General features: G+C 48.1%; 91 protein-coding genes, 2 tRNA genes, 3 pseudogenes and 1 riboswitch. Of the genes and pseudogenes, 51 read left to right on the forward strand and 45 right to left on the reverse strand.

The genetic code is table 11. The annotated features are described in order from the left end of the window. Positions 1-2: 2 nt before the first annotated feature. A tRNA-Thr gene (locus ACV7NC_RS01000) sits at positions 3-78 on the reverse strand. A 224-nt stretch (positions 79-302) separates the two neighbouring features. Between ACV7NC_RS01000 and aroQ the strand changes: the two genes are divergently transcribed. The 5 genes from aroQ (at position 303) to ACV7NC_RS01025 (ending at position 4,576) form a co-directional block, all read left to right on the forward strand. After that, positions 303-758, forward strand: a complete 456-nt coding sequence (gene aroQ / locus ACV7NC_RS01005) for a type II 3-dehydroquinate dehydratase (RefSeq protein WP_458153563.1) — start codon at positions 303-305, stop codon at positions 756-758. 112 nt (positions 759-870) lie between these two features. Beyond that, positions 871-1,353, forward strand: coding sequence for an acetyl-CoA carboxylase biotin carboxyl carrier protein (gene accB / locus ACV7NC_RS01010; RefSeq protein ID WP_458153564.1), 483 nt, complete (start codon positions 871-873; stop codon positions 1,351-1,353). Positions 1,354-1,377: 24 nt separating this feature from the next. Continuing rightward, on the forward strand, positions 1,378-2,733 hold the full coding sequence (gene accC / locus ACV7NC_RS01015) for an acetyl-CoA carboxylase biotin carboxylase subunit (protein ID WP_458153565.1): 1,356 nt from the start codon (positions 1,378-1,380) through the stop codon (positions 2,731-2,733). A gap of 33 nt (positions 2,734-2,766) precedes the next feature. Then, positions 2,767-3,684: a 50S ribosomal protein L11 methyltransferase gene (gene prmA, locus ACV7NC_RS01020; protein ID WP_458153566.1), complete on the forward strand. Its 918-nt coding sequence runs from the start codon at positions 2,767-2,769 to the stop codon at positions 3,682-3,684. Between the two features lie 85 nt (positions 3,685-3,769). Next, on the forward strand, positions 3,770-4,576 hold the full coding sequence (locus ACV7NC_RS01025; RefSeq protein ID WP_458153567.1) for a zinc-ribbon and DUF3426 domain-containing protein: 807 nt from the start codon (positions 3,770-3,772) through the stop codon (positions 4,574-4,576). A 49-nt stretch (positions 4,577-4,625) separates the two neighbouring features. Here ACV7NC_RS01025 and ACV7NC_RS01030 read toward each other — a convergent pair whose 3' ends face one another. Together ACV7NC_RS01030 and ACV7NC_RS01035 are read right to left on the reverse strand one after the other, a co-directional pair. Beyond that, on the reverse strand, positions 4,626-5,810 hold the full coding sequence (locus ACV7NC_RS01030) for an iron-containing alcohol dehydrogenase (RefSeq protein WP_458153568.1): 1,185 nt from the start codon (positions 5,808-5,810) through the stop codon (positions 4,626-4,628). Continuing rightward, positions 5,810-6,112: an antibiotic biosynthesis monooxygenase gene (locus ACV7NC_RS01035; RefSeq protein ID WP_458153569.1), complete on the reverse strand. Its 303-nt coding sequence runs from the start codon at positions 6,110-6,112 to the stop codon at positions 5,810-5,812. The genes ACV7NC_RS01030 and ACV7NC_RS01035 overlap by 1 nt, the downstream gene beginning before the upstream one ends. 201 nt (positions 6,113-6,313) lie before the next feature. On the opposite strand from ACV7NC_RS01035, the gene ACV7NC_RS01040 reads away from it, so the two are divergent. Next, positions 6,314-7,396, forward strand: coding sequence for a GGDEF domain-containing protein (locus ACV7NC_RS01040; protein WP_458153571.1), 1,083 nt, complete (start codon positions 6,314-6,316; stop codon positions 7,394-7,396). A gap of 27 nt (positions 7,397-7,423) precedes the next feature. Here the strand turns inward: ACV7NC_RS01040 and ACV7NC_RS01045 are convergent, their stop codons facing one another. Next, a complete protein-coding gene (locus ACV7NC_RS01045; RefSeq protein WP_458153572.1) occupies positions 7,424-7,954 on the reverse strand; it encodes a Slp family lipoprotein in 531 nt (176 codons plus the stop codon). Between the two features lie 286 nt (positions 7,955-8,240). On the opposite strand from ACV7NC_RS01045, the gene ACV7NC_RS01050 reads away from it, so the two are divergent. Continuing rightward, the gene (locus tag ACV7NC_RS01050) at positions 8,241-9,500 is read left to right on the forward strand and encodes a hypothetical protein (protein WP_458153574.1); all 1,260 of its coding nucleotides are present in this window, start codon (positions 8,241-8,243) and stop codon (positions 9,498-9,500) included. A gap of 189 nt (positions 9,501-9,689) precedes the next feature. Here the strand turns inward: ACV7NC_RS01050 and bamE are convergent, their stop codons facing one another. From bamE to ACV7NC_RS01070, 4 genes are all read right to left on the reverse strand, one after another. Next, positions 9,690-10,103: an outer membrane protein assembly factor BamE domain-containing protein gene (bamE, locus tag ACV7NC_RS01055; protein ID WP_458153575.1), complete on the reverse strand. Its 414-nt coding sequence runs from the start codon at positions 10,101-10,103 to the stop codon at positions 9,690-9,692. A gap of 45 nt (positions 10,104-10,148) precedes the next feature. Beyond that, positions 10,149-10,634: a VOC family protein gene (locus ACV7NC_RS01060; RefSeq protein ID WP_458153576.1), complete on the reverse strand. Its 486-nt coding sequence runs from the start codon at positions 10,632-10,634 to the stop codon at positions 10,149-10,151. Between the two features lie 94 nt (positions 10,635-10,728). Next, on the reverse strand, positions 10,729-11,025 hold the full coding sequence (locus ACV7NC_RS01065) for a type II toxin-antitoxin system RelE/ParE family toxin (protein ID WP_458153577.1): 297 nt from the start codon (positions 11,023-11,025) through the stop codon (positions 10,729-10,731). Then, complete coding sequence (locus ACV7NC_RS01070; RefSeq protein ID WP_458153578.1) at positions 11,026-11,295, reverse strand: type II toxin-antitoxin system Phd/YefM family antitoxin; 270 nt, start codon at positions 11,293-11,295, stop codon at positions 11,026-11,028. 186 nt (positions 11,296-11,481) lie between these two features. On the opposite strand from ACV7NC_RS01070, the gene ACV7NC_RS01075 reads away from it, so the two are divergent. The 4 genes from ACV7NC_RS01075 (at position 11,482) to ACV7NC_RS01090 (ending at position 15,296) form a co-directional block, all read left to right on the forward strand. Continuing rightward, positions 11,482-11,727, forward strand: coding sequence for a type II toxin-antitoxin system Phd/YefM family antitoxin (locus ACV7NC_RS01075; protein ID WP_458153579.1), 246 nt, complete (start codon positions 11,482-11,484; stop codon positions 11,725-11,727). Positions 11,728-12,197: 470 nt separating this feature from the next. Next, positions 12,198-13,391 carry an ATP-binding protein gene (locus ACV7NC_RS01080; protein WP_458153580.1) on the forward strand — a complete coding sequence of 398 codons (1,194 nt, stop codon included), beginning with the start codon at positions 12,198-12,200 and terminating at the stop codon, positions 13,389-13,391. A 504-nt stretch (positions 13,392-13,895) separates the two neighbouring features. Then, complete coding sequence (locus ACV7NC_RS01085; protein WP_458153581.1) at positions 13,896-14,075, forward strand: hypothetical protein; 180 nt, start codon at positions 13,896-13,898, stop codon at positions 14,073-14,075. A 243-nt stretch (positions 14,076-14,318) separates the two neighbouring features. Beyond that, positions 14,319-15,296 (forward strand): integron integrase, encoded by a 978-nt coding sequence (locus tag ACV7NC_RS01090; RefSeq protein ID WP_458153582.1) that lies wholly within the window; start codon positions 14,319-14,321, stop codon positions 15,294-15,296. A 62-nt stretch (positions 15,297-15,358) separates the two neighbouring features. Here the strand turns inward: ACV7NC_RS01090 and ACV7NC_RS01095 are convergent, their stop codons facing one another. The 3 genes from ACV7NC_RS01095 to ACV7NC_RS01105 are packed head-to-tail and all read right to left on the reverse strand — an operon-like array spanning position 15,359 to position 16,237. After that, on the reverse strand, positions 15,359-15,658 hold the full coding sequence (locus ACV7NC_RS01095) for a type II toxin-antitoxin system RelE/ParE family toxin (RefSeq protein ID WP_458153584.1): 300 nt from the start codon (positions 15,656-15,658) through the stop codon (positions 15,359-15,361). After that, positions 15,655-15,861 carry an addiction module protein gene (locus ACV7NC_RS01100; RefSeq protein ID WP_458153585.1) on the reverse strand — a complete coding sequence of 69 codons (207 nt, stop codon included), beginning with the start codon at positions 15,859-15,861 and terminating at the stop codon, positions 15,655-15,657. The genes ACV7NC_RS01095 and ACV7NC_RS01100 overlap by 4 nt, the downstream gene beginning before the upstream one ends. Before the next feature lie 19 nt (positions 15,862-15,880). Further along, positions 15,881-16,237: a hypothetical protein gene (locus ACV7NC_RS01105; RefSeq protein WP_458153586.1), complete on the reverse strand. Its 357-nt coding sequence runs from the start codon at positions 16,235-16,237 to the stop codon at positions 15,881-15,883. Between ACV7NC_RS01105 and hrpA the strand changes: the two genes are divergently transcribed. After that, on the forward strand, positions 16,236-19,997 hold the full coding sequence (hrpA, locus tag ACV7NC_RS01110) for an ATP-dependent RNA helicase HrpA (protein ID WP_458153587.1): 3,762 nt from the start codon (positions 16,236-16,238) through the stop codon (positions 19,995-19,997). The two genes, ACV7NC_RS01105 and hrpA, sit on opposite strands and share 2 nt — an antisense overlap. 218 nt (positions 19,998-20,215) lie before the next feature. Then, entirely contained in the window at positions 20,216-21,280 is a 1,065-nt protein-coding gene (aroG, locus tag ACV7NC_RS01115) for a 3-deoxy-7-phosphoheptulonate synthase AroG (RefSeq protein WP_458153588.1), read from the forward strand. 6 nt (positions 21,281-21,286) lie between these two features. On the opposite strand, the gene ACV7NC_RS01120 is transcribed toward aroG, so the two are convergent. Together ACV7NC_RS01120 and ACV7NC_RS01125 are read right to left on the reverse strand one after the other, a co-directional pair. Next, entirely contained in the window at positions 21,287-22,543 is a 1,257-nt protein-coding gene (locus tag ACV7NC_RS01120) for an ABC transporter permease (RefSeq protein ID WP_458153590.1), read from the reverse strand. Beyond that, complete coding sequence (locus tag ACV7NC_RS01125; protein ID WP_458153591.1) at positions 22,533-23,273, reverse strand: ABC transporter ATP-binding protein; 741 nt, start codon at positions 23,271-23,273, stop codon at positions 22,533-22,535. Before ACV7NC_RS01125 ends, ACV7NC_RS01120 begins: the two co-directional genes overlap by 11 nt. Positions 23,274-23,328: 55 nt before the next feature. Between ACV7NC_RS01125 and ACV7NC_RS01130 the strand changes: the two genes are divergently transcribed. After that, positions 23,329-23,982 (forward strand): DUF3299 domain-containing protein, encoded by a 654-nt coding sequence (locus ACV7NC_RS01130; RefSeq protein WP_458153593.1) that lies wholly within the window; start codon positions 23,329-23,331, stop codon positions 23,980-23,982. A gap of 14 nt (positions 23,983-23,996) precedes the next feature. Here the strand turns inward: ACV7NC_RS01130 and ACV7NC_RS01135 are convergent, their stop codons facing one another. From ACV7NC_RS01135 to zigA, 4 genes are all read right to left on the reverse strand, one after another. Beyond that, complete coding sequence (locus ACV7NC_RS01135; RefSeq protein ID WP_458153594.1) at positions 23,997-24,548, reverse strand: DUF2796 domain-containing protein; 552 nt, start codon at positions 24,546-24,548, stop codon at positions 23,997-23,999. Beyond that, the gene (locus ACV7NC_RS01140) at positions 24,538-25,647 is read right to left on the reverse strand and encodes a CobW family GTP-binding protein (RefSeq protein WP_458153595.1); all 1,110 of its coding nucleotides are present in this window, start codon (positions 25,645-25,647) and stop codon (positions 24,538-24,540) included. Before ACV7NC_RS01140 ends, ACV7NC_RS01135 begins: the two co-directional genes overlap by 11 nt. A 22-nt stretch (positions 25,648-25,669) precedes the next feature. After that, entirely contained in the window at positions 25,670-26,134 is a 465-nt protein-coding gene (locus ACV7NC_RS01145; RefSeq protein WP_458153596.1) for a Fur family transcriptional regulator, read from the reverse strand. A gap of 97 nt (positions 26,135-26,231) precedes the next feature. Beyond that, positions 26,232-27,431 carry a zinc metallochaperone GTPase ZigA gene (gene zigA / locus ACV7NC_RS01150; RefSeq protein WP_458154959.1) on the reverse strand — a complete coding sequence of 400 codons (1,200 nt, stop codon included), beginning with the start codon at positions 27,429-27,431 and terminating at the stop codon, positions 26,232-26,234. Between the two features lie 285 nt (positions 27,432-27,716). Between zigA and ACV7NC_RS01155 the strand changes: the two genes are divergently transcribed. From ACV7NC_RS01155 to ACV7NC_RS01210, 12 genes are all read left to right on the forward strand, one after another. Further along, positions 27,717-30,035, forward strand: coding sequence for a TonB-dependent receptor (locus ACV7NC_RS01155; protein ID WP_458153597.1), 2,319 nt, complete (start codon positions 27,717-27,719; stop codon positions 30,033-30,035). Between the two features lie 8 nt (positions 30,036-30,043). Continuing rightward, positions 30,044-31,432 (forward strand): dockerin type I domain-containing protein, encoded by a 1,389-nt coding sequence (locus tag ACV7NC_RS01160; protein WP_458153599.1) that lies wholly within the window; start codon positions 30,044-30,046, stop codon positions 31,430-31,432. A 36-nt stretch (positions 31,433-31,468) separates the two neighbouring features. Beyond that, entirely contained in the window at positions 31,469-32,254 is a 786-nt protein-coding gene (locus tag ACV7NC_RS01165) for a hypothetical protein (protein ID WP_458153600.1), read from the forward strand. 447 nt (positions 32,255-32,701) lie between these two features. Next, positions 32,702-35,560: a ribonucleoside-diphosphate reductase subunit alpha gene (locus tag ACV7NC_RS01170; RefSeq protein WP_458153601.1), complete on the forward strand. Its 2,859-nt coding sequence runs from the start codon at positions 32,702-32,704 to the stop codon at positions 35,558-35,560. A gap of 171 nt (positions 35,561-35,731) precedes the next feature. After that, entirely contained in the window at positions 35,732-36,937 is a 1,206-nt protein-coding gene (locus tag ACV7NC_RS01175) for a ribonucleotide-diphosphate reductase subunit beta (protein WP_458153603.1), read from the forward strand. A gap of 218 nt (positions 36,938-37,155) precedes the next feature. Then, positions 37,156-37,701, forward strand: coding sequence for a TIR domain-containing protein (locus ACV7NC_RS01180; protein ID WP_458153604.1), 546 nt, complete (start codon positions 37,156-37,158; stop codon positions 37,699-37,701). Positions 37,702-37,731: 30 nt separating this feature from the next. Continuing rightward, positions 37,732-38,769: an IS630 family transposase gene (locus tag ACV7NC_RS01185; protein WP_458151853.1), complete on the forward strand. Its 1,038-nt coding sequence runs from the start codon at positions 37,732-37,734 to the stop codon at positions 38,767-38,769. Between the two features lie 68 nt (positions 38,770-38,837). Then, a complete protein-coding gene (locus ACV7NC_RS01190; protein WP_458153605.1) occupies positions 38,838-39,674 on the forward strand; it encodes a macro domain-containing protein in 837 nt (278 codons plus the stop codon). A gap of 347 nt (positions 39,675-40,021) precedes the next feature. Further along, positions 40,022-40,255, forward strand: coding sequence for a hypothetical protein (locus ACV7NC_RS01195; RefSeq protein WP_458153606.1), 234 nt, complete (start codon positions 40,022-40,024; stop codon positions 40,253-40,255). After that, entirely contained in the window at positions 40,255-40,695 is a 441-nt protein-coding gene (locus ACV7NC_RS01200; RefSeq protein WP_458153607.1) for a TA system VapC family ribonuclease toxin, read from the forward strand. Before ACV7NC_RS01195 ends, ACV7NC_RS01200 begins: the two co-directional genes overlap by 1 nt. Then, on the forward strand, positions 40,695-41,390 hold the full coding sequence (locus ACV7NC_RS01205) for a transposase (RefSeq protein ID WP_458153609.1): 696 nt from the start codon (positions 40,695-40,697) through the stop codon (positions 41,388-41,390). Before ACV7NC_RS01200 ends, ACV7NC_RS01205 begins: the two co-directional genes overlap by 1 nt. 181 nt (positions 41,391-41,571) lie before the next feature. Beyond that, the gene (locus ACV7NC_RS01210) at positions 41,572-42,036 is read left to right on the forward strand and encodes a mobile mystery protein A (RefSeq protein WP_458153610.1); all 465 of its coding nucleotides are present in this window, start codon (positions 41,572-41,574) and stop codon (positions 42,034-42,036) included. On the opposite strand, the pseudogene ACV7NC_RS01215 reads toward ACV7NC_RS01210, so the two are convergent. Then, positions 42,032-43,430 (reverse strand): annotated as a pseudogene (locus tag ACV7NC_RS01215) (IS5 family transposase); the annotation flags it as partial. The gene ACV7NC_RS01210 and the pseudogene ACV7NC_RS01215 overlap by 5 nt on opposite strands. A gap of 134 nt (positions 43,431-43,564) precedes the next feature. Here ACV7NC_RS01215 and ACV7NC_RS01220 point away from each other — a divergent pair. From ACV7NC_RS01220 to ACV7NC_RS01230, 3 genes are all read left to right on the forward strand, one after another. Next, the gene (locus ACV7NC_RS01220) at positions 43,565-44,155 is read left to right on the forward strand and encodes a mobile mystery protein B (protein WP_458153612.1); all 591 of its coding nucleotides are present in this window, start codon (positions 43,565-43,567) and stop codon (positions 44,153-44,155) included. Positions 44,156-44,394: 239 nt separating this feature from the next. Continuing rightward, positions 44,395-45,780: a class II fumarate hydratase gene (gene fumC, locus ACV7NC_RS01225; protein ID WP_458153613.1), complete on the forward strand. Its 1,386-nt coding sequence runs from the start codon at positions 44,395-44,397 to the stop codon at positions 45,778-45,780. 9 nt (positions 45,781-45,789) lie between these two features. Then, the gene (locus ACV7NC_RS01230) at positions 45,790-47,091 is read left to right on the forward strand and encodes an MFS transporter (RefSeq protein WP_458153614.1); all 1,302 of its coding nucleotides are present in this window, start codon (positions 45,790-45,792) and stop codon (positions 47,089-47,091) included. Positions 47,092-47,209: 118 nt separating this feature from the next. Here the strand turns inward: ACV7NC_RS01230 and ACV7NC_RS01235 are convergent, their stop codons facing one another. The 4 genes from ACV7NC_RS01235 to ACV7NC_RS01250 form a co-directional block, all read right to left on the reverse strand. Continuing rightward, positions 47,210-47,575 (reverse strand): DOPA 4,5-dioxygenase family protein, encoded by a 366-nt coding sequence (locus tag ACV7NC_RS01235; protein ID WP_458153615.1) that lies wholly within the window; start codon positions 47,573-47,575, stop codon positions 47,210-47,212. 77 nt (positions 47,576-47,652) lie between these two features. Then, on the reverse strand, positions 47,653-48,690 hold the full coding sequence (locus tag ACV7NC_RS01240; protein WP_458151853.1) for an IS630 family transposase: 1,038 nt from the start codon (positions 48,688-48,690) through the stop codon (positions 47,653-47,655). A 369-nt stretch (positions 48,691-49,059) separates the two neighbouring features. Then, the gene (nudF, locus tag ACV7NC_RS01245; protein WP_458153616.1) at positions 49,060-49,662 is read right to left on the reverse strand and encodes an ADP-ribose diphosphatase; all 603 of its coding nucleotides are present in this window, start codon (positions 49,660-49,662) and stop codon (positions 49,060-49,062) included. A 72-nt stretch (positions 49,663-49,734) separates the two neighbouring features. Then, the gene (locus ACV7NC_RS01250) at positions 49,735-49,962 is read right to left on the reverse strand and encodes a hypothetical protein (RefSeq protein WP_458153617.1); all 228 of its coding nucleotides are present in this window, start codon (positions 49,960-49,962) and stop codon (positions 49,735-49,737) included. A 175-nt stretch (positions 49,963-50,137) separates the two neighbouring features. Here ACV7NC_RS01250 and ACV7NC_RS01255 point away from each other — a divergent pair, with 175 nt between their 5' ends. Together ACV7NC_RS01255 and ACV7NC_RS01260 are read left to right on the forward strand one after the other, a co-directional pair. Further along, positions 50,138-50,707, forward strand: coding sequence for a hypothetical protein (locus ACV7NC_RS01255; protein WP_458153618.1), 570 nt, complete (start codon positions 50,138-50,140; stop codon positions 50,705-50,707). 173 nt (positions 50,708-50,880) lie between these two features. Then, positions 50,881-52,107, forward strand: a complete 1,227-nt coding sequence (locus tag ACV7NC_RS01260) for an EAL domain-containing response regulator (protein ID WP_458153619.1) — start codon at positions 50,881-50,883, stop codon at positions 52,105-52,107. Positions 52,108-52,232: 125 nt separating this feature from the next. On the opposite strand, the gene rpmG is transcribed toward ACV7NC_RS01260, so the two are convergent. The 3 genes from rpmG to radC are packed head-to-tail and all read right to left on the reverse strand — an operon-like array spanning position 52,233 to position 53,402. Further along, positions 52,233-52,388: a 50S ribosomal protein L33 gene (rpmG, locus tag ACV7NC_RS01265; protein ID WP_292917092.1), complete on the reverse strand. Its 156-nt coding sequence runs from the start codon at positions 52,386-52,388 to the stop codon at positions 52,233-52,235. A gap of 42 nt (positions 52,389-52,430) precedes the next feature. Beyond that, a complete protein-coding gene (rpmB, locus tag ACV7NC_RS01270) occupies positions 52,431-52,667 on the reverse strand; it encodes a 50S ribosomal protein L28 (protein WP_458153620.1) in 237 nt (78 codons plus the stop codon). Positions 52,668-52,727: 60 nt separating this feature from the next. Continuing rightward, positions 52,728-53,402, reverse strand: coding sequence for a RadC family protein (gene radC / locus ACV7NC_RS01275; protein ID WP_458153621.1), 675 nt, complete (start codon positions 53,400-53,402; stop codon positions 52,728-52,730). 255 nt (positions 53,403-53,657) lie between these two features. On the opposite strand from radC, the pseudogene ACV7NC_RS01280 reads away from it, so the two are divergent. The 3 genes and pseudogenes from ACV7NC_RS01280 (at position 53,658) to dut (ending at position 56,793) form a co-directional block, all read left to right on the forward strand. Further along, positions 53,658-54,700, forward strand: a pseudogene (locus ACV7NC_RS01280) (IS110 family RNA-guided transposase). A gap of 429 nt (positions 54,701-55,129) precedes the next feature. Further along, positions 55,130-56,347 (forward strand): bifunctional phosphopantothenoylcysteine decarboxylase/phosphopantothenate--cysteine ligase CoaBC, encoded by a 1,218-nt coding sequence (coaBC, locus tag ACV7NC_RS01285; RefSeq protein WP_458153622.1) that lies wholly within the window; start codon positions 55,130-55,132, stop codon positions 56,345-56,347. Beyond that, complete coding sequence (gene dut / locus ACV7NC_RS01290) at positions 56,344-56,793, forward strand: dUTP diphosphatase (protein ID WP_458153623.1); 450 nt, start codon at positions 56,344-56,346, stop codon at positions 56,791-56,793. Before coaBC ends, dut begins: the two co-directional genes overlap by 4 nt. Before the next feature lie 23 nt (positions 56,794-56,816). On the opposite strand, the gene ffh is transcribed toward dut, so the two are convergent. Further along, the gene (gene ffh / locus ACV7NC_RS01295; RefSeq protein WP_458153624.1) at positions 56,817-58,166 is read right to left on the reverse strand and encodes a signal recognition particle protein; all 1,350 of its coding nucleotides are present in this window, start codon (positions 58,164-58,166) and stop codon (positions 56,817-56,819) included. A gap of 143 nt (positions 58,167-58,309) precedes the next feature. Between ffh and ACV7NC_RS01300 the strand changes: the two genes are divergently transcribed. Next, positions 58,310-59,146 carry a cytochrome C assembly family protein gene (locus tag ACV7NC_RS01300; protein ID WP_458153625.1) on the forward strand — a complete coding sequence of 279 codons (837 nt, stop codon included), beginning with the start codon at positions 58,310-58,312 and terminating at the stop codon, positions 59,144-59,146. Between the two features lie 220 nt (positions 59,147-59,366). Here the strand turns inward: ACV7NC_RS01300 and ACV7NC_RS01305 are convergent, their stop codons facing one another. The 9 genes from ACV7NC_RS01305 to rnr all read right to left on the reverse strand — a co-directional run bounded on the left by ACV7NC_RS01305 (position 59,367) and on the right by rnr (position 71,344). Then, entirely contained in the window at positions 59,367-61,469 is a 2,103-nt protein-coding gene (locus tag ACV7NC_RS01305; protein WP_458153627.1) for a RelA/SpoT family protein, read from the reverse strand. A 137-nt stretch (positions 61,470-61,606) separates the two neighbouring features. Beyond that, positions 61,607-61,810 carry a DNA-directed RNA polymerase subunit omega gene (gene rpoZ, locus ACV7NC_RS01310; protein ID WP_458153628.1) on the reverse strand — a complete coding sequence of 68 codons (204 nt, stop codon included), beginning with the start codon at positions 61,808-61,810 and terminating at the stop codon, positions 61,607-61,609. A 242-nt stretch (positions 61,811-62,052) separates the two neighbouring features. Next, positions 62,053-62,670 carry a guanylate kinase gene (gmk, locus tag ACV7NC_RS01315; RefSeq protein WP_458153629.1) on the reverse strand — a complete coding sequence of 206 codons (618 nt, stop codon included), beginning with the start codon at positions 62,668-62,670 and terminating at the stop codon, positions 62,053-62,055. Positions 62,671-62,703: 33 nt separating this feature from the next. Beyond that, positions 62,704-64,311, reverse strand: coding sequence for an HDOD domain-containing protein (locus tag ACV7NC_RS01320; protein WP_458153630.1), 1,608 nt, complete (start codon positions 64,309-64,311; stop codon positions 62,704-62,706). A 585-nt stretch (positions 64,312-64,896) separates the two neighbouring features. Next, the gene (locus ACV7NC_RS01325) at positions 64,897-65,538 is read right to left on the reverse strand and encodes a thiol:disulfide interchange protein DsbA/DsbL (protein WP_458153632.1); all 642 of its coding nucleotides are present in this window, start codon (positions 65,536-65,538) and stop codon (positions 64,897-64,899) included. A 93-nt stretch (positions 65,539-65,631) separates the two neighbouring features. Further along, the gene (locus tag ACV7NC_RS01330) at positions 65,632-66,438 is read right to left on the reverse strand and encodes an SPOR domain-containing protein (RefSeq protein ID WP_458153634.1); all 807 of its coding nucleotides are present in this window, start codon (positions 66,436-66,438) and stop codon (positions 65,632-65,634) included. A 23-nt stretch (positions 66,439-66,461) separates the two neighbouring features. Beyond that, on the reverse strand, positions 66,462-68,219 hold the full coding sequence (gene argS / locus ACV7NC_RS01335; protein ID WP_458153635.1) for an arginine--tRNA ligase: 1,758 nt from the start codon (positions 68,217-68,219) through the stop codon (positions 66,462-66,464). A 75-nt stretch (positions 68,220-68,294) separates the two neighbouring features. Continuing rightward, a complete protein-coding gene (rlmB, locus tag ACV7NC_RS01340; protein ID WP_458153636.1) occupies positions 68,295-69,035 on the reverse strand; it encodes a 23S rRNA (guanosine(2251)-2'-O)-methyltransferase RlmB in 741 nt (246 codons plus the stop codon). 83 nt (positions 69,036-69,118) lie between these two features. After that, on the reverse strand, positions 69,119-71,344 hold the full coding sequence (rnr, locus tag ACV7NC_RS01345) for a ribonuclease R (protein WP_458153637.1): 2,226 nt from the start codon (positions 71,342-71,344) through the stop codon (positions 69,119-69,121). A 59-nt stretch (positions 71,345-71,403) separates the two neighbouring features. Here rnr and ACV7NC_RS01350 point away from each other — a divergent pair. Together ACV7NC_RS01350 and ACV7NC_RS01355 are read left to right on the forward strand one after the other, a co-directional pair. Further along, positions 71,404-71,488, forward strand: a tRNA-Leu gene (locus ACV7NC_RS01350). A 357-nt stretch (positions 71,489-71,845) separates the two neighbouring features. Continuing rightward, complete coding sequence (locus ACV7NC_RS01355) at positions 71,846-74,638, forward strand: EAL domain-containing protein (RefSeq protein WP_458153638.1); 2,793 nt, start codon at positions 71,846-71,848, stop codon at positions 74,636-74,638. 66 nt (positions 74,639-74,704) lie between these two features. Here ACV7NC_RS01355 and ACV7NC_RS01360 read toward each other — a convergent pair whose 3' ends face one another. Next, complete coding sequence (locus ACV7NC_RS01360) at positions 74,705-76,408, reverse strand: PQQ-dependent sugar dehydrogenase (RefSeq protein WP_458153639.1); 1,704 nt, start codon at positions 76,406-76,408, stop codon at positions 74,705-74,707. A 241-nt stretch (positions 76,409-76,649) separates the two neighbouring features. On the opposite strand from ACV7NC_RS01360, the gene ACV7NC_RS01365 reads away from it, so the two are divergent. After that, the gene (locus tag ACV7NC_RS01365; RefSeq protein ID WP_458153640.1) at positions 76,650-79,373 is read left to right on the forward strand and encodes an nSTAND1 domain-containing NTPase; all 2,724 of its coding nucleotides are present in this window, start codon (positions 76,650-76,652) and stop codon (positions 79,371-79,373) included. A 103-nt stretch (positions 79,374-79,476) separates the two neighbouring features. Here the strand turns inward: ACV7NC_RS01365 and ACV7NC_RS01370 are convergent, their stop codons facing one another. Together ACV7NC_RS01370 and epsL are read right to left on the reverse strand one after the other, a co-directional pair. Next, positions 79,477-80,922 carry an undecaprenyl-phosphate glucose phosphotransferase gene (locus ACV7NC_RS01370; RefSeq protein WP_458153642.1) on the reverse strand — a complete coding sequence of 482 codons (1,446 nt, stop codon included), beginning with the start codon at positions 80,920-80,922 and terminating at the stop codon, positions 79,477-79,479. Next, positions 80,919-82,226, reverse strand: a complete 1,308-nt coding sequence (epsL, locus tag ACV7NC_RS01375; RefSeq protein WP_458153643.1) for an XrtB/PEP-CTERM-associated polysaccharide biosynthesis outer membrane protein EpsL — start codon at positions 82,224-82,226, stop codon at positions 80,919-80,921. The genes ACV7NC_RS01370 and epsL overlap by 4 nt, the downstream gene beginning before the upstream one ends. Before the next feature lie 275 nt (positions 82,227-82,501). On the opposite strand from epsL, the gene metK reads away from it, so the two are divergent. From metK to rng, 12 genes are all read left to right on the forward strand, one after another. Next, a complete protein-coding gene (gene metK, locus ACV7NC_RS01380; RefSeq protein WP_458153645.1) occupies positions 82,502-83,665 on the forward strand; it encodes a methionine adenosyltransferase in 1,164 nt (387 codons plus the stop codon). 46 nt (positions 83,666-83,711) lie between these two features. Next, positions 83,712-83,789, forward strand: a riboswitch (S-adenosyl-L-homocysteine riboswitch). 16 nt (positions 83,790-83,805) lie between these two features. Further along, positions 83,806-85,239 carry an adenosylhomocysteinase gene (ahcY, locus tag ACV7NC_RS01385; RefSeq protein ID WP_458153646.1) on the forward strand — a complete coding sequence of 478 codons (1,434 nt, stop codon included), beginning with the start codon at positions 83,806-83,808 and terminating at the stop codon, positions 85,237-85,239. Between the two features lie 127 nt (positions 85,240-85,366). Then, the gene (gene metF / locus ACV7NC_RS01390; protein WP_458153647.1) at positions 85,367-86,227 is read left to right on the forward strand and encodes a methylenetetrahydrofolate reductase [NAD(P)H]; all 861 of its coding nucleotides are present in this window, start codon (positions 85,367-85,369) and stop codon (positions 86,225-86,227) included. A gap of 164 nt (positions 86,228-86,391) precedes the next feature. Next, positions 86,392-87,081, forward strand: coding sequence for a hypothetical protein (locus tag ACV7NC_RS01395; protein ID WP_458153648.1), 690 nt, complete (start codon positions 86,392-86,394; stop codon positions 87,079-87,081). 87 nt (positions 87,082-87,168) lie between these two features. Continuing rightward, positions 87,169-88,044: a bifunctional methylenetetrahydrofolate dehydrogenase/methenyltetrahydrofolate cyclohydrolase FolD gene (gene folD, locus ACV7NC_RS01400; protein WP_458153649.1), complete on the forward strand. Its 876-nt coding sequence runs from the start codon at positions 87,169-87,171 to the stop codon at positions 88,042-88,044. A gap of 23 nt (positions 88,045-88,067) precedes the next feature. Next, positions 88,068-90,728 (forward strand): pyruvate dehydrogenase (acetyl-transferring), homodimeric type, encoded by a 2,661-nt coding sequence (aceE, locus tag ACV7NC_RS01405; RefSeq protein ID WP_458153650.1) that lies wholly within the window; start codon positions 88,068-88,070, stop codon positions 90,726-90,728. Between the two features lie 84 nt (positions 90,729-90,812). After that, positions 90,813-92,117, forward strand: coding sequence for a dihydrolipoyllysine-residue acetyltransferase (gene aceF, locus ACV7NC_RS01410; RefSeq protein WP_458153651.1), 1,305 nt, complete (start codon positions 90,813-90,815; stop codon positions 92,115-92,117). A 27-nt stretch (positions 92,118-92,144) separates the two neighbouring features. Then, positions 92,145-92,813: a nicotinate-nucleotide adenylyltransferase gene (nadD, locus tag ACV7NC_RS01415; protein WP_458153652.1), complete on the forward strand. Its 669-nt coding sequence runs from the start codon at positions 92,145-92,147 to the stop codon at positions 92,811-92,813. A 5-nt stretch (positions 92,814-92,818) separates the two neighbouring features. Beyond that, the gene (gene rsfS, locus ACV7NC_RS01420) at positions 92,819-93,166 is read left to right on the forward strand and encodes a ribosome silencing factor (protein ID WP_458153653.1); all 348 of its coding nucleotides are present in this window, start codon (positions 92,819-92,821) and stop codon (positions 93,164-93,166) included. Positions 93,167-93,178: 12 nt separating this feature from the next. Further along, positions 93,179-93,649 (forward strand): 23S rRNA (pseudouridine(1915)-N(3))-methyltransferase RlmH, encoded by a 471-nt coding sequence (gene rlmH, locus ACV7NC_RS01425; protein ID WP_458153655.1) that lies wholly within the window; start codon positions 93,179-93,181, stop codon positions 93,647-93,649. A 109-nt stretch (positions 93,650-93,758) separates the two neighbouring features. After that, entirely contained in the window at positions 93,759-94,376 is a 618-nt protein-coding gene (locus tag ACV7NC_RS01430) for a Maf family protein (RefSeq protein ID WP_458153656.1), read from the forward strand. Positions 94,377-94,449: 73 nt separating this feature from the next. Next, positions 94,450-95,904: a ribonuclease G gene (gene rng / locus ACV7NC_RS01435; protein ID WP_458153657.1), complete on the forward strand. Its 1,455-nt coding sequence runs from the start codon at positions 94,450-94,452 to the stop codon at positions 95,902-95,904. A 9-nt stretch (positions 95,905-95,913) separates the two neighbouring features. Here rng and ACV7NC_RS01440 read toward each other — a convergent pair whose 3' ends face one another. The 7 genes and pseudogenes from ACV7NC_RS01440 to ACV7NC_RS01470 all read right to left on the reverse strand — a co-directional run bounded on the left by ACV7NC_RS01440 (position 95,914) and on the right by ACV7NC_RS01470 (position 111,811). Further along, on the reverse strand, positions 95,914-103,299 hold the full coding sequence (locus tag ACV7NC_RS01440) for a calcium-binding protein (RefSeq protein WP_458153658.1): 7,386 nt from the start codon (positions 103,297-103,299) through the stop codon (positions 95,914-95,916). Between the two features lie 3 nt (positions 103,300-103,302). Continuing rightward, a complete protein-coding gene (locus tag ACV7NC_RS01445; RefSeq protein ID WP_458153659.1) occupies positions 103,303-103,740 on the reverse strand; it encodes a hypothetical protein in 438 nt (145 codons plus the stop codon). Between the two features lie 1,036 nt (positions 103,741-104,776). Next, positions 104,777-106,178 (reverse strand): annotated as a pseudogene (locus ACV7NC_RS01450) (IS5 family transposase). 183 nt (positions 106,179-106,361) lie between these two features. After that, positions 106,362-107,021, reverse strand: a complete 660-nt coding sequence (locus ACV7NC_RS01455; protein WP_458153660.1) for a response regulator transcription factor — start codon at positions 107,019-107,021, stop codon at positions 106,362-106,364. 142 nt (positions 107,022-107,163) lie between these two features. Next, complete coding sequence (locus ACV7NC_RS01460) at positions 107,164-108,984, reverse strand: PKD domain-containing protein (RefSeq protein WP_458153662.1); 1,821 nt, start codon at positions 108,982-108,984, stop codon at positions 107,164-107,166. A 253-nt stretch (positions 108,985-109,237) separates the two neighbouring features. Next, a complete protein-coding gene (locus ACV7NC_RS01465) occupies positions 109,238-111,007 on the reverse strand; it encodes a GMC family oxidoreductase N-terminal domain-containing protein (protein WP_458153663.1) in 1,770 nt (589 codons plus the stop codon). 15 nt (positions 111,008-111,022) lie between these two features. After that, on the reverse strand, positions 111,023-111,811 hold the full coding sequence (locus tag ACV7NC_RS01470) for a hypothetical protein (RefSeq protein ID WP_458153664.1): 789 nt from the start codon (positions 111,809-111,811) through the stop codon (positions 111,023-111,025). Positions 111,812-112,451: 640 nt separating this feature from the next. On the opposite strand from ACV7NC_RS01470, the gene ACV7NC_RS01475 reads away from it, so the two are divergent. Next, complete coding sequence (locus ACV7NC_RS01475; RefSeq protein ID WP_458153665.1) at positions 112,452-115,130, forward strand: BTAD domain-containing putative transcriptional regulator; 2,679 nt, start codon at positions 112,452-112,454, stop codon at positions 115,128-115,130. The last annotated feature ends 213 nt before the right edge of the window (positions 115,131-115,343 follow it).

The following is a 115,343-nucleotide window of genomic DNA, read 5'->3' on the forward strand; positions in this document are numbered from 1 at the left end:
ATTGGTGCTGTTGAGAGGAGTCGAACCTCCGACCTACTGATTACGAATCAGTTGCTCTACCAACTGAGCTACAACAGCTTCGGGAAAAACGAAGCTGGCTATTATAGATGGTTGAGGAATTGCGGGCAAATTGTTAAGAGCGGCTGCTTCAGTTTGTGCGATGTAAACTAAATCAGTTTTGGATCGTTACGCAGTTTTTATTGAATGATCAGATTCATTGTGTTTGTTGCAATTTTCGCTTAAGTTCGGCGATTTTCATCAAAAAACTGTACATTTTCGCTGCAACAGTCCATAATTCGCTTATGGATTCGAAGAAAATTAAAGTGAAGAATATCTTGATTATCCATGGCCCCAATCTGAATCTTTTAGGGGTTCGGGAGCCGGAAATATATGGTGGAACAACCTTACAAGATATTAACAGAAAATTAAGTAATTTAGCCGAAAATACCGGCTTTAAGCTGGATTTCTTTCAGAATAATGCCGAATCGGCTTTGATTGAACGGATTCAACAAACAATGCAAGACGGGACTGATTTCATCATAATCAATCCGGCTGCATACACACATACCAGTGTTGCGTTACGTGATGCGATTGCAGCGGTGCGTCTACCTTTTATCGAAGTGCATTTATCGAATATCTATTCTCGCGAAAGCTTCCGGCATCATTCTTATTTTTCGGATTTGGCGATCGGAGTCATCAGTGGTTTGGGTGCTAAGGGATATGAATTGGCGTTGGAATATGCCATGACATCCTACTGACTTATTTTATAAACTTTTTCTTTACGCAATGTCATGATGTTGCGTTTTCTCACTACGAATTATTTATTGATAAAACGACCTTGGAGCGGGGTACTACCTCGGGAGATTGAAAATGGATTTAAGAAAGCTAAAGAAGCTCATAGAATTGGTTGAGGAATCAAGCATTGCCGAACTGGAAATTACCGAAGGTGAGGAAAAAGTAAGGATTAGCAAACCCGGCTCAGGCGCGCCGAACTATGCCATTATGCCGCAAGCCATGCCAGCCATGATGCAAGCCTCGCCGCAATCCATGACACATGCAACACCTGGAAATACCGATGCTGCGGATGGCCCTGCTTCTACCGCAAAAGCCGTGTTAGATGGTCATGTCGTTAAATCCCCAATGGTGGGAACCTTCTACCGGGCAGCTTCGCCGGGTGCGAATCCATTCGTCGAAGTTGGACAAAGCGTCAAAGAGGGGGATACGCTGTGCATTATCGAAGCAATGAAATTGCTGAATGAGATCGAAGCGGATAAAAGCGGAGTGATCAAAGCGATCTTACTTGAAAACGGCCAGCCAGTTGAGTACGGCGAACCGTTGTTTGTTATCGAATAATTATCTGAAAGAGATCAGATAACCATGTTTGAAAAGATTCTTATAGCGAACCGGGGTGAAATTGCTTTGCGCATTCAGCGCGCGTGCCGTGCAATGGGCATTAAAACAGTTGCTGTGCACTCCGAAGCGGATGCGGAAGCCAAATATGTGATGTTGGCCGATGAGTCGGTGTGCATTGGTCCCGCACCTGTCGGACAGAGTTATCTCAATATTCCGGCGATCATTAGTGCGGCTGAGGTGACTGACGCAGAAGCGATTCATCCTGGATACGGTTTTTTATCCGAAAATGCAGATTTTGCCGAACGTGTAGAAAAAAGCGGTTTCGTTTTTATTGGTCCGCGACCGGAAACGATCCGCTTGATGGGTGATAAAGTCAGCGCCAAGAATGCCATGAAGAATGCCGGTGTACCCTGTGTTCCGGGGTCTGAGGGTGCATTGCCGGACAATATTGATGAGGTAAAAAAGATTGTCAAGGAAATCGGCTACCCGGTCATTCTAAAAGCAGCCGGCGGCGGCGGTGGTCGCGGCATGCGCGTGGTACATACCGAAGCGGCTTTATCGAATGCTTTGATCATGACACGAAATGAAGCGCAAGCGGCGTTTGGCAATCCGACGGTTTATGCTGAGAAGTATCTGGAAAATCCGAGGCATATTGAATTCCAGCTATTGATTGACGAACAAGGAAATGCAGTTCACTTAGGCGAGCGCGATTGCTCGATGCAACGCCGCCATCAAAAAATTCTGGAAGAAGCGCCTGCTCCCGGCATTCCGGAGAAATTGCGTAATAAAATCGGCGAACGTTGCGCGGATGCCTGTCGCCGTATCAAATATCGAGGGGTAGGTACGTTCGAGTTCCTCTTCGAAAATAATGAATTTTATTTCATAGAAATGAATACCCGCCTGCAAGTTGAACATCCGGTTACAGAAGCAATCACCGGTATCGACCTGGTGCAAGCCCAAATCAATGTGGCGGCTGGTTTAGCATTACCAGTCAGCCAGAGAGATATTGTGTTCAAGGGACACGCGATCGAATGCCGCATTAATGCGGAAGATGCTTACAAACTGACGCCTTCTGCCGGTCGAATTACGCAATATCATGCGCCTGGTGGCCCCGGGGTACGGGTTGATTCCCATGTGTACCATAATTATATGGTGCCGCCTTACTACGATTCGATGATCGGAAAAATCATTGCTTATGGCGATACCCGTGAACAAGCAATCGCACGCATGCGGATCGCATTGTCGGAAATGGTCGTGGCCGGTATTAAAACCAACATTCCTTTGCATCGGGATTTACTCAACGATGCTACATTTTTGCGCGGCGGCTTTTCGATTCATTATTTGGAACAAAAACTGGCGTTGCATAATAAATCCGATTAAGACGCGCTTTTTCATCGATACTCGCTACGACGCATGTCCTGGATTACGCTGATTATCAGAACGGATGATGAACATGCCGAAGCGCTGAGCGATGCGCTGCTGGAACAAGGCGCGTTGTCAGTTGATATTCATGATGCCGCTGCGGATACGCAAGATGAACAAATGCTCTTCGGCGAGCCGGGCGAACCGAGCGGTGAAATCTGGAAAAATGCCGAAGTCTCGGCATTGTTCGAGCAATCAGCGGATATTGCGGAAGTTTTACGTAATGTCTCGGCTATCATGCCATCCGGCGAAGATCTCGAGTATCACCTGGAACGAATTGAAGAACAAGATTGGGTGCGTCTGACGCAATCACAATTTGATCCGATTCGAATTTCTCAGCGGCTATGGATTGTTCCGACTTGGCATGCCTCTCCAGATCCCGAGGCAATCAATCTGATTCTCGATCCCGGCTTGGCTTTCGGTACCGGCAGCCATCCAACTACGCAATTATGTCTTGGCTGGTTGGATCAGAATCTGAATACCGGCGATACGCTGATTGATTATGGTTGTGGTTCTGGAATACTGGCGATTGCCGCGCTGAAGCTGGGAGCGTCGCATGTGACCGGTATCGATATCGATCCGCAAGCCATTAAAGCCAGTCTGAATAACGCATTGAGAAATCAATGCGATCCCGCAAGATTTCGCTTTATGACCGCGCAACAAGCGATAGGATCGGAGGCATTGCCGGATCATCCCGTTGATGTAATGGTCGCGAATATCCTGACAAACCCATTGAAGCTGCTGGCGCCGATCCTTGCGAGCGCAACTCGCTCGGGAGGAGACATCGTATTATCAGGAATACTTCAAGAACAAGCTGAAGAAGTCAAACAGGTTTATCGGCAATGGTTTGATATGCATATAGTGTCAGTGAAAGAAGGCTGGGTGCTGTTATCCGGCAGCAAAAAATGAAATAATGACTTTGTTTTAATGTCGAATTCATGCGTTGCAATAACCGGTCATTAAAAAACAAACGATTCAAAATGGCGAGTCTTACATGGCATTGGTAACTTGCTGTCCAAGTTGCAGCACTACATTTCGCGTCAATGCTGCGCAACTGCAAGCACATGGCGGCGACGTGCGCTGCGGACAATGCCAACGGGTATTTAACGGTTTCGCTACATTGATTACCGCTCACGAATCAACTATTGAATATCCGCTGACTGTCCGGCCCCAATCGGATGTTTCCATTGATTCCGCAACTGAAGCCGGTGAAGTTAACTCGCGTTCAAGTATCACTATCAATCCAGTATCCGCTTCTGCAAGAGATCCGGATGTTTCTGAATCGTCCGATCGATTGTTCGACGACGAAGAGCTGGTCAAGCATTCATCGCCGCTGTGGGGGATTGCAAACGTCATACTGCTGTTGTTGCTATCAGTGCAAATGGTGCAGCATTATCGGACGGAATTAACCATCCTTGCACCCAATTCCAGACCCTATTTGGAACAATTCTGTCAATTGCTTGGCTGTACCGTCGCTTATCCGCAAGATATTCAGAAAATCGGCATCGAGTCTTCTGATTTGCAAAAGAATCCCGTAAGCCAGCCCGAAGTAACGACCATGCGAGCGACAATCCATAACTTCGCACCGTTCCCGCAAGCTTTTCCAGCATTACATCTGGTGTTGCTCGACGCGCAGCAACGTGTCATAACCAGTCGTATCTTCACAGCGAATGACTATTTGCAAGAGGAAGATAAGCAGCGATTATTTATTGCAGCGCAACAGGAAATTGAGATACGGCTGGATTTTGATAGCTCGGAACTGAATGCGCTGGGTTATCGCTTGCTGTTGTTTTATCCCTGAAAACACCTTTGAACTCCTGCGACCGGCTCTAAAATCAGCTTTCTTTGCATTATAAGCGCGCCAGCAAGAGTTGATGTATTTCCTGATCATCAAGCACAATCGGGTTGGTCTTCATGCTGTTACCACGGCAGTTGGCAATGACTTTGTTAAGACTGTCCGCTTGCAAGCCATAATGCGAAAGCCTCGGCAAATTCAGTTCGTCAGTCCATTGTGTAAGTTTATCGGTCAGCGCACTAAAAGCGGCAGCGGGATCAATGAAACGTTTCTCACATAGAATCTCGGCCACATGCAAATATTTTGCCAGTGCTTGATGATTGGGTTCTCGTGTGAGCATTGCTTCAATGTTCACTCGGGTCGCGGCTGCAACTAAAGTGCCGCAAACAACGCCGTGTGGAATCGGATAAAAAGCCCCGAGCGGGGAAGCTAAGCCGTGCACCGAACCAAGACCGGCTTGCGCTAGGGTAATACCCGAGAGTAGTGCGGCATAGGCCATTTTCTCGCGATGTTGAGCCAGCTCGCCTTGTTGACGATACAGCGGCATTAATGCGTCGCGCGCGGCCTGCAAGCCATTGATCGCAAGCGCATCGGTAAAGGCATTAGATCGGGTGGAGACATACGATTCCAGCAGTTGCGTCACTGCATCCATGCCGTTGGCGGCAATTACGCTGGGAGGGCAACTGGCCAGCAAATCGGGATCGACGATGGCGTATTCAGCAACCAGCTTGTCGTGACGGAACGATTTTTTGAAGCCATTCTCGCCTTGTACGCTGAGTACCGCGTTTTTTGTCGCTTCACTGCCGGTGCCGGCCGTTGTGGGTACGGCGATAAACGGCACGGCAGGGCCTTGGTAGGGCAATTCGGGGCCGACACCTTCCAGATAATCCATCACAGAACGCTGAATTTTCAATAACCCCGCCACGGCTTTTGCGGCATCCAGCGCACTACCGCCGCCGATACCGGCAACAGCGTCAAAAGAGTCACCCGCAAATGACTTAACCAATTCGTCGATTAATTCGGGGGACGGCTCCTCTGAAATTGTGCAATGTTGCCAGGTAACCGAGCGTTGTTTCAATTCACTGAGTAAATCATGCCAGCCGTCGGTATTGATGAAAGAACGCGCGCCGGTTACCAGCAAAACGCGCGAGCCATAATTGGACAGGATCTCCGATAATTTCCGGATGGTTCCGCTGCCGAATTCAATGCGAGGCAAGCGAGCGACGGAGAAATTAAACATCAGCTGGCTATCTCCGGGAATAAGGCTTGGTATGGCACGCCTTGGCGCGGTTCGGCCATCCAATCCGCGACGGTATCCCGCCAGGTAAGGTAATGCGCGGTTTCCTTATGGGCTGCAGCATCTTGTTGGGTTTTGTAGGCTTCGTAAAAAACAAATTTGGTTGGATCGGTGGCGGATTGCAAGATATCGAAGCGAAGGTTACCCGGTTCGCGAATGGAATTTTCGTGATTGACACGGCAAGCTTGCTTGAAAGCTTCCACTTTGTCCGGTTTTACGGATGCGTAGACAATTGTTACATACATAGTCGATTCCTTTCCTGAATGATAGCCGGTCAGTATTGTACTACTATCTAAATTGTGATTTTTAAGCACGGAATTGGATTACCCGAACAAGTTTTTTATACGGTGGTATTCACGGGTCTATTATGTATTTTGAAGTTTGACCGTTTAAGTAAAATTACTATTGTTTGCGTACGTTCGTCTTGCCAATTTTCAAGCATTTCCATGACAAATAAAGATGCCGGTACACCTTCTCTGCTAAACCGCTTAGTCTCCTTAACGACGATTCGCGACATTGAATTGTTCGAGCTTAGCCTGTTAAAAACGCTGGCTGAACTCCTGAAGGTCAATCAAATATCGATGTATAAACTGAATCCGGATAACAAGACGTGCTGGTTATCGACTTATTCAGCCGAGATGATTGAAGATGGCAACAAACGCCAGCTTTCCGAATCCCAGGAAATTTATACTTCAGAAATCGTTATTCCGGATGAGATCCGATCAGCGCAATTGTGGGTAGAAACAACAAAGAAACCTTATATTCATTTGCAATCGGAAAAATTTTTGGTGATTTACCCGGTACTGGCAGCCAGTAAAATCGAAAGTATGCTCACTTTCGAGCTACCGCATATGCTCACTGAAGGCGAAATGCTGATCATTACCAGTCTGTTGAGCATCACGCATAACTTTCGCAGTTTATTGGATGAGAGCCAGAAAGATAAACTCACCGGTCTATTGAATCGCCAAACATTCGAAGCGAACATCAACAAGATTAGTTCCTTGATCTTGAATTCCGAGCTTGGCCGATATCGAGATACCAGCAAGCGGAACCGGAGGAGACCGAAAACCGGAACGGATAAATTTTGCTTGGCCATTATCGATATTGATAATTTCAAATCGATTAACGATAAGTTCGGCCATGTCATGGGAGACGAAGTTTTGTTGCTGCTTTCCTATGTGATGAAGCAGAATTTCAGGTCTAAGGATTTATTGTTTCGTTTTGGCGGAGAAGAATTTGTGGTGATTTTTCATGCGCCTAGCCAAGCCGATGCTTATCACATATTAGAGCGCTTTCGAACCCAAATTGAAACTTACCGTTTCCCGCAAATCAATACGATTACCGTGAGTATTGGAGCAACCCTGATCAGCGGAATGTGTCATTTAGCCTCCGAGATTCTGGGGCGAGCCGATCAAGCGCTTTACTATGCTAAGCATAATGGCAAAAACCAGCTTCATTTTCATGAAATCCTGCTTGAAAGCGGCTGCATCGAAGATAACAAGGAAAGCGGTTCCATCGATTTCTTTTAACCTTGGATGTGATCCTTCAGTGATCGATCACCACCGGAAAAAAGGTCCATAAAACCCTCCGCGATAGAGTGGGTAATAACCCGGATAGTAAGGATAGGGCCCGTAATACGGGCTGTAGTAATTATAATTGGTCAATTTCGGCCACAAGTAAACGGCTGTAGCAGTTAGCAATGGAACGCGGATGATTCTCTTGCCGACCGTCAACTCGGTATCACCGGTGATTACACCGGCAATCGTAATCTCTTTGTCTTTGGCATATACCGCAGGATCGAGAAACTCGGAGCTCTTTACGACAAAGCGGCCTTCGCCGGCTCTATGCAACTGCGGACGGCCTGTATAATCGAGCGGATAGGATACGATTTGCAGTAAGCTGTCATGCTCCTCATTATCGACATCGAGAATCACACCGCCCCAACGTACCGGAACATCTTTAAAGCTATTCGCATCAAGACTTGCTTGTTGATAGGAAACCTCGGTTGCCGGTGCATTGGCGATGGAAGGCGGCAAACCGGCGCAGGCGCTGAGCAATAAGAGGGGAAATAAATAGTAGACTTTCATGATGCCTCCCGAGAGTAATCCATAATGCTTAAATGGTGGCACAATTTACTATTTCAACTGAGCATGCCGGCATAATGTTTGTAAACTTTCATGCTTATAAGGCCGGATTCTTAAAATTAGCCGGTTATCAGTATGAACTGAATTTTTCGCGTCTGCACAGCATCCTTTGCCAAATGGCTGATCATGCTGTCATGCCGGAATGGTAGAATACAAACCAACTGTCAAATTCGTTATCATTGACAGGTCCATCAACAAATGATCGCGACGTTCACCATAGAGGGTAGCAATGATTCGCTGTCTCCATACTACTTTAGCGCTGTTAATCCTGCTGTTGCTTTGCGCCTGCGCCAGTAAAGCGCCGGATAAGAAAGCGCTTGCTGCGGCGAGCAATGCAGCGGCACCGACACCCTTCGAGCAACTGACTTTCAAAGCGGAAGGTAAAACCGTTTTTGAAGATCACGGTAAGTTCATTATGCTGGAGGGCAGCAAGTGCATGCAGCGCGATAACGGCATGGAGCCCGCGGTCATCACCCAATGGCTCGAAATGCCAGGTTACGTCGATAGCGGCACGGTCGTGCTCAATGGCTGGGATCTGCACTATTTGAAACAGGATCGCGAGGTTAATTCGCTACGCGCTGAGATTTCCCGCAGTAAGCTGGTGAAAAATACCGGATCGACCTTTCTGGTATTCGAAGCACTAGGCAAACTGGAAGATCAAAACCGCAACGATGCCTTTGAATTTTGCGTATTTTTTACCGCATTCGGATATCGCGCCGTCGAAATCGATGCGGTAATCGACGAAGATTACGCCGGAATGGAAGCGTCAGTGTTACAGGATAAAAAACAAGGCGCAGTCGCCACTCTGGAAAATAGCGGTCACAAAGGTACGGTGCGGCGATACGATGCGTTGGCCATCATTCCGCGCGGTTTCGATTTTCAATTTGCCGACAGTTTCGAATGCGAATGGCGCTGGTCGCCTTGTAAATGGAGCGATCGCGTCGATTATCCGTTGCTGCAAATGTCTTACAATCTATCGCAGACCAGTGCTACGCCGAATCAATCTGGCAGTCCGAATTGGGCCACACAAACGATTTTCAAGGACAACGATATCCGTACCCATCGCATCAAAACCCGTGCGGTTCTAATACACGGACGCAGCATTAAAGTCCGCGCCGATTTCCTGGCGCTCAATCCCCGCAGTGGCAAAGCCGACACTTGCCGGAAAAGTGTCGATGGTGTAGTCCGCACCCAGACCTTCCAAATCGACGAATTACCCTTTGATTATGCCATCCCGATGCTGACCGGTTGGGATCTTACCAATGAATGCGAGCAGCAAAGACTGCAGCGCGCCGGTATCTGGATTCACGATATCCGCTTCGACCCGCGTTCGCACCGGCTGGAGTACAAAGTATCGTCGATCCTGCGCGACCAGGACGGCGCGCCCAGTTTTAACAGCGCACATCGTGTCACCATACTGGGACTCAATCGCTTGTCGTCATCGGCGCAGCAGCGGCCGCCGCGGTTTCAGTTGAAGATCCGGGATTAGTTTTACGGAGAAGCACTCTAGCAGGCTGTTGAAAAACTATCTGCGTTGCTGTTACGGTGTTAAAAACAAGCTCAAAATACTCATTTATACCGCATAAACTGCGCTTTTTCGCCTGTTTTTGCCTTGTATGACTGCCTCGAAAACGTTTTTCAACGACCTGCTAGCGCGTTTTACCTTGCGAGTTGCTTCTCAATCACGCAATACTGAGACCGTGGAAACTCGACCGGATGCATCGAATTGTAATCCGAGCCGTTCGGAGTCAATACTGATGAAATTTCGCTCCGGACCGAGCCAATAGACGTATTCATAGTCGCGAAAGTAATCAGTTTCTGGCGGTTTGCCCAATAGAGTTTCAATTTCATGTCGTGTCATACCTTGCAGTGAGTACCTGCGGAGCAGATCGTCAATCATCTGAAGCCGTGTGGGATCATTACCGCCGGATTCCACGTTTTGACGCCATTTGGCAGCATCAAAAGGTTGTTGAACGAAGGATTGTTCAATCGAGGAAAAATTGAATGCAATGAACAGCAAGCCAATGATTGCGGCAAACACTGCGGGAAAAACGCGCCTGTAATGATTGCGAAACCATTGTTTAAGCTGCATCGCGGAGCGTCATAGGCTTAAAAGATAGATGAAACTGCCAGCATTTTAGCCGCGAAGCGCCGCCTCGATTACAGCGATGTCGATTTTTCTCATCTGCATCATCGCATCGAACGCCCGTTTGGCGGCAGCAGGATCGGGATCGGCAATCGCTTTCGTCAGGGTAATCGGTGTGATTTGCCAGGATACTCCCCATTTATCCTTGCACCAGCCGCATGCGCTTTCCTGGCCCCCATTGTTGACGATCGCGTTCCAATAGCGGTCTGTTTCGGCTTGGTCAACGGTTGCAACCTGAAATGAAAACGCTTCATCCTGTTTAAATGCGGAGCCGCCGTTCAGTCCGAGGCAAGGGATACCCATCACGGTGAACTCGACCGTCAATACATCGCCTTGTTTACCGGACGGAAAATCTCCTGGCGCGCGAAGAATAGCGCCAACGTATGAGTCGGGAAAGGTATCGGCGTAAAAGCGTGCCGCTTCTTCGGCATCGCGATTGTACCAAAGGCAGATAGTATTCTTTGCGGGTTTCGTCATATCGCTTTGCTCTGTGTGAGTTAAAAGGTAATGTACTGGAACGAAATAATATCTTATCCGATATTTTTCAATGATTCGTCTTGCAGTTCTGGCATTATGTTTTGGCCGGTAACACGAGCGGCCGCTCGCTGCGCCAAACACGGATTACTTTGATGGCGCTTATTTCCCTCAGATAAACCACCCGGAAAGGCGCAACAATAATTTCTCGAATATGCGCGAGTTGAAACTCAGGAACTATTCTGCCCATGTCTGGATGGTCGGCCAACACTTGAATATGCTCGATAATTTCTTTGGCGAATTTCAAACCGATATGAGGAGCGCCTTCTTCGGTGTAATAACCGATCATGTTTTCCAAATCAGTAAAGGCCGAATTGGAAATGCTGACTTTCATTCATTCGATGCCTAAGCGTTTTTTCGCTTCAGCCAATGACAGGGTATCACCTTCTTTTATGTCCATGAGTCCTTGCGCAATAGCTTTGACAAAAGCGAGTTCTTCCTGGTTTTTCTCATATTCATCAAGATCTTGTACCACGGCCACGCCCCGGCCCCGGCTGGTTAGAAGAATAGGTCTGTGCGTTTCCTTGGCTCGGTTTACAACGCGGCCAGGATTGATTTTTAAATCCGAAAGCGGAATTACATCTTCAGAGAATTTGATGGTCATGACTGACTCCGGGATATTTTGGAGCCATTTATAGCACCTGTTAACAGCACCGGTCAAGGGTATTTGCGTATAGTGCCCCATCCAATCTCGCTACAAAGGCATTTAGCATTTAAGTTTTGATCTTTATGAGACCTTTTGGAAGACCTATAATTCGGTTTCATTGATTAGCTATCGAGGTATTAAATCATGACGCATCAGATACTTACAGAAATTGTGGCCAGCATCTCCGAACTCAAAGCCAACCCCATGAAAGTTGTTTCCAGTGGTAATGATATGCCCATTGCCGTATTGAATCGCAATGAACCTGCCTTTTACTGCGTGCCAGCCGCCTATGAAGCAATGATGGAGCTGCTTGACGATGTAGAACTGCTGAAACTGGTGAAAGAGCGTATGGATGAGCCGGCTGTCAGCGTTTCACTCGATGACCTATAAGCTGGAATTCAAAAAATCTGCGCTCTAGGAATGGGAAAAACTCGGTTACGCAATCAAGGACCAATTCAAAAAGAAACTAACAGAGCGATTGGACAATCCTCACATTCCATCCGCTGCATTGTCCAGTGCAAAAAACATCTACAAGATTAAATGACGGCAACTCGGCTATCGTCTCGTTTACGCCGTTGAAGACACGACCGTAACTGTCACCGTCATCGCGGCTGGTAAGCGAGACCGGAATGAAATCTACGACATTGCCCTCTCACGATTGCATGATAAGGCTGGGCCATCACGCCGAAGCTTAGGGAGGCTGCGGCCATATCCGGCAGTTTTCCAATGCAAATCCGAATTGGTTTTATGCCTCTCTAACTGCAAGCTGTCACAACGTAAAAGCTCCATAAAATACCGTTATCATCCACAGGTTCATCAACAACTATGCAAAATTAACATTAAATGTTATAAATGCATGGATGATAAAACGATCTCTTGAAGATAAAATCCGCTTCGCTCTGGCAACCTATTCGTCTGTGGCGCTGATGGGGCCGCGTCAGGTAGGCAAAACAACGCTGGCTCTTGATATTGCGGATACCATTCCATCCGTCTATCTTGATCTGGAAAACCGGCTCGATCTGCAGAAAGTCCAGAACATCGAAGCTTTCCACGCAGCAAATAGTGATAAGCTGATTATTCTGGACGAAGTGCAACGATTACCGGATATTTTTGTGCAGATTCGCGGACTCAGCGATCAACAACGTAGAAAAGGTAACAAGACAGGGCAATTTCTGTTTTTAGGCTCAGCTTCCATGGATCTTCTGCAACAATCCAGTGAAACCTTGGCCGGGCGTATTGCTTATATTGAGATGTTTCCGGTGAATGTCTTGGAATATGCAGAAAGTGCGCAACAATCCGAAGCCGTCAATGATCTCTGGTTGAAGGGCGGTTTTCCGGACAGTCTGTTGACCGGCAATGATGAAGCCAGCTTGAACTGGCGCTATGATTTCATCAGAACTTACCTTGAACGGGATATTCCGCAACTAGGGCCTAGAATTCCTGCGGAGACGCTAGGAAGATTCTGGACCATGCTGGCGCATAGCCAGGGAACCCATATCAACGCGGCAAAGCTCGCATCTAACATCGAAGTCTCAAGCGTAACCGTAGCGCGTTACATCGATCTTCTGGTTGATCTGCTACTGATCCGTAAAATACAACCCTATACGGCCAATATCAAAAAGCGCCTGGTAAAATCGCCCAGAATTTATGTGCGCGATAGCGGCATCACGCATGCACTGCTGAATATCGGTTCTTATAACGATCTGCTGGGACACCCGGTCGTCGGCAAAAGTTGGGAAGGGTTTGTCATAGAAAATATCGCTGCTGTTTTACCGCCGCGCGTCAGGCTCTATTTCTATCGGACGGCAGGCGGGGCAGAGATTGACCTTGTCTTGGAATTCGGTGTGAATGAGCGATGGGCGATAGAAATCAAGAAAGGAACATCGTTTAGCCTGGGACGGGGATTTCATGAAGCTTGCGAAGATATCCAGCCGCAAAAAAAGTTTGTCATTTATGCCGGGAAGGATAGATTCCCGTTGCAGCAAGAGATCACAGCCATCGCTCTGTATGATTTCATGGATCTTCTGAAAGAAAAAAGGAATGATGCAATTTAGCGGATGTTGTTGCAGCAAATGCGCCTTTGGGGGGGGGCAAAACCCGATGCTTCAGAATTTTCTTGAGTAGCAATAATGTGCGACCTGCTTACTCAATGTATCTGGTTAAAGAGGAGCAACTTCGATTCCGGTTGATGTTGGAGTTCCTGGCGTCACTCCAACCTACCGTGCTTCATCCAGCCTCTGCTTACTATTGCATGCAACAAGCAGGAAGCCTACCAAAGCTGCACTCGATAGCCACGCAAACAACGGATTAGACGATGGGAGCTTCAAGGATGCGCTCCAAGGGCCGAACGTAAAGCTAAGCCGACCGCTGGAGCGTAGCGGAAGCGGGTCGGCTTGAGCGCCATGTTAGGCTATGGTTTCTCAAGTTATTGACAAAGACAATCAAAGTTTGAGTAACCTTTTTCCTCGCCACCCCAACCGACATAGCATTTGTCAGCCCAGGCCGGTTGCAAGTTGTACCCAGCTCGTTTTCCTTCGCCTCCAGCATCGGTGCGGCAAATGTTAAAAGCATTACCACCTTTGTATGATCCAGATACCACTGGAGATTTGTCCCTAGCTGTACATGTAACTTCGCAGTTTCTCCCATTATTGGAAGTAACCCAAGAAGTTTCCGCTTTTGCATTTCCAAGGAAAGCTAAAGACAGGAGTGCCGAAGATAAAATTACTAAAAACTGGTGATTCATTTTAAGTCCCCTCAGAAAAATGGATAACAACAATCAACCGGAAATTGTATTCTTGAGTTTAGAATTTGCACCTCCTTAGCTTTGGTAGCCTAACTACAATTAGACGTCCGAAATGACGCATTATAATACGTCATAAATGAAATCTAAAATGGAATGATTCATGGTATCCCCTCATGTTTTATAACAATTGACCGAATTAGCTGTCATCATATCAGACTTGTTTAGATCCACAAATTAAATGAATAATCACACAGAAAACAAACCCCGGCTTTTGGATCAAGTGCGGGACAAACTCAGGTTAAAGCATTACAGCTATCGTACCGAGCAATCTTATATTGCCTGGATAAAGCGTTTTATCTTTTTCCACCATAAGCAGCATCCGGATACGATGGGGGAAAAGGAAATTGAAGCTTTTCTGACGCATCTGGCGGTAAATCGCAATGTTTCCGCATCGACTCAAAATCAGGCATTATGCGCGCTGCTGTTTCTGTACAAGGAAGTATTGAGGCGTGAACTGACATGGCTGGACTCCATGCAGCGTGCCAAGCGTCCGGCACGTTTGCCGGTGGTGCTAACGACATTGGAAGTGCAAAAACTGTTGAATCAACTGCAAGGACGTTCCTGGTTGATGGCTAGCTTGCTTTATGGCACCGGCCTGCGTCTCATGGAGTGCGCGCGGTTACGCGTTAAGGATGTGGAGTTCTCTCGTCATGAAATTATTGTGCGGGGAGGTAAAGGCGACAAGGATCGGATAACCATGCTGCCTGCTGTATTGATCGCGCCGCTTCAATTGCACTTGGAAAAAGTGAAACTGCTGCACACCCAGGATTTGGCTGAAGGATTTGGCGATGTGGCCTTGCCATCCGCCTTGGCGCAAAAATATCCGAATGCAGGCAAGGAGTGGGGCTGGCAATATGTTTTTCCAGCGAGCAAACGTTCCATCGATCCTTATTCCGGCAAGGAGCGCCGCCACCATATCGATGAACAAACGTTACAACGGGCTGTGAAGCAGGCGATACAATCCGCGGAAATTCATAAACCGGCCAGTTGCCATACCTTGCGCCACAGTTTTGCAACCCATCTGCTGCAAACCGGGTACGATATCCGTACCGTGCAGGAATTACTGGGCCACAAGGATGTTTCCACCACCATGATCTATACGCATGTTTTGAATAAAGGTGGCAAAGGCGTTATCAGTCCGCTGGATCATTTGTGATGCCAATGACATGATCGGATATACGAAGCCGTGCCGTTTTTGACATCGGCTACATGGGCCTGCTATGTTTCATGCATATCAAACCAGTAGTCCGGTTTCCGGTGTTGGTGCGCCACCGCAATGATAAGAATATGATTTTCGTCGACAGCATAGAGCAGCTTGTATGGAAACTTGTGCAGGAGGCATTTTCTTACATTGCCACGCTCTATGGACCAGCCTTCCGGGTATGCGGCAATTCGGAGCACGGCCTTTCTTACCTCTTCCTTGAATTTGCGTCCAAGCCCTGAATATTCAAGTTCGTAGAACCGGACAGCATCTTCCAACTCCTGACTCGCAAGCTTGGTAAAAATGACACGCATCATTCTTCCTTAAATATTTCCTCCATCGGGATTCCTTCCAGCTTCCCCTCCCGGTAAGCTTTCAACCGCCTCACCGATTCTTCTGCCCATATTGCATCCAATTGCTTGTCTGGCTCGTCCAGACTCTGGATCAATCCCTCCACCAAGGTGAACCGTTCCTCGGGTTTTAGTTTCATCGCCGCATCTAATAGCGCTTTGGTACTCATTGTGTTGCACCTCTCAGTTTTATGAAATATTACGCTTCAAACACCAGCGTAGTTTTGCTGCGTCCGAATGTCTTAGATTTTCTGGCTTTGTCGTGATGATCGCACCAATATAATGATAGTCTTCATCGTCCTGCAACTCATTTGCTTCAATTAAATGAGTTTCATCATCTGAGAAATGAAACGCATCATCACAGAGCGTTGACATTGCTTTCTTGTGTTTTGTGACGATGTATCGCTCTGAATTATCATTATGTATTTTAATGAAAATCAAGAAATGAGCAAGACAAATGCTATAAACAAATGCGACAATACCGCGCGCTAAAAACTGCTGGGTCGTCAGGTTGTTGTTGGCGACGGTACATAACTGAATTCCCATGAAAAAATTCCCTCCCGAAATCATCACCAGGCGGCTGGCTCATCTTCCTAACCCGGTTTACGCCGACGAACTACCAGTCAATGCTCGTCGTGAGGAAATCAAGCAGGCCATCGAAAATCATCAGGTGGTGATCATTTGCGGGGAGACCGGATCGGGTAAAACCACGCAAATCCCTAAAATTTGTCTGGAGCTGAAGCGCGGTGTGCATGGGTTGATCGGGCATACGCAGCCGCGGCGGATTGCGGCGCGGACGGTGGCGGGGCGGATTGCGGCGGAATTGAATAGTCCGCTGGGGCAGGCGGTCGGTTATAAGGTGCGGTTTACCGACAAAATCAGCGCGGATTCGTATATCAAATTGATGACCGACGGCATACTGCTTGCCGAGACGCAGGGCGATCCGCTGTTGCAGGCGTACGATACGCTGATCATCGACGAAGCGCACGAGCGTAGTTTGAATATTGATTTTCTGCTCGGCTACCTCAAGCAATTGTTGCCAAAGCGGCCGGATTTGAAACTGATCGTGACTTCGGCGACCATCGATGCGCAGCGCTTCTCACGGCATTTTAGCGATGCGCCGGTGATCGAGGTCAGCGGACGGTTGTATCCGGTTGAGATCCATTACCGTTCGTTGCTGGTCGATGAGGATGACGACAGCGACGGCGATGTGCAGCAGGCTATCGTTAAGGCGGTTGAAGAGCTGCACTCGGTGGGTTCTGGTGATATTCTGGTGTTTCTGCCGGGTGAGCGCGAGATTCGCGAAACCGCCGAGACCTTGCGCAAGCATGCGTTTCATCCCATTCATTCGCGCATCGAGATCTTGCCATTATTTGCTCGTTTGTCGGTAGCAGAGCAGGAACGGGTGTTTCAGCCGGGCGGCGCGCGCCGTATCGTACTGGCGACCAACGTTGCGGAAACGTCGCTGACCGTGCCGGGGATTCATTATGTGATCGATACCGGCCTGGCGCGGATCAATCGCTACAGTTACCGCAACAAGGTCGAGCAGTTGCTGGTGGAAAAAATCTCGCGTGCGTCGGCGAATCAACGGGCCGGGCGCTGCGGACGGGTGGCTGATGGGGTGTGCATCCGCTTATATTCCGAACAAGATTTTCAGGGCAGACCGGAATTTACCGATCCGGAAATTTTACGTTCGTCGTTGGCGGCAGTGATTTTGCGCATGAAATCGCTGAAAATCGGCGATGTCGAGAATTTTCCGTTTTTGGAGCCGCCATCGCCGCGTATGATCGCCGACGGTTATCAGTTGCTGGCGGAACTCGGCGCGGTCGATGACAACCGCAATCTCACCGCGATCGGCTGGCGCTTGGCGAAATTCCCGATCGATCCCAAGATTGCCCGCATGATTCTGGCGGCGAAACAGGAAAACTGCCTGCACGAAATTTTGATCATCGCGTCGGCATTGAGCGTGCAAGATCCGCGCGACCGTCCGCTCGAGCACCAGGCTGCTGCCGACGAGGCGCATCGGCGTTTTCAGGACGAACGCTCGGACTTTATGGCGTATTTGAAATTGTGGGATTTCTATGACGATCTGCTGAAGCATAAAAAATCCAGTAAGAAATTGATGGCGCAGTGCCGTGAGCTGTTTTTGTCATACCGGCGCTTGCGCGAATGGCGCGAGATTCATGGGCAATTGCATACGCTGATGACGGAACTGGGTTTCAGGCCCAACCAAGTGCCGGCGGGTTACGATGAAATCCATCGCGCATTGCTGCCCGGTTTGCTTGGCAATATCGGCTTCAAAACCGAGAAGGAAGGCGAATATCTGGGCGCACGCGGCATCAAGCTGGCAATTTTTCCCGGTTCGGTGCTAAAGAAAGGCAAAGCCAAATGGGTGGTGGCGGCGGAATTGGTCGAGACTACCAAGCTGTACGCGCGCTGCGTGGCGAAAATCGACCCGGCCTGGCTGGAGCGGATCGCCGGTAATTTATGCAAACGGCATTATTTCGATCCGCATTGGGAAAAGAAGCGGGCGCAAGTCATCGCATTTGAGCAGGTTACGCTGTATGGCCTGATTATCGTGCCAAAGCGGCCGGTACACTACGGGACGATCAACCCGAAAGAAGCGCGTGAGATTTTTATCCGCTCGGCATTGGCCGCCGGGGAATACAACACAGAAGCGCCGTTTTTTCTGCACAATCAAGCGTTGATTCAGGAAATCGAAGAGCTCGAGCACAAAACTCGGCGGCAGGATGTGCTGGTCGACGAGCAGGAAATTTTTGTGTTTTACGATGCGATCATTCCGCAGGACATCAGCAACGGCGCTGCTTTTGAGAAATGGCGCAAGCAGGCGGAACAGCAAAGTCCGTATTTGCTGTATTTGAAGCGGGAATTGCTGATGCGGCACGAAGCCGGGCACGTGACCGAAGTGCAGTTCCCTGAAGTAATGACGTTGCCGGATGGTAGCGAACTGGTGCTTTCGTATCGTTTTGAGCCTGGCCATGTGCTCGACGGCGTGACGGTGACAGTTCCGCTGCCGCTATTGAACCGGCTGGAAGCCAGTCAAACCGATTACCTGGTGCCGGGATTGATCCGCGAGAAAATCACCTGGTATCTGAAAGCGTTGCCGAAACAAATCCGGCGGATGCTGGTGCCATTGCCGGAGTCGGTGACGGAATTTCTGCTGAGCCTTTCAAATGTTGTGCATCCGTTACCACTGGCCGATGCGCTGCAGCAATACATTCTCAAGAAAACGACGCTGACGGTACCACCCGAGACGTGGCCGCTGAACGAGATACCGCCGCATTTGTTGATGAACATCCGCGTGGTTGATGATGCCGGCGAGGAATTGGCGATGAGCCGCGATCTTGCCGGGTTGCAACGGCAACTTGGCCAAGCCGCGCAGCAATCGTTTGTAAAGCGGGGTGCCGCCAATGAAAAAATTGCGATTGAGCGTGATCAGATCACGCAATGGGATTTTGGCGACTTGCCGGTGGAAGTTGCTTTCATGCGGAATGGACAACCGATGACAGGCTATCCGGCGCTCATCGATCAAACTGAGAGCGTTGCGATCCGCTTGTTCGATACCCGGGAAGCGGCGGATCATGCGATGCGCTCGGGTGTGCGGCGATTGTTGTGTCTGATGCTGAAAGAACAAATCAAACAATTGGACAAGAATCTGCCCGGTTTAAAACAAGCCAGCATGCAACTGGCGAGCCGCATGAATCCCGGCGATTTAAAGCAAGACATGCTGGACGCCATTCTTGACCGAGCATTGCTCAACGACGATGCTCTACCGCGCAACGAGAGCGAGTTTGCCGCGCAGTGCCAGCGTGCCAGAAACCGCCTGCCGGAAGTATCCACCGCATTGGCAAAACTGTTGCAGCAAATCGGCGTCGAGTATCAGGCGTTGATGGCGCGTTTATCGACGGTTCGTAACGAGCGGGTGAAATTGGAGCTAAAAGACCAACTCGATCATCTGCTCTATCCCGGTTTTCTGATTCGCAATGAATGGAAGCGGCTGCAGCACGTGCCGCGCTATTTGAAGGGTATGACATTGCGTTTGGAAAAGCTTGCTGCGAATCCGGAGCGGGATCAGCGCACCAGTGCTGAAGTGGCGCCGTTCTGGCAGCAATATTTGCAGCGGCTAGAGAAGCACCGCAAAGCCAGTTTGCACGACGGCAATTTGGAAGAATTCCGCTGGCAAATCGAAGAATTGCGCGTGTCGTTGTTCGCACAGGAACTGAAAACCCCGTTCCCGGTATCGCCCAAACGTTTGCAGAAACTTTGGGAAAATGTGCGGCCATAAAAAAACGGGAGCAGCTGCTCCCGGTCGTTGGTAAGACTCTGCAGGAAACCGAAGTAACCAAAGAGCGATATATTGACATTAGAACCAGTTTTTTACATCAATGATTCTGAAGAAATTCTTCGCATAGGTTAAAATGCGCTCAATTTTTTATTAATTGCTGGTTTGTTGCAGCTAAATCCAGGTAAACGCCAACAAGTTTTCGAAACCAAGGAAGCCATATGAAATACCAAACCGATGATCTGCGCATTATCGGCGTGCATGAACTCACACCGCCGGTCGAACTACATCGCGAATATCCGATGACGGAGATTGCGACTGAAACCGTTTATTCGGCACGGCAAGGTGTTCATCGGATTTTACACGGTGAAGACGATCGTTTGCTGGTGGTGGTCGGACCGTGCTCGATTCACGATGTCGATGCGGCGCTGGAATACGCGGCGCGATTGAAGCATTTACGCGAGGTATTGAAAGCACAGTTACATATCGTGATGCGCGTATATTTCGAGAAACCGCGTACGACCATCGGTTGGAAAGGGTTGATCAACGATCCGGATCTGGATAATAGCTTTCACATTAACAAGGGCCTAAGGATGGCGCGGCGATTGCTGTTGGATTTGAATACCATCGGCATGCCGTCGGCGACTGAATATCTGGATTTGATCAGTCCGCAGTATTTATCGGATTTGATCAGTTGGGCGGCAATCGGCGCTCGCACGACCGAAAGTCAGGGGCATCGCGAATTGGCTTCCGGCGTGTCTTGCCCGATCGGATTCAAAAATGGCACCTACGGCAACTTGAATATCGCCATTGATGCCATTGCCGCAGCGTCGCGCCCGCATCATTTTCTGTCGGTGACCAAGGAAGGACACACCGCAATTTTTGCGACCAAGGGCAATGAAGATTGCCATATTATTTTGCGCGGCGGAAGGAAACCGAATTATGATGCCGCCAGCGTTGAATCGGCGACCGAAGAACTGCAAAAAGCCAAGTTGCCGCCGCATTTGATGATTGATTTCAGTCATGCCAACAGCCACAAGGATTATCGCCGTCAGACCGAGGTTGCCGCTAATGTGGCCGAACAGATTGCGGCGGGGAATCGCTCGATTTGCGGCGTAATGATCGAAAGTCATCTGGTCGAGGGTAATCAAAAAGCCGACGGCAAAAAACGCGAGGAATTGGTCTACGGGCAGAGCATTACCGATGGCTGCATCAGTTTCGAAACCACCGAGCAGGTATTGCAGCAACTGGCGAAAGCCGTTGAGAAACGCCGGAAAAGAAAATAAACCAACTCAATTCTTGATGGTTAAGCCTTGATGCAGTGATATGCGATAGGCGCTCAGCGCAGGAATCAATCCTAACAAGACGGTACTGACAATGATGATGCCCAGGTGGATCATGATTGCGTCATTCATCGCCAGGTAGCCGACGAAAATACCGAAATTTTCAGCCAGGTAGGTTTTGGAAAAATGTATGACCGCTGTCAATGACAAAATCGCCAGCACAATAGCGGATAGTACGATCAGCAGCGCTTCTAACTGAATGATCAGAAAAACAAACCAGGAACTTGCTCCGATCGCGCGCATTACCGCAATCTCTCGTTGCCGCTCGCGGATCGATGACAACAGCATGGTGCTCAGGCCTAATAATGCCGAGAACAATACCAGATACGATATCAATTGCAGGGTGTTTTCCATGGCTCGCATCATTTCCCATAATTCCATCAATGTGACGCCGGGAAGAATCGCCAGCAACGGTTCTTTTGTATATTGATTAATCTGGCGCTGTACCTGGAAAGTGGCCATTTTAGACTGCAGTCCGATCATGAATGCGGTGATGCTTTTCGGCGTAAGATCGCGCTTCTCGATGTCATCATCCGAAATTTGCTTCCCCGGAATCTTAACGCCATCGCGCCAATTGAGGTGGATTGCTTCCATTCCTCGCAGGCTGACGTATAACGCTTGATCGACGGGTGTTCCGGTCGATCTAAGAATACCTGTGACGGTAAAGGGTCTGTCATCATGTGAACTGAAGCTGACCTGTCCGAGTCCGTGCGCTAGTACGATATTGTCGTGCAAACGGTAATTGAGTTTTTTAGCGATATCGGCGCCAAGCACGACATCGAAAACTTTCGCGAAGGCCCGGCCCTCGGAAAAATCAAGATTTGTGTTTTCTCCGAAGCGGAATCGCTCGAAAAAATCATGGGTGGTGCCGACTACGCGGAAGCCGCGATGCGAATCGCCCAACGAGACCGGAATAGTCCAAGCTACTTTGGGATCGTTGGCAAACGCTTGGTAACTTTGCCACGAAATATTATTGGCCGGATTGCCAATGCGAAAGACCGAATACAGCAGTAAATTAAGCTGACCAGTACGGGCGCCAACGATCAAGTCCACCCCGGAAACGGTTTTACTGAAACTTTCTTTGGCCTCGAAACGGATATGTTCGACTCCAAGCAACACAAAAACACTGATGGCAACGGAAAGTAACGTCAGCCACGCGGTATAGCGTCGGCTGCATAAACTGCGCCACGCGAGTTTAGCAAGCATGGGCTGCCGTTCCTGCACGATTGATGGAAGCCAGATTGAGAACTTGCTGGAAATGCTGCGCCAAAGAGTTGTCGTGGCTGACGAAAATCAAGGTATTGCCCTGATCTTTACAAAGCTCGAGTAATAATTGCATGAAAGCAGCGCGAGCGTCGCTATCCAGGGCCGATGTCGGTTCATCCGCAATCAGAATTTCCGGGGCGTTGATGAGCGCTCGAGCAATCGCGACCCGTTGTTGTTGTCCCACACTTAACGCGCTGGTCTGTTTGTTTAATAGCGAGCGATCCAATCCCAATGCAGCAAACAGATGTAAGGCTTTTTGTTCGATACCGGTATTGTTTTTGCCGCTGAAATAAGCTGCCAAACGGATATTATCGAGTATGCTCAGATAGGGGATCAGATTAAACTGCTGGAACACAATGCCAATGTGCTGGGCCCGAAAATTATCCCGTTGGTGGGCTGAGAGCGCGGCTAGATTCTGACCGAGAATTTCCACGCTGCCGTGTGCCGTCGTCAGGATTCCGGCTAACAGATTGAGCAAGGTCGATTTTCCAGACCCGGAAGGTCCTTGAAGAAAGAGCCGTTCGCCTCGCTGGATATGCCAGCTCGGGATATCGAGAACCACTGCAGAGTTTTTTCCAGGATAAGAAAAAACTAACCGGTTAATTCTGATCGCATCGGGTGTTTGAATTGGAGCCGCTATTTGCGGGGTTTCTGGCGCGATGATCGTCAACAGTGCCTCCTTGCCTATTTTTCCTAGACTGTACCCGGATGATATACTGCACCTTATGATTACAACAGTTTTTTTTCACAAGCTAGGCTATCGAAGTGATGACCGGCGAGCCTTTGTTCACGTCATGGTGCTGCTGTTGGCTGTCATTTTTCTAAATTCTGAATCGATCGCGCAATCCAGTCCGCACAACCCGTTAAAACAACAACAATCGAATACATCACCGTACCGGACCATTGAATGGGTCGATCTGATGCCCGAGGATGACCTGGAAGCGCTGTTGAATCCGCCGGATTATCTCGATGACATCGAGGATGGCTCGGAGCAGGATCGCCTTAACAGTCAATTCAAGCCTGCAACGCCGCAAGCCGGGGACGATCGTTATCAGCAGGCCCTGAAATCCACGCGGATCATGCCGGGATTCGATAATCAAAAAATCAGGATACCGGGTTATATCGTGCCGCTGGAGTTTAGCAAGAATCAATTGGTCACGCGTTTTTTTCTAGTGCCGTATTTCGGCGCGTGTATTCATGTGCCACCGCCGCCGCCCAATCAAATCATTTATGGTGTGTATGACAAGGGATTCAAACTCAATCATTTGCAAGAAGCTTTCTGGCTGACCGGTTTGCTGAGGACGACATTAACCGAAAACGATGTGGCGACTTCCGCTTATACCTTACAGGTGGCGGACATCAAGCCTTATACCGAGTAAACCGGATACACGGTTTACTTCAATTGCAGATGATTGGTTGTCGGCGTGAGAATTTTCATCCCTTGCGACCGGCCGGTAATCCATTGCACTTTAATTTGTTGAATGCCTTGGAAAATGGTGAACAGATGGATGGTGATTTCGTTTAATTGCTGCGTCCCCGAGCAGTTGAAACGATAATCGGCATGAACATCGGCGTGTTCGCCAGAATGCTCATGATCATCATGATCGGTATGGGTATGTTTTTCCGGCATCTCAACATCACTACTTTCGAGTTGGCAGTTTGCACCTGGAAATGCAAATAATTTGCTTGCCTCAGTCAGTTTATGTTGCGTGGCTTGATAAGCGGCTTTTTGTTCGTCGGTAACGGGCGCGTGTTCAAAACCGAGCAAATTCATGGCAGGGGATTCCAATGCCAAATGCACTGCATTCTTTTCCACAATGATATTGAGGACGGCGATACCATGCACATGCGGTTCGTGCGTTGGGTGGCCGGACGACGCGACAGCAATGCTCGATGATATCGCGAGAAATATCAGCCAACCGATACGGAGCCGTTTAGGTCGCATTGCTTGCTTGGGCTGGATTTACCAGCGCTATAAAAGTATCTTTAATCACGGAGTAAGGTACATCCCGCGTAATAAAAACGATGCGGGTCCGGTGATCATCCGAAGGCCATTCGGGTAATTCTACGGGTGGATGAAAAATATGCTGCACGCCGTGAATGACCCAGGGCGAGGCGTGATTCTTCATGTTCAATATCCCTTTAACCCGCAAAATATCCGGGCCCTTGATGGCCATTAACAGGTTTAGCCAATCGTCGAAAAGTGCCGGATCGATGGGGTCTTCGAGTGTGAAACAAAAGGCGTGAACATGGTCGTCGTGGCGATTGATGTCGGATTGCGCTGTAGCCGGTGGCTGCGTGCGAAGCCATTGATTGCTCAGCGCAGTAACAGGCTTGTAATGATTATTGGGCTTTAGGTCATAAGATTCCGCGTTGAGCCATTTCATCACATCCGGTGATTTTTGTTCGATCGAGAATAACGGGTGATTAAAAGCCGACTGCAAATCCGCTTCCCCATTGATTGCCAGCAATTGCATCGCTGCCGGATTCAATGCATGCACACGTTGTTGCACGGCAGAAAGTGTCTGCGAATCGGCTAGATCGGTTTTAGTCAGGATGATCCGGTCAGCAACGGCGATTTGCTTGACCGCTTCCATCTGGCGATCAAGCGTTTCCATCGCATTGACTGTGTCCACTGTCGTTACAATCGCATCCAGGCGATAACGGCTGGCAATGTTCCGGTCAGTCATCAAGGTATGCAATACCGGTGCGGGATCGGCTAATCCGGTGGTTTCGATCACGACCCTGTCAAAATTTCTTGAGCCGTTACGGGCGAACCGCCAGGTGGCATCTTTCAGCACTTTTGCCAAGTCACCGCGAATTGAACAGCAAACACAGCCATTGCCCATCTCCATCACTACCGTTTCGGTGCTTTGCGTGACCAGCAGATGATCCAGGCTGATCTCGCCGAATTCGTTGATGATAACCAAGGTTTTGCTAAAGTAAGGTTGGCGCACCAGTTCGTTGAGTAGCGTAGTTTTGCCGCTGCCTAGGAAGCCAGTCAGCAAAATGACGGGGATCCGTGAATTGTTGTGATCATCCATGGAGGAATTCAAATAAAGGCGGTTATTCCGAAATAATCTGGCATTGCTTGCAGACACCGTGCAATTCCAACTGCTGGTGCCCCAAAGCAAATCCTGTGTTGCGAATGCTCTGCTCGAGTTCTTCGATAATATGTTTCTTGATGCCGATTTCCTTGACGCTGCCGCACCGGTCGCAAATCAGAAATTGCGGGGTTTCATGCTGATGGTTACAGGTAATATGGGCACATGACATGTACTGGCCGGCGGTTTCCAGTTTATGCACAAGCTTTTCCCGGATCAGGAAATCCAGCATGCGATAAACGGACATCACCGGTAATGATTCCTGAAATTGGGTTTTATATTTGTCGACAATTTCATAAGCTGATAGCGGTGTGGCGGAAGCCAATAATACCGTCAACACATTCTTGCGCTTTTCGGTCAATTTACTGCCGGTTGATGCGCAAACCTCTTCTGATCGCTTGATGATTTGATCGATATCCATTGACATTTTGCTTGTTATGCGTTCAGGAATCAGGAATCCATTGATTATATGAGCATATTACGCGAAATTGCGAAGATAAGAAAATCATTGATGTAATCTATGACTATTGTTCTTCAACCCATACCGGAAACGGGTCGGGCAGGGTGGGCCAGTGCGATTCACCTGCCTGCAATTCTGCATCCGTCAATAAACATTCATCCAGCCATTGGCGAATGGCCGGTTGATCAAGGTTCTGGCCGATAAAAACCAATTCTTGCCGTCTGTCGCCACACGGTTCTTCCCAATTTTCCATAATCGACTCTATGGAAGCTTCGTCTTCCGGCCATTCGCTTTTCGGAACGGCAGCCCAGAACATGCCGGCATAACCGTAATGGGCAATTCCGCCCGCTTGGTTCCATTGGCCGACGTGTTCCGGGCGCGTGGCCAGCCAGAAAAAACCCTTGGAACGGAGCAGTTTGCCTTCATTCCAAGGATGATGGAGAAAATCGTAGAATCGCTGCGGATGAAAGGGTTTTCTGGCAGTGTAAACAAAACTGCTGATCCCGTATTCTTCTGTTTCAGGAATATGCTCGCCGCGCATTTCTTTTAACCAGCCGGGAGCTTGTTGCGCATTCTCAAAGTTGAATTTATGCGTATCCAGAATGCGTGCGACATCGATACGGCCGTTTTGGATGGCAATGATCTCCGCTTCGGTATTGAGGCTGCGTAAAATGCCACGCAAATTTTCCAATTCTTCCGGGCTGATCAAGTCAATTTTGTTAATTAAAATCACGTCGCTGAATTCTACTTGATCAATCAGCAAATCAGTGACGCTACGCTCGTCATCCGCTCCCAAACTTTCTCCGGTTTCATGCAGCATTTTGGCTTCATCGAAGTCCTTCAAGAAATTGACGGCATCTACTACGGTTACCATCGTATCGAGGCGTGCGATGTCGGACAAGCTGGCGCCGCTGTCGTCTGCGAAAGTGAAGGTTTCCGCGATTGGCAGCGGCTCCGAAATACCTGTGGATTCAATGACCAAATAATCAAATTTTTTTTCGCGAGCAAGTTTCCGCACTTCGATGAGCAAATCCTCGCGCAGCGTGCAGCAAATGCAACCATTACTCATTTCGATCAGCTTTTCTTCAGACCGGTTGAATGAAATCTCCTTTTCAATCAACGCGGCGTCAATGTTGATTTCACTCATATCGTTAACGATCACGGCAACGCGTCTTCCTTGCCGGTTACTCAGAATATGATTGAGAACGGTTGTTTTTCCGGCACCCAGAAATCCAGACAGCACAGTTACGGGCAATTGCTCAATGGTCATTTCGATGATTGATCGTTTAGTGGAGTTGATATCCGATATGATATAACATATCATTCATCCAATTCAATATCATCACTGCTTTAGGTGAAACCAATTTAAAGGGCTGCGGAGTTTGCTATCACTGTCCATTCACTGACGGTCCTTGTGCAGTGCGCTTGGATGTTATCAACGAGAGCGCTGTTTTTTTGAAGATATATCAATCAATGAATTGGTCGGGTTAAGCATCTGCAATACGAGTATGAATCAATTTTTTATCCAATCTCCGCTATGTGATCGAACTTGCATGAATGTACGCAACATGCCGAGTCTCGATATTTCCGCGCCATTCAACCGCTTCGTATGCTATTGCCGTTGCGGAAACTAGCGATAACGATGGTGTTGGCGCTCGTGATGGGACCGATTAATCCAGTAACCGCAGAGCCGGCAACGAACGCGAAAGGTCCGGTATCGGAAAAAGCAATGCCTGCAGCGAGCAACCCGAATCCAGCCGTTCAAATGACGCCCATTCAAATCATCGGCACCCTGGAGACCGAGCCACCCAAGCCCAACAGCAGTACCCTGAAAGGCCGTTCGTTGCGATTACAGCAAGGCGATACGCTGGGTCAAACATTGCAGGGCGAATTGGGCGTCAGCAATGCGTCGTTCGGTCCAGGGGTCGGTATACCGGTGATCCGCGGTCTGACCGGTTCGCGTGTGCGGATATTGCAGAATGGCGTCGGTAGCCATGATGCCACCAGTCTGAGCCCTGATCATGCGGTGGCGATTGATCCGTTAATGGCCGATGCCATCCAGATTCTGCGCGGACCCGAAGTGATCCGCTATGGCGGGAACGCCATCGGAGGAGTGGTGGACGTCAACGATAACCGGATTCCCGACAAAAGAGTCAAGCAGCCGGTCAGCGGTTCCGCCGAAAGCCGTTACGACACCAACGGCAATGGCACGCATTCGGCGTTCCGGTTGAATACCGGTAAAGACCGGTTTGCGTTCAATCTCGGCGGATTTTTCCGCCAGCGGGATGATGTGCGGATTCCGGGAAAAGCCATCGACGAAGCATTGATCGAGCAACAATTCGGTCTGACCGATATTCAGAATGCAGCGGGCAGGATTCCTAATACCGATAGCAAAGGGCTCGGCGGTTACACCGGTGTCTCATGGTTCGGCAACAATTTCATGGCCGGTATGTCGGTCAGTCATACCGATAATCGCTACGGTGTTCCGAAAGGCAGTCACCACCTCGATCCCAATCATCTCGACGGTCTCGAAAATATTTTGCCGCGAATTAGAGACTTAACCGGATTTGAAGATATTTTCGGATCCAAAGCGTTGTTCCCGAACATTCGCCTTAACATGCAGCAAACGCGCTACGATTTCAAGACCGAGTGGTATGAACCGGTACGCGGCGTGGAAAGCGTCAGTTTCCGCTACGGCCTGGTTGATTATGGGCACACGGAGTTCGAAGGCGGCTCTCCTTTTACCAAATTCAAAAACGATGTCGGGGAAGGGCGCGTTGAAGCGCGTCACAATGCCTTACCCAATTTAACCGGAACCGTCGGCGCTCACTGGATCGACCGGAATTTTTCCGCGTTGGGTGTCGAAACCTTTGTGCCGCCGACCAAGCAGCAATCGGTGGGGTTTTATACGACGCAGGATTACACCTGGAATAACTGGATCATACGCGGCGGCATCCGGCTGGAACATGCGCGGGTTAATCCCAATGCGCATGAATTGAAGCTGCGCGGCAGTGCATTGCCTCCCGTGCCGTTGCCGAATTCCATGGACTATCTGGCATTTTCCGCTTCTACCGCGATGCAATGGAATTTGCGGCAGGATACGGCATTAACCCTTACGCTGAATCGCGGCAAACGGCCGCCGGATATTCAAGAACTGCTGGCGCTGGGGCCGCATCTTGCGACCCGCAGTTTTGAGATTGGCAATGTGCAATTGAAAAATGAAACAGTGAATATGGCCGACTTAGGCCTCGACTGGAAATCGGGCCGTGTCAGTTCCCGCATCAACGGTTATTACAACCGCACCGATGACTATATCTACTTGCGCAATACCGGCTTGGTCTATGAAGTCGATAATGAAACCCTACGCCAGCGTTGCGTCAGCGACGCGGAATGTGTTTCGGTTTTTGCGTATGACCAGCGCAATGCGGAATTTACCGGCTTTGAGTCCCGGATTGACGGCACGCTCTATCAACTGCCCGGCGGCAACAACGTGTTACTCACCCTGTTTTCGGATTACGTTCGCGGACGGTTCGTCGATGGCGATCGCGATGATGTCCCGCGCCTGCCGCCGCTGCGTTACGGCGCCGAACTGGGGTTCGGCAACCCCATCTGGAATACCGCGCTGCGCTACACCCGGGCGGAGTCTCAGCGGCATCCGGGCAGGAATGAAACCGCGACGGATGGCTACCATTTATTGACCGCATCGGCGGATTATCAATTGAAAGCGGGCAAATGGGGCGATCTCTGGTTATTTGCCAAAGGTCATAACTTGCTTAACGAGGAAATCCGCAATTCCGTGTCATTTCTGAGAAATTTTGCGCCAGAACCAGGGCGCAGCTTTATTTTTGGCGTGCGCGCCACTTTCTAGTCGATACGATGAATGCTCCAGTTAAAGTGATCGGCGTACCTTGGCGGCAGCTCATCGGCTGCTTCGCCTTGTGCATCAATGTACTCGCGCTTGAATGGCTATCGCTGCGGCCTGCCGTTGCGGTGCATCTGGATATCGAAGTTTGGGGGCAAGGTAATGCCTTGTTTGCAGGATATTGCCGCACACCGGGTATCGTCGGTTGCGATCTCGATGGCTTGGCGGAAGCGTTGGGATTGCCAGCGAATTCAGTTCCGGTTGAAGCTGCCACCGGCAAGTTCATTTTCCCCGCTGATTTTCAAGATCTTACCGGTGGTCCCTTCAGAACCCGGAATCCGGGGTTTCAATCGATACAAAATGCGTTATTACCGAATGAGCTGCTCGGTTATCGTGCGTTAGGAAAGTTGAAATACTGGGATCCGGCGCTATCGTCTTGGCGTGATGCGCCGCCGGAGGTGCAAATCCGTTTGTTCGGCGGATTGGAAGCCAGCTCCGAGGTATTACGTGACTACTCGCAATGCGCCGGACAATTGATTTGCCTCAGTGAGGGCAGTTTTGGCGCTGACGGCAGCACCGTCTTCTCCGGTACAGGCATTTTGGGCAGTCCCGAGCTGGTCGTTGATATTACGAATACGAACGGCATCCTGCATACCCATTTGAGCTTCTTTCTCGAAAATCAAAGCGGGCAGCCCGGAGGACCCGCCGGCGCGTATCTGATTGAAATGCAATTGCTCTCCAACGCACGGTTTTTTCCCTTAGAGCCATTTCTGATTTTATTCAACGCAGGACTTGAGCCTGCGCAGTTTGCCGCGGCTTTGACAACATTAATCGGTGAACCGGGTGGTGGCGATCCGCTTCCGCAACCGGTTCGGCCGGTATCGATACCCGGCGACGTGGATTTAGACGGGGATGTCGATCGCATCGATGTGGCGTTGATTTTACTCGCCGCGCAGAATAATGAAGCGCTGAAACCCGCAAATTCCGCATTCGATGTCGACAAAGATGGCGTCATCTCCCGTGCCGATGCCTTGCTGGCGAAATCCCTGTGCACATTGCGGCTGTGCATTAGCCCGCTGGAAGCGCCGGCGACTTCGCTGAATGTCGCTGCGATCTTTGATCATCAAACCGGGATGTTGAATTTAAATGATATCAAAGCTGGAACGCAGCACTTCCGTGCACAGTTGCAAGTGCAGGAAGACCAATCCTTGCTGTTAACCACACTGCAAATTGACAAATCGCGGTATGCAAAACCCTCTCAATATGACATTGCCACGGGCATTTTGACGATCCCGGCGGTTTTTATTAACGGGAAGTTTTTTCAGGCAACGTTGCGCGCGATCGATGCCAAAAGATTTCAGGTGATTCAACTGGAAGAAATCAGTGGAATTCTTGAGAAATAAAAGCTTATTAACAACACCAACTAAGGAGTCAGAAAAATGTTCAATAAAATAAAACTATTATTCTTTGCATTCGCGCTCATTTTGATCCTCAAATCCGTCCAGGCGATTGCTGCTGATGATTCGCACGGAGGAGATATTCAGCCGTGGCGGGTCGGCGCGGAAATTTTTGTGAATAGCAGTTTGTTCGAAGCCGATTTCGGCGATCTGAGTGGTGGTCCGTTCGAAACCGACGATCCTGGGGTCGATGTCAATATTACCAAAGGTGCTTTCACGCCCGGCAATTGGTTGCGGTTCCAACCAGTGGGTAAATTGTTCTATTGGAATGGAACACAATGGACTGAAACCATTCCGAATGGCGAAAAAATCAATATGACCGATGCGCTGAACCGCGTGATTTCATTTTCAGGCACGGGTGTCAGCGAAACTGCCGGAGTGATCGGTGAAATCGGCAGTGACGGCGATTTGCATGAACACCTCAGCTTCAAGATGCTCGATGCAACCAATACGCCGAATGGCACCGCCGGCGCGTACCGCATTCAGTTCAAGCTTTTTGAATCGAGAGCGAATAACGACACTTCCGTTTCCGTGGCATCAGCGCCGATCACAATCGTTTTCAATCGCGGCTTGGCGCACGAAAGCTTTGAAACGGCCGTTGCCGCAGCCGGGGATCTTTCCGAAAATGCCGTTTTCGCCTCTGAAAGCGGGATATTGACGATCCAGAGCGTCAAAGCATTGGGGTCCCATTATCAAGTGAAGCTGCAGCTTATCGGTGGTGATAAATTCCAACTGATTGAAGCAAAAGAAATTTCATCTACAAAGTAATCCCGGATCCAGTCGATTCATAGCCGCCCGGAACAGGTCAAACGGGGGTGATTTCATTCTTCCGTGCCGCCCGGGCGCGCAATTTCGTTGCATAGTCCCGCTCTGAGACTCGCGATTGAGAGAATTTGCGCTTGTTTTTCCACGTTGCTCGCTTCGCTTCCTGAAATCCGGAAAATTCTGCGTTGTAAAAAAACATCATCCGGGCAGTGCCATTTCAAGCGCCTGATAGTAACCGGTTTTGCAATGAAGCAATCGCTGCTTTTCCTTCCTGACTGAAAAATTTTTGAAAATTTTTCTGCATAGAAATAATTTGTGTTGTACTATTAGTGCGACAGTAAGATTCATTATCTACTAGATATTGTGGTTTGATGATGACTAATACTAGTCCATTGAATCAATGGATATTTGTCTTTTCTTTGATGAATTATCAGTCAGGAGGGATCCCCGATGCAGCTTGCGACAGAATCAATTCACCTCAAACCAGTTTCCGGAAATCAAAGTTTAATGGATACACCGACATCTAATTCGCCGTATTCCCAGCATCGAGTCATCCGCCGCAATGGCGCGGTGGTGGCGTTTGAGCCGGGTAAAATTTCAGTCGCCATGACCAAGGCGTTCATCGCCGTCGATGGCGGGCAGGGCGCTGCGTCGGTGCGGGTGCGCGAAGTCGTGGCCAGCTTGACCAACGATGTGGTCAATGCGTTGTTGCGGCGTCAGCCTGATAGCGGTACCTTCCATATCGAGGATATTCAAGATCAAGTGGAATTGGCGCTGATGCGCTCCGGTGAACACGATGTGGCGCGTGCCTACGTGTTATACCGCGAAGCGCGGGCGCGCGAGCGCGCCAAGCAGAAGCAAAGCGTCGAAGCGGTCGCGGAAACCTTGACCGTGACCGACAACGGCCAGCGCGTGCCGCTCGACATGGCCAAACTGTCGGCATTGATCGAATCCTCCTGCGCGGGGCTGGGCAATACCGTCGATCCATCGCTGATTCTGAAAGCAACGTTGAAAGATCTGTACGATGGCGTCTCGATCGACGAGGTGCGTAAATCGGTGGTGTTATCGGCGCGCGTGTTGATCGAAAAAGATCCGGCGTATAGCTATGTCACCGCGCGGCTGCTGCTGAACAATATCCGTTTCGAGGTGCTGGGCGAGGAAGTGTCGCATCAGGCGATGCACACGCAGTATCAGGAGTACTTTCCGGTATTCATCAAACGCGGCATCGAAGCCGAGCTGCTCGATCCGCGGCTGGCGCAATTCGATCTGAAGCGGTTGTCCGAAGCGTTGGAAGCCGACCGCGATCTGCAATTCGATTATCTCGGACTGCAAACGCTGTACGACCGCTATTTCCTGCACATCAAGGAAAGCCGCATCGAACTGCCGCAAGCGTTTTTCATGCGCGTGGCGATGGGATTGGCGCTGAACGAAATCGACCGCGAAGCGCGGGCGATCGAATTTTATCAAGTGTTGTCGAGTTTCGATTTTATGAGCTCAACGCCGACGCTGTTCAATTCCGGCACCTGCCGCTCGCAATTGTCGTCGTGCTATCTCACGACCGTACCGGACGATCTCGACGGCATTTACGAAGCGATCAAGGAAAACGCGTTGCTCGCCAAATACGCCGGCGGTCTCGGCAACGACTGGACGCCGGTGCGGGCGATGGGTGCGCGCATCAAGGGCACCAACGGTAAATCGCAAGGCGTGGTGCCGTTCCTGAAAGTGGTATCGGATACCGCGGTGGCGGTCAATCAAGGCGGCAAGCGCAAGGGCGCGGTATGCGCGTACCTGGAATGCTGGCATCTGGATATCGAGGAATTCCTGGAATTGCGCAAAAATACTGGTGACGACCGCCGCCGCACGCACGACATGAATACCGCGACCTGGATTCCCGATCTGTTCATGAAGCGCGTGATGGAAGGCGGCGACTGGACACTGTTCTCGCCGTCGGATGTGCCGGATTTGCATGAAAAATTCGGCCAGCAATTCGAGCAGGCGTACCTGGGGTATGAAGCCAAAATCGACCGCGGTGAACTGACGCTGTACAAAAAAATTCCAGCAGTGCAGTTGTGGCGCAAGATGCTGAGCATGTTGTTCGAAACCGGGCATCCGTGGATCACGTTCAAGGATCCGTGCAACGTGCGCTCGCCGCAGAATCATGTCGGCGTAGTCCACAGTTCCAATCTGTGCACCGAAATCACGCTGAACACCAACGACAAGGAAATTGCCGTGTGCAACCTCGGTTCGGTCAATTTGCTGGCGCACCTGAAAGATGGCATGCTCGATCTGGATAAACTGAAACGGACCGTGCGTATTGCGATGCGCATGCTCGACAATGTCGTCGACATCAATTTCTATGCCGTATCCAAAGCGCGTAACGCCAACCTGAAACACCGTCCGGTCGGCATGGGCATCATGGGATTCCAGGATTGCCTGCATCAACTGGGCATTCCGTACAGCTCGCAAGAAGCGGTGGAATTCGCCGACCGTTCGATGGAAGCGGTGGCGTATCACGCCTACTGGGCATCGACCGAACTGGCGGAAGAGCGCGGTTGCTACAGCAGCTACAAAGGCAGTCTGTGGGATCGTGGCATCCTGCCGCACGACACCTTGGCGATTCTGCAGCAGGAACGCGGCGGTTATGTCGAAGCGGATTTGTCGGCGACGCTCGATTGGGACGCGTTGCGCCAGCGCATCAAACAGCACGGCATGCGCAATTCCAATTGCCTGGCGATCGCGCCGACCGCGACGATTTCCAACATTGTCGGCGTGTCCGCGAGCATCGAGCCGACCTATCAAAACCTGTACGTCAAATCGAATTTGTCCGGCGAATTTACCATTGCCAACAAATCGCTGGTCAACGATCTGAAAAAACTCAATTTGTGGGATGAAGTGATGATCGCCGACCTGAAATATTTCGACGGCGCGATCAGCAAAATCGACCGCATCCCGGATCATATCCGCACGCTGTACGCGACCGCGTTTGAGATCGATCCGCGCTGGCTGATCGAGGCGGGCGCGCGGCGGCAGAAATGGATCGACCAGTCGCAATCGCTGAATATTTACATGGCGGGCGTATCCGGCAAGAAACTCGACGACACCTACAAACTGGCGTGGCTGCGCGGGCTGAAAACGACTTATTACCTGCGTTCGCTGGGAGCGACCGGCACGGAAAAATCGACGGTGCGTGCCGGTTCGCTGAACGCGGTGCCTGCTGACGGCGGCATGGTGAAAGCCGCAGTGGAAGTCTCGACGGTTGAAATCAAATACTGCGCCATAGACGATGAGAGCTGCGAATCGTGCCAATAATTCGAAACACCGATTAATGACCTGTGCAAGCGATTTGCTGCGTTGGGTGGTGCTCGGAAACTCGCCTATCTTGCGATATGTCTCGTTTCCTGCGCTCCACCCGCCTTGCAACTCATCTTGCTCGGCAAATTACTCAGTGTTTCTTCTACAACATAAAAAAAGGAGTTCACCATGTTGACATTTGAAGACGAACCGCAACAACCGCAAACACCGCCGCTCAATACCATGCCACATACCGCCATGCCGCGCACCGCGCAGCATGATTTCGAATTGCCGCTGCAAACATCGCCGCGAGACGACCGGGATCACAGCGCCGCACCTCGGCAACCGGACGATCAGGACGTTGCCGGCAGCGAAAGCCGCCGCATTTCGGTGGAAGACAAGCAAATCATCAATTGCCAGGCGGATGTCAATCAACTGGTGCCGTTCAAATACAAATGGGCGTGGGACAAATACCTGGCCGCCTGCGCCAACCACTGGATGCCGCAGGAAATCAGCATGAGCCGCGACATCGCGTTGTGGAAAGACCCGAACGGCCTGACCGAGGACGAACGCCGTCTGGTCAAGCGCAACCTCGGCTTCTTCGTCACCGCCGATTCATTGGCGGCGAATAACATCGTGCTCGGCACCTACCGTCACATCACCAACCCGGAATGCCGTCAATATTTGCTGCGCCAGGCGTTCGAGGAAGCGATCCACACCCATGCGTATCAATACATCGTCGAATCGCTCGGGCTGGACGAAGGCGAAATTTTCAACGCGTATCATGAAGTACCGTCGATCCGCGACAAGGACGAATTCCTGATTCCGTTCATCGATACCTTGACCAACCCCAACTTTAAAACCGGCACATTGGAAGCCGATCAGGATTTGCTGAAAAGCCTGATCGTGTTCGCCTGCATCATGGAAGGCTTGTTCTTCTACGTTGGTTTTACACAAATTCTGGCATTGGGCCGGCAAAACAAAATGACCGGCGCGGCGGAGCAATACCAATACATCCTGCGCGACGAATCGATGCACTGCAATTTCGGCATCGACGTGATCAACCAGATCAAAATGGAAAACCCGCATTTATGGACCAAGGAATTCCGCGATGAAATCAGCGCGCTGATGCAAAAAGCTGTGGCGCTGGAATACCGCTACGCCGAAGATACCATGCCGCGCGGTGTGCTCGGCATGAACGCGCCGATGTTCAAGGAATACCTGCGCTACATCGCCAACCGCCGCTGCCAGCAAATCGGCCTCGACGCGCTGTACCCGAACGCCAATAACCCGTTCCCGTGGATGTCGGAAATGATCGATCTGAAGAAAGAAAAGAATTTCTTCGAAACCCGCGTGACCGAGTATCAAACGGGGGGGGCGCTGAGCTGGGATTGAGGGTTGTTTTGTAAGATCGCCGTCGATTCAACTTAAGCGATATTTTTTTGGCCTATTAAGATGGCGAGTTTGAGCTTTTGATGAAAATTCAAAAATAGGAGGAAGTAGGTTTCGGAACTGCTAACTGTTTCTGACGAAGTATTTTGATTTGTTAGATTAAGGAGCTGCAATTTGCGGCTATTCGTAAACTTATTACTATCAATTCTATTGAGGGAAAAATGGCATATCGAAACGGAAATTATACTGCCTTTTACGTTACTGAACCGTTCAGTGCTAGCGCGTTGGGCGCCTACGCAACTAAGGATTTTTGTTACTACAACATGCTACGAGCTTGGAAAGGTAATGACTCATCGTTTCCCTTTAATGATTCGCATGATAAGACGTACAACGTACGTGACAACAGCGATTGGGAAACAACGTTGAAACCAAGACTCAGAGAGCGTCTTAGGAATTCAAAAAATATCGTTCTCTTACTTAGCTCAAATACAGCAAACTCAAGGGCGCTCCGAGAAGAAATTGATTACGGAATTAATGATCAAGGACTACCTGTTATCGTTATATATCCGGAGTATGATACTAAGGAGAGTCTTCTACTGAATGACTCGTTAAAACAATCGGTAAAAAACCTCTGGAACAATTTACCTATCTTTAGGGATTCGATGAATAAGGTCCCGACACTCCACATTCCTATCAAAAAGGAAATCATTGAGGCATCTTTGAAGAATAGTGACTTTATGTTATTGACTCGGCACAATAATACTTGAAATTTATGAATCGCCCCCCATCTTGTTGAAATGGAAAAAGACGACGCAAGATATTCGACGCTGGAGCAACTGCATGAACGGCGCAAGCAAGTGGTGCGGTTGCATCGCAAGGGCTACGGCGTGATGCAAATTGTTGAGCTCAGTGGGCTTTCGTATCCGACAGTTCGGTTTGCGATAGATCGGTATGAAGAAGGCGGATTTTCCGCCCTGAAGCCAGGGATGCGAGGCAAGCGTGCTGGTCAAGGGCGGGCACTGACAGAGGAACAGGAACAAGCCATCCGCAAGATCATTTGTGACAAGCGCCCGGAGCAACTGAAGATGGAATTTGCGCTGTGGAATCGGGCGGCGGTCATGCAACTGATAGAGAGGGAGTACAGCATCAAGCTGTCGGTGCGCGGCGTAGGCAACTATCTGTCACGTTGGGGTTTCACTCCCCAGAAGCCGATCAAGAAGGCCTATGAGCAGCGGCCTGAAGCCGTACAAGCCTGGCTCAACGAGCAATACCCGGAAATTGAGAAGCGCGCCAAGGCGGAAGGCGGCGAGATTCACTGGGGCGATGAAACTGCCTTGGTCAATACCGATGTGCGCGGTCGTTGCTATGCTCCGGCAGGCAAGACGCCAGTCACCTACGCGACTGGTGGTGCGCGACAGAAGCTATCGATGATTGCCGCAGTGACGAATCAGGGCAAAACACGCTGGATGATCATCGACGAGGCCTTCAACGCCGACAGGCTGATCGAATTCCTCGAAGCGCTGATCAAGGATGCCGGGAAGAAGGTATTCTTGATTCTCGACAATCTGCGGGTTCATCACAGCAAACAGGTCAAGGCATGGGTCGCTGAACGACAAGACAAAATCGAGCTGTTCTACCTGCCCAGCTATAGCCCGGAACTGAATCCGGAGGAACGCCTCAATGCCGACCTCAAGCATGCCATCGGGACGAAAGTGCCGGTGCGCACCAAGGCCAAACTCAAACTCGCTGCCACCGAACACATGGTTAAACTTGAACAATCACCCGAACGGGTCAAAAGCTTCTTTCAAGATCCGAGGGTCAAATATGCCGCTTGAAACTTCAAACTTAATCTGACCGGATCAATAGCGACCAAGACAACCACGGATTTCTATTGGTACAAGCGATGACAAAGGTTGATTTCTTTGACAGAAGAGTTGTCGAGAACTTCCTCAAGATCACCTGTGGGATAAGCACAGCGTTGTCTCTGTTTGTGCTGTTTTTTGAAATACCAGCAGCATACAAAACCACCTATGGATGGATTTTTATAGGATTGCTGGGATTAATCTATCTAGCGATTTGGGTGTGGTCTAATAATCTTAATAAGATTGATATTAATGTTGAAGGGAGCGAAGTTACAATCAAAGTTGGTGACATTTTTTCGGAGCCTGGGTTAAAAGCAATCGCTTTTAACGAATACTTTGACACCGTGGTAGATAACAAATTAATCGCCGAAAGCTCGCTAAATGGCATATTTATTCAGAAGCATCTTGGTGAGTCTATTTCAGAGCTAGATCGCCATATCGAAAATTATTCTTTTGAGAAAAACGAAAAACTAGATAACAATTCAGAACGAAAAATAGGAAAGAAGTTACGCTATCAGATCGGGACTATTTGCGTATATAAAGATTTTCTTTTGGCCGCATTTGCAAAGTTCGACGATGAAAATAAAGCTGTACTTACAATGCCAGAATATCTTGAGTTTTTGATAAATTTCTGGGACAAGGTAAACAACATATACGCCCAGAAGAGTGTATCCGCGCCGATATTTGGTTCAGGAATTACGCGCATCAAAGGTCACAAGACTATAAGCGATGAAGATCTTCTAAAAATTATGCTCTGGACATTTCGTATTAGCGAAATGCGATTTAAATACCCAGCAAGGCTTACGATTGTGATTCACAAAGACAAGATCGACAAAATTAATCTTCTTGATATTAAGTCTGCGAGAAATGGGGTATAGCTCGTAGGTTGGGGTGAGGTACGAACCCCAACATCAACAAAGCCAATCGTTGGGTTTCATTTCATTCAACCCAACCTACGGGTTGTTGCCATTGAAGATGATGCGGTGCTCGGCGGATGGCGTTTCACTTATCCACCCTACACGCTGGTACGCGTCTCCCGATTTCGGGAAAGTCTTTCAGGTGATTGACTGTATTGAAGATCTGTTCAATAAATTGCTTGGCGTAAAGTATAGAATCCTTGGAAATGTAAGATTGGGAAAAAGGGGTCAGACCCCATAAAAATAAATCATATTTGTGTGTGATGCTCGTCAGCCTATGATACGATTTTATTTTTGGACATTAAATCATGCGAACGACCATTAATATCGATGAACAATTACTAGCTTATGCCAAACTTCAGGCGGTTCAACAGGGATGCACTTTAAAACAGGTTATTGAAGATGCATTGCGTGAGTCTTTTTCCCGACATCATTTGAAACAGGAACCGGTAAAGTTAGAAACAGCCTCGGGTGCCGGTCTCAAGCCGGGTATTGATTTGGATAATAGTCGCAGTTTGAGCGACATTATGGACGATCGTTAATGTTTCTGATGGATGTGAATGTCTTGGTCTATGCCCATCGGGAGGATACGCCGGAACATTCCGCTTATCGCGAATGGTTGGAGTCAGCCATTAATGATACTGTTCCTTATGGTTATTCGGAGTTGGTATTAAGCGGTTTTTTGCGAGTTGTTACGCATCCGAGAATTTTTGAGGTGCCTTCTGCATTGTCCAGTGCGGTTCGTTTCGCAAATCAGGTTAGAGAATCGCAGAATGCAGTTTGTCTTGCGCCCGGGCCGATGCACTGGAAGATATTCTTAGCGTGTATTGAGCAAATTGATGCGAAAGGGAACGATATCCCCGATGCCTATCATGCGGCTTTGGCGATGGAATGGAATTGTGTGTGGGTGACAACAGACAAGGGTTTTAAACGGTTTAAAGGTTTAAAAGTACGCCATCCACTTACTTTGTTTAATACCTGATGCCAAGGAAAAAACGCTTTTATCAGCCTGGAGTACCGGTACATGCGTTCCAACGCGGACATAATAAAGAGCCGGTATTTTTTGATGATCAGGATTATTTGGCTTATTTGCGTTTCCTGAAAGCTGCGGCCGATGATCTGGGGTGTTTGATCCATGCGTATGTGTTGATGACCAATCATGTGCATTTATTGGTAACACCGCAAGCTGAAAATGATATTAGCCTGTTGTTTCAGAAAATTGGGCGTCATTTTGTGCCTTATATCAATAAAACTTATCGCCGTCGAGGAAGTTTGTGGGAAGGGCGGCATAAGGGCAATATTTTAGAATCGGATGCTTATTTTCTGATTTGTATGCGCTATATCGAGATGAATCCAGTGCGCGCTGCAATGGTTGCACACCCTGGGCAGTACCGGTGGTCCAGCTATGCGGCGAATGCGCATGGGGTTGATAATGCCATTCTTCAGCCGCATGCATTGTATCTGGCATTGGGCGAATCTCCCGAGTCCCGTCAAGCTGCTTATCGCGCTGGATTTGATAGTGAAACCCGATTGGATGAACTTGAATTAATCCGCGCTTGCTTACATTCGGGTACACCGCTGGGTCATGATCATTTTAAGAAAAAGATCGAGTCTGTTATCGGCAGCCGTGTTGGTTACAGTAAGCGTGGTAGACCAACAGTGCGTGGATTGAATTAACAAAGAATGGCAAAGTGAAATAAGAGTAGGCATTGTGATTTACAAATCCAAAATGCTTATTCTTTGATGGGGAGCTGGTCTTGCTGTTTATTATCTAATTTTGTTCATATATTAATGTCAATTAATCATTGATATGTTCATATTTATGTATTAATATTGTTGATGATATGGATATATTAATATGAACAAAAACCAATCTTCGCTAGCCAGAAAACAATTGGAAAGACGTCTCGCACCCTTGCGTGAGACAGGGATTGTTGCGCCGCCACGGGGATGGATAAAGGCCATTCGTGAAGCGCTCGGCATGACTGCCCGCCAGCTTGCCGCACGTATGGGTGCTTCCCCTTCACGTATTCCGGTGATTGAAAAAGCGGAAGTGACTGGCGCAACGACGATCAAGACTTTGCGTGAAGCTGCCGAGGCAATGAACTGTACCTTTGTGTATGCCTTCGTGCCGGTAAAACCGCTCGATGATATTCTGCGTGAGCGTGCCATCCAGAAAACGCGCAAAGACATTGCCCGGCTCGATCACACCATGCGGCTGGAAAACCAGGCTTTGCTCAAATCCGATCTCGACGATGAACAGCGGCGCATGGTCGAATTGATCCTATCAGGCTCGTTAAAAGGGTTATGGGAGGATAAGTAGTCGCCCCTGAAAAAGTATCAGACAACAGTTGTTGATCTGGAAAAGCCGCCCGAGGAAACGGCTACCTATCAAAATGCATACCCTTGTAGTTTAAATTTCCATCAAGGAATCCGTTCTCGCCACGGGAAAAAGAGCCAAAAAATGGCCAGCAGCCATTGTTTCAGATTCCAGGCGCAAGCAGCCATCAGCAGGTTGATGCGATCACCGACAGCGCCTTTCAGATAGTTCCTTGCCATTCGATAATCCGACTTCAGGTGACCGATAATGGGTTCAATCGCGGCGCGCCTCCTGCACTGTTTTCGCTTCCTGTCTTTCTGGTACCGGGTATCCTTCTTGAGCGCCTTTCCGGGCAAAATGATCTGGGTTCCATTGACTTCACGTTTGCCGCGGTAGCCGCGATCGCATACGGCCTGCCTGGCAGCTTTCCCTCGCGAAATCTCAACATGTCGCAATATCTCCGGTAATGTATGGCTGTCATGCAGATTCTGTTCGTGACTGACAACCCCGACAATCAGATTGCCTTTTGCGGTACTGGCTATCGATGCCTTGCTGCCGTATTCATATTGTTTGTGGTCTTTTCCCTTGGCGACACAGTACACTTGCGGTTCGTGCAATGAGTAGATCTTGTTTTTATCGTTTTGTTGCTGCCGTAATACTCCCTCATACCGTAGAAAATCCTTTTGGTAGCATTCAAACAAACAGTATTGCGGCAGTTCTCTCCTGAGCTCCCGCATCAGAATACCTGCAATGGTTCTGAGTCGCTTCAACGCTCGTTTCGCTTTCGCTCTTTTCTTCACATGCCGGTAGTGCCGGATATCCAGGCGCAGTGACTTCACTTCTTTGACAAAAGTACGCCGCTGTAAAATACCATGGGATTTGGCAATCTTGTTGAGGCGATTGATAATTTTGATCGCCAGTTTGCTATCCGTTGGGTACGTGATGTTCTTCTCATGCACGGTCGTGTCAATATGAATGACGTCTTCCAGCGCCGATTCCCCATGCAAACCAACGCTCATCCGGAAAATCCGCTCTACGCCTTCCGCGCCTATGCGCTTACGAAAATGTACCAGCTCCGTGCTATGACAAGGCAACTTCTGCTGGAACTCTTTCATGCCGCAAAAAGCCTGGTAATAAGGATTACGCTTCCACTGCAGTACTATCGATTCGTCACTCAAATTCTCTAACTGTTTTAGAATCAATAACCCAACCATCAAACGGATCGGCTTACTCGGTGCTCCTGTCGCTGCTGTGTAATGAACCGAAAATGATTCCTCAAATCCTTGCCACGGTATCGCTGATGCAAGCTTCAGCAATGGATCACCGGGATCAAGCTGCATCAGTAAATCTGTTCCAAACAGATTCGGTTGATGAATCGTACTGCTATTTCTTAGCATTTTTAATCACCATTTCGACCAGAAATACAGCACTATTTTAACATTCCAGGTCGTTATGATCACTAATGAACAGTGTATTTATAACTAATATCAAGTGCTTAGGAATATTTCAGGACCGACTAAGTAGCATTGTCATGCCAGATCCATTATTTATCGATGACGATGATGCGAATACCCCACTGACAGCCGAAGAGCGTGAGCAGCTTATCCCTGCCTATATCACGTTGCGGCACGAACTCAACGAAGCGGAGCAAATCAACATCGGTCAGGCGTTGCGCTGGACTACCGCACTCAAGCGGGATGTGCTTGACCAGAAATTCTTGCGCCAATTGCACAAGCGTATGTTTGGGGATGTGTGGCGTTGGGCAGGGCAATATCGCACCTCAGCCCGCAACATTGGTGTCGATCCCTATCGGATCACAACGGATGTGCATCAAGCCATTGGCGATGCTTGTTACTGGATCGCACATAAAACTTATCCCCCGGATGAAATTGCGGTGCGGTTTAGTCATCGCCTTGTTGCAATCCATCCGTTTCCCAACGGAAACGGACGCTTCTCGCGTCTTATAGGCGATCTTCTCGTCCAGCAGCTTGAACAGGCGCCATTCACATGGGGGCGTGCCAATCTGGTCGATGCCGGAGAAACCCGCGCTCGCTATATTGAAGCCTTACGTGCCGCTGACAATCACGATATAAAGCCACTGCTGCTATTTGCGCGTTCTTAACAGGTCGTTGAAAAACTATCTGCGTTGCCGCTGCGGTGTTAAAAACAGGCTCAAAGTGCTCATTTATTATGCATAAACTGCGCTTTTTCGCCTGTTTTTGCCTTGCATCGGCTACCTCGAAAACGTTTTTCAACGGCCTGTTAACTGTTGGAATGATAAACTCATGGTAATTCAGCGACTCGTTGGTAAACCAGAACCGCAATTTATTCAATGATCATAATTTGATGAGGTAACTATCTATGCAAACCCGTGAAGAACGCGACACCATGGGGCCGGTGCAAGTGCCCGCCAAGGCGTTGTGGGGCGCGCAGACGCAGCGCTCGTTGCAAAATTTCAAGATTTCCGGCGAGCGCATGCCGGTGGCGCTGATTCATGCGCTGGCCCGCGTCAAGCGCGCCGCCGCCAAGGTCAATCACGATCTGGGGTTGCTCAACGCCGCCAGCGCCGCGGCGATCATCGAGGCTGCCGACGAGGTGATCGCCGGCCATTTCGACGATCAATTTCCGCTGGTGGTGTGGCAGACCGGTTCCGGTACGCAGACCAATATGAACGTGAACGAAGTGCTGGCGAACCGGGCGTCGGAGATTCTCGGTGGCGGGCGCGGTGCAGATCGCAAGGTGCACCCGAACGACGAGGTCAACAAGGGCCAATCGTCCAACGATGTGTTCCCGACCGCGATGCATGTTGCGGCGGTGCAGGAGCTGCAGCAGCGGTTGCTGCCGGCGATCCGGCAATTGCGCGAAACGCTGGCGGCGAAAGCGCAAGCGTTCGATGCGATCGTCAAAATCGGCCGTACGCATTTGCAGGATGCGACGCCGTTGACATTGGGGCAGGAATTTTCCGGTTATGTCGCGCAACTCGATCACGGGCTGCGCCACGTCGAAGCGGCCATGCCGCATGTGTGCGAATTGGCATTGGGTGGCACGGCGGTCGGTACCGGTTTGAACGCGCACCCCGAATTCGCCGTGCGCGTCGCCGCCGAATTGTCGCGCCTGACCGGGTTGCCGTTTGTCACCGCGCCGAACAAATTCGAGGCGTTGGCGAGCAACGATGCGCTGGTGCACGCGCACGGCGCGCTGAAAACCTTGGCCGTGTCGTTGATGAAAATCGCCAACGATATCCGCTGGCTGGCATCCGGGCCGCGTTGCGGCATCGGCGAATTGCGCATTCCCGAGAACGAGCCGGGCAGTTCGATCATGCCGGGCAAGGTCAATCCGACGCAGTCGGAAGCGATGACGATGGTGTGCTGCCAGGTCATGGGTAACGATGTCGCGGTCAACATGGGCGGCGCGCTCGGCAATTTCGAATTGAACGTGATGAAACCGCTGATTATCCATAATTTCCTGCAAAGCGTGCGGCTGCTCGCCGATGCCATGGTGAGTTTCAACGAGCATTGCGCAGTGGGTATCGAAGCCAATGTCGAACGTATCGACGCGCTGATGCACAACTCGCTGATGCTGGTGACCGCGTTGAATCCGCATATCGGCTACGACAAGGCTGCTGAAATCGCGAAGAAAGCGCACCGCGAAGGCACGACCTTGAAAGCCGCCGCAATCGCCACCGGCTATGTCACCGCAGAACAGTTCGACGCCTGGGTGGTGCCGGAGCGGATGGTCGGCAAATAACCCTCATTTATGGCACCGCCCTTCAATCCGACCGAACCCGTCACGCACCGCGAGCGTTTCGCGTGGTGCATGTACGATTTTGCCAATTCCGGTTTTACCACGGTGATTCTGACCGCCATTTTCAATGCGTTTTTTGTCGGCGTGATCGCCGCCGGGCAGGGCAGCGGCGACGCCACGCTGCTGTGGACATTGGCGATGGCGGTAGCCAACGGCTTGGTACTGCTCACCGCGCCAGTGATTGGCGCGATCGCCGATTATTCCGGCGCGAAAAAACGTTTTCTGGCGGCGACCACCATCGGTTGCGTGGTCTTTACCGCGCTGTTGTATTTCGCCGGACCCGGTGACATTGCGTTGGCGATGGGGCTGGTGATTCTGGCGACATTCATGTTTTCCAGCGGCGAGAATCTGATCGCGGCATTTTTGCCGGAAATCAGCACGCCGGAGACGATGGGGCGGTTGTCCGGTTACGGCTGGGCGCTCGGTTATTTCGGCGGGCTGCTGTCGCTGGTATTGTGCCTGGCGTATGTCACCTATGCCGAAGCGCAAGGCATGGAAGCCGCCGACTATGTGCCGGTGACCAATTTGATCGTGGCGGTGCTGTTCGGCCTTGCCGCGTTGCCGACGTTGCTGTGGCTGCGCGAGCGCGTCACCGTTTCTGCCAACGTCGATGGCGTTTCACTGATCCGCGCCGGTTTCCAGCGGCTGGGCGCGACCTGGCGTCAGGCGCGGCAACATACCGATTTGTTCCGTTTTCTGGCGTCGTTGACGATTTATTACGCCGGGATTTATATCGTCATCGTGCTGGCCGCGGTGTACGCGCAGGAAGTGATGGGGTTTCAAACCCAAGATACCATTATCCTGATCATGGTAGTCAATATCACCGCCGCGATCGGCGCATTTTTGTTCGGCTATCTGCAAGACCGCATCGGCTCGAAACGCTGCATTGCCGTTACCTTGTTGATCTGGATCGCGGCGATTGTTTGCGCGTATCTCGCCGTCGATGAATTTTTATTCTGGGTTGCCGCCAACTTGATCGGCACCGCATTGGGCGGCGCGCAATCGGCCGGACGTGCGCTGGTCGGGCAATTCACCCCGGAAGGGCGGCAAGGTGAGTTTTTCGGTTTGTGGGGATTGACGACCAAGCTGTCTGCGATGATCGGGCCGCTGACGTATGGCGGTTTGGTTTATCTGCTGGCGGGTGATCACCGCGCAGCGTTGCTCAGCACGTTGGCTTTTTTTGTGATCGGCCTTGCGATCCTTGCGGCTGTCAATGAAAAACGCGGACGGGAAATGGCGAAGGTCGTTTATTGATAAAAACAGAGAGCCGCAAAAGCCATGCGGCTTTTACGATAGTTGGCGGGTAACAGTCGATGTGCGCATGGAATGCATGGCGACCGTTACCCGCAACTTTAGATTTGATCTTAAGGCGCTAGATACTGCTACATTTGAGTTGCTGTGTATCTTTGGCTGGATTCAAATTGTTCAAATCAAGCTTCAACCGGTCTCCAAGCCATCTTGCGAACACCGTATGCGCCGCCAATTCGTCATCTTGGACAGGGTGTATCAATACCGATAGCCCTGATCGTTTTTTGTCGATGATTGCTGCAATCTGATCGATCTCTGTCGCAGGAATATGAATCTCAAACATCGGTTTAGAGTGAGGGCCGATCGGTTGTAATACCAATTCGCCCACGTAAATTAATTGCGGAATCGCACGTATTAATTCATCCCTGACTTTTTGTGCGAGCTCGATTTCATTTTTTGTAAAATAAAGGTGCACGTGAAATTTTTCCATGATCTTATAATTTTTCCTGTCATGTGGATTAATTGAGGCCCACATCTTATTGATCCGGCCAGATTAAGTTTGAAGTTTCAAGCGGCATATTTGACCCTCGGATCTTGAAAGAAGCTTTTGACCCGTTCGGGTGATTGTTCAAGTTTAACCATGTGTTCGGTGGCAGCGAGTTTGAGTTTGGCCTTGGTGCGCACCGGCACTTTCGTCCCGATGGCATGCTTGAGGTCGGCATTGAGGCGTTCCTCCGGATTCAGTTCCGGGCTATAGCTGGGCAGGTAGAACAGCTCGATTTTGTCTTGTCGTTCAGCGACCCATGCCTTGACCTGTTTGCTGTGATGAACCCGCAGATTGTCGAGAATCAAGAATACCTTCTTCCCGGCATCCTTGATCAGCGCTTCGAGGAATTCGATCAGCCTGTCGGCGTTGAAGGCCTCGTCGATGATCATCCAGCGTGTTTTGCCCTGATTCGTCACTGCGGCAATCATCGATAGCTTCTGTCGCGCACCACCAGTCGCGTAGGTGACTGGCGTCTTGCCTGCCGGAGCATAGCAACGACCGCGCACATCGGTATTGACCAAGGCAGTTTCATCGCCCCAGTGAATCTCGCCGCCTTCCGCCTTGGCGCGCTTCTCAATTTCCGGGTATTGCTCGTTGAGCCAGGCTTGTACGGCTTCAGGCCGCTGCTCATAGGCCTTCTTGATCGGCTTCTGGGGAGTGAAACCCCAACGTGACAGATAGTTGCCTACGCCGCGCACCGACAGCTTGATGCTGTACTCCCTCTCTATCAGTTGCATGACCGCCGCCCGATTCCACAGCGCAAATTCCATCTTCAGTTGCTCCGGGCGCTTGTCACAAATGATCTTGCGGATGGCTTGTTCCTGTTCCTCTGTCAGTGCCCGCCCTTGACCAGCACGCTTGCCTCGCATCCCTGGCTTCAGGGCGGAAAATCCGCCTTCTTCATACCGATCTATCGCAAACCGAACTGTCGGATACGAAAGCCCACTGAGCTCAACAATTTGCATCACGCCGTAGCCCTTGCGATGCAACCGCACCACTTGCTTGCGCCGTTCATGCAGTTGCTCCAGCGTCGAATATCTTGCGTCGTCTTTTTCCATTTCAACAAGATGGGGGGCGATTCATAAATTTCAAGTATTATTGTGCCGAGTCAATAGATCTGCAATTAGAACTAAGATTCACTGCAATACTACTCCGTAATGACAGTACTTGTCTCACATCTATATCTTTGAACATTATAGGAAAAGATCACTTTTTTTATGAAAGACAATCACATTTATCCGATTGTTGATAATTAGGATGAAGTAAAAAAAGTGTTACGGCTTAATGGTGAAAAACATTTTGTCGGACAATTCTTTATTATCCGAGGTGATTAACGCATAACCGTGTAGGATTACGCTGGTTTGCAGATGCTTTGGTGGGTGCCGATTCGTGTTTTTTATGCTGCTGGGAAAAGCAGAAATTCCGGATTAACCGGTAAGCCAGCGCGCTCTGACGTCGTCGCGATTGAGCGCCAGCCACTGTAACGCGATGATGGCGCTGGCGGCGGTGATTTTTTCGGATTTCAGGAGTGCCATCGCGGTATCAAAGGTGACGACATGCACTTTGATGTCTTCGCCTTCTTCAGTGACGCCATGCACGCCATCGGCAGTGGTTGCATCGGTACGGCCGCAAAATAGCGCGATGCGTTCCGTGGTGCCGCCAGGGCTCACGAGGAAATCGTAGAGCGGAATCAGATCGGTGATGATGCAGCCGGATTCTTCGATACTTTCGCGCTTGACCACTGTTTCGGCGGTTTCACCGGTTTCGATCATGCCGGCGACGATTTCCATTAACCAGGGGCCACCGGGCGCATCGATTGCACCAGGGCGGAATTGTTCGATCAACACGATTTCATCCCGGACGGGATCATAGGGCAACACAGCCGCTGCGTGGCCGCGTTCAAACATTTCCCGCGTCAGCAAAGGACTCCACTCACCACTGAAAAGCCGGTGACGGAGGTGGTATTTCTCCAAGCGGAAAAATCCTTGATAACAAACTGTTTTCTCGATAACTTCTACATCTTTTGTCATTGCGGCAATCCTTACGGCGCAGTTTATGTTACGCTGCGTCAGTAAGCGACAATGACATGCCGGATCTGGGTACTAACGCATTCCTAGCGTATCCATGCCGATATCATCATCCTCATCAACTTCGATATCCACATCGGCGCTATCGTCGTAATCATCTTTGACGGTTTCATATTCGTCAATGATTTTTGCGAGCTTTCCGCGTGGAATCTTGTCTTCGACGATCAATTCTTCGTCGTCAGTCAAGTTATCTATGGGATAAAATCCGTCGTCATCGTCAAACGATAGTTCTTTGATCATCATAACCTCCATACAAATTGATTGAAGAGATGTTATTGAATCACACTGCATTGCTACGTAACGGTTAATAAAATATGGTTTTTCCCGGTATTTTCAAGCTTTATTAATAGTAACGGATCTATCAACATCAATCCGTTATATTTGTCACTTAAATTATCATTTTGTTCGTTTTATTGAGATGCAGCAATCATTAAAAAATATTCGTAATATTCTGATTTATGCAACAGTTGTTGGTTTAATTTCGCTGTTGTATTTTTTCTATGCCTACGCGGTTCATCCGATTCCCGAAGAACGCGAGACTTTTCTGACTGAAATTGGCGAAGTATTTGGCAAGTCCGGTTTGGCGTTGTTAATTTTTATCTATTGCCGTACTTTGCTCAAATTGGCGCTCGGACAGGGAAAACTGGCGCAGCGCCTGCTTCCGGATTATGTGCCGCCGGTGGATTCCACGCATTTGAATCGCTTGCTGATTTGGTTGAACCGCACCCATATTTATTTCGGCATCGCGGCGGTGGCGGTGATTCTGCTGCACATTGCGCTGATGGGTTTTTCGCGTTACAGCCATATACTGTTTTTCCCTGCGCTGCTGGGTTTAGTGATCTGGCAAGGCGTTTTCGGGATGTTTTTGACGCTGCGTTATTCGCCGGTGGAGTTGAAGAAGTTTTCCTATTTGGTGCACGCGCAGTTTGTTACCGGTATCGCTATCGGGATTTTTGCACTGTTTGGTCATTTGCTGATCGATGATTGAGCGGCGTATCCCCTGGGATGCTGCACGAAATGCAATCTTCTATTGCGTCGCCGGTCAGACAGTCAGAAGTGGATAATTATCATCTTTCTTCCGGTACAGTGTATGATCTTATGCGCTGCTTTGCTGCAAAGCCCGACGAACAATTAATAAATAATTAATAAGAAAAGAAAATTATGCAGGAGCCCGCCAATATAAAGATCCTGATTTTGGACGATGACACGTTCATGCTCAAGTTGTTGACCCGGATGCTTGCAAAATTAGGTTATTCCGCAGTCATGACCTGTGACAACGGTTCCGATGCATTAAGGAAAATCGATCAGATCGATACGCGGCCGGATTTGATTTTGCTTGATTTGAATATGCCGGATATGGATGGTATCGAGTTTGTCCGCTATCTGGTTGATCGCGATTATCATGGAAAGCTGATCCTGGTCAGCGGTGAGGACGAGCGGATGCTGCGTACCGCCGAGAAGCTGGTGCAGGCGCATAAAATTCCGATGTTAGGCTATTTGCACAAACCCGTGGATCCGGACAAATTATCGGAATTTCTGCAAAAATGCACCGATAGCACTGCAGATTCACCGTCGCCGGTGGGCAAAACTTATAGCGCTGCGGATATTCGATCAGCCATTACCAATCAGGAATTAGTCAATTACTATCAACCGAAGGTATCGGTTGTCAGCGGTGAAGTGATCGGAGTGGAAACACTGGTGCGCTGGCATCATCCGCAAGATGGAGTCATCACGCCGAACCGGTTTATTCATATCGCCGAAGCGAATAACTTGATCGATGATCTGACACGTCTGGTGCTGACGCAAGCGATTATCCAAGCCGGGAAATGGCATCAAGAAGGGCAAACCCTGCGCGTATCCATCAATGTCACCATGGATAATCTGGCTTCTTTGGATTTTCAAGACATGGTAGTTAATCTGGTCAATGAGAATAATCTGCCGCCGCAAAAAATTGTGATTGAAATCACTGAAAGCCAAGTGATGGGGGCGGATGCGCGCGTACCGCTGGAGATTCTGACTCGCTTGCGGCTGAAACGCTTTCATTTGTCGATCGATGATTTTGGCACAGGCCATTCTTCATTAGCGCAATTGCGGGATATTCCATTCAATGAGCTGAAAATCGATCAAGGATTTGTGCATCGCGCATGGCAGGATGATACTTTGCGCGCGATTTACGATGCCAGTCTGGCGATGGGCAAACAATTGGGGATGGATATCGTGGCTGAAGGCGTGGAAGACCGGAATGACTGGGAGCTTTTACGGCAAACGGGTTGTGATATGGCGCAAGGAAACTTTATTTCCGAACCATTGTTACCTGCTGACCTCCCGATCTGGCAGCAAGCCTGGCATCAACGAGTGCTTGATGAACTGAAAATAGATTCCAAATAACCAGATAACTATCGCTCTGGTCGGATAGAGAACGGCTGATTTGGATTTTTACCGGAAGGCTCTAGGCTAACAGATTGATTCTACCAGCCTAGAGTGGAACCTGAATATTACGAATTACTGCGCAATTATTTAAGTTTGGTTTCTTTGTATTTCACATGCTTCCGAGCAACCGGATCGAATTTCATGATCTCTAATTTTTCTGGTTTTGCTCGTTTATTTTTGGTCGTTGTATAGAAATGACCAGTGCCGGCAGAAGATTCAAGTTTAATTTTTTCACGCATTCCGATGAGTTCCTAACTTGTCAGTGATTATTACGAGTCTTATTAAGCGCATTTGCCTTCAGCACGCAACTTTGCCAACACAACCTCAATGCCGTTTTTATCGATCGTTCGCAGCGCTGCATTAGTTAACCGCAAGCTTATCCAACGTTTTTCGCTTTCGAGCCAAAATCTGCGCCGTTGCAGATTCGGCAAAAAGCGTCTTTTGGTTTTGTTGTTTGCATGAGATACGTTGTGTCCAGACATCGGTTTTTTACCAGTTACTTCACATACTCGTGCCATGATGATGCACTCTCCAAAATTCTTAAAAGCTTAAATTATATCCTGATTTGGTCGGTTTGCTCAAATTAAATCATGTTCGGCAAATGACAAAGCGGTACCATTACCAATAATGAAATGATCGAGGACTTTGACGTCGATGAATGCCAAGGCTTGTTTGAGTGATTGTGTCAGAATTTTGTCGGCATGGCTCGGTTCGGCTACACCGGAAGGGTGGTTGTGTGCAAAGATGATTGCAGCCGCATTGTGATGGAGCGCGCGTTTTATAATTTCCCGGGGATAAACACTTGTTTGTGTTAATGTTCCGCTGAAAAGCTCTTCGGTAGCGATCGTATGATTTTTGGCATCCAGAAAGATACCAATAAAAACCTCGTGTTGTTTGTTGGCGAGCGTCAGGCGAAGAAAATCTCGCACCAACGCGGGCGAACTCATGGTGTTTCCATTTTTCAATTCTTCACTGAGGGCACGGCGAGCCATTTCCAGAACCGCTTGTAATTGCGTGTACTTTGCAATTCCCATTCCGGGTATCTGGCAAAAATTGGTTTGGCTGGCAGCAAAAATACCGGTTAAATTGCCGAAGTGCGATAGTAATTCTCTTGAGAGATCGACAGCGCTTTTGCCCGTGATACCCGTACGCAAGAAAATGGCTAATAATTCTGCATCTGAAAGCGCGTTAACGCCTCTTTGCAGTAGTTTTTCTCGAGGACGTTCCGATAGGGGCCAATGGGTGATTGCCATAAGTTAGTTTTATGATATTAATATTTCTTAAGGAAGCCTGATTAATCGACTGCACGAGTGAATTGCTTCGTTGCGCGGTACTCACCCCCTCGCCTATCAGATTGATATGTCTCGGTTGTTGCGTTCCGTGCGCCTCGCCCTTCATCACGTTCGTTGAATTAATCAGATGGAATGGACACCGCCCTCCTGACAACGGCATCGCAATGTGCCACAGTTGGCTTTCAATCATCAACTCAAAATTGGAGGGCGGCATCCATGGATAAGATTAGCGTAGTTGGTTTGGATTTGGCAAAGAATGTTTTTCAGGTACATGCTGTTAATGCGCAAGGACGGGTGGTGGAGCGCAAGCAATTGAGGCGAAGCGAGGTACTGTCGTGGTTTGCAAAGATCGAACCTTGCCGGATTGGGCTGGAAGCCTGTGGCGGCATGCATTACTGGGCACGCAAGCTGAACGAACTGGGGCATACGGTGCGGCCGATGGCGGCAAGATTCATCAAACCCTATTTGAAGTCGAACAAATCGGATATGCTCGATGCGGAAGCCATTTGTGAAGCAGTGCAACGCCCGGGAATGCGCTTTGTTTCGGTTAAGTCGGTGCAGCAACAGGCGGTATTGCACTTGCATCATAGCCGGCGGTTATTGGTTGAACAGCGTACCGCGCTAATCAACCACATACGTGGAATGCTGCTGGAGTTTGGTATAGTGATTGCCGTAGGCCCCAGTGCGCTCAGGAAACGACTGCCGGAACTATTGGAAGATACCGGCGATGAGTTGCCGCCGATGTGCCGGGATTTGGCCGCTGTGTTGCGGGATCAATTATCGGCACTCGATGAGCGGATTGCGCTACTGGAGCACAAGATTCAGCAATGGCACGTCAGCAATGAAGCGAGTCAACACTTGGCCGGGATTCCTGGTGTGGGCGTCATAAGCGCTACCGCGATTGCTGCAGCGATAGGTGATGCAAGGGCATTTACCAATGGACGGCAATTTGCCGCTTGGCTAGGACTGGTGCCGCGCCAGGCATCGAGCGGCGGGCGGCAACGTCTGCTGGGAATCAGCAAACGAGGTGATCGTTATCTGCGCACTTTGATGATCCACGGTGCGCGTGCTGTAATCCGGCATTTACGTGCCGGCAACAAGCCGGTAAGCCGCCTGGCAATGCCTGGATTGCGCAATTGCTGGCGCGGTGTCATCCCAATGTCGCAGCAGTGGCGCTGGCTAATCACAATGCCCGGGTAGCTTGGGCATTGCTGGCTAAAAATGAAACCTATCGTGCTGGATACGCTGCTGAAGCATGATGATATGAGCGATTCATAAAAAACAGAAGCATCGTTAACAGGAGGATATTCATTCACGATTGCTTGCATTTATGTGATGGAAAAACAGGTCGGACCGCGGCGGCCAAACCCGGGGAAGCTCTCGAAGCAAACAGACTTCGCCATTCAGATTGGGACCCGCCGGCGAATACACCATAGGGGCTCTGAGCTAAACGCTCTTATCAAAAGCCGAATGTAAGTGTGCAATCGAACCTTGTGTTTCTATACATCAGTGCTTGCAAAACGGGCGGTGTCCATGTAAGCGCTTCCTTAAATTTTATGAAGAGCTGGGAAATTGCCTTTTTTCAGTTAGCGGCACACAATATAGAGAAATTGAACACTTCCGGACGTATTGGTTTTTACGTAATTGATGCCATTTAGAGCATTGATGAACAAAGGTAATTTTATTTCATGACAATTCTGGTTTCCGCCGAATCTGTAAAACATATCGTGTTGGGTGTTACCGGCGGAGTAGCTGCCTATAAAGCCGCTGAATTAGCGCGCCTGCTAACGCAGAGTGGCGTCGAAGTGCAAACGGTTATGACCGAAGCGGCTAGTCAATTTGTAGCTCCGGCAACTTTCCAATCGTTAACCGGGCGGCCGGTTTATACAAGTTTGTGGGAGACCAATGCCAGTTATAACATGGCGCACATCAATCTATCCCGTGACGCCGACATGATCTTGGTGGCCCCTGCAAGCGCTGATTTTATTGCAAAAATTGCCAATGGCTTGGCCGATGATTTGCTCTCGACGCTCTGTTTGGCGCGTGATTGCCAATTGCTGATTGCGCCGGCAATGAACCGCCAAATGTGGGAACACCCGGCGACACAGCGTAATGTAGACCGGCTACGGCGCGATGGTGTGAAAATTCTAGGACCGGCCAGCGGTGAACAAGCGTGTGGCGAGATTGGCATGGGACGGATGCTCGAAGTCAATGAATTGCTGCAAACTGTGCAAGGTTGCTTGCTAGGCAATCAGCTCCTGGCCGGGAAAAAGATTTTGATTACTGCCGGACCGACTTACGAAGCGATTGATGCTGTACGTGGCATCACCAACAAAAGCTCCGGGAAGATGGGGTATGCGGTTGCTCAAGCGGCAGTAGAGGCCGGCGCATCGGTTACGCTGATTTCCGGACAAACTTGCCTGGCACCGCCCGCTGTCGACAAGTTTTTAGCAGTAGTGAGTGCTGACGATATGCTGCAGGCAGTCCAGGCTGAGGTCGCCCAGGCCGATATCTTTATCAGTGTCGCTGCCGTGGCCGATTATCGCCCGGTGAAAACCAGTCAGCAAAAAATAAAAAAATCGGCAAATCATCTGACCCTTGAGTTGCGCGCTAATCCGGATATTTTATTGTGGGTGGCAAATCTTCCAGAGCCGCCATTTTGCGTGGGCTTTGCAGCGGAAACCGATGATCTCGGACAAAATGCCGCAACCAAACGCGCGCAAAAGAAATTGCCTTTATTGGCGGCAAATTTGGCGCAGGAAGCCATCGGTTTTGATGAAAGCGAACTGATTTTGTTCGATGATAGCGGTCAGCATGTGCTGCCCAAAGCTTCCAAAATCGAACAAGCCCGGCTTTTGATAAACCATATTCAGTCACTTTATAACCAGAAACATCAAAAAACATGAAAAAGATCGATATCAAAATTCTTGATCAACGTATACGTGAGCAACTTCCGGCTTATGCGACACCAGGTTCGGCAGGGTTGGATTTGCGCGCCTGCATTGAACAATCGATGACCATCAATCCGGGAGAGACTTGCCTTATTCCAACAGGGATAGCGATGCATCTTGCTGACACCGGGTTAGCTGCTTTGATACTGCCACGTTCCGGGCTTGGGCATAAGCATGGAATTGTTCTAGGTAATCTTGTCGGGTTAATTGATTCCGATTATCAAGGACAAATTCTGGTTTCATGCTGGAACCGGGGAGACACCGCATTCCATCTGAATCCTATGGAACGTATTGCGCAATTAGTCGTGGTTCCGGTTATCCAGGTGGCATTCAATTGTGTCGATGATTTCGACCAAAGCCATCGCGGCGCTGACGGCTTTGGCAGTACGGGCAAGCATTGATGCTCGCCTGCAATGTTGGCAGCTTAATGAAAGCGCGGCAGCATTCCTTTTATTCCACGCATCATTTTGGCCATTCCGCCTTTATTCATCATCTTCATCATTTTTCTGGCTTGTTCAAACTGTGCCAGCAAGCGATTGACTTCCTGGACCGAGACACCCGCTCCGGCAGCGATGCGGCGTTTGCGGGAAGCTTTGAGAATTTCGGGTTTCTCGCGTTCTTGTTTAGTCATGGAGTTAATAATTCCCTCCGTCCGGCTGAGCTGTTTATCGTCCACTTTAATATTCTGTGCAGCTTGACTGAGTTGCGCCGGTAATTTATCCATCAAGGCGTTCATTCCGCCCATGTTACGCATTTGTTGAAACTGCGCTTTGAAATCATCCAAATCAAATGCTTTGCCTGATTTCATTTTTTTCATCAGCTTTTCAGCTTCCTGCTGATCGGCGCTACGCTGCGCTTCTTCAATCAAACCCAGCACATCGCCCATGCCCAGAATGCGTGAAGCCATCCGATCCGGATGGAAGGCTTCCAGGCCGGTCAGTTTTTCTGCGACACCGACAAATTTGATCGGTTTTCCGGTGATATGCTTGACTGATAGAGCGGCGCCACCCCGTGCATCGCCATCCATCTTGGTTAAAACCACGCCTGTCAAAGGTAATGCATCCGAGAATGCTTTAGCGGTGTTGACAGCATCCTGACCCTGCATGGCGTCTACAACAAAAAGCGTTTCAATCGGTTTCAGCAGCGCTTCCAGTTCGCTGATTTCGCGCATCATCGCTTCGTCAATCCCTAGCCGGCCTGCGGTATCGACAATCATGACATCATGATGATGCCGGCGTGCATAATCCAGTGCCGCTACGCTAATTTCTCCGGGTTTTTGCCCATCCGCAACAGGAAAGAAATCAGCCCCGATTTGCTTGGAGAGGAGTTCCAGCTGGTGAATGGCGGCTGGCCGATAAATGTCGCAAGATACCAATAATACTTTCTTTTTCTTTTGCTCCATTAACCACTTGGCAAGCTTGCCGCTGCTGGTTGTTTTACCGGCGCCTTGCAATCCTGCCATTAAAATGACGGCGGGAGGAACTGTCGCAAGATTAATATCCGCTTTCTCGCCGCCCATGATGTTCATCAATTCTTGATAAACCACACCGACAAGCGCTTGTCCCGGGGTGAGGCTATTGAGCACTTCGTGTCCGACAGCTTTGTCCTTCACGCGCGCAATGAAATCCTTAACGACCGGTAGTGCAACGTCAGCTTCGAGAAGCGCCAAGCGGACTTCACGCAATGCATCTTGGATATTGCTTTCAGTTAACCGGGCTTCGCCGCGTAAGGTTTTGATAATACCGCTGAATCGGCTGGTTAGATTTTCAAACATAGTGGAGCCTCGTAAAGGTCGAAAATTAGATAACTTAAGAGTGGTTCAAATTTTATCAATATAATGATGGCGAGCTCTTTGAATTTGATTAAGTGCAATGTAGACTAACCAGTTATTTCAATTTAACAAAATTTGAACTTCTGATGACCGGCATTTTAACTTATCTCACTGCTTTTTTGCTTTACATCCTGATCGGATGGTTTTTCTGGAAGAATACTTGGAATCAATCGTTGGAAGCAAAAGAACAAACAGTCAATATTGTCTGGGCGCACTATGGAATGCTCGTGCCGCTGTTGCTGCACGCCGCAACGCTTTATCAATCAATGTTTGTCGGGGGCGGCCTCAGTTTTGGGTTGAGTAACGCAGTTTCGTCGATTGTGTGGTTAACTGCCTTTATTTATTGGTTTTCCGGATTTTCTAAACGGCTGCAAGGAATGCAGACGCTGGTTGCACCGGTTGCCGCTGCTGCTGCGGTTGCAATGCTGTTACCTCTGCTGTTTCCCTCGGTCCGTCCACTTGAGAATACTGAATTACCGGCATTTAAAGCGCATTTACTGGTAGCCATGATGGCTTATAGTCTACTGACGATCGCTGCAATGCACGCCTTATTCATGATTGTGGTGGAGCGGCATTTGCATCATCCTGCAACGCGATCGATATTCAACAACTTGCCGCCGTTGCTGGCAATGGAAAAATTGCTATTTCATATTATCTGGGTTGGTTTCATTTTGCTCACACTGACGCTGATGAGCGGGGTGGTTTTTTCAAAAGAAGTATTTGGACAACCCCTGACTTTTTCGCATAAAACACTTTTCGGATTCATTTCTTGGGGAGTATTCGCGGCTTTGCTGGCTGGCCGGCAGTTTTACGGATGGCGCGGACGGATCGCGATCCGTTGGACCCTGGCCGGCTTTATTACGTTGTTGCTGGCGTATATCGGAAGTAAATTCGTGCTGGAAATTATTCTTAACCGTTACTAGGGAAGCGCTGATTAATTGACTGCGCAAGCGATTTGCAGCGTTGGGTGGTGCTCAAAAACTCGCCTATCGGATTGATATGTCTCGCTTCTTGCGCTCCGTCCGCCTTGCAACTCATCTTGCTCGTTGAATTAATCAGTGTTTCCCTAGGTAACCGGCTGGCTTCCACATGCTTGAGGAAAGACAAACGTTCAAAATGCTTAATGCGCGCGTAAAAAAAATTTTAATTTCTGGTGCGGTTTATTCTGACGACCTCCTTGAGACGCCGGAGATTACGCATTACTTGGGCGAGATGATGTCTGTTATTGACTTGAATGATAAAACGCATGTGCATGTAATCTCCCTCGCTCTCCATGGCGATATCGTCAATATTGGAATCGGCTTTGGCAATCTCGGCTGCGACGTGCGCTAGTACACCTTGTTTATTGGCGGTGGTAACTTTGATACTGGCTTCAAAAGTTTTTACGATGTCTTTACCCCAGGTTACATCCATGAAGTTATCCGAATTTTTTTGACTGCTGGTGACATAGCTGCAATCGAATGTATGGATGATAAGCCCCGAGTCTTTTTTGAAAATTCCAACGATGGTATCGCCGGGGATCGGGCGGCAGCATTTTGCAAATTGAACGGTGACACCTTCTGTGCCAAGTATCGTAATCGGGCCGGCGCTTTGCTGATTGGAAACGGATTCCGGCGATGCCAATCGTTTTGCCACAACAACCGGTAATTGCTTGCCCAAAGCCATTTCAGCAAATAATTCATCTTTGGATTTGACACCACTGTCGCGAACCAGTTTATCCCATTGCACATCGCTGATCGTCTCGGGACTGATGTTAAATGAAAGCAATGCTTGATTTAACATACGCTCACCCAATTTAACCGATTCGTCGTATTGAATCGTTCTAAGGAAATGACGAATGTGCGACCGGGCTCTGCCTGTTGCGACATAACTAAGCCATGCAGGATTCGGCTTTGCGTACGGCGCGGTTACAATCTCAACGCGATCGCCGCTTTTTAACTGTGAACGTAACGGCGCGTTCTCACCGTTGATTTTTGCGGCAACGCAACAATTCCCAACATCCGAATGCACCGCGTAAGCAAAATCCACGGCCGTTGAACCTCGTGGAAGTGTCAAAATTTTTCCTTGCGGCGTGAAGACGAAAACATCGCCGGGAAATAAGTCGATTTTCAAATGTTCCAGGAATTCCAAAGAATCGCTGGATCCGCTGAGCGTTTCCAGCAAACTTTGCAACCATTGATTGGTTTTTGAATGTAGGTCATTGAAATCAATGTCAGAGCTTTTGTATAACCAATGCGAAGCGACGCCGTTTTCAGCTATCCGATGCATTTCAGCGGTACGGATCTGAATTTCGATGGGAATGCCATAAGGTCCCAGCAACGTGCTATGCAGCGATTGATAGCCATTGGCTTTGGGAATCGCGATATAGTCTTTGAATTTTCCGGGTATCGGCTTGTATAGACTGTGCAGCATGCCCAGTGCGATATAGCAGGACGGGATGTCTTTGACAATTACGCGAAAGCCGTAAATATCGAGCACTTCGGAGAAAGATAAATGTTTCTCGACCATTTTCGTGTAAATGCTGTAGAGGTGCTTCTCGCGACCGCTGACTTCCGCTTCCAATCCTGCATCTTTTAGTTTTTGTGTAATGGTTTCGAGAATTTTTCCAACCACTTCCCGTCGATTACCGCGCGCCGATTTCGTTGCTTTTACCAGAACTTTATATCGCAGCGGATAGGAATAACGAAAACCCAGCTCTTGCAGCTCTTGATAAATGGTATTCAAACCAAGACGGTGCGCGATAGGCGCATAAATTTCGAGAGTTTCTCGTGCAATGCTACGCTGTTTCTGCGGAAGCATGACCTCTAATGTGCGCATGTTGTGGAGCCGGTCTGCCAGTTTGATCAGGATCACACGCACATCCCGGGCCATTGCCATCAACATCTTACGGAAATTTTCCGCTTGTGCTTCTTCTTGTGTCTGGAATTCAATTTTGGTGAGTTTGGATACACCATCGACCAGTTCTGCAACCGGCTCTCCGAATCGTTCGCTGATTTCGGCTTTGGAGATATCGGTATCTTCCACGACGTCATGCAGTAATGCGGCTGTTAGTGTCGGCGTATCAAGGTGAAGCGTACTCAGGATCCTTGCGACTGCAACCGGGTGAGAAATATAAGGTTCGCCCGATTTGCGGAACTGTCCGGAATGCGCGCCTTGCCCGAATGAATAGGCGTTGCGGAGCTGGGTGATATCTTCCGGTTTGAGATACTGCGATGTTTCAGAAAATAATAACTCTGCTTCAGGCATGGTGTAATCTGATTGGGGCGTGCATCGGGCAATAACTTTAGCGCGTTTGAATTGCCTTTTGCAAATCGGCTTTCAAGATGCCGATACGTGAAAATTTTTCACGTATCGGAGCAATGGGAAAAAACTGGATTTAACGGCTAATTTTTGGTGTTAAGGATATCGATACCGATTTTTCCTTGAGCCAGTTCACGTAGTGCAATTACTGTGGGTTTATCACGTCCGGCATCAACCAATGGTGCTGAACCGATAGCCAATTGCCTCGCTCGCGTTGTAGCTGTTAATGTCATTTCAAATCGATTCGGAATCATCTTTAAACAATCATCTACCGTAATGCGCGCCATGAGTCTTTTCCTTTGGTGATTAAAAATTGTTGATAAATTTTACTATAGTATGAGTGTAAACATAAATTAAAGCATAAGATGCACTGATTGCCGGTTTAGGCTGAATCTTTCGCGCGGTTGAAAGTGGTGCTTAAAGTTCATCAATCAAATAAATCGACTACATTCTCTATGTGTCAGCTTTCTTGCATTTGACCTGATTCGTCAAATGTTATTTTGGTTCTGTTGCATTCCGGAATAGCAAGTCAGGTAAATTGCCGGATTAATTCAAAGTGATTGATTAACTGCCGCGATTTTCTTAGATGTTCAGATTGTACAATGCTCGCCAAGTCACTGAGCGCTTGTTCAAGAATATCGTTGACGATCACATAATCATATTCGGCAATATGACTGATCTCCTCCCGTGCGGCCGCAAGTCTTTTTTGAATAATTTCCGGATTATCCTGCGCTCTTGTTTTTAGCCGGGTTGCCAGTGCTTCGGCAGAAGGAGGAATAATGAAAATTCCAATGGCTTGCGGAAACAGTTTCCGTATTTGCTGAGCACCCTGGCAATCAATTTCCAGCAAAATATCTTGTCCGGAGGCGATAATTTTATTAACCCAATGCTGAGAAGTGCCATAAAGATTGCCATATACTTCAGCACTTTCGATAAATTCTCCATTGAGCAGCATTTGCTGGAATGTTTCCGCAGTTACAAAATGATAATCGCGGCCATCGATTTCTCCCGGGCGCGGTGGCCGTGTGGTATGCGAAATCGAAAGAGCGAGATTTGGATTCGATTGCAGTAAGGCCCTGACCAAGCTTGTTTTTCCGGTACCGGAAGGTGCGCTTATGATAAATAAACAACCGTTTGGTTTAATCATTTGAGGCGATGTCGTAAACGATCAGTTTCTTGCTTAGTTCGAATTAAATGCGGTAAGCACTTGGCCTTTCAGTGTTCTGATCAACCTTGTCTCCTCGGAAGAAATACCTTCAGGTGCTTCGACATCACGATCTGCATAAAAAAGCCCAATTGGTTTTTGGCGGGTCACTAAAGGCAGAATCATAAAACTGCGTGCTTCGGGCAGTAAATCATTATGCCATTGCGGAACTAACTTACGAATTTTACAAGCATATGCATCAGAAATCAGCAAATCGGCGTTTTTTTTCAGAGCCCCATGAAATAAATCGATCGCGGGTGTGGCCGAAAAATTAAATGCTTTCTGATAAATCATGTTATTTTTTCCCAACGAGCTTCGCGCGCGGTACTGGTTAATTTTAGGATCTAACAAGCAAAGCGCGATAAAGCGGAATCCGAGGCTATTATAATAAGTTTCGAGCACAAGCATAATAAGATCATCAAGTTTATAATGTCCGGAAGCCATGATTTCCGCCACGTCTTGTATTCCGGATAATAGCAACATGGAAGCATTATAGGGTTTACCGCTCGGATATCGTTGAGTAATTTGATGATGATCATTTTCACTCGTTTCGAGTACCAATTCATTCAGTGCATCTTCTTCATTCTCGCGATTAAATTCAGTCGGTGATGAACTCGGGCTGTTCGTTCGTTTTTTTTCTAATGCGAGCAGATCCGTATCCATCAAGAGTGCATAAGTTTCTTCGCTGGCATTAGCTATCAATTGATTCAATTTTGTAGTATCGAGACAAAGCGCTTTGCCAAAACGGTTAAGCAGCTTCTCTTTATAGGCCGGATCGTCAATTTGCATGCATGCCAATACAAGCGGTGCAGTTTTTTCACTGAATTCTGCAGCTTGCTGCATCCACTCGTGTTTGCTTTTTGCCTGATTGAGATTGCCGCCGGGGCGATTTTTTAGAGCTTGGATAATACTGACGGGAATGTTCCAGTTTTCTAGAATATTTTCGGTCAATGTTTCAAGATTGAAACCTAATACTTGCATCGCTGCCTGCCATGGGGTATGTGCGCCCTGCGCTATCAATGCCGTCATTTTTTGATAGTGCTCGGGATCGTAAGCGGCAAGCAATAAGCGGCCAAGATTTTTAAACAATGCAACCACTACGATTTCTTCAGCATCACTAAATTGGCTATGTTTAGCAAGCTCGCGGCTTACCATGCTCGCTGCCAGCGTATGAATCAGCTCGGTTCGAACATGCTCAGCATGCTTTCCTGACAGGCCATCGACAAGCAACATGGCTAAAGCGCAGTTTTTGACAGAATTGAAACCCATCAGAAAAATGGCTTTAGAGACGCTGGTGATAATTTTATTGGAAGAGGATCTGAATGCGACGGAATTGGATAACCGCAGAATCTTTTGTGTCAGTGAAACATCGGATAATACAAAATACGACAATTGACGGATGGATTCATGATCGGAAGATGACAGTTGCACGATACGTGAAATGGAACTGCCCAGCGTCGGAAGATCCGGATCGTTGGCGATGGCTTCGAGTAGATTGTTTTTTATCGTTGCGGTATTTGCGGCGGGTACAGCGGAGTCATTCGTTAAACCATTGGGAGTGAAGGGTGAATGGATTGATCGCATCGTCGTAATATACCTTAATGAGATAACAAGACCGGAAAAGCTGAATCAGTTAATGCGGATAAATAACTCAGAAGTCTAACTATTTAATGTCATTAGATATCGGCATGCCGATCTGGTTATTGATATGAAATGTATATTTCACGTTAAGGATATTGTTAGAGACCTTTGCACGGTTACTACGCGGCACGATAATTGCGTTAAAAATTCGCGAAAAATGCTCATTTACCTCGTGTAAACTCCGCTTTTTCGCAAATTTTTACCTTATTCTCGTACCGCTCATGAAACCGTGCAAAGGTCTCTGTTAAAAAGATAATGTAAGTACCTGCGTTATTCGGAAATCGTAAATGAGTTTTTGCCGGGTCGATATTGGAAAATCTAGAATTATCTCGACGAGATCTGCGGATTCACTCTGTTGCGGGGGCGCGTCATTTATAACTGGATGGAAACCGGAAGTAGCGCCATGGCAGTAATTTTGAGATAACCGGTGCGAACTTCCGGAAAGTCGCACCGTTTTAGAAACGGGCTATGCTCGAAGAAATTTTTCGAATACCAATTAAAATGGATGATGCGAACGTAAATTTGCCGTTATTGCTGTTCTTTGCGTACTTTCTCGATAAGGCCATTCAGAGTTCTAATGGTATCTTGCGGAGTACCCCCCATCCGTCCGCTGGTGATGTATTTGCCATTGACGATTAGCGCGGGAACGCCATTGAGCTCATATTGACGCGTCATTTGTGTAGATTTGGAAACAAGATTCTGCACACTGAAAGATTGGTAGGTATTCTCAAATTTTTTCCTGTCGACACCTTGTTTTTCAACCCAATCGAATAATACCGAGTCGTTATTCAAGTCAATTTTATCGCGATGGATCGCATCGTAAACTTTATCATGCAAAGAACTGGTGATTCCCATTGCCTCGATGGTGTGAAATATTTTTGCAGCCGGAACCCAGTTGGCGCGAAGAATCGCGGGAACATAGCGGAAGCTCACATCCGCAGGGATGTTGGTCAGCCAGTCAGCAAGATGCGGATGCAAACTGTAGCAGTGCGGACAGCCGTACCAAAAAAATTCCAGAACCTCGACCTTGCCAGTATTATCAGTTGGAATCGGCTTGGCAAGAACCGCGTAATCTTTACCTTCAACGACTTCGGCCCGAATACCGGGAACAAAAATAAACGAGAAACTCAACAATACCAAAAAAGCTGAAAAAAACTGGCGTCGCTTCATTTTTACTCCTTCAACAAAGTTTGATAGTCACTGGATAATTGCTATCCGAGGGTTGTATAAAATAAACAGAGTGAAAAAAATTTACCCAATGAATTATTGGACTTTTACAAATTGCGCTTCAATTCCATTTTCTTTTAACGATGCATTGGCGCGATCGACATCCGTCCGGTTGTTAAAGGGGCCGACACGGACCCGGTACCACATGCCTCTCTCCGCCAGGTCGATCGGCTGAACTGTAGCGAACAAACCCAACAATGCCAGTCGTGCTTTTAAGTTTTCTGCTTCATCGTTTTTCCGGAACGATCCAGCTTGCAGAAAAAATTTCTCAGGTGCGGGCGGTGGAGAGGTAGCGGGAGGAACGGCTCGTGGTGGCGCTGGTTCTGCTGGATAAGTACGCGGCTGAATTGCTGCGACTTGCGGTGCAGGTTCCGGTGGTGTTGTTATCGGCGCGGGACGCGGTGGGGCAATTGGCGGCGCAGGTTCAGCGGGCCTTTCGAGTTTAGTGTTTACTTCCGGCGTTTTTACGGTTGCGGGCGGCTCAATCGGTGGTGGTTCCATGGCTGGCCGGTAGCTATGATCGATTTCCGGTTCGTCGATGCCTGGTAATATTTTATAAAAATCGAACTTTGGTTTTTCTTCTGCCAAATGTATCGGTTCTTCTTTTTCTACTTTCTCAGGTTTATCGGGTACTTCTGCAGTGGATTTTTTTTGATTGATTTCTGCTGAACTAGGCGTTTTCTCAGTCGCAAGAAAAGGATTCGGTCCATAGTTAAAATACACCCAAATACCGATGGCGCTGGCAAGACCTAGTGCATAACCCACAAATCCGCCTAAGAATGCCGAGCCACCTTTTTCCGGCGTCGACCGTGCAGTTTTGCGGGATTTGTAATCTCGACTCATGGATATCCTTCAGTATTATTCGGTTACATTTTATCAGGAGCGTTGACACCGAGTAATGTCAAACCGTTAATTAAAACCTGGCGAATGGCTGCGATCAACGCCAAGCGTGCGTTTTGCAATGGAATTTCCGCTACCAGAAAACGTGTGGAATTATAGTAGCTATGAAATTCGCTCGCCAGCTCCCTAAGATAGAAGGCGATAAGGTGTGGCGAGTATTCGCGTGCAGCCATTTCTACAGTATCCGGAAAGTCGATAAGTTTTTGTAATAGCGCCAATTCAAGCGGGTTCGTCAGTATCGTGGTATCCGCGGAGTCCAGTTCGTCTACTTGACCATCCCATTGCGCCAGCACACTGCATACCCGCGCATGTGCGTACTGCACATAATAAACCGGGTTTTCGTTACTTTGCGATTTGGCTAAATCCAGATCAAAATCCAGGTGCTGATCGCTTTTGCGCATGACATAGAAGAAACGAGCCGCATCTTTACCGACTTCCTCGCGTAGTTCCCGTAAAGTGACAAACTCACCTGAGCGCGTCGACATCGGTGCTTTCTTACCGTCACGATAAAGCACCGCGAATTGCACCAAGGCGATTTCAAGTTTTGACGGATCCAGCTCAAGCGCTTGCAAGGCGCCTTTTACCCGTGGAATATAGCCGTGATGATCGGCGCCCCAAATATTAATGACTTGATCGAAGCCGCGTTCAAATTTATTCAGATGGTAGGCAATGTCTGAAGCGAAGTAGGTGAATTGTCCATTCTCGCGTTGCACGACGCGATCTTTTTCATCGCCAAAATCGGTCGAACGAAACCAAATGGCACCATCTTGTTCGTATAGGTATTTTTTGTCCTCAAGCAATTGCATAGTACGTGCAACGGCGCCGTTATCGTATAAAGATTGTTCTGAAAACCACACGTCGAATTCGACGCCGAATTCCATTAAATCGTTGCGGCAATCGCCCAGTTGCTCGGTCAATACAAAATTATGAAAATACGCATAGTCTTGTCCCAGGATTTTTTTGGCATTGGCGATCAGTATATCCAAATGCTCATCGGTAGAGACTACGGTCTCCAATACTTGCGCAGGCAACCCATCCAGCAATAATGCAGGTTGATGGACATAGCGGTTTGCATGCGCCTGGAAAATTAACTGCGCCATGGTGCGCACATAACTGCCCTGATATGCATTTTGCGGGAACGGTATGTGGATATCGTTGAGTTCCAGATACCGCAGCCAGGTTGAAAGCGTCAAAATATCCATTTGACGGCCTGCATCATTCACATAAAACTCACGCGATACGTTGAAACCTGCTGCCGATAGGACATTTGCGAGGCTCGCACCATAAGCGGCGCCACGGCCGTGCCCGACATGCAGGGGGCCGGTCGGGTTCGCGGATACAAATTCCACTTGAATTTTTTTTCCTTGTCCGAAACCGCCGTGACCGTAAGCAGCCTTGCCTTGCAGCACTTGATACACGCATTGCTGCTTGGCAGCATGGCTTAAAAACAAATTGATGAAACCGGCGCCGGCAACTTCCACTTTTTCCAGATGCGGCGATGCGGGGAGGGCGGCAATCAGCAAACCGGCAACTTCGCGGGGATTTTTATGCAGCGATTTGGCCAATTGCATGGCCAGATTGCAGGAATAATCGCCATGACTGGCCTGTTTTGTGCGGGTTAATTCTATTCGCAGCACCGTATCCGTGGATATGATGGTGCGAGCCGCTTGTTCTAAGAGTCCGGAGAAATGGGTTTTGAAATTCGGGTAATCACAAGAAGTCATGGTTAGGAATCAGCGTTATCAGATTTGTACGGCCGGATTTATCGTGTATTGCCGCTATTTTATCAGGTCGCGGAATCAGACCAAAGATTGTTGTCGGTAGGTTTCAAATAAACAGATGCCAGCACTGACCGCGACGTTCAAACTTTCAACCCCGCCGAGCATGGGTATTCGTATCAATTGATCGCAATTTTCCCGTGTCAAACGGCGCATGCCTTTTTCTTCCGAGCCGAATACCCAGGCGACGGCGCCTCGCAACTGAAAATGCGTCAGTTCGTGTTCAGCGTCTTCGGCAGTTCCGTAAATCCACACATCACGCTCCTTTAATTGCTTGAGCGTACGTGCAAGATTGGTGACTGCGATATATGGCACGGTATCGGCCGCGCCGCTGGAGACTTTGTAGACCGTGGGTGTCAAGCCGACTGCCCGGTCTTTAGGAGCAATCACCGCGTGAACACCGAAGGCATCGGCTACCCGCAGGCACGCACCCAAATTATGCGGATCCTGAATGCCGTCGAGTACCAGCAATCGCGCAGGTTCGGTCAAGCTGTCGAGAATATCGTCAAGATCGAAATGCTGGCTTTTCGCATCAACGTTCGCAATCACGCCTTGATGGCGATGACTGCCGGTAATCTCGGTGAGTTTTGAGCTGTCACCCGTGATTATGCGAATTTTGTGGTTTCCGGCGAGTTGCATCAGGCTCCGCGCACGTTGATCATCGCGCGTAGCATCAATGATGATCTCTTTGATACTCCCGGGATTTTGCCGCAAGCGGCTGGTAATGGCATGAAAGCCGAAAATGAAGCGCGTACCTGACACAGTTTGATTAGTTGAGAGTTGGAAACGGCAATTGCGTTATGTCGAGTGATTGCTGGGAGATATTGTAAAGTAAATTCAACCCATTAACCTGACTTCTTTTTTCTGATGCTCGCTTTAGATTGTGATCGCTTCGGTTTTTTCTCGGATTCGATCAACACAAAATCAATTTTACTGGTTTCCAAATCGACACGGACTACTTGTACGCAGACCCGGTCACCCAGCCGGAATTGCTTGCCGCTGCGCTCGCCAAGCAGCATATGCTTTGCAGCATCGAAGTGAAAATAGTCGCTGGGCAGATCGGAAATATGGACCAATCCTTCGACATACACTTCGTCGAGTGCTACGAACAAACCGAAGCCGGTTACGCTACTGATAACGCCATCAAAACACTCGCCGATTTTATCCTGCATGTAAAAACATTTAAGCCAGGCTTCAACGTCCCGCGTGGCATCGTCGGCGCGCCGTTCGGTCATGGAGCAATGCTGCCCCAACGTATGCCAGTCTCCCGGTTGGTAAATCTCGCCCTTCAAAACAGCTTTGATTGCTCGATGAACGAGCAAGTCAGGGTAACGCCTGATCGGCGAAGTAAAATGCGTATAAGCATCATAGGCCAGGCCGAAATGCCCGGTAAGATCCGGGCTATAGATGGCTTGTTGCAAAGAACGCAGCATGACTGTCTGCAACAATTGAGCATCCGGTCTGTCTTGAATTTTGAGCAAGGTTTGCGCGTAGTCTTTGGCACTCGGCTTATTCTTGCCGCCGAGCGGGATACCGAATTCTTTCAAGAAATTGCGTAATGCTTCAATTTTCTCAGGAGACGGGCTTTCGTGAATGCGGTAAAGCGTGGTTTGACCGTTTTTTTGTAGAAAATCAGCGGCGCAAACATTGGCTGCCAGCATGCATTCTTCGATTAAGCGGTGCGCATCGTTACGTTGTACCGGTACGATTTTTTCGATCTTACCTTGGTCGTTGAAAAACATTTGAGTTTCAGTTGTTTCGAAATCAATTGCGCCGCGTTTTTTGCGAGCTTTCAATAGCGCCTTGAAGAGTTTGTCGAGTAATTGCAAATGCGGAAGCAATTCAGCATATTCTTCGGCTTCTAGACCACTGCTGTCGGCCAGCATGGCGGCGACGCGGGTATAGGTCAACCGGGCATGAGACCACATGACGGCAGGATAGAATGTGTATTCGATAATCTCACCGCTCGTCTTAAAGCGGATTTCGCAAACCATGCATAAGCGTTTTTGGTTAGGATTCAGAGAGCATAGTCCATTCGATAAAACTTCCGGAAGCATCGGGATCACCCGCCGCGGAAAGTACACTGAGTTGCCGCGGTTATAGGCCTCCTGGTCGATTACATCGCGTGGTTTGACATAGTGGCTGACATCCGCGATGGCAACGAACAGCCGGTAACCTTTGCCATCTTTCTCGCAATACACAGCGTCGTCGAAATCTTTCGCGGTCTCACCGTCGATTGTAACCAAGGGTAAGTGGCAAAGATCCCGGCGTCCCGACCATTCTTTCTTCAAAACATTTTTTGGAAACTTCGCTGACAGTTTAGCGATTTCCGGTGAAAACTCGTAGGGGAGATCATGCTTGCGCAGCGCGATCTCAATCTCCATTCCCGGCGCGGTGTAATTACCCAGGATTTCAACAATTCTGCCGATCGGTTGCGCGTGCTTGTTGGGTTGCTGGATGATTTCCACCATCACAACCTGGCCGGCTTTGGCTTTTAACGAATGCTCCTTGGCAATCAGAATATCCTGGCTGATGCGCTTATTTTCCGCGACTACAAATAAAATACCGTGATCGATATGCAACCGTCCGACTAATTTTGTATTAGCCGATTCCAATACTTCGACGATTGTAGCTTCGCGCCGGCCGCGCCGGTCCAGACCGATTTCGCGCACGAGAACCCGGTCGCCGTGCAGTGCCTTGTGCATTTCTTTGGCGCTGAGATACAGATCGCCGCTGCCATCGTCCGGAATTAAAAAACCGAAGCCGTCCGCGTGTCCTTGCACCCGGCCTGTAATCAAATCCAGTTTTTCCATTACGCAAATATCGTTTTTGCGGTTACGGAAGATCTGGCCTTCACGCATCATTGCCGCCAGGCGGCGGTCGAACAATGTTTGTTCTTTTTTGTTAATCGACAGTAATTTATAAAGCGTGCGCTCGGCAACCGGAATCCCTTGTTGTTTTAAAATTTGCAGGATATATTCCCGGCTAGGCAAGGGCTCCGGGTAGCGTTCCTTCTCACGTTTGAGAAAAGGATCCAGATCGCGCAATTTCTGCTTCTTGTGATTTGACAAAACAATGATTTCCTATAGAATGACGCGTTTTTCGGCAGCCTATATCCTGGCTGCATCTTGCCCAGATGGCGGAATTGGTAGACGCGCATGGTTCAGGTCCATGTGCCTTCGGGTGTGGAGGTTCGAGTCCTCTTCTGGGCACCATCAATATCATACCAGTAGTTCTATTCTAATCAATCGGCGATCGCCGCGCAGCGTTAATATAAATTTTGCTCTATTCGATAGCGGGTTTTATTGTTTTGCGCTGACAATATCGAACGATACCGATTAAATTCAAGAAAAATATTAGGTTAATGGATCAATGTAATGATAAATTAGGCGAGATCACAATAATTCGGATAAAGCCGGTTAGTAATTACTTGTGATCTTAAATTTGATACAGAACAACTAGAAAAAATTGCTTTGTGTTTATGCAGTTAATCTGCAGAGCGTGGGCGTTACTTTTTGTTTTCTTGATATCAGTCGCAAATCTCATTCAGTTGGCTCGACTACAATAACAAAATGATCGATTCGTGTGATTTGTTTCGCGTTGGCTATCTCATGTTGAATCAGAATGGCCAGATTCAAATAATCAATCCGGTTGCATGCAAGTTTCTTGGGTTCGAGAAAAACGGATTACTGCAGCAAAATTTTTCCTCTTTCATCATGGCAGAGGATAAATTTTTGTGGGATCAATTATGTTCGGATAAAAGCACACACGATCTGAAAGGTAATCTGCAATTGCGATTGCTACGCTGTGATGGTTCTTGTTTTCATTCAAACCTGCACTATCAATTCCAGAAAGATGAGTTGGGTTTAGCGGTTTTTCGCATATTTCTGACTGAAGCCTCTCAACAGAATCCGGATATTGATGTTCGCTGCTCGGCAAGTTCGGAAAACGATTATCTACTCGCTTATTCCCCGGTGATTGTGTACAAATGCGATGTGTTTTCGCCATTTACCGCGCAGTATATTAGTAATAACTTGAGCAAAATTCTTGGATACTCCGCGGAAGAATTTCTGTCCGTACCGGATTTCTGGTCGAGCCGCATTCACCCTGAAGATCGCGATAAAGTATTCGCCAACCTCTCGTTGCTGTTTTTCTCCGGCAGACAGCTCCATGAATACCGGTTTAAACATAAAAATGGCCGATGGAAATGGTTAAGGGATGAGCTCTTTTTGATTACCGGTTCAAACGGTTCACCCGTTGAAATTGTCGGTTATCGAAGCGATATTACCGAGAACCGGGAAAAGGAAGTTGCATTATACGATTCGCGTAATTTGCTTAAAACCATTATTGATACCGTACCGCTGCGAATTTTCTGGAAAGACAAACAATCGCGTTATTTGGGGTGCAACCCTGTGTTCGCCAAGGATGCCGGCGTGAAATTTCCGCAGCAAATCATAGGCAAGAATGACTATGATTTGAGCTGGACTAAAGAACAAGCCGATCATTATCGCGCCGATGATCGGCAAGTGATCGATTCGGGCGTGTCCAAGCTTTATTACGAAGAGCCGCTAAATACACCGGACGGTAATACGATTTGGCTGCAGACTTCAAAAGTGCCGTTGCGTAACACTCACCATGAAGTCTTTGGGGTACTCGGCATTTATCAGGATATCTCAGAACAAAAACAATCCAACGACACCATGCGGCTGGCATCCGCGATTTATCATTATAGTAACGAAGCCATCATGGTATCGGACGAAAATAATCTGATCATGGCGGTCAATCCAGCCTTTACCCGAATGACGGGATATGAACTTAATGAAGTTAAAGGTAAAAATCCAAAGATTTTTAATTCCGGCCGGCATAAAAAATCTTTTTATCAGAAAATGTGGCAAAAGTTGCTTGCCGAGGATCACTGGCAAGGAGAAATTTGGGATCTTCATAAGGATGGCAGTCTGCATGCAAAATGGATGAATATCAGCATCATTCGTCAGGCCGACCAGCGGATCTACTGTTATGTCGCGCAATTTTCAGATATCACTGAAAAAAAGAAACTCGATGAACTATATTTGGCGCAGGCGAATTACGATGATTTAACCAATTTGCCGAACCGGAGCTTGTTCAAGTATCAATTGAATAAGGAAATCAAAAAATCGCGCCGCAACAATTCGCTGTTATCCTTGTTGTTTCTCGATCTGGATCATTTCAAGGATATTAACGATACTTTGGGGCATGCCATTGGCGATAAACTGCTCACGGAAGTATCGTCGCGCATTTTGAAATGCGTGCGAGAGACCGATACCGTAGCGCGCCTGGGGGGTGACGAATTTGCGGTGATACTGCCCGATATCACCAAGCCGCGCATCGAAATGATCGCGCAAAATATCATTGCGGCGCTCAATAAACCATTCATTCTGGATCAAAATAAGGTTGAGCATTTCATTTCGACCAGTATTGGCATCGTGCTGTATCCGGCGGATGGGCTTGACCTGGAAAGCCTCATGAAACATGCCGATCAAGCGATGTATAAGGCGAAACTGGAAGGGCGGAGCCGTTTCTGTTATTTCACGCGCTCAATGCAATTTGAAGCGTATGAAAAAATGACGCTGACTCATCAACTCAGGAGTGCATTGGCCAAAAACGAATTGCAGGTGCACTACCAGCCGATTCTGGATTTATCCAGTAAGCGCATTATTAAGGCCGAAGCGTTACTGCGATGGAATCACGCCAGCCGGGGATTGATCGATTCCTCGATCTTCATTCCCATTGCAGAAGAGAGCGGATTGATCAACGAAATCGGCAATTGGGTATTCATGCAAGCCTGTGCTTTGATTAAGCGTTGGCTCGATGAATTCGGAACCATCATTCAAATCAGTGTCAATGTCTCCCCCATCCAGTTTAAATATTTCAACAAGTACGCCTGGTCGGAGAAACTCAATGAACTCGGGTTGCCGGGGAATTGTATCAATGTTGAAATCACTGAAGGGTTGCTGCTAAAAGATACTTCCGATGTCAAGGATCGTTTGCTGGAATATCGTAATGCCGGTATCGAGGTTTCGATTGATGACTTCGGCACCGGGTTTTCATCGCTTTCCTACCTGAAACGATTTGATATCGACTACCTCAAGATCGATCGCTCGTTCATCAGCAATCTGATTAACAATGAAACCGATCGCGCGTTGGTCGAGGCTATTATCGTCATGGCGCATAAATTGGATATTTATACCATCGCCGAAGGTGTGGAATCGAGAGAGCAGCAGGATTTATTGACTCAATTCGGCTGCGATTATGTACAAGGTTTTTATTATTCTCCCGCCATCCAGACGGACGAATTTGAACGTTTGCTGGTGAATCAGCAGACCTGAATGATCTTGCGCATGAGCGGCAAGATCATTTGTTCAGGGCAGTCTCATCGACAAGAAAGCTTTCCGCTATTTCACTAAACTGGCGTTAGTCAATTCAAAAGTCAGCACCGGTGCATCGGTGATCTGCTGCAGCTCCACGGCATAGGTGATAACTTTTCCGTCTTCGCCGGTAAGATTGATGAACGGTATTTCCAGCTTACCCGTGGCCTGAGTGAAAACTGTCGCATCGTCACGGAAACGTTCAGCCAGCGGTTCAGTTTGTGACACTTCGAATCGAAGCGGCGAGCTCCCGGCGAGCATTTGCATGCGAACGCGGTAAACGGCGTCGCCACCACCGGAAAATCGTGCAGTGACAGCGGGGATATCCACCGCGCTGCCATCAAATCCGGCATTCGGGATCAGTTTGTAAACGGTGCCGGTTTCGCCGAATGGAGTGCCGGTGGTGTTGCCGAGCACGTAGAGTTCGCCGTCGCCGTCCTGTCCGAATCCCATTACCCAAAAACCCGGTTGGGCGCGATCCGTGAGATCCAGCTCAAAGATGGCGCCGCCATCGGTATAAAAGATCCGGCCATCGCCGTTGCCGGTTTTGGAAGCATCGCCGAATACATATTTGCCTTGCAGATCGGTGATGGTGTTGCCGTGATAAACAAATCCGCCGATGATCGCGGTGCCTTCGTCGTGGTCGTACTGCACCACCGGATCTTTAAAATCGCCCGACACCGCTTCATCGGTGACAAATCCGGCACCAGTACCATTCGGGTCAAAACGGAAACTTCCTTCCTTCAATCCCCAGCCATAATTACTGCCTGCCTGAACCAGATTGACTTCCTCGATCGCGTTTTGCCCGACATCGGCTAACACCAATGCGCCGGTTTGCGAATCGAAAGAAAAGCGGAACGGGTTGCGGAAACCGTATGCATAAGTTTCGCGAAGAACGGTCGCTGAACTGACGAAGGGATTGTCGCCCGGAATGCCGTAGCGGCCGTTATCCGAATTCGTTCCCAGCGGATCAATCCGCAGCAAGCTGCCGAGCGGATTAGCTGGATTCTGGCCGTTGCCGTCTACGCCATGGCCGCTCATCGGCGCGCCGGTGAATGTTTGGCCATCGCGATCGTCAGCGCCGCCGCCATCGCCAAAAGCGATATACAGTCTTCCATCCGGACCGAAATTGAGCGCGCCGCCGTTATGATTGAATTGCGGCTGATCGACAGTCAACAGCAAGCGATTGTCCATGGTTGCCGGTTCTGACGTAAAGGCGGTGAAATTCAATTTCCACTCGCGAACGGCGGAACGATGATTCGCCGATCCGCCGGGTGGAATGGTGGAAAAATCGCTATTTGTTGACGCCGGCTCCGAGGTATAGGTATAGACCAGTTCGTTGCTGGCATACTGCGGATGAAATGCGAATCCTAGGAATCCGCGCTCATCGTACGATTCGCTGCCAAAAGCGCCGAGCGGCACCAGCAACGTGGATAAATCGAAAAATAATTTACTGCCATCGGCCAAGTTAATTCGCCACAATTTACCGTTTTGATCGCTGACATATAAATGCTCGGAGTCACCCGGCGCTGAAACGCCCCAGTTCGGCGCGGCCAGACGCGTTGCAACGGGTTTTAAGCGTACGCGGATGGCGCCTTTCCCGATTGCTGCAGGAATCGGGTTATCCAATCGCTTAGCTAAAGCTATGTCATTGGCAGCGGAATCCCGCGCGATGGCCTGGCATGCCAGCCCCAGTAACGCAACAAACACGATCAGTTGAAAGATTTTCATGAGAGACCTCCTGTTGGCAGAATGAGGGTTCGACAGATTGAATCGTGGTACGATTTGCTTATCGCAAATAGGAAGTTTTTATAGCTGTTGTTCCACTGCTAGGTAACACGATAAGCTATTTTGACCGGCATGACAATGCAACCCGCTGCTAGAATGCGAATCGGCGATGATCCGCGGCGTTCATCCGAATCAGTGATCAATCATTTGTTTTATAAGCACTTATTAATTTCATTCGATTGTTATGCGTGTCTATTTATCGTCGACCTTAAACGATCTGCTCCCTGAACGGCAAACGGTCAGGGAGGCATTGGGCGGCGAGTGCGTGGTGGTCGAAAGTTACATCGCCGACGAGCGCAGCGTGCGGGATAGTTGTCTTGCCGATGTGGCTGGTTGCGAGCTGTATATCGGTATCGTCGGGCGGCGTTATGGACACATACCAGACGGAGAAACCCATTCCGTTACCGAACTGGAATATCACCAAGCGGTAGCATGCAATATCCCAACCTTGGTTTTTATCAAAGACGATGACGAGATCAAAGGCAAATTCCACGATGCCGTCACCCAAGAAAATCCGCCGCAGTTAATCGAAGCCTTCCGGCAGCAGATCGCCAGCCGCGCCGCGTTTTTTAAAACGGTGGAAGATTTGAAGGCACGAGTCGTGAAGGCTTTTTTCCATCACCTTCAGCGACATCAAACACCGCAACGAAAACGTATCGAAGGCGAACCGTACCCTGGTTTGCGCGCTTTCAGGATGGAAGAATCCGACCGTTTTTTCGGGCGCGATGTTGAGATCGAGGATTTGATCGAGCGGCTGCTGGCGCGTAACGACCGTTTCATCGCGGTGATCGGACCATCCGGCTCGGGCAAGTCGTCGCTGGTGTATGCCGGATTGATCCCGGCGCTGAGCCAAAGTCATGCCGGTGGTATGCGTTGGCACTCAGTCAGTTTTTCTCCGCGTGAATTGGGTGACGATCCGTTCCTGCCGCTGGCAGCCGCGTTGAGCAAAGCGTTTCCCGGTCACGGCTGGCGTGCGCCGGACCTGTCGCAGCGATTGCGCGCCGATCCGGCCAGCATCGCAGCCATTGCCGAAGAAGCCATACAACTGCAAGGTACAAATGCGCAATTGCTGCTGTTTGCCGACCAGTTTGAAGAATTGTTCGCGGTGAAGGTCGATGCAGCCGTGCGCGATGCGTTCTTTCGATTGCTTGCGGCTGCGGCGGCCAGTCCACGGCTGCGTGTCGTGGTGGCGATGCGTTCCGATTTCTACAGCCAATGGCCGCAGGACGAAGTCAGTGCCGCCTTGCTTCGCAGCGGACATTATTCCGTCGGCACGCCCGGCGCTGCCGCCTTGGAAAAAATGATTGTCGAACCCGCCAAAGTTGCCAGGCTCGCCATTGCGCCGAAGCTGGTGCAACGCATCCTCAGCGATACCGGCATGGCGCCGGGTGCGTTGGCGCTGGCGGAATTCGCGTTGGCGCAGTTGTATGCGCGCAGAGAGGGTAACGAACTCACCGAAGCCGCGTACGATGCGATCGGTGGCATCGCCGGGGCGATTAACGGTCTGGCCGAGGAAGCGGTGACACGCGCGCAACAAACTAACAACCTGGACGAGGAAACCTTTTCGCGCTTGTTTCTCGACATTGCCAGCGTCGAGCAGCGCAACGACGACGGCACCGGATCGCTGACGGTGGTACGCCGCCGGGCGCAGCCGCGCGAGTTATCGCCACCGGCCTTGCAACTGGCGCAGCAGTTGATCGAGCGGCGCATTCTGGTCAGCCGCCAAGATGGCAACGATCAACCGGCGGTCATTGAAGTCGGGCATGAAGCGGTGTTCAGTCACTGGCAACGGTTCAAGGATTGGCACGCACATTATGCTAACGATCTGGCGTTGCGCCGCCAGGCCGAGCAAGCCGCGCGCGAATGGCATCATCAACAGCGCCCGCCGCTATTGCAATGGGGTTGGGAACGGCAAAAACCCGTCATTCTTGCTCTGGCCAACCTGCACCGGCTTGTTGCACCTGCGCTGGATGCGGATTTCAGCGACCCGGCTATCGTTGTTTGGGGTTTGCTGGAACCACGATTAGAGCCAATGCTACGGCAATTTCTCTACCCGGAACCGCTGCGATTGCTCGACGAACTCAATTCCGACGCCACTACCCACCAGCGGCGCGAGGAAATCGGCCTGCGCTTGAATCAAATGGGCGATCCGCGCCGCGGCGTTGGCCTGGATAAGCAGGGATTGCCGGACATTACGTGGATCGATATACCGGCTGGGGAAGTAACGCTGGAAACCGGTGATCATTTTCAATTTGCGGGCTTTCGTATCGCGCGCTACCCGATCACCTGGGCGCAGTACCGCGCGTTTGTCGATGCCAAGGACGGTTATAGCAACAAAAAATGGTGGGGCGGCTTGGAAAAAGGGAAAAAGCCGGGCGATCTTCTGTGGGCGTTTGATAATTATCCGGCGATCAATGTTACCTGCTACGACGCCATAGCGTTCTGCCGCTGGTTGAGCGCGAAGCGCAAACTGACCATCCGGCTGCCGGCGGAATGGGAATGGCAATGGGCTGCCATCGGCAGTACCGGGCAGGATTATCCTTGGGGTGACCAATGGCATCCGGCGCGAGTCAATTGCTATCAGGCAGGCATCGGGCGCACCGTAGCAATTGGATTATATCCGTTGAGTCGCAGCCCATTCGGCGTCGACGATATGGCAGGTAACATTTGGCAATGGTGCCTGAACGATTATGATCAACCTAACGGTATTACCTTAATGAGCGGTCGGTCCCGTGTGGTGCGCGGCGGTTCCTGGCGGGACGTTCCGGGCAACGCGCGCTCGGCGGCGCGCTACGGCTACCATCCGGTCTATCGCTACGGCTCTTTCGGTTTCCGGGTGTTATGTTCGTCCCCCATCGTTGAAATGCTACCCGCTGCGCCGCTGAACGCTGAAAAGCTGATGCGCTGAACACTGAGCGCCGCGTAGCGGCGCTCGCGGCCGGCTGCGGCAACAATACCCCCGGCTGCAGTTGCTTACCGGTTGGTTGCCGGTGTGTTGGAACGCGGTCCGATCAATACGCATTGTCTTTTTTGAAGACGACGAGGACGGTTTTGAAGATGATCCAGAGGTCGAGCCAGATGGACCAGTTTTTGAGGTAATAGAGGTCGTGTTCGATGCGGGCTTTCATTTTTTCGAGGGTTTCGGTTTCGCCGCGCCAGCCGTTGACTTGGGCCCATCCGGTGATGCCGGGTTTGGCTTTGTGGCGCAACATGTAGCCTTTGATGAGTTTGCGGTAGAGCTCGTTATGTGCAACGGCATGGGGGCGGGGGCCGACGATGCTCATTTTGCCTTCGAGCACGTTAAAAAATTGCGGCAATTCGTCCAATGAAGTGCGCCGCAAAAAACCGCCGATTCTGGTGAGTCGCTGGTCGTTTTGCTTGGCTTGCTGGATGTTGGCGCCGTCTTCGGTGACGGTCATGGAGCGGAATTTGTAGACGATGATTTCTTCGCCATTCAAACCATAGCGGCGTTGCTTAAAGATAACCGGGCCGGGGGAGGTGAATTTCACCGCCAAGGCAATGCACAGCATGACCGGGGATATTAGAATCAGGATCAGCAGCGCCAGCACGAAATCGCTGGCGTTTTTCACCACGCCGTCGATGCCGGTGAACGGTGACTCGTTCATGGCGACCACCGGAAGATCGCCGATATATTCGAAGCGCGCTTGCATCAAATCGAAAATATAGATATCCGGCAGAAAATAGATCGACGTGGTGGTATCCGGCAGTTCATCCATCAGTTTCTGGATGCGCGGTTGCGATGCCATCGGCAGGCTGATGAACACCATTTCGATATTGTGTTTTTGAACGTAGGGCACGACATCGGTCAATCCGCCTAATCGCGAACCGAAGCTGTCCGGCCGGGTAACCGGCTCGGTCGATTGCAAATCCGCTTCTTCATCGGCCTGAGGGCCTGCAATATCGGCGATCCGTGAACTGCTGCGCTCATCAAAGAAGCCTTGATAGCTGATCAGCAAGAAAGGCAGATCCGCGATGTGCTTGATGAATTGCAGACTGGTTTCGTTAGCGCCGATAACGACCGCCGATCGTAATTCACCTTTGTTGTAGAGATTGGCAACGATGCTGCGCACGATCAGATGGCTGATAATCAGCATCAACGGCGTAACGGCAAACCAGGTCAATAACACCTGCTTGGAAAACTGGTTGTGAAACTTGGTGGCGTAACCGAGAAATATCAAAATGGCGATAATCACCAGCCAACCCATGATGGTATCGCGCACATACGCAAGCAGCCGCCCTTTGCGCCAATTGCGGTAAATCAGAATACGCTCGTAAATATAGGTGGAAACGAAGAAGGTGATGATCACCAGCACCAGGTAGTAACTGGTAAAGTCTTCGTGATACATCCAGGTGGTTAATATCAGCATGCTCCAGATAATGAAAGGATCGAGCAAATGCTTGAAAAAAGCGACGATGGGTAAATCGTTGACTGTCATTGTCTTCCGTAAGTATATTGCACACCGAGGGTGGCGCCATTGGCGTTAAACCCGCCCAGCGCCTGATCGGTTTTTAAATCCATGTGATAAGCCGTGGCCGTCAGTTGTAATCCGCGGTAAGGCACGTAGGTGAGCCGCATGGTTGCATTGCGGATGGTATTGTTAATACCGAGCGGCAACGCGCTATCGGTTAAAAGCACAAAATTATTAAAATCCCGTGTCTCATAAGAGAAATCTCCTTCCAACCTGACTTTGCGCGAGATATTCCACGAAGGGATAACGCTGACGCCGGTATTAAGGCTATAACTCGCAGTCAGTGCTTGCAAAGCGCCGGTTTCGCGCCAGCCGTTGACTGTCAGTCCAATTTTTTCCGTTGGCTGCCATTGATAAGCCAGCCGGGCGTTAAAGCCGCTGAAATCCCGTTCCGAGAAACTGGCGTTGGTACGCTCCACCCATCCGCCGCGCCAGGTGAAATTGGATTTTCCTGTAACCGCCCAGACCACCCGGCTCATTATCTCTTTCTGATGATAGCTGTTATCTCTGGCGGAACCGTCCGGTGCTCTTACCAATACCGGGAAATCACCAATGGCGTAACGAAAGTCGATACCGACGGTATTGCGATGCGCGGTTATGTAATCGATACCGCCTTCAAACCGATCCTCAGTCCGATTAAGAAAACGGAATATGTTACTGGCATTATTGCTCCCCGTACTCAGATCATAGCGTAAATAATCGGCAGTCAAGCGCCAACTGGGATGAAAGCGCCATGCGCCATTAAAAAACGCTGTTTGTTCGGTACGAATATTTTTTAACCCCGGTTGAAACAAAAATGGCGCTAACGATTGCACATAGCTGGCGCCCATATTACCTTCCAGCCGGTTGCCGAGATACCAGTTCCAGTTGCCGTTGATACTTTTCAGATCATTGTTTATTTGACTGAATCGTTCAAAGCGCGTATGCGTGAAATTCGCATTGGCGGTTAAGCGCTGCCGGCTGATTTGCTTCTCAAACATCATCCCGCCGGTCAGGCGATGGGATATGTCAAACAGGTTGCGCGTCCCCAGTAATGGCTCGGGATCAACTCTGTCGCGAATACGCAACATGTTGTCATCAGCAGTAAAGGTGTAATTGCCATAAGGTTTTAATACCCGGCCTATCACAGAAGCAGAGGCCATCGAACTAGAGAGCAGCACAAGAGATGAATACAATAGGCATAAACCAATGAATCGCAGAGCGCAAACCGGGCTGCGCCTAAAATACCGTTGCATGAATCTGGAATGGGTTTCTATAAATGAGTACCTCATGGATTGGATCTCAGAACTTTCCGTAATCGGATATCAGTGATTCTCGACAGAGCATACCGCTTTTGCTTTACATGTTCTCATAAAACTATTTTATACCAACACTTTTTGCACCTTCTATCTACCCCTTTCGTCTTACTTACAACAGTTTTTACATTAGTTTAATTTTATAAGCTAAATGCTTTCAATAATAAATAACGCGAATAGCGTAGTTAAATTGCATGAATTCATTAAAAAAATAGGTATAATCAAAACTTTTTAAATTTTCTTGACAAATTATGAATAACTATCTCTTTACTTCCGAATCTGTTTCAGAAGGCCATCCCGATAAAGTGGCTGATCAAATTTCCGACGCGGTTCTTGATGCAATTTTAAGTCAGGATGCAAATGCTAGGGTTGCTTGCGAGACATTGTGCAGTACTGGATTAATTGTACTATCCGGGGAAATTACGACGTATGCGTCGGTCGATTACAATATCATTGCACGCGAAACGGTGAAGCGTATCGGTTATACCAGTTCGAACATTGGTTTTGATTCGACGACATGTGCAGTATTAACAGCTTTTAACAAGCAATCGCCAGATATTGCACAAGGGGTCAATCGAACAAAAGAAGAAGAAATGGATCAAGGTGCAGGGGATCAAGGGCTTATGTTTGGTTATGCCTGCGATGAAACACCGCAGTTGATGCCGATGCCAATTTTTTATGCGCACCGATTAGTGGAACGCCAAGCTGAGCTTAGGAAAAAAGGTCAACTACCTTGGTTACGTCCTGACGCAAAATCACAGGTTTCGGTGCGTTACGAAAATGGTAAGCCAAAAAATATAGAAACGGTTGTGATTTCAACCCAACATGATCCTGATATTTCACATCAAGCATTATCAGAAGCAGTAATTGAAGAAATTATTAAGCCAATACTGCCGGCTAATATGATTAGCAGCCAGATTAAATATCTGGTAAATCCTACAGGGCGCTTTGTTGTCGGAGGTCCGATGGGGGATTGCGGTTTAACTGGCCGTAAAATCATCGTCGATAGCTACGGCGGAGCAGCGCACCATGGCGGGGGTGCTTTTTCAGGAAAAGATCCATCCAAAGTTGATCGTTCCGCGACTTATGCAGGCCGCTATGTTGCTAAAAATATTGTGGCTGCAGGAATTGCGAGTAAATGCGAAGTGCAGGTTGCTTACGCAATCGGCGTTGCGAAACCGGTTTCCTTGATGGTCAATACATTCGGAACAGGCAAGATCGCTGACGACAAAATTGTTCAATTGATCGAGAAACATTTCGATTTGCGTCCTCGGGGCATTATTCATGCGCTGAACTTATTGCGTCCTATTTATTCTCAGACTGCGGCATACGGCCACTTTGGCCGTGAACTTCCTGATTTTACTTGGGAGGCTACCGATAAAGCGGCGCAATTGCGTGCCGATGCCGGGCTTTAAACTTTCCCCGATAAGTGCCGTCAACCATCGATCTTATCATTTCCTCTATGCTGAGGAGCGCTGCAACGGTTTTTTCCGTGAGGCTCAGCATAGATGGGGTAAATCACAACTGCGCTCGTTCATATTTTTAGGAGATGACTATGAACGCTGTGCCAAATTCAAATGGCGGTTTTTTTAATGACTTTAAAGTAGCGGATATTTCCCTAGCGGAATGGGGAAGGAAAGAGATTGCGATTGCCGAAACGGAAATGCCGGGATTAATGGCATTACGTAAAGAATACGCGAATCAGAAACCGTTAGCGGGAGCTCGAATCGCGGGCTCATTGCATATGACGATTCAAACAGCGGTGCTCATTGAAACTTTAGTAGCTTTGGGTGCGGAAGTGCGTTGGGCGTCATGCAATATTTTCTCAACACAGGATCATGCTGCGGCTGCCATTGCTGCAAAGAATATTTCAGTATTTGCCTATAAAGGCGAATCTTTGCAAGATTATTGGGAGTATGCGCACAAAATTTTTGAGTGGACCGTTGACGGCCAACCAAGCGGCGCTAATATGATTCTGGATGATGGTGGCGATGCCACGTTATTACTAATTCTAGGTACCAAAGCTGAGAAAAACCCGGCAGTTATCGCTAATCCAGGTAATGAAGAAGAATCTGCATTGTTTGCAGCAATCAAAGCTAAATTAGCTACCAATCCTGATTGGTACTCTAAAAATCTTGCACGAATTCGCGGTGTGACAGAAGAAACCACAACCGGTGTGCATCGATTGTATGAAATGCAAAAGAGCGGAGAACTTCCGTTTCCAGCCATTAACGTCAATGATTCTGTCACAAAATCGAAATTTGATAATCTTTATGGCTGCAGGGAATCGTTGGTGGATGGTATTAAACGTGCAACAGACGTTATGATCGCTGGAAAGATTGCAGTAGTCTGCGGCTATGGCGACGTCGGTAAAGGCTGTGCGCAGTCGCTACGGGGTTTGGGTGCTACTGTCTGGATTACCGAGATTGATCCGATTTGTGCACTACAAGCAGCGATGGAAGGCTATCGTGTAGTAACAATGGACGATGCCTGCAGCCAAGCGGATATTTTTGTAACTGCAACTGGCAATGTTCGAGTAATCACGCACGATCATATGCTGCAAATGAAAGACCAAGCAATTGTTTGCAACATAGGCCACTTTGATTCGGAAATTGATATTGCCTCGGTGCAAAAGTATACGTGGGAAAATATTAAACCACAGGTTGATCACGTCATATTTCCAACCGGCCGCCGTATTATCGTGCTTGCGCAAGGCAGGTTAGTGAATCTAGGTTGTGCGACAGGACATCCGTCTTTTGTGATGTCCAGCTCATTCACCAACCAGGTATTGGCGCAACTTGAGTTGTGGCAGCATGGCGCAAATTATCAGAAGAATGTTTATGTATTGCCAAAACATTTGGATGAAAAAGTTGCAAGATTGCATGTCGGAAAGCTTGGTGTAAAACTGACAGAGTTAACCGATGAACAGGTTAAATATCTGGGATTGAACAAGGAAGGTCCTTATAAACCTGAAATGTATCGTTATTAATAATTAAATATGGCGGGAATTAATTGATCGGATTCGATACGATTAATTCTCGCATCTTAATGATTAGAATTACATGTTAGGTAATTGCATAATCATCGATGACGTTCAATTTTAGCTAAGCCTCTAAATGGAATCACAGAAAAAATTCGCTCCTGCGTTCAGTTTTGAGCTTTTCCCCCCCCAAACTCCCCAAGGGATAGAAAAATTACGATTAACCCGGCAGCAATTGGCAAAGCTTAAGCCGAAATTTTTTTCAGTAACTTTTGGTGCGGGGGGATCAACCAGGGAAAGGACACTGGAAACGGTGCTGGAAATTCATGCCGAAGGCCATAACGTTGCACCCCATTTGTCCTGTATCGGATCGACACGTCAAAATATCCACTCCATCTTAGATAGATACTTCCAAGCGGGGATACGGCAAATTGTTGCCCTACGCGGTGATTTACCTTCCGGTATGGCGCAACCGGGAGAATTTCGATATGCCAGTGAACTGGTTGCTTTTATCCGGGAAGAATTTGGCTCCGCATTTCATATCGATGTGGCAGCTTATCCAGAATATCATCCGCAAGCGCGTTCCGCGCAATTCGATTTCGAGAATTTTAAGCGGAAAATCGAAAATGGTGCTAATTCGGCGATTACACAATACTTTTATAATGCGGACGCATATTATCATTTTGTGGAATCTTGCGAAGCGGCAGGTGTGAATGTACCCATAGTTCCAGGGATAATGCCTATTAATAAATTCTCGCAACTCGTTAGATTCTCGGATTCATGTGGCGCTGAGATCCCTCGATGGGTTCGAAAAAAACTCGAAGGGTATGGCGATGACAGCGAATCCATTCAGGCATTTGGACTCGATATTGTGACCGATCTTTGTGATAGATTGCTTAATGCAGGTGCGCCTGGCCTGCATTTCTATACTCTGAATTCTGCTGATCTAACTTCCATCATCTGGCAGCGGCTGCAACTTTCAAGCCGGGGGCATTAACATCACCAGCCACACGATCCCGTTGCGTTGATTAGAAGCTTGTTTCAATCAAATCAATGAAAATCGAGGCATGTATCTGAAATGATTTTTTTCCTGATTATCTGAGTCGGATATAATGCATGCCATCTTTGTGAAAGTGAAATTTGAATGCATGAGGCTTCGATATGACAGACAAAAAAACAACAGACGATTCTTTGGCGGCAGAAACACCAACTGTGGAAACCGTAATTCCTGATATGTCACCAATGGATGCATGTATTTTGCATGCACGAGAAATCAAAGACACGCAACTCGATAAAATAAAAAGTAAAAACTATGATTTTGCACCGGAATTCCGTGACTTGACCCTTCAGCTCTACTTGTTCGGAGTTATGTGGAAATTTGCTGAGAATTTAGGCAATGTTGAAGATCCACGGGAATTGGCGTTCACAGCACTGCAAACCATGATGATGCAAGATAAACTACAAAAGCAGAAAGCTATCAAGAGAACCGAATTTCTGAAAAAAATGTCGAAACTTGAAGATGATCACGATGCGCTTGCGGTGGCTATCGGTTATGAATCTGAACCAGATGATAATAGTCTTGCTGAGGTTTTTGATCATTATGTTGATGATTTACAAGTTTCGGGCGCGTTTTGGCGTTTGTATGATCGCGGTAAAAAAATTATGTTATATGGCGGGTTAGGCATCGCTTTTGTGGTGATTTGGTTTATTACATTATTCATGCCAGGAAATAGTGCAATAGCTATTCTTGCTGCAGGACTCATTTCAGCCGCGATTTTTGTGATTCCGGTATTCTTGATCGGTGTTTTTATCTATCACACCAAATTGAAAAAAGCCAAACAGGCTAGCTAGTTTTCTGGCCGCCATTCGGAAGTTTTATGTTTGATAATTGACAGAAAGGCGCTTAATAAACAGCAAATTATGGTTATTTTCTTATAAATGAGCACGCAGATAATTGATGGCAAGAAGATAGCCGAGTCAGTTCGGACAGAATGGCGGGCGCGGGTTGAGAAACTGATTCAGTCAGGTATTAAACCCGGGTTGGCTGTCATTATTGTCGGTGATAATCCGGCTTCTGCCATTTATGTGAGAAATAAAGTCAAAGCTTGCAGTGATATTGGCATTTATTCCGAAGTGCATAGCTTCCCGGAGAATGCGGATCAAAATGAGGTTTTGGCATGCATTCAAGCATTGAATAATAATCCCCATATTCATGGAATTTTAGTTCAATTACCATTACCAGCGCACTTTGAAAATAATCGGATAATCACTTCGATCGCGATTGAAAAAGATGTGGATGGTTTTCATTTCTATAATGTTGGCGCTTTAGTAACCGGTAATACCATCTTTTCCCCCTGCACGCCATATGGTGTGATGGTAATGCTGCAACGAAATTTAATTAATGTTGAAGGCCAGCATGCAGTGGTCGTCGGGCGCAGTAATATCGTCGGTAAGCCCATGGCAATGATGCTGTTAGAGCAAGGCGCTACTGTCACTATCTGCTCGTCTAAAACCCGCGATCTTTCCCAATTTACTAGTAATGCGGATATTTTGGTTGTTGCAATCGGGAAGCCTCGTCTAATTACAGCCGGGATGGTAAAGCCCGGTGCAGTCGTAATCGATGTTGGTATCAATCGATTGGCCGATGGGAAGCTATGTGGTGACGTTGACTTCGAGTCTGTCAACGGTACTGCCGGTTATTTATCGCCGGTGCCAGGTGGTGTAGGGCCCATGACAATTACCATGTTGCTTTGCAATACAATATTATCGGCAGAACGTGCTCAGGCCGGCGTTAGGATGAGCTATTCGAAATAACCTTTCAAATATAGTACCTGATTATGGAATTAAACCCGGACATTGATCCGCAAGAAACTCAGGAATGGCTGGATGCGCTGGATTCGGTGATTACGCATGCGGGTGGCGAACGCGCTCATTTTTTGCTGGAAAAATTGATCGAGAAAGCCCGCCGTTCGGGTGCTTATCTGCCTTATAGCGCCACTACCGCTTATATCAATACCATTCCAACCGGAAAAGAAGAACGTTCACCGGGCAATAACGCCATTGAACACCGCATCCGCTCGTACGTGCGTTGGAATGCCATGGCGATGGTATTGCGTGCTAACAAAAAAACAAATGTAGGCGGTCATATTGCCAGCTTTGCATCGGCGGCTACCTTATATGATGTCGGTTACAATCATTTTTGGCATGCCCCCTCCGAGGCCCATGGCGGTGACTTGGTTTACGTGCAAGGACATTCTTCCCCAGGTGCCTACGCCTATGCATTTCTTTCTGGAGAACTAAGCCAGGCGCAACTGGATAATTTCCGCCAGGAAGCCGGCGGTAACGGATTATCGTCGTATCCTCACCCGTGGTTAATGCCGACATTCTGGCAATTCCCAACAGTTTCAATGGGATTAGGCCCTTTGATGGCGATTTATCAAGCCCGGTTTATGAAGTATCTCGATAGCCGGGGATTGATCAATCGTACCAAACGCAAGGTCTGGGCTTTTATGGGCGATGGCGAAATGGACGAACCCGAATCGCTCGGTGCTATCCCTCTGGCTTCGCGGGAAAATCTCGATAACCTGATTTTTGTTGTCAATTGCAATCTGCAGCGATTGGATGGTCCTGTCCGTGGTAACAGCAAAATCATTCAGGAATTGGAAGGCGCATTTCGTGGCGCGGGCTGGAATGTCATCAAAGTGATTTGGGGATCTTATTGGGATCCATTGTTGGCGAAAGACACCAAGGGTTTGCTGCAAAAACGCATGATGGAATGCGTCGATGGCGAATACCAAAACTTTAAAGCCCGGGATGGCGCTTATGTGCGCGAACACTTTTTTGGCAAATACCCTGAGCTGCTGGAAATGGTTGCCAATATGTCGGACGATGATATCTGGCGGCTTAATCGTGGCGGACATGATCCTTATAAAGTTTATGCGGCCTATGCAGCGGCTGCCAAACACACGGGTCAGCCAACCGTAATATTAGCTAAAACGATCAAGGGATATGGCATGGGGGAAGCGGGTGAAGCCCAGAACATTACCCATCAGCAGAAAAAAATGGGAACAACCTCGCTCAAAGCGTTCAGGAATCGCTTCGGCTTGGATATACCGGACGACCAGATCGACGAGATACCCTATCTGACTTTTGCCAAGGATTCTCCCGAATTTAAGTATATGCAAGAACGCCGGAATGCGCTGGGCGGGAGTTTTCATCGGCGCAAAACATCAGCGCCCTCGCTTCAAGTGCCGCCGTTATCGGCATTTGAGTCGCTACTCAAAGCCAGCGGCGAAGGCCATGAATCCTCGACGACTATGGCGTATGTGAGGATTCTGAATATCCTGGTTAAGGATAAGCAAATTGGTAAGCATATTGTTCCCATCGTCGCGGATGAGTCGCGTACTTTCGGCATGGAGGGAATGTTCCGGCAACTGGGTATCTGGTCTTCGGTAGGGCAGTTATATACGCCGCAAGACGCCGATCAGTTGATGTATTACAAAGAGGACAAGCATGGACAGATTTTGCAAGAAGGAATCTGCGAGGCCGGTGCCATGTCTTCCTGGATAGCCGCGGCGACATCGTATAGCACGCATGGTATTCAGATGATTCCTTTTTTCATTTTTTATTCGATGTTCGGGTTCCAACGCATCGGTGACCTGGCTTGGGCGGCTGGCGATATGCGCTGCCGCGGTTTTCTGATCGGCGGGACGGCAGGACGTACGACATTAAATGGCGAAGGATTGCAACATGAAGATGGTCACAGTCACGTCGTTGCCTCGACCATTCCGAATTGCGTATCCTACGACCCGGCATTCGCTTATGAATTGGCGGTCATTGTTCAAGACGGTTTACGGCGAATGTATCAAGAACAGCAAGATATTTATTATTACATTACCGTCATGAATGAGAATTACTCGCATCCTGCCATGCCAAGCGGTGCTGAGAAAGACATTCTGAAAGGGATGTATTTGTTCAGGGAAGGCGATAAAGATAATAGCAATCCCTGCGTGCAATTGCTCGGTGCCGGTACCATTTTGCGGGAAGTCATCGCAGCCAGTGAAATTCTCCAATCCGAACACCAGGTCAATGCCGATATCTGGAGTGTTACCAGCTTCAATGAGTTGCGCCGTGAGGCTTTAAGCGTGGCACGATGGAATATGCTCCATCCAACGCAACCTGAACGGTTGTCGCACGTGGGAAATTGCTTGAATGGCCGTTCCGGCCCCGTCATTGCGGCATCGGATTTCATGAAAATATACGCGGATCAGATCCGGGAATTTGTACCGGGAAAATATCGCGTACTGGGTACGGATGGCTTCGGGCGTTCGGATACACGGCAAAAATTGCGGCATTTTTTTGAAGTGGACCGATTCTATATTACCGTGGCAACCCTCAAGGCGCTTGCGGAAGATGGAAAAATTTCCCGGCAGCAAGTGGTCGATGCGATACAAAAATATGGCATTGATCCGGAAAAACCTGATCCGGTGATTAGCTGACGCTATGAAAAACGCAAAAGAATAGCGTTTTTTCATCAAATTCACGATGATCTTAGTTTTAGACGCGTATTTCAAGGATAGCCTGTGGCGGAAATAAAAAAAGTCTTAATTCCTGATATTGGCGATTTTAAAGATGTGCCTATCATCGACATCCTGGTGAAGCCTGGCGATACCGTCAATATGGAAGATTCGCTGGTGACGCTGGAATCTGACAAAGCTACCATCGAGATCCCTTCGCCTCATGCCGGTGTGATTCAGGAAATTTTTGTCAAAGCCGGTGACAAGGTATCCGAAGGGAATGCTATCCTCACTATCGAGATAACCGATGGTACGCAAGCGACTGCTGGCCAACCCGGGGAGGGGGTCGTTTCTCGGCAAGCGGATACTGCTTTATCCGCACCTGGAAACCCACCGGAAGCGGCTCAACAAATTCCCAAACCGCTACCACCGGTCACAACCACTTACCCTGTCGCTTCCAAAGCACATGCCAGTCCGTCGATCCGGCGTTTTGCACGGGAACTTGGCGTGAATCTCGACTGGGTGACGGGCAGTGGCCCTAAACATCGCATACTCAAGGAAGACGTACAAGCATACGTGAAAGCGGAGCTTGCGAAATCCAAGTCAAATGGCAATGGGGTTGCACTTGATTTGCTGCCTTGGCCTCAGGTTAATTTCGCAAAATTTGGCGCCATTGAAATACAGTCTTTGACGCGTATTAAACAAATTTCCGGCGCGAATTTGCATCGAAATTGGGTGATGATTCCTCATGTAACCCAGTTTGATGAAGCGGATATCACGGAATTGGAAGCTTTACGCAAAGAATCGAATGAGAACGCCAAAGCTAATCCTGTGAAATTGACGCTTTTGGCTTTTCTAATGAAAGCTTTGGTTGCACCGCTGAAAAAATTTCCGGAATTTAATGCGTCTTTGGATAAAAATGCCGAAGGTGAACTCAATCTGATCATCAAACATTATTATCATGTTGGTTTTGCAGTTGATACCGCCAATGGCTTGGTTGTGCCGGTGATTAAAGATGTTGATCAGAAAGGAATCATATCGATTGCGGAAGAATTGGCTCGATTATCGTCGCAGGCTCGTGAAGGTAAAATCAAACCTGCCGACATGCAAGGCGCCAGTTTTACCATTTCAAGCCTCGGCGGAATTGGTGGAACGGCGTTCACTCCGATTATCAACGCTCCAGAGGTTGCAATACTAGGGATTTCAAAAGCCAGTATTAAGCCGGTTTTTCGTGATAATCAGTTTATCCCGCGCTTAATGCTGCCATTATCGCTATCGTATGATCATCGTGTCATTGATGGCGCTACCGCAGCAAGGTTTACCACGCATTTGTCGGAAGTGCTGACGGATATGCGTCTGGCTTTACTCTAATGGTTTCTCGCATTGTTTAGATGAAAGGTGCCAATTATCAATAAACTGCCTTTAATCGGCATCTATGGCGGAACATTCGATCCTATGCATTACGGTCATTTGCGGATTGCTGAAGAACTATGCGATACGATCGGTTTCCAGAAAATTTTCTTTGTACCTTCCGGCTTGCCTCGCCTTCGACAGATACCCGCAGCATCCAGAGAGCATCGTGCGGCAATGGTGCGCTTGGCAATCGAGGGTAATCCCAGATTCGAATTGGATACGCGTGAAATCAACCGGACAGGCGTGACGGCAACGGTGCAAACTTTACGTGAATATCAACATGAAGCAAGGACTGATGCCGCATTTTGTTTCATTTTAGGAATTGATGCCTTTATTAAGATTGATCAATGGACTGAATGGCTTGAATTATTCAATCTATGCCATTTTATTATTGTTGCTCGCCCAGGCTTCGCTTCGTTAACGGAAACTCAGCAATTTTCTGATGATGTTCAGCGCGAATATTTATCCCGCCGCGCTGTGAAGGTTTCTGATTTAGCACTTCAATCCAGCGGTTTCATCTATACTGCACAAACCTCGATGCTGGATATATCCGCGTCGCAAATTCGAACATTACTCTCTGCCGGCAAGAGTATTCGCTATCTGCTGCCAGAGGAGGTGTACGACTATATTAAATGCAATCGGTTATATACCTGAACGATATGAATTCTAAAGAACAAATGACAATAGTGATTGATGCGCTGGAAGAAATTAAAGCGCATGATATTGAGGTCATCGACGTCGCCAAAATCACCTCCATGTTTGAATACATTGTTATTGCCAGCGCCGATTCCACCCGGCAAACAAAAGCGCTTGCTAATAATGTGCAGGAAAAAATCAAAGCCGCCGGCGGAAGAATTTACAGCGTGGAAGGCGAACAAACCGGGGAATGGCTATTGGTTGATCTAGGGGATGTAATCGTGCATATCATGCTGCCGGCCATTCGTGATTACTACAACTTAAAGGCTCTATGGTCGGGCCAGGCGGCTGCTTCGCCGGATACCCCGTGATAATTGGTAATCATGAAATTATTCATCATTGCTGTTGGAAATAAACTGCCTGACTGGATCAGCAACGGTTTTAGCGAATATATCAAGCGGTTGCCAAGAGAAATCATGATTAATCTGATCGAAGTCAAGCCTGAGAAACGGACTGCCGGAAAGTCGATCGAACAGCTATTATCGTCGGAATATCAAAGAATTAAAATAGCAATGCCGCCGCATTGCCAAATCAAAGTACTCGATGAACGGGGGCAGCATTGGTCCACCAAAGAATTTGCGCTGGCTTTGCAAGAATGGATGGTTCGAGGCGATCCGGTGGCGTTTGTCATCGGTGGCGCCGATGGTCTTCACCGCGATATCAAAAGTGGCGGTAACGAATTGATTGCGCTATCGAAACTTACTTTGCCGCACGGGCTCGCACGGGTATTGTTGGCAGAACAGCTCTATCGTGCGGTATCGATTATCAAAAATCATCCCTATCATCGGGATTGATTGTCGTCAATTCCAGCGAATCATGAGGAATCCTTTTTATTGTAAGATCCGGGAACCGGTTGATCGCAACCGCCGCTTAATGTTTTTATGATTGTAACTTGCACTCGCTATGTTTCAAGATAATCAAATATACCTTGCTTCCAGAAGCCCCAGAAGACGCGAATTGTTAAGACAAATCGGCGTGAAGTTCAATTTATTGATGATGCGTGAAACAGTCGGCCGCGCCATCGATATCGATGAGCAACCGCTCGATAATGAAGCACCCAAGGATTACATTTACCGGATTACGCGAACAAAAGCCAGTGAAGGCTGGAATAAGGTGTTGCAACGGCGTTTACCCATTTTTCCGGTGTTAGCAGCCGATACCGTTGTGACGATTGACGGTTGTATTATGGGGAAACCGCGCGATAAAGACGATGCCGTGATCATGCTGAAAACCTTGTCCGGGCGTTCGCATCAAGTGATGACAGCGATCGGCGTCGTGGTCAACGACGTTCTGCAAATCAGATTATCGACTTCCACCGTCCGTTTCCGTGAACTCAGTGAAAAGGAAATCCGGAATTTTGTAACCAATCATCATGTGCTGGATAAAGCGGGTGCTTATGCTATTCAAGGCATGGCGGCTGCGTTCATTGTTGAAATTTCCGGCAGTTATAGCGGCATCATGGGGTTGCCGCTCTATGAAACAGCACAATTGCTCGAGGAAGTGGGTGTCACGATCATTTGATCGCGCAAGTAACACACTATAACGATCTGAAATCGTGATTACACTGATTTATTGGATATGATTGATCACTGGCATGAGTAATGAGATTCTGGTAAACATCACGCCGCAAGAAACCCGGGTGGCGATACTCGAACAAGGGGTGACACAGGAATTACATATCGAACGAACCAGCGGTCGGGGCATCGTCGGGAATATCTATAACGGCCGCGTAAGCCGGGTGCTGCCGGGCATGCAATCGGCATTCGTCGATATCGGTCTTGATCGGGCGGCATTCTTGCATGTCGCCGATATCCGCAATTCGATGCAGGAAGGTGATGCAGTCAAGCCGATCGAGAAACTCCTGTACGAAGGCAATTCCATCGTGGTGCAAGTAATCAAAGATGCGATCGGCACCAAAGGAGCGCGGTTATCGACGCAAATCAGCCTGGCCGGGCGGCTGCTGGTCTATTTACCGCAAGAATCCTATATCGGAGTATCGCAGCGGATAGAAGACAACAGCGAACGTGAAGTGCTTCGTGAAAAGCTTCAGAAAATTCTTCCTCCCGGGGAAAAGGGCGGGTACATCATTCGCACCATGGCGGAAACGGCGGATGACGATGATTTACGCGCCGATCTCGAATATTTGCACCGTCTCTGGCACGATATCGAACAGCAATCCATCGTAATCGCAGCGCCGGTATTGCTGTATCAAGACCTGGACCTGAGCCACCGGGTGTTACGCGATTTTGTCGACGACAATACCGATCGCATCCTGGTGGATTCGCGCGAGAATTATCACCGGCTGGTGCGTTTCTCCCGGAATTACATGACCAATATTGCAGAAAGAGTGACGTTATACACCGGCGACCGGCCGTTGTTCGATCTCTACGGCGTAGAAGAAGAAATCGACAAGTCGCTGGCAAAACGCGTCAATTTGAAATCGGGCGGGTATGTCATCATCGACCAGACCGAAGCGCTCACCACGATGGACGTGAATACCGGCGGGTTTGTCGGCGTCCGCAATTTTGACGATACCATTTTTAAAACCAACCTCGAAGCCGCGCAAGTCATCGCAAGACAACTGCGGCTGCGTAACCTCGGCGGCATCATTATCATTGATTTCATCGATATGGATTCCGAAGAGCATCGCAATGCGGTGCTGGCGGAGCTGAAAAAAGCACTGCAAAAAGACCGCACCCGCATCACCATCAACGGATTCAGCGCGCTCGGACTGGTAGAGATGACGCGCAAACGCACCCGCGAAAGCCTCGCGCAAGTGTTGTGCGAAACCTGCCCGACTTGCCAGGGACGCGGAGAGATCCGTACCGCCCAAACCGTCTGTTACGAGATATTGCGAGAACTGTTGCGCGAAGCCAGACAATTCGAAGCCAACGAATTCCGCATCCTGGCATCCCAGCAAGTCATCGACCTGTTTCTCGACGAAGAATCCCAAAGCCTGGCGCAGTTGGGTGACTTCATCGCAAAACCGATCAGCCTGCAAGTCGAAGAATCGTATACCCAAGAACAGTACGATGTTATTTTGATGTAGTGGCTGGCGTTATGCCTGCCATAAAGCTGAAATAAGGGGATCGAGTATCAGTCCGTAAGATGTCGGCAGGTCGGTTTGCCCGGTTTCAGGTTTGGTGAGTGGGGCCATCGCCGCTACTAGGGATTCAATTTCATGACCTTGCAAAATCGCATCTGTTGTAGTTTGAAATTGCTCAATCCGGTGCCTCGAATCAAGATACCAATCGTTGATGATTAATTTATCATTGGTACCGATGATGCTGATTTCTAGGTTATTGCCAATATGCTGGAACCAAATTTGATCCGCATTGATAGTTGGTAAAAAAATCACGCGATCGATAGTGCCCATGACTGAGTCATCTTCAAGAATCGTATCTCTACCATATCCCCTTCCAAAGATATAGGTATCGTTACCTGTTCCTCCTGCAAGTGTATCCTTGCCAATTCCGCCATCCAGCGTATCGTCTCCGATTTCACCGTATAACGTATCTGCGCCGCCATCTCCGAAAAGCATGTCATCCCCGGCCTGGCCCCATAAGACATTAGCAGCTTTACTCCCTGTGATTTCATTACCTTCTGAGTTACCGGTACCAACAGTCGCTGATGCACCGGATAATGTAAGATTTTCTAAGTGGTTTTCAAGCGTATAAGCGACCGATGCGATTACCGTATCATGGCCGCCGGTAAATTCTTCAATTACCGAGTCGTCCGGATGATTGACGATGTAAATATCATCGCCATCGCCACCGTGCATGACATCTGCCCCGTCCTTGCCGTTGAGGGTGTCGTTGCCGGCATTGCCAATCAGTATGTTGTCAGCGCTGTTTCCGGTCAATTCATTATCCAGTTCATTGCCGTTGCCGGTAATTTTCTCACTTCCGGTAAGTATCAGATTTTCAACGTTGCTTGCGAGTGTGTAACTGATGCTTGATCGAATGGTATCGATTCCTTCGAAAGAATGTTCGATCACATTGTCTTCTAAATGGTCGACCCAGTAGATATCGTTTCCGGTTCCGCCTGACATAATGTCGCTGCCTTTCCCGCCATTCAACCGGTCATCTCCGCCCTTACTATCCAGCACATCATTACCGGCGAAACCGCTCAGCATGTCATGACCATTTCCGCCAGTCAGAGTATCCGATTTTGAAGTGCCGCTCAGCGTCAAATTTTGCGCCACGATATTGACCTCGAAAATATCCGATACTGCTAAATTTTCAACATCTTGAGCTGTAATCATTATGCTCAATGTACCGGATGTGGCCGGTGTTCCGCTAAAAGTACGCGTGATTTCATCAAAATGAAGCCAGGCGGGCAATGGATTGCCGTCCGCCAGTAAGGCGTCAAACCTTAGCGTATCACCTTCGGGATCAATGAATGAGGCGGGATCAACCGAAAAATTAAACGCTGTTCCTTCAATAGCGGATTGATCCGGGATAGCAGCGAGTAACACCGGTGCTTGGTTGCTATTCGCCAGTATGGCTTTAACTGTCGCCAGATCCCAGGTTGCACCATTTTCATTGAATTTAATTTGTTCAACGGAAAAGGGCGTAGTGCCATCGTTTTCCAAGTAATTCCGGACAGTGAGGGTATCGTGAGTACCGATGATAGTTAGTATTAGATTATTACCGGAACGACTGAGGCGTATATCATCGGGGAGAATTCTGTAATCCAGTAGAATCGTATCCACCTTACCGGCGTCCGTGTCATAGCTGTTAACTGTATCGTGACCGGAATTCTTGCTGAACAAGTAGACATCATTACCACTGCCGCCTGTTAGAGAATCATTACCGGTGCCGCCATTCAGTACATCATCACCACCGTTGCCATCCAGCGTATCGTTTCCACCTTCGCCATAAATCACGTCATTTTTATTCTGGCCGGCGATGCTATTATCGGTATCTTGCGGATTGAGTGCCGACACCGGTGTTGCAAGTGCAAGCAGTTCCGGTAATGTGAATACCGCATCGTCATCAAACTGTATACGTTCAAGCCCCATACCCGGCAAATCAGTCGAGTTCGGCAAAACGATTTCGACGCCACCGCCCGCCCACGACATGATAAGAGTGGCGTGCATTGTTTGGCTGTACAATGCGTCGGCAAATTCATCAGCGGCACCTTGCCAGTAATCACGCGCTCCCTCGACTACACGTTGCCCCCAAGTAAAGTCGATATGATCCGGATCAACACCGAATAATTGCAGAGTATCCTGTGCAATCGGACGTGACTCGAGCCGGTTGCTCAAATATAGATAAGAATCGAAGGTGTCGGCGCCGGTGTTTTTGATTTGCCATAATTGCGTTCCGGAATCCCAAATGGTATCGACACCGGGTTCTTCTGCAAATACCACATAAGTATCCTGGCTGAATCGGCCATCGAGGTAATCGCTACCGTCGCCACCAATTAAGGTATCTCTCGCGTTGTTCCCATACAATTTATCGTTTCCTGAGTTACCGTAGAGAAACCCGCCAAGATTTTGTGCTATATCGGCAAAATAAAACACTTCATCATTGAGCCGAATTTTTCCGGAAGCATAAAGGGTATCGTTTCCATCACCGCCGTCGATCAGAGAGATTTCACTTCCGCGGATCAAGTCGCTCTGGCCGCTACCGTCATTAGACCGATAGTGATTTCCTTTCTTAAAACCCTCGATGATATTATCCCCGGCGCCTCCCTCAATACGCTCAATTTGCATATCAATCGTGCCAGTTGTTTGCAAAAAGCTCCGAATCGCATCGGGTGTTTCCGGAAGCCGGTTGTCAGTAATAAAGCCTATCAAGGTTTCACCGTCATAAACAGGACGCATGCCGTTGATGCTTGTGACGCCTATCGGCAGACCTTGATTATTGGTGATTCGATGCCATTCGTGAATCGAAATGAATTGCTGCTCGAATGGTGGTAGTTCTTCCGGAGTCTCCGGGGGCGGTGATTGGATGAGATTGACTGTAGCAACGGAAGAATCCAAGCTGTCAGATTGGCGGTGAATCATCGGCGTATCAGTTACATTGTCGATTATCGTAAAGCGATGTTCAGTAATGCTGGCCTCATTTTCTGAAATCCAATGCGCACGATAAGTTGTTTCATCGATTCGTGTATATAATCCAGAACGCGGATCTTCCGCATTATTTTTCAGATCATTTACCCATTGCGCGTGTGCCGCATCCAGAAAATTCGTTTTGAGTTGCGTGATATCGATGATCGGCTTCGGTTTGGATAACCACTCTGCCAGATCCGCGACGACATCATTATCTGCGTGAATAATCCAGATTTGTTCTGATTGAAAATAATCTTTGAGCGTCAGTGCTGTGCCGCCGCCTCGTAATGTCAAGATCAAATCATTAACGGCTCGCATGTGCCGTAAATCTTCCAATGACGTATTTGCAGTCAATTTTATATGGTTCGTACTTGCCGGGCCCTCGATGATTACATCGTCGTCAAGCGAATTCCAACCGAACAGATAGTTATCGACGCCATCGCCTCCAAACAATAAATCGTTACCTCCATTACCTTCCAGGCTATCGTTACCCGCGTACCCTTCGATATGATCATCCGCAGCCGTGCCTGTTAAGATGTCATCACCCATTGTGCCACCGAGAACGCCGGTAGCAAGCACAGTCATTTCGCTGGCATCTATAAGCGAAAAATCGCTTAGTCGCAATGCTGCGACATTGGGTCCTTGGGTGAACCAGTCTTTGAAAAGAATACTGTCTTGAGTGCCTTCAATCCGCATCATCAGGCTGCTGTCGGCCAGCTTGAAGAATTGGAGATCTTCCGCTTTGATACCCGAACCCAATTGAACGATATCACCAGCGGCATCTTCCGCAGTTGCGGCAGTGATAGTATCGGCACCGTCACCGCGATTGAACGCATACCTGTCATCGCCGCTGCCGCCTGCAAGAAAGTCGGCGCCGGTGCCGCCTTGCAACGAATCGTTACCGGCTTGCCCGAATAGCGCATCGTTGCCTGATCCACCCATAAGCTTGTCATCGCCGCCGCTACTTAGGAGATAATCGTCACCGCCGTAGCCGTTAATGGTATCGTTGTTGCGGCCACCTTGAATTAAATCAGCGCCTTTGCCGCCATATGCTTTTGTCACCGATTGTTCAGGATTCCCGTCAAAGGTGGATAAATTCAAAACAACCGCCTGGTGCAAGTTCTCACTCACCCAGGTTTCCAAATCGATTGAACTGCGCCCGTGATCAAACTGGAATTGCGCGTTCATGCCATAAAGCGCATTTTGCAGATCCAATGTGCCGCCGGTACTGAGGGAAATTTGCAAGGTATCAGTTTCACCTGACCAGGTAAGATCCATGAACCTGTTCGAAGTTGTGGCGCCGGTAGTTGATGCAATCAGATCCTGAAGTTTGGCATTGAATTTAACGCCAAAATGCGCTTGAGGAACGGCGGTATTAACCTCGGCAAGCAAAATCGTATTCTGGCCTTCCAGATCGCTGATAAGATCGCCAGCTTCAACATCAATGTAAGTATCATTGCCCACACCGCCGAATAATCTATCATTTCCAGTGCCGCCAACCAGAGTATCGTTACCGCCGCCGCCACTGAGCAGGTCGTCATCGTTTCCGCCGTCGAGATAATCATCACCCTGGAATTGCAGTGAAATGCCATTGTCGTCGCCAACCAGGATATCTTTTCCAGCGCCACCGGCCAAGTAATCGGAACCTCCGGATCCGATTAGATGATCGTTACCGTTACCACCGCTTAAATAATCGTTACCATGCAGCGATGGATCAATTCTCGTATGGTGATTATCACCGAATAACGCATCATCGCCGTCTTGTCCCATCAGCGTATCGTTGCCGGCGTCGCCGAAAATAACGTCACTGTCAGAGCCGGCGTCGACAAAGTCGTTACCGCCACCTGCGAAAACCCAATCTTTACCGGTACCGCTTGAAATCACATCGTCACCACCCGAAACCGCGGCGGTTTCGGCAGGCGATACGTTGAAATTGTAATCCCGGTAATAAGTGGTTAATTTGTCCTTGGTATCGGTTGATCGAGTGATTTTCCAATCGCGATCCGCCAGTTCAATGTTCCGGTCGCTCTCAATCGTGTCATTGCCGCCTAATCCAATCAATATGTCATTTCCAAGACCCCCCATTAAAATATCGTCTCCGGCATCGCCAATAAGTGTATCGTTACCGATATGACCATCCAGCAAATCACCTCTTTTACCATTGCCGGTTTGCGTGTTGCTGAGCATATAAGCCGTATCTAAATTGTATTCGGTATCCGCGTACAGGCGATCGTTGTGTAAATTTCCTTTAACGATATCGTTGCCATCACCTCCCAGCATGATGTCATCGCCAATACCGCCTGCCAGAACATCGTCTCCGCTGCCGCCTTCAATTCTATCCTTGCCGTCTTTGCCATCGATTTCGTCATTACCTCCGCGGCCCCGGATATGATCGTTTTCAGCGCTACCGTACAGATAATCTTCACGATCCGGATCTTCTTCAGAACCGACAACGATATTATCGAGATCATCGTATTTAAGGGGATCTTTGGGTTTCAGATCACCGGTGATGATACGATCCAGAACCGGCGTGTCGGCAGGGGTATTACCCCCAAGAGAGATACCTAATTTACCGTCACTCCAATTTTTAATTCTTACCCTGGCGCTGTTACTGGAGCCGACAAAGCTTACAAACAAATCATTGGATCCGTTCTCTTGCGCTACGAGGAGATAGACCAAATCGTTTTGCATATCCATCCATGATTCACCCACTTTGATCCAATCGTTATTGTTATTGACGCCGCTTCTACCTTGTGCGATCAAAGAACCGAATTGAATGGCACCAAGTCCATCGGTATCCAATACCGTGTCGGTGCCATGACCGGGGTTGATGATATAAACATCCGAGCCGGTGCCGCCCTCCATATAATCGTTGCCTTCGAGGCCTTTCAGCGTGTCGTCTCCGCCGCCGCCGTACAAATGATCTTCTACAGCGGAAGCGGCGGGGTTGTCCGCATCCTCTCCGCCAAAGAAATAACGTGGTGTATTGACGGTTAATTCACCTTGAGAAATTTTGTAACCGGAAGTGACATCTTCAAAATAATCATTGATGTTTTGAAAGCTATGGTTACTTGAACTGAACGTAACCGACGAATCCAGCGGATTCTTGTCTTCGATATTGAACCAATTCTTGCGAATCAACATCGTCATGCGGTCGACCAGGTACGCGGAAGTCAGCGCGCCAACCCCCGATACCGGATCAAAACGCGCTAATGCATCGTTGCCGTTAAAAACACTGTAATCGAGGTTTTCTCCTTCCAATATGAAAGGATTCAGCGCAACCAGCGCGAAACGTGCCGCCAATCCCTGTTGGTCACTGCTTTCCAATTTGGCGATGAAATCGCTCGGAGAAAGATCGGATAGCAAGGTCAATTGAGCTTTCCCTGCCAATTCTTTAAATTTGGTACTGTTTTGCAGCTCATAAAGATTTGCATAGAATTTGTCGCGATTACCTGTTTCCGTTTTCTGATTCTCAGCCAACGCGATCTTGCCGTCCGCGGGATTTAAAATAACGATGCGCAACGCATCGAGCGCGGTTTCCAGCGTTTTACTGTTCGATGCCCCGATGACATCCTGGGTCGAACCGAACGCATCGATCAGCGTGGTGAGCTTCGGTAATTCCAGAGTGGGAGCAAGTTGCGAATAAACTGAGTAAACGGCCAAGGCATCGGTTAACACTTGCTGGCTATGATTGCGCGCTCCGGGAGGATCGCTGATGTCGGAAGCCATTTGGTCTTCAATTAAAATATCAACCGGCGGAGCGGCGTCGAAACCCAAACCTGCGATCGGGCTTGGGCCTGCAGTTGCAATAATATTACTGATTTTGGATTGATCGTAGGTAGGCGCGAGACCCATCCAGTCAAGCACGGTATTGATGAAAGATCCTGCGAAACCACCCAGTCCCGGCGCATTGTAAAGATAAGCATGCGAAACATTGCCGGCAAAATCCGGATCATCAACAAGACCAATTGCCAGAAAACCACCCATGCTGTGGCCGGTGACAGTGAACGTAGAAGGTAACGTGCCATCGTTCAACCATTCTGTAACTTTGACTTTAAGACTATTGTATTGCGGATGCAGTTGGGTGCTGCCAAACAGCATGATGTCAAAGACTCCGGTAGCAAAGTCTCTGATATCATTAGCCTCTGTTCCACGCACGGCAACGAAAGTCTCTCCAGAAACCTTATCGGCAAAAACCGTTGCTGAGAGGCCGGTGGCGTTATCGTTGAACTGCTGATCAACTATGCGGTATTTGGAAATGAAAGCATCGGCTTGTATGTCGGAAAATCCCGCAATCTTTAATTCATCTTTAATATCAGCGCCTGTTACTAGATTAGCGTAAGCAGCCAAAGACAACTCTGCATGTTTAAAAAGTTCTTCACTCATCGTTTATTCTCCATTTGACGGAATAAAAATGTGCCGAGATAAATCTTTACTTTGAGGACAATTAAATGATGATGGATGCCATGGACCAGGCAAATCTCCACCTCGCCTGACATACAATGTGCTTTCTCCTAATAACTGATTGTCAGATTTTCGATATACCTGTGTGCGTAACTGAAATAATTCTGGATTTCCTTTAATTAAATAATTTGTTGTGCCTTCGTAGTAATACTGATCCTCAGGTTTAGCAAGCCACTTAGCTGGGATATAAATAGAGCCATCTTTCTCAAACCGCTCCGTCGGCAACTTCACCGTCTCATAAACCTTAACCCCCCCATCAATCGCACATAGACGTTTTACTTCTCTATCCAGCCGGTCTTTTTCTGTGAAAAAAGAGGCATAGATCAGAGCGAAAGTGAATGCCAGCCAGAAAATTATTTTCATGCGGATGATCCTTGTTCGTGTTGAGGGTCACATTATGTGAAGCACAATACGCTGCTAAATTAGCTTTCAATACTGAAGTGAAAAGTTAACGGCATTAAATCACATCAAATTAATATGTTATAAAGTGTAATATTGCTGTAGATATAAGTTATTGATAGATAATATTTAATACATTTTTGATAGTCGGGAACTAGAGCTATAGTCAAATCTGGTGTATGGGGAATCAAGCGGCTTGCTGTTTTTGATCTCCTTTTTGTTTAACGCCATTAACGAATTTGATGCCCTGCATTTCACAGGATAATCATAGAAAGCCAGCATGGAATCTTTATCCTTTACCAGATATTCCATCGCTTTTGGATATTTCGTACTGAACCGTTCAATGTTGACACCGGTTGAAAATTGACCAGGTAATTCACGTATTCTGCTTAAATTTCAGACAGGAGAATTTAAGAGGTGATTACCATGGTTATGTATGGAAAGATACGACGGATGTGTTATCGTGAGTACCAGTCAAGCTTGGCAAGCTGACAACGCTTGAATCCAGGCTGTTGCTGGCGCTGGAAGCGGATGAACGCCGTCCGAAGAAGGATCGGCGCACGGCGTTGATGTTGTTCAAAGAGATATTGAACGCTGGTTATACAGGTGGTTATACTATTGTGTGCGATTTTGTTCGTAACTGGCGCAATCAGGTGGGCAGAGTAAAACGGCATATGTGCCACTGAAGTTTGCGCTAGGGGTGATAAGGTGATGCACCCCTCCACCGTTTGAAAGCTTCTTTCCATGAACTTTTTAAGCAGCGAGTGCCTTGCAAGCCTTTTCTGATGAGCAGTTAGAAATACCCTCGACCATGATATTTTCTCCAGTTCAATTTCTTTTAATACCGCCAGTCATAACCTCTTTGTGACTAGATGCAATAGGATTTTTTAGAATCTATATGAACTGAAATTACAGGATAATGCAAATGAAAACGCCGTCTCTAGGGACGGCGACTAACGAACTGGTTTTATAAGATATTGTTTATATGAAAATTTATTTATTAGTTAGTCGCCCCTGAAAAAGTATCAGACAACAGTTGTTGATCTGGAAAAGCCGCCCGAGGAAACGGCTACCTATCAAAATGCATACCCTTGTAGTTTAAATTTCCATCAAGGAATCCGTTCTCGCCACGGGAAAAAGAGCCAAAAAATGGCCAGCAGCCATTGTTTCAGATTCCAGGCGCAAGCAGCCATCAGCAGGTTGATGCGATCACCGACAGCGCCTTTCAGATAGTTCCTTGCCATTCGATAATCCGACTTCAGGTGACCGATAATGGGTTCAATCGCGGCGCGCCTCCTGCACTGTTTTCGCTTCCTGTCTTTCTGGTACCGGGTATCCTTCTTGAGCGCCTTTCCGGGCAAAATGATCTGGGTTCCATTGACTTCACGTTTGCCGCGGTAGCCGCGATCGCATACGGCCTGCCTGGCAGCTTTCCCTCGCGAAATCTCAACATGTCGCAATATCTCCGGTAATGTATGGCTGTCATGCAGATTCTGTTCGTGACTGACAACCCCGACAATCAGATTGCCTTTTGCGGTACTGGCTATCGATGCCTTGCTGCCGTATTCATATTGTTTGTGGTCTTTTCCCTTGGCGACACAGTACACTTGCGGTTCGTGCAATGAGTAGATCTTGTTTTTATCGTTTTGTCGCTGCCGTAATACTCCCTCATACCGTAGAAAATCCTTTTGGTAGCATTCAAACAAACAGTATTGCGGCAGTTCTCTCCTGAGCTCCCGCATCAGAATACCTGCAATGGTTCTGAGTCGCTTCAACGCTCGTTTCGCTTTCGCTCTTTTCTTCACATGCCGGTAGTGCCGGATATCCAGGCGCAGTGACTTCACTTCTTTGACAAAAGTACGCCGCTGTAAAATACCATGGGATTTGGCAATCTTGTTGAGGCGATTGATAATCTTGATCGCCAGTTTGCTATCCGTTGGGTACGTGATGTTCTTCTCATGCACGGTCGTGTCAATATGAATGACGTCTTCCAGCGCCGATTCCCCATGCAAACCAACGCTCATCCGGAAAATCCGCTCTACGCCTTCCGCGCCTATGCGCTTACGAAAATGTACCAGCTCCGTGCTATGACAAGGCAACTTCTGCTGGAACTCTTTCATGCCGCAAAAAGCCTGGTAATAAGGATTACGCTTCCACTGCAGTACTATCGATTCGTCACTCAAATTCTCTAACTGTTTTAGAATCAATAACCCAACCATCAAACGGATCGGCTTACTCGGTGCTCCTGTCGCTGCTGTGTAATGAACCGAAAATGATTCCTCAAATCCTTGCCACGGTATCGCTGATGCAAGCTTCAGCAATGGATCACCGGGATCAAGCTGCATCAGTAAATCTGTTCCAAACAGATTCGGTTGATGAATCGTACTGCTATTTCTTAGCATTTTTAATCACCATTTCGACCAGAAATACAGCACTATTTTAACATTCTAGGTCATTATGATCACTAATAAACAGTATATTTATAACTAATATCAAGTGCTTAGGAATATTTCAGGACCGACTAGTTAAATTCTTGATACCCCAAAAGTTACCCCAATCAAAAAACTGAACGACCCTAAGCTTTCTTACAGATTATAAAGAGGTGCTTTTATGCATAGTTCTATTTGCTTACGGACACCTACTTTCCGATAGATTACCGACAAATGATTGCGGACGGTTTTTTCCGTAATAGATAACTGCGAACCAATTTTCTTAGCCGATAGACCCTGACAAGCAAGCGATGCAACAAGACTTTCGGCCTTGCTCAATCTGCTGCAAGCTGCAATTTCATTCGCATAAGGCAATGTTACTGATTGGTAAGATTTTGATTGCACTTGCTTCGCCGAAAAAGAACTGCGACTCAACCAGAATTTTCCGGAATGAATCGCAGTGATGGCACTCAACAACAACTTACAATTACTGTACTTGCTGATAACGCCCGCCGCGCCAGCTTGCAACATTTTTAACTGCATAAATAGGCTATCTTGTTCAGCAAGAACCAGCACCTTACTTTGAGTACTGTATTTTTTAAGACTTGAAAAATAAGCAATGCTGTGATCGTTTATCAAGAATTGATCGATCATTATTATGTGAGGCTGATGCTGCTTCACCAGATACAATAAATCTCGTATTTGCTTTGTCTCTGCAACCAGGTGACCTAACGAGTAATTTTCTAAAAGTGAACGCAAACCGATCCTGACCAGATCACAATTTTCAACTACTAAAATACGTTTCTTATTTTTCATCTATCTGATTATTAATTGATATTAGAATAATATATGGCAAGCAGAGATATTAGAAATACAGCATGAAACATGTGAAAACAAATTGATTAAGCAAAAAATATATCTAATATTTATACCTGAGTTATTTATTCATGAGATTAATTTATTGTGATGAGAATTGCTGTCCATTATCAGTACATTGATTTAAATCAGGGTGATGTGGTACACAGACATTTACCTTACCAGTACAACTTCTGCTATTGTCTTGAGCCATAAACGTAATTTCGTATACACGACCATTACCATCACCCGCACGTTCTGCTCTCAGAAGTACTCTCTGTTCTTGGATCACTGCATCTGAGCGAATGTTGCTATCGCTTAGACCAATGGGTAATTCATCTTGGGTTACATTGATAATGTCAATGGTGATTTGGTCATTGTTAGGATCGGATACATTTATTATTTCCACTGGAATCATTTTTTTGTTCGGTGGCCAAAGTAGTGCGGGACTGGCAAGAGCAAGTTCACACTTCGGCGCGTCATTTTTGTCCATGACATGAACTATAACCTTGTCTGTACTAATTAAGGTTCCATCGGTAACTAAGAGTTCGATTTCAATATCAGTACCGTCCTCTTGTACTTGCGGCGCAATAAAACTTGGAGTAGGGCTAGAAGGATCTAACAGAGCGATTGTGGGTTCATTGAGTATTGTCCAAATATAGGTTAACGAGTCATTATCAGGATCCATGCTGCCACGACCATCTAACATGACTATTCCTCCTTCATCAACTGTTAGATCATTACCGGCATTCGCAACAGGCGCATGGTTGGCATTGTCGACTTTAACCAAGACTGTGTCCGTACCGTAAGCTGCTCCATCGTCAACAGTCAACTGAAACTCCAGAGTCTCTCCTGATGAACCAACAGCCGGTGCAGTAAAAGTCGGTTGAGCTGTATTCACATCAATTATGGACACGCTAATCCCTCCGGTTTGTTCCCAATGGAATGAAAGGGTATCGTTATCGGGATCGTAGCTATTCGAACCATTGAGAATCACTAAACTTCCTTCCTGGACAATCTGATCGGTTCCTGCCTCTGCAACCGGTGGGTGATTTACATCCTTGATTGTGATATCAACCGTATCAGCTGGACTATCGTTGTAACCATCATTAACAATGAGTTGGAATGTAAGTGTTGTTCCTGCTCTTGAAACATTTGGTGCAGTAAAGGTGGGCCTTTTGGGGTCAACGAGATCGAGAGAAACGATCGGATTGCCAGCTATTTGCTGCCAGTAATAATTCAATGATCTGGATGGATCTCCCTTGCTGTCAGAGCCATCGAGAGTAATCAACTCTCCTTCGTTGAAGGTCTGATCATTGCCTGCATCTGCTAAAGGGGCAAGGGATATTCGAACGTAATAATTGCCATCCGGGTCAGTATTGTCTTGATAAAGCGAATCTGAAGCGGCAACGAATAAGTACAGCGCACCAGTTGGAATCGTAATTAGTGTACCGGTATCAACTATCCTAAAATCTTCGGGTATATCCGTTGGTTGATTACCAAAGTAAGTATTTCCGGTCACGACGTCAATACCGGTATCGATGGCTCCAGGAACTCGATGTAGGTTAGATGCTGCTGCTAAAGTTGGGGAGTTGCTGAAAACACCGATGGTATTCTTATAAGTATCAGCGCTGGGACCTATACTAAAATTCCCCAACTGTTCAAGCAAAATAGTATCACCAGCTGAAAGGTCAAGGCTATTAAGGTCGATAGGTATAGCATTAATGGCACCAGGATCGTTGTTGGTATGTAAATAAGTGGCTTTAGGGTTAATTTTGAATGTCATTGCAGCATAAGAAAGATTTCCGGAAACGGACAACCCCAATAATCCCATCACTAAAAACGATCGTTTGAAGCTTGAATATAGAATATGCAGTGACTTTTGGCATGATAAGGCCAATTGTAATAAGATCTTATGATTCAACTTAGCACCTCATAAATTCGAAATATGTTGCTTGGATTGTCATGTAGCACTTGCAATGCTTGTTCTAACTTGATGCGCTATCAGTTTAGTGAAGAAGGTTTCTTGCAAAGGAAATAATTTCAAGTTTTACCTCACCTCTATAAAAGCAAAAACGCTTTTGATATCAAACGATAGATATAGAAATAATGTTGTTACAACCGAGAGCAATATTGCTAAGAGTTTCCTTAAATATCAGCTGATAACTTAATGCCTTTTATAAAGCTTTTGATATTACAGCCTGAGTGACAATTCTATCGATTGAAGAAATCGGTTTCTCTTTACCTACCCAAGGATCCCCTCCAAAATAGAGCCGGAAAATTTTTTCAGCGGTTCGGGTAGCAAGTGCTTGTGTTGTTAAGGTCGGGTTAGGACCGCCTAATGCATTGGCCAAAGCTGAATTGTCTGCAACAAATAACCTTTTGACCCAGCGAGCCTCCGCATTCGCATCCAATATGGAATCAACATCGCTCAAACCCATTCGCATGGTTGAATGCGGATGAAATAGATAAGGAGGATAGGCGATACGGTGCACCGCAGTTGCGCCAGCTTTTCTTAATAATTGAATGGCTTGCTCTGACAAATATTCGCGGTTGCGGATAGTTCTTGCTGAACGGTTGCGATGATGAATTTCAACACGTGGAATCAGGCCATGTTCATCGGGTGGCTGTGTTGTAGAGAGAGTAATCCGGTTTTGCGCTTCCACATCGTCGTCAGTCATGATGCTGAGGTACATGACGTGATCAAGCTGTTCTAGTAAGTTCTTCATATTTATACCAATGATTCTGCCCATGGTATCTGCGCCGTACCTGCCGCCGTTGAAGCCATTGCTGTACAACCCGGCAATGCCGGCGTCACTGTTTGCAAGGCTGGCAGCAAGAAATGCAGGGGAAACGCTACTGATTTCAATCGCACCATATCCTGGAAAATCAGCCCGTGCCGCTGACCCCGGTCCTTTACTGGCACCAATATCAAATGGCATGAGACCAATAATCACATCCAGAAAGTGATCGGTTAATCCTCGCCCCACCCAATCGTTGGGATTGGGTAAATCGCTCATGAGCCAGAGGCGAGGAGTTTCAATGGCGCCACAAGCCATCACTATGACATGAGCCTCTTCCGTCACAGATTCGCCCGTTGCACCAATTCGCCACGTTACGGCACGAGCGGTTGAATTGCTGTCAGTATGAATGCGAGTAGCAAAAGCATCTGTAATTAAAGTAATGGCTTTACCACCGTTTGTCCAAAGATCAGCTGTCAGTGCCATAGGCATGTAACTGTTATCTGTGGAGCGTTTGGCTTTTAAATTGCGGGGTGCTCCACGTGGAATAATGCAACCTTGAAAGCAATGTCCGCAAAAAGTACAGCCCGATGCAAGAGGGAATTGCAATTTAACAGGATCATTGGTTTTTCCAGCATTTCCACGCGGTTGAAGAATAGCGTTTTCTTGTGGGCGAAATGCAGCATGTGTAATATCTTTGGTGTTTTGAAAGGGTAATCCCATTTTTTCAGCTCCGAGGAAGAAAGCTTGCTCTTTTTTTCCCATCGGCGCTGTTTGTACCGGCAGCGTTTCTTCTACCCATTGATAATAAGGAATTAATTCGTTATAGCTAAAAGGAAAAAGATAGTTTGTATCATATGCATTTGTATCACTACTAGAGTACCCAAGAAAAGCACCTGGCATGGCACGTGGTGAATTACCATAGTAGTGCTGCGTAGTACCACCGACGCCTGATACCTGAGAAATTGCAGAAAGCTGGGGTAACTCACGCCGGAAGGCCGGTTTTAAGCGGTTGGCTGGCCCAAACCGAAAATAACCGGATAGTGGATTATTCGCATCAACTTCTAATCTTGAAAATTCCTGCTCTGGATCTGCGCGAGCAGCACCAGCTTCCAACACTAGAACATCAAGACCACGAGCCGCCAATTCTTTGGCAACGACTGCGCCACCTCCTCCGGCTCCGATTACTATAACATCCTTCATCATTTTCTCCTTTCTTACTCAATTTGCCTTGCGATTTTCGCGATAGTAACCAAGAAATTCTGCGTGACCATCGGCCGGGCCAGAATACCCCGTAAGAATCCAACTGAGAGGAGTCGCTATGAGTTTCCCAGTCATCGGATCTATTACTCCTGCCTCGGAGTATGCAAGAAATCCGGCAAATTGCAGCAACGTTCCGGCAAGCGGTTTAAGAGATGGGTCTATCTGTCCACTTTCCAGTAAAGCAAACACTAACGCTTTTTCAGGAAATGCGAGATTTGCAAATGGAGAGATGAATGGTCCGGATACTGAGGGATTAATTGCTGACGCGACATTATTTAAAATTGTGGCGACTGTGACGGAGAAATTTCCGGCAAATGGCATGAAATCATTTAATGCAAAAATGAAGCTTTCGGTTACACCTGCATCAACCCCACCAAAATCTATTGTATGAACTCCTTGATGAATCGAATAACTATCCGATCCAGGTACTATAAATGCAAGTAAACCATTGACAGTTTCATGCAAAACATTCTGCTCAATTGATTGATCGGTTCGGGCCCAACTTAAATAAGAAAGCTGCGCCAGTGCCCCTGTTAATGCAAGTAATCCGCTTTGCTGTATAAATTTTCTGCGTGAACAGGAAAAACTATTTAAAGGTAAAGATTGTATTTTTCCTGCAAAACTTTTCTTAAAATTCTGTGATTCATTTTTATTTATTTCGTTAAGTTTGATTCTTATTTTATTAGTCACTTTGATACCATGATTAATTGCCCGATTCCATTCATTTATTTTTGATTTATGTTCCATTTGGCACCTCCCGGCTTTTAAGAACAACTACTTTCAATCTTAAATTTTGTTTTTATGGTTATTATGATTGCAGTGATAGGCTTACAAATAGCTTACAAAATGCAGGAATATTGAAGAAAGTTGAAAAGCGATGGCACAAAGAAGATATCCCACCAAGATTATTCCGCCGGACTATGAGCGGGTTTTTGAGCGGAAGCGATTATTTGCTTTAATCGAGCAGCGAAAGACAGCCGAACTGATATGGGTGAATGGCTCACCGGGTGCTGGGAAAACAGTGCTTGTAGCAAGTTTTTTGAAAAATCGCGGCGGAAAGTTTATATGGTATCGAGTGGATAACAACGAAAGAGACTTTTCGGATATTTTTTATTTTTTGTTGATGGCGGCGCAAAAGAATTACCCCGGCGAGAAACTCAAGCTGCCGGTCTTTACTGCGGAATACGCCGATGACATTGAGAACTTTGCACGTGTATTTTTTCGTGACTTCTTTTCTGCACTTACGCAAGAAACAGCGTTAGTTCTGGATAACTGTCAAGAGCTGGAACAAGATCTCAAGTTTTTCCGCCTGCTACAAATCGCGATTGATCAATTGCCGCAAGGCTTGCAGTTGATATGTATCAGCAGAAATCGTCCTGGAGTGGAATTGGAACGATTATTTGTGACGAACCGAATGGTGGAAATCGGTGAATCTGAATTGCAATTTACAGACCAAGAAAGCAATGAATTTATTCAATGGTTAGACCCAGATTTTGATGAGAGGAAAATCCGCTTTATCCAGGCGAAGTCTCAGGGCTGGGCTGCGGGGATGGTGTTGATGGCCAGGCAAGTGGCCATTTCGGAGGAATCTGAAAATTTGGATGAGCATTGCAGCATCCATAGTTACTTGTTGATGGAGTCATGGCCGAGTTTGTCGCACCCATTGCAAAAATTTCTGGTAGCTTGCGCATTGTTTAGTCAGTTCACAGCGGAGATGGGTAAAGCATTGACTGGTTATCGCCAGGCAAAATCAGATCTCGATACGCTTGTTTCAAAGAATTTCCTGATTGAGAGAACCTTGGGTGCACAACCTATTTATCGCATTCATCCATTATTCAGAGATTTGTTGCTGACCCAGATACCAAGGATGTTTTCCAGTTCAGAGTGGCAAATTCTGCAACGTAAGGCGGCTCAAATATTGGTGCAACAGGATCGCGCAATCGAAGCTTTATCCATTTATCAACAGCTGCAAGATTGGGTTGTGTTAAAAACCTTGTTGTTACAGCAAGCTCAGCAGTTGATTAACACTGGGCGACATCGAACCATACTGCTGTGGATCAAAGTGTTACCGGATACCGAGTTAGAGACGGATGCATGGTTAAGTTACTGGTATGCAATTGCATTAAAACCTTCCGATCCGCTACTGGCGGAAAAACAGTTAGAGAAAAGCTATCAACGCTTCATTTCCGTACATGATATTAAAGGTATTTATTTAGCGTGGATAAATGCAATTGAAGCGATTGCAATTAGCTGGGATGATTTTTCCAAACTGAGAGAATGGATGAGTCGTTTTGATGAAATACGCAAAAATTATTCTACAGGTGTAACCATTGAGTTAAAAATCCAATTTTATGCAACAGCCCTTCAGGCTTTCTCAATCTTTAACATTCAGCATCCATTATCTCGTAGTTTAATCAGAATCTGCGAGGGCTTATTTCGTTTTATTCCAATTAAGGCTCTCAAGACAGGGATGAGCTTGCAACTGGCGCAGTATTACATGTTCAATCTCCAATTTACTAAAGCTCAATCTTTTTTTCCTTATCTGCAACAGGCATTGGACGATGAAGCTCTGCCAACAATGATAAGAGTCATGAGTGCCTATCTATTAATTGTTAAAAGTCTATTAGTGGCCGATTCCATAAAAGGCCTCGAATATACTCAAAAAGGGCTGGAGTTATCTAATAAATCAGGTCTTTATTTATTTGAAGGCATGTTACTCGCCAACAGTGTGGGTTGCCATATAAATTGCGGCGATCTGACAAACGCTGAAAATGCATTGCAAAAAGCAATTGATTCCAGACATGATCGCCAGCGCATCCCGATAGTGATGCACCATATTTATACTGTCTGGCTTGCCGCACTAACTAACAAGCGGCAATATGCTTTAGATCAAAATAAGCAGGCGCTGCATCTGGCGCAATTGGTTCACTTTGAAATCGCTTACGCTGGTATTTGGTCACTGGAAGTTCAATTACAGGCTGAATTGTCACAGTGGCATAGCGCGGAACAAACACTTCAATTGTTAGCTGCCGCGGCGCAGGATGCCAATAACAAGCATACTCTGGTTCAATACCATGTGGCTGCTGCCTGGCTTGGTTATCTCCAACATGATGAGTTGCGAATGTTACTAGCTGTGAAAGAGCTATTAGGAATATTACGATCTGAAAATTTTTTTGCTTTTTTTGGATGGCGCCCGAAGGTTTTTGAATCTTTGTGTTTAGTCGCCATTGAAAACGGTATTGAACAAGAATACGCCATCAAGTTACTAAAAAAACACCAGTTGCTAACTTTGCCGCCGGTGCATTTGGAGCAGTGGCCGTGGTCAGTGCGGATTTATAGTTTTGGAACACTGGAAATTCTGGTCAATGGAAAACCAGTCGAGCAGTCGGGTAAAGGTCAAAAGAAAATTCTGGAATTGCTGGAAATGCTGATTAATCTTGGAGGTCGTGATGTGCATTGCGATCATTTGGCAGTCATTTTATGGCCCGACGTTGAAGGTGATCTTGCTAGACAGTCATTGGAAACCACTTTACACAGATTAAGAAAGCTAGTAGGTAGGGAAACTGTATTATTGAACAATAGCCTTTTGTCGCTCAATCCTCATCTGTGCTGGTTGGATCTATGGGCATTCGAAGCAACTGCTGTGGAGCTTGAGCAAGCACTGTCGGTTAGTGGACAGCAACAAATTATCGATAAGCTGACTGATCGATTGCTTAAGCTATACCGTGGAGCGTTTCTAAAAAATAATGATTCCGGACTTGTGATATTGACTCAGGAACAATTGCTCAATAAATTGAGCCGTTTGCTTGATCGTGTCATTGATGTTTATCAAGCGAGTGGTGCACACGAACGGGTTCGGCATTTGCTTCATCAGCAGCTAGAATATAAACCTCTGGTGGAGAATAATTATCGGCGGTTGATGCGTCATTACGCCAATCAAGGACAATTAGATGAGGCATTACAAATCTACCGGCAATGTCAGCGAGTTCTATGCCAAGGATTTAACATGCAGTTGTCGAGTGATATTCAGTTATTGCTCAAACAGATCCAAAGTCAGATTGTATGAAGGAGTTAAGTACATGGTTTTCGCTTCGCGAGGAAGCAATGGCCTTGAATGAGGTACCAAACTTTGCTGGTGAATATCGCTCGAACCATGACCTTGCTGTGGTAGCGCTTGAAAATATTATTTATTCTCATATCCTTAAGAATTATTGCAACTAAAGCCTTTTTAAAATAAGTATGGTAACGCAAGGTACCGCTTTAATTATCTGCTTGATCC

This window comes from Nitrosomonas limosa, assembly GCF_054188085.1.

Coding starts and splice junctions, on each gene's coding strand:
- rpoZ (WP_458153628.1), bottom strand. CDS start 61,810: ATGGCGCGCATTACGGTAGATGATTGTTTAAAGATGATTCCGAATCGA.
- ACV7NC_RS01325 (WP_458153632.1), bottom strand. CDS start 65,538: ATGAAGCGACGCCAGTTTTTTTCAGCTTTTTTGGTATTGTTGAGTTTC.
- rsfS (WP_458153653.1), top strand. CDS start 92,819: ATGAATTCTAAAGAACAAATGACAATAGTGATTGATGCGCTGGAAGAA.
- prmA (WP_458153566.1), top strand. CDS start 2,767: ATGTCCTGGATTACGCTGATTATCAGAACGGATGATGAACATGCCGAA.
- ACV7NC_RS01180 (WP_458153604.1), top strand. CDS start 37,156: ATGGCATATCGAAACGGAAATTATACTGCCTTTTACGTTACTGAACCG.
- radC (WP_458153621.1), bottom strand. CDS start 53,402: ATGGCAATCACCCATTGGCCCCTATCGGAACGTCCTCGAGAAAAACTA.
- ACV7NC_RS01300 (WP_458153625.1), top strand. CDS start 58,310: ATGACCGGCATTTTAACTTATCTCACTGCTTTTTTGCTTTACATCCTG.
- ACV7NC_RS01035 (WP_458153569.1), bottom strand. CDS start 6,112: ATGTATGTAACAATTGTCTACGCATCCGTAAAACCGGACAAAGTGGAA.
- ACV7NC_RS01430 (WP_458153656.1), top strand. CDS start 93,759: ATGTTTCAAGATAATCAAATATACCTTGCTTCCAGAAGCCCCAGAAGA.
- ACV7NC_RS01185 (WP_458151853.1), top strand. CDS start 37,732: ATGGAAAAAGACGACGCAAGATATTCGACGCTGGAGCAACTGCATGAA.
- ACV7NC_RS01210 (WP_458153610.1), top strand. CDS start 41,572: ATGAACAAAAACCAATCTTCGCTAGCCAGAAAACAATTGGAAAGACGT.
- ACV7NC_RS01365 (WP_458153640.1), top strand. CDS start 76,650: ATGCGTGTCTATTTATCGTCGACCTTAAACGATCTGCTCCCTGAACGG.
- fumC (WP_458153613.1), top strand. CDS start 44,395: ATGCAAACCCGTGAAGAACGCGACACCATGGGGCCGGTGCAAGTGCCC.
- ACV7NC_RS01360 (WP_458153639.1), bottom strand. CDS start 76,408: ATGAAAATCTTTCAACTGATCGTGTTTGTTGCGTTACTGGGGCTGGCA.
- accB (WP_458153564.1), top strand. CDS start 871: ATGGATTTAAGAAAGCTAAAGAAGCTCATAGAATTGGTTGAGGAATCA.
- ACV7NC_RS01320 (WP_458153630.1), bottom strand. CDS start 64,311: ATGCGATCAATCCATTCACCCTTCACTCCCAATGGTTTAACGAATGAC.
- hrpA (WP_458153587.1), top strand. CDS start 16,236: ATGAAAAAATTCCCTCCCGAAATCATCACCAGGCGGCTGGCTCATCTT.
- bamE (WP_458153575.1), bottom strand. CDS start 10,103: ATGCAGCTTAAACAATGGTTTCGCAATCATTACAGGCGCGTTTTTCCC.
- ACV7NC_RS01195 (WP_458153606.1), top strand. CDS start 40,022: ATGCGAACGACCATTAATATCGATGAACAATTACTAGCTTATGCCAAA.
- ACV7NC_RS01160 (WP_458153599.1), top strand. CDS start 30,044: ATGAATGCTCCAGTTAAAGTGATCGGCGTACCTTGGCGGCAGCTCATC.
- ACV7NC_RS01145 (WP_458153596.1), bottom strand. CDS start 26,134: ATGTCAATGGATATCGATCAAATCATCAAGCGATCAGAAGAGGTTTGC.
- ACV7NC_RS01080 (WP_458153580.1), top strand. CDS start 12,198: ATGATAAAACGATCTCTTGAAGATAAAATCCGCTTCGCTCTGGCAACC.
- ACV7NC_RS01090 (WP_458153582.1), top strand. CDS start 14,319: ATGAATAATCACACAGAAAACAAACCCCGGCTTTTGGATCAAGTGCGG.
- aroQ (WP_458153563.1), top strand. CDS start 303: ATGGATTCGAAGAAAATTAAAGTGAAGAATATCTTGATTATCCATGGC.
- ffh (WP_458153624.1), bottom strand. CDS start 58,166: ATGTTTGAAAATCTAACCAGCCGATTCAGCGGTATTATCAAAACCTTA.
- ACV7NC_RS01045 (WP_458153572.1), bottom strand. CDS start 7,954: ATGAAAGTCTACTATTTATTTCCCCTCTTATTGCTCAGCGCCTGCGCC.
- rng (WP_458153657.1), top strand. CDS start 94,450: ATGAGTAATGAGATTCTGGTAAACATCACGCCGCAAGAAACCCGGGTG.
- ACV7NC_RS01440 (WP_458153658.1), bottom strand. CDS start 103,299: ATGAGTGAAGAACTTTTTAAACATGCAGAGTTGTCTTTGGCTGCTTAC.
- ACV7NC_RS01130 (WP_458153593.1), top strand. CDS start 23,329: ATGATTACAACAGTTTTTTTTCACAAGCTAGGCTATCGAAGTGATGAC.
- ACV7NC_RS01060 (WP_458153576.1), bottom strand. CDS start 10,634: ATGACGAAACCCGCAAAGAATACTATCTGCCTTTGGTACAATCGCGAT.
- aroG (WP_458153588.1), top strand. CDS start 20,216: ATGAAATACCAAACCGATGATCTGCGCATTATCGGCGTGCATGAACTC.
- ACV7NC_RS01040 (WP_458153571.1), top strand. CDS start 6,314: ATGACAAATAAAGATGCCGGTACACCTTCTCTGCTAAACCGCTTAGTC.
- ACV7NC_RS01465 (WP_458153663.1), bottom strand. CDS start 111,007: ATGATGAAGGATGTTATAGTAATCGGAGCCGGAGGAGGTGGCGCAGTC.
- metK (WP_458153645.1), top strand. CDS start 82,502: ATGAATAACTATCTCTTTACTTCCGAATCTGTTTCAGAAGGCCATCCC.
- accC (WP_458153565.1), top strand. CDS start 1,378: ATGTTTGAAAAGATTCTTATAGCGAACCGGGGTGAAATTGCTTTGCGC.
- nudF (WP_458153616.1), bottom strand. CDS start 49,662: ATGACAAAAGATGTAGAAGTTATCGAGAAAACAGTTTGTTATCAAGGA.
- ACV7NC_RS01470 (WP_458153664.1), bottom strand. CDS start 111,811: ATGGAACATAAATCAAAAATAAATGAATGGAATCGGGCAATTAATCAT.
- ACV7NC_RS01190 (WP_458153605.1), top strand. CDS start 38,838: ATGACAAAGGTTGATTTCTTTGACAGAAGAGTTGTCGAGAACTTCCTC.
- rpmG (WP_292917092.1), bottom strand. CDS start 52,388: ATGCGTGAAAAAATTAAACTTGAATCTTCTGCCGGCACTGGTCATTTC.
- ACV7NC_RS01100 (WP_458153585.1), bottom strand. CDS start 15,861: ATGAGTACCAAAGCGCTATTAGATGCGGCGATGAAACTAAAACCCGAG.
- gmk (WP_458153629.1), bottom strand. CDS start 62,670: ATGATTAAACCAAACGGTTGTTTATTTATCATAAGCGCACCTTCCGGT.
- ACV7NC_RS01260 (WP_458153619.1), top strand. CDS start 50,881: ATGCAGGAGCCCGCCAATATAAAGATCCTGATTTTGGACGATGACACG.
- folD (WP_458153649.1), top strand. CDS start 87,169: ATGAGCACGCAGATAATTGATGGCAAGAAGATAGCCGAGTCAGTTCGG.
- rlmH (WP_458153655.1), top strand. CDS start 93,179: ATGAAATTATTCATCATTGCTGTTGGAAATAAACTGCCTGACTGGATC.
- ACV7NC_RS01250 (WP_458153617.1), bottom strand. CDS start 49,962: ATGATGATCAAAGAACTATCGTTTGACGATGACGACGGATTTTATCCC.
- ACV7NC_RS01235 (WP_458153615.1), bottom strand. CDS start 47,575: ATGGAAAAATTTCACGTGCACCTTTATTTTACAAAAAATGAAATCGAG.
- ACV7NC_RS01085 (WP_458153581.1), top strand. CDS start 13,896: ATGTTAAAAGCATTACCACCTTTGTATGATCCAGATACCACTGGAGAT.
- aceE (WP_458153650.1), top strand. CDS start 88,068: ATGGAATTAAACCCGGACATTGATCCGCAAGAAACTCAGGAATGGCTG.
- ACV7NC_RS01120 (WP_458153590.1), bottom strand. CDS start 22,543: ATGCTTGCTAAACTCGCGTGGCGCAGTTTATGCAGCCGACGCTATACC.
- ACV7NC_RS01070 (WP_458153578.1), bottom strand. CDS start 11,295: ATGACCATCAAATTCTCTGAAGATGTAATTCCGCTTTCGGATTTAAAA.
- ACV7NC_RS01170 (WP_458153601.1), top strand. CDS start 32,702: ATGCAGCTTGCGACAGAATCAATTCACCTCAAACCAGTTTCCGGAAAT.
- ahcY (WP_458153646.1), top strand. CDS start 83,806: ATGAACGCTGTGCCAAATTCAAATGGCGGTTTTTTTAATGACTTTAAA.
- ACV7NC_RS01395 (WP_458153648.1), top strand. CDS start 86,392: ATGACAGACAAAAAAACAACAGACGATTCTTTGGCGGCAGAAACACCA.
- ACV7NC_RS01105 (WP_458153586.1), bottom strand. CDS start 16,237: ATGGGAATTCAGTTATGTACCGTCGCCAACAACAACCTGACGACCCAG.
- ACV7NC_RS01370 (WP_458153642.1), bottom strand. CDS start 80,922: ATGACAGTCAACGATTTACCCATCGTCGCTTTTTTCAAGCATTTGCTC.
- ACV7NC_RS01200 (WP_458153607.1), top strand. CDS start 40,255: ATGTTTCTGATGGATGTGAATGTCTTGGTCTATGCCCATCGGGAGGAT.
- ACV7NC_RS01025 (WP_458153567.1), top strand. CDS start 3,770: ATGGCATTGGTAACTTGCTGTCCAAGTTGCAGCACTACATTTCGCGTC.
- epsL (WP_458153643.1), bottom strand. CDS start 82,226: ATGAGGTACTCATTTATAGAAACCCATTCCAGATTCATGCAACGGTAT.
- ACV7NC_RS01065 (WP_458153577.1), bottom strand. CDS start 11,025: ATGAAAGTCAGCATTTCCAATTCGGCCTTTACTGATTTGGAAAACATG.
- ACV7NC_RS01050 (WP_458153574.1), top strand. CDS start 8,241: ATGATTCGCTGTCTCCATACTACTTTAGCGCTGTTAATCCTGCTGTTG.
- metF (WP_458153647.1), top strand. CDS start 85,367: ATGGAATCACAGAAAAAATTCGCTCCTGCGTTCAGTTTTGAGCTTTTC.
- ACV7NC_RS01355 (WP_458153638.1), top strand. CDS start 71,846: ATGATCGATTCGTGTGATTTGTTTCGCGTTGGCTATCTCATGTTGAAT.
- ACV7NC_RS01455 (WP_458153660.1), bottom strand. CDS start 107,021: ATGAAAAATAAGAAACGTATTTTAGTAGTTGAAAATTGTGATCTGGTC.
- ACV7NC_RS01140 (WP_458153595.1), bottom strand. CDS start 25,647: ATGGATGATCACAACAATTCACGGATCCCCGTCATTTTGCTGACTGGC.
- ACV7NC_RS01095 (WP_458153584.1), bottom strand. CDS start 15,658: ATGATGCGTGTCATTTTTACCAAGCTTGCGAGTCAGGAGTTGGAAGAT.
- ACV7NC_RS01030 (WP_458153568.1), bottom strand. CDS start 5,810: ATGTTTAATTTCTCCGTCGCTCGCTTGCCTCGCATTGAATTCGGCAGC.
- rpmB (WP_458153620.1), bottom strand. CDS start 52,667: ATGGCACGAGTATGTGAAGTAACTGGTAAAAAACCGATGTCTGGACAC.
- dut (WP_458153623.1), top strand. CDS start 56,344: ATGAAAAAGATCGATATCAAAATTCTTGATCAACGTATACGTGAGCAA.
- argS (WP_458153635.1), bottom strand. CDS start 68,219: ATGACTTCTTGTGATTACCCGAATTTCAAAACCCATTTCTCCGGACTC.
- ACV7NC_RS01445 (WP_458153659.1), bottom strand. CDS start 103,740: ATGAAAATAATTTTCTGGCTGGCATTCACTTTCGCTCTGATCTATGCC.
- ACV7NC_RS01205 (WP_458153609.1), top strand. CDS start 40,695: ATGCCAAGGAAAAAACGCTTTTATCAGCCTGGAGTACCGGTACATGCG.
- ACV7NC_RS01305 (WP_458153627.1), bottom strand. CDS start 61,469: ATGCCTGAAGCAGAGTTATTATTTTCTGAAACATCGCAGTATCTCAAA.
- ACV7NC_RS01165 (WP_458153600.1), top strand. CDS start 31,469: ATGTTCAATAAAATAAAACTATTATTCTTTGCATTCGCGCTCATTTTG.
- ACV7NC_RS01135 (WP_458153594.1), bottom strand. CDS start 24,548: ATGCGACCTAAACGGCTCCGTATCGGTTGGCTGATATTTCTCGCGATA.
- ACV7NC_RS01075 (WP_458153579.1), top strand. CDS start 11,482: ATGACGCATCAGATACTTACAGAAATTGTGGCCAGCATCTCCGAACTC.
- coaBC (WP_458153622.1), top strand. CDS start 55,130: ATGACAATTCTGGTTTCCGCCGAATCTGTAAAACATATCGTGTTGGGT.
- ACV7NC_RS01230 (WP_458153614.1), top strand. CDS start 45,790: ATGGCACCGCCCTTCAATCCGACCGAACCCGTCACGCACCGCGAGCGT.
- ACV7NC_RS01220 (WP_458153612.1), top strand. CDS start 43,565: ATGCCAGATCCATTATTTATCGATGACGATGATGCGAATACCCCACTG.
- ACV7NC_RS01175 (WP_458153603.1), top strand. CDS start 35,732: ATGTTGACATTTGAAGACGAACCGCAACAACCGCAAACACCGCCGCTC.
- ACV7NC_RS01240 (WP_458151853.1), bottom strand. CDS start 48,690: ATGGAAAAAGACGACGCAAGATATTCGACGCTGGAGCAACTGCATGAA.
- ACV7NC_RS01255 (WP_458153618.1), top strand. CDS start 50,138: ATGCAGCAATCATTAAAAAATATTCGTAATATTCTGATTTATGCAACA.
- ACV7NC_RS01330 (WP_458153634.1), bottom strand. CDS start 66,438: ATGAGTCGAGATTACAAATCCCGCAAAACTGCACGGTCGACGCCGGAA.